The organism is Mesorhizobium sp. M0715 (genome assembly GCF_040320355.1).
Lineage (GTDB): Bacteria > Pseudomonadota > Alphaproteobacteria > Rhizobiales > Rhizobiaceae > Mesorhizobium.
Genome location: NZ_JAMYPL010000001.1, coordinates 1 through 115343 on the forward strand (window position 1 = coordinate 1; position 115343 = coordinate 115343).

A 115343-nucleotide genomic window follows, 5' to 3' on the forward strand; every position below is an offset into this window, starting at 1 on the left:
TGCTGTCAGTATCAAAAATATAGCGTTACATAACCAAATAATTCCTCCGGGTTGGGGCTCTATTGCCCTGTCTCCGTTTTTTGCCGGCTGGGGGCCCGGCTGGCGTGCCCCCCGCGGCGCGTTGCTTTCGCTCAGGCCGCGAGCCGGGCGATGCGCTGCAATCGCCGCAGCGTGGTGTCGTCCTGCAGCGCCTGCTGGAAAAGCGAAATCTCCTGATCGATGCGGTCGCAGAGGGCCTCGGTGTTCCCCTTCAGCAGGCCGCGCGTCTGCAGCAAGGCGGCGACCGGCTTCTTGACGAGTTGTCTTGCCCGGCCGAGGGCCGCCTCCTCGACGGTGCCTCCCGGCACGATCTCCGCGACAAGGCCGAGCGCCCTGGCATCTTCGGCGCGAAGCGTGTCGCCGAGGCAGAAGAAGCGGAAGGCACCGGCATAGCCGAGCTTCTGCGGCGCCAGGATGCTGGTCGCCGCATCCGGCACCAGGCCGAAATCGACGAACGGCACCCTGAACGTGCTCTCATCGGACGCGATCACCATGTCGCAATGGAACAGGATGGTGCAGCCGACACCGACGGCATCGCCATCGACGCAGGCAAGGATGGGCTTTGGAAACGTCGCCAGCGTGCGGAACAGGTCGGTGACGGCGGCGATCAGTTTCTGGTGCTTGGTGGCGTCGAGGAATTCGGAGAAGTCGCCGCCCAGGCAGAAACAGCCTGCCAGGCCGCGCAGCACGACGACGCGAACCTCCTCATTGTCGGCGGCTTCATGGAAGGTCCTTGCCAGGCTTTCATAGGCCCTCCTGTCCAGCACCGGCCGGCCGTCGCTCGACGACACGGTGACCACCAGCGTGTGGTTGCGAAGTTCAGGTTGCGGGTGTGTGCTCATGGCTGTCTCCGATCTCATGACGCACGCCTTTGCCCGAGCATGTCGGGATATCCCCTGGCCAGCACGGGAGCAAAATGATTGCGGCGCGACCGCACCACATCGAGGGTGTGTTCGTTGAAGGTCAGCAAGGTGGCGACGACCTGCTGGTTGCCATAGGTGCGCTGATAGCCCAGCGGGGTCGCCAGGAAATGCAGTTGCAAGGCGCGCAGCACCCACATCGGCTCGAACTCGATGATCACCTTGTCGACGCCGCGCTTCAGCCCCCACTCGACGAAACCGGCAATCAGTTCGGTGCCGACGGTCGAAACGCCGCGACGGCCGTCTCGAAAACCGGGAGCCACCGCGTAGCGGGTCAATTCCCAGATGTTTGGACCTGATGGCGGCGTTCCTTCGGAAAGATCGGTCAAGACCTCGGTCAGCAGATGTGGCCGCGTCGTCGGCAACATCCTCTGATAACCCGCCACTTCACCGCCCCTGATGACGATCTGATGGACCGCCTCGTCGTGATCGAACTGGTCGAGTTCGAGCCCGTCGGGGCGCCTGAGGTCATCCCACCCCATCTCTTCGACGAATATCTTGTAGCGCAACCGATGGACGGCCTCCCAAAGGTCGGGACGTTCCATCAATTCCTGGGTTGTAAGGGAAAAAAGCATTCCGCCGTCTCCTGCGTTCAGAGGAAGATACGGCCGTGCTTTGATGAGAAAATTGCGTGATCGCGTAGGCAAAAATTCCAGGTCGGCACGGCCGACCTAACTAATGTAGCCGCGCCGTATCGCTTCCGCGACGGCCTGCACCCTGTTGACGGCACCTAGTTTGCTTTTGGCGTTAAGAAGATGTTTCTCCGAGGTGTGTTCGGAAATGCCGAGGATTTGCGAAATCTCCCATTCGGACTTGCCGACGGCGGCCCATTGCAGGCATTCGCGCTCGCGCGGCGTCAGCACGATATGATCGATGATGCTGTTCGCCATGGTGTGGAGTTGCATGGCGCGGCCGACCGCGTAGGTCGAGACCAGCGACACCTGGCCGAATTCGGCGACGGACAATTCCACGGCCTCGCCGCCGAGCGACACCATGACGATCTGGCCGTCGAGCGTGATCAACGGAAAGGCCAATCCATCACGCAGTTTGAAGGCGCCGGCATCGCCCATCACTTCGCCGCTGCTCTTGTCGATCCGGATGCCCTGCGACGCCTCGTGCCATTGGAAGGGCGCCTGCAACTGTTTCATATGGCTGACGACTGGGTCATGATCGACATAGTTGCGCGCGACATAGCGTTCCAGCCACTCTCCCGGCCAATCGCAGAGAAGCACATGCTGCTTTTGCTGGCCGGCCGGCGTGCCTGGCTGCGGTACGGTTCCCGCCATCAGCGCGGTGAGGCCGAAATCCGATGTTATGCCCAGCAGCCTTTCACAGACCGCCGCCGCCGTTGCGGCGTGCTGCAGTTGGTCTATGTATTCCAGCGTGCGATCGAACTGACCCATCGCAACATCAACCCCATGTTGCCTCGTGCATTGCGGCCAATGATGCGTGCCTGATTTACACTTCGCCACCGACCACGGATTGCAAATCGCATACTTATTTTGTGGCTTCCCTCACCGAGGCGGCCGGAGCTGATTTGCAAACCGGTTGAATCATATCCTGAAATCGGCGGGTTGAAATCAAAAACCATTGTGCCTGTACCATTTTCGTACCAAAACCGGTGCGAGCACGACTGTGGCGGAGTTTTATCTTGGCGTTCCGGTGGAGATCCTTCGCCTTTGCGATGCTGATCGGATTGCTGTCGTTCGCCGACGGCGCGCGCGCCGCGGCGCCTCAGGTTCCGATGCTGTGGGATGCCAAGGAGCGGCTGCCCAAACCAGACCTTTCGACGCTGCCCCGGCTGAGATTCCTGACCACCACGGACTTCCCGCCCTTCAACTTCCTCGACGGTGCGGGAAAGCTGTCCGGCTTCCATATCGATCTGGCACGCGCCATCTGCGCCGAGCTTGGCATTGTCGAAAAATGCCAGATCCAGGCCCTGCCCTGGGCCGAGCTGGAAGGCGCACTGCGCAAAGGCGAAGGCGAGGCGATCATCGCCGGCATCGCCGCAACACCGGAATCGCGCACGACCTACGCATTCTCGCGCTCCTATCTACAGTTTCCAGCGCGCTTCATCATGCCGAAGAGCAAGGCACTGACCGAGCCCATCTTTGACGAATTGCACGGCAAGCGTGTCGGCGTGATATCAGGCTCGGCGCATGAGCGCATGCTGCGCGACTATTTCAGCACGGTTCAGGTCATCCCTTTCGACAGGCCGGAAGACCTCTATGCCGATCTCAAGGCCGGCAAGGTCGACGCCGCCTTCGGCGACGGCATGCGCCTGGCTTTCTGGCTGGGCGGCTCGGACGCGGCGGGCTGCTGCCGCTTTGCCGGCGGGCCCTATCTGGCGCCCGAATATCTGGGCACTGGCATGGCCATCGCCACCAAAGCGGACAATCCGGCGCTGGCCGCCGCGATCGATTACGCGCTGCAGGAAATTTCGATGAAAGGCACGTTCGCGGAATTCTATCTGCGCTATTTTCCGGTGAGCTTTTTCTGATCCGGTTCCGGTCAGCTTTGCCGGCCTGAGCCGAATCTCAACAACGCCCGGCCAAGGACTTTCAGGTCATCGTGCGCAGCCGCGCCTTGGCCGCGCGGCCGATGGCAGCAACCGTCAGCGTGTCGAGGTCGAGCTGCCGCCGGATCAGCTGCAGCACCCGCACCTCTTCCATGCGCATTTCGAGGTCGACGGCGGCAACCTCGAAGGCGGCGGCATAGGCGGTATCGCGCAGCCGCTCAGGCAAGACCTCGGCGACTTCAGCCAGCACGCCCTCCAGCCCATGCTTTTCGTGCAGGCGCTTCTGGCAGTCCTGGGCGACGCCGACAAGCCTGTCGTGGTTGAAGTCCTCGAACACCGGCCAGGAGCGGACGACCTCGCCGATCCGCGCCAGTTCGACATCGGTCATGTCGCGGTCGGAGGCCGAGGTGATGACCATCAGATAGATCAGGGCTTCATGAGGTGTCGGCAATTTTTTCTCCTCGAACCGGACCTCGAAGTTAGGAACGCCCATTCTGCACCGCAAGGAAAAAGCGCCGCACGCGTTGACGCTCCGGCGCTGCACGCCTAGAGACCGGTTGAAAAACCCTTGCTGCGGCCCGCCTTCGGGCCGGCAAATGATTTGGAAAACTGTGACATGGCGGGATCAAACATCATCGATCTCAACCCCGAGCTACTGGCGGCCGCGACCGAAAGCAAGGCGTGGCCGTTCGAGGAGGCCAAAAAGATCATCGAGCGCTACAAAGGCGCCGACTTCCCGCAAACAGTCCTGTTCGAGACCGGCTACGGGCCGTCCGGCCTGCCGCATATCGGCACGTTCGGCGAGGTGGCGCGCACCTCGATGGTGCGCCATGCCTTCCGCGTCCTGACGCAGGACAAGGTCGCGACCAAGTTGCTGTGCTTTTCCGACGATATGGACGGCATGCGCAAGATACCCGACAGCGTGCCGGACCGCGCCGCGCTCGAGCCGCATCTGCACAAGCCGCTGTCGTCGGTCCCCAACCCCTTCGGCGGCGACTATGCGAGCTTCGCCGACCACAACAACGCGATGCTTTGCCGCTTCCTCGACACGTTCGGCTTCGACTACGAGTTCGCCAGCGCGACGCAATACTACAAGGCCGGCCGTTTCGATGCGATGCTCAAGCGCGCCGCCGAACGCTATGAGCAGATCATGGCGGTGATGCTGCCGACGCTCGGGCCCGAGCGGCAGGCGACCTACAGCCCATTCCTGCCGATCTCGCCGAAGAGCGGCCGGGTGCTTTACGTGCCGATGAAGCATGTCGACGCCGAGGCCGGCACCATCACCTTCGACGACGAGGGCACCGAGACCACCCTTTCGATCACCGGCGGCCGCGTGAAGCTGCAGTGGAAGCCGGATTTCGGCATGCGCTGGGCAGCGCTTGGCGTCGATTTCGAAATGTTCGGCAAGGACCACCAGACCAATGCGGTGGTCTACGACCGCATCTGCAACATTCTGGGCGGACGGGCGCCGGAGCATTTCGTATACGAACTGTTCCTCGACGAGAACGGCCAGAAGATCTCGAAGTCGAAGGGCAACGGGCTGACCATCGACGAGTGGCTGACCTATGCGCCGACCGAAAGCCTCGGGCTCTACATGTACCAGCGGCCGCGGCAGGCCAAGAAGCTGTATTTCGACGTCATCCCGCGGGCCGTGGACGAATACTATACGTTCCTGGCCGCCTATCCCCGCCAGGACTGGAAGGAACGGCTGGGCAATCCGGTCTGGCATATGCATGACGGCAACCCGCCCGCGATCGACATGCCGGTGCCGTTCTCGCTGCTGCTCAATCTGGTCAGCGCCTCCAACGCGCAGAACAAGGATGTGCTGTGGGGGTTCATTTCACGTCATACGCAAGGCGTGACGCCAAAGACGCATCCCGAGCTCGACCGGCTGGTCGGCCATGCGATCCGCTATTTCGACGATTTCGTGAAGCCGACGAAAACCTTCCGGCCCGCCGACGAGGTCGAGCGCGAGGCGCTGGCAGCCCTCGACGAAGCGCTTGGCGCGCTGCCGACGGACGCCAGCGGCGAAGCGATCCAGAACGCCTCTCTCAATGTCGCACGCAGGATCGAGCGCTATCAGGATCATTCCAAGCAGAGCCCGGAAGGCGGCCCCGGCGTATCGGGCGCCTTCTTCCAGATGATCTACCAGGTGCTGATCGGCCAGGAGCGCGGCCCGCGCTTCGGCTCGTTCGCAGCACTCTATGGCGTTGCCGAGACACGTGCGCTCATTGAGCGGGCGCTGGCTGGTCAGCTGGCTTGAGCACGCCATCGACCTCTTCGAGGATCGAACCCGGCGCCTGAGGCGCCGGGCCGGGCGCGGCCGGCATCGCCGGCATGCCGGACAGATCGGGCGCCGATCCGAAAATGCCCTTCTTCGCCGTGCGCGCCTTGTCGCCGGCCTCGATATAGGGGCCGCCCTTGGCGGCGCGCGCCCAGCCATTTTCGACCAGCCACTGACCGACATCCTGCTTGCCGATCCGGCACTCGGCTGCGATCAGGTCGCGGCCACCTTGTGGCGGCACCGTGCAGACCACCGCGCGGCCGCGCAAGAAGGCGCGGAACGCCGTCCGCGCCCGGACGCCGCACGGCCAGGACTTGCCGTCCTCGCTGCAGGTCTCGTCCTGCCTCACGATGTCGATACCGGAAACCGCGACCGAATAGCCCTTCGCTTCGATCAGGCCGGCGGCCGGCGCAACCGGCTGGAACAGCTTTGTGCCGTTCCAATCGTCGGGCATTTTCGGCTTGGGCGGCACAGCCAGCGCGAGCTTGCTCAACGGCTCGCGCGGCTCGACCCGTTCAAGCCCGTCGGCGGGCAGTTCCGGCGGCGCGACGATTTCGGGATCGATTGCCCTTGAATGCGGCCCCGGCTTCGGCGGCTGTGGAGCTGCCATGGCTGAGGTGGCCGGCTCCCGCGGCACCGTCCCGGCAGCCTGCTGCGCCATCGTATCGGCGCCCGGATCAAGCTGGTCCACCGTGACGACGCTGTCGCTTCCTTTCAGCGTGCGACCGCCAGCGACGACCATGGCCGCCATCACAGGGAGCAACAGAACCGCCAGCGCATGATGGAGAAGCCGCACCAGCCTGACCTATTGGCTTGCCCAGACAATCCGTGCCACCCACTCGACATCGCGCATGGGAATGTCGCGGTCGGGATGATCGGGATTGAGCGAGACCAGCGCAATCGACTTGACGCTCTGGCGCTCGAGCACCTTGGCCATCACCTCACCTGATGTGGTCTTGACAACGACGCGATCGCCCTTGCGGGTGACGGCGCCCGGTTCGACGATGAGGACGTCGCCATTGCGGTAGAGCGGCAGCATGGAATCGCCCTGCACCTGCAGCGCGTAGGAGCTCTCGGTCGATTGCGCCGGCAGTTCGACCAGATCCCAACCCTGCCCGACTGGAAAGCCGGCATCGTCGAAGAAGCCGCCTGCGCCGGCTTGGGCAAAGCCGAGCAACGGCACGGAGCTTCTGCGGGCGACCGAAGCGGCATTGCTGGTCGAAGCACCATTGCTGATCCCGGGCCGGCCTTCGATCAGACTGGTGAATTCGTCGAGTGAGGCGCCCGTCGCCTCGATGATCTTGGCCAGTGATTCGGTCGAGGGCCAGCGCGGCCGGCCATCCGACGACAAACGCTTCGACTTGTTGAAGGCAGTGGAATCGAGCCCCGCACGCTTGGCCAAACCCGAGGCCGAAAGCGAATAGCGCTTGGCAAGAGCATCGATGGCAGCCCAGACTCGGTCGTGCGAGAGCATGCTCGCTCTCCTTCGGTGCAGGAAAAAATACCTTTCCCTTCTAGTCTTGGAATGTCGTTTTGTCCACCGGTCGTGGAGTGGTTGCAAACGTTCCCGTCGATCGCGGAAAGTCCGATTACCGGGATCGATCGACGCCCTTGGCCAAGCTGCGCAGACCCTGGTGCGATGTCATGAAAATCCGCTCCGTTTGCGTCGGTGGCCGCGGGTTCACGGCACGACCAAGTGCCGCAACGACCTCGTCAATCTCAAGGAAGTTGCGAGCCTTGCGATCGTAGACGCCGGCTGTCGTCAGGATCAACGCGGCCGTCTCGCCATTGTCGAGGACGAAGCGGTGCTTGCCGACAACCTGGGTGCCTTCCCAGGTCTCGATCGAGGACACCACTTCGAAGCGGCGCCACAGCCTGATCTCGCGTGCATAGACCGCCTGCAGTCCGCCCATCATCGGCGCCCAGCCATTCTTCCTTGCCAGCGTGATGAGGCCTGCACGAACAAACAGGTCGATGCGGCCGAGATCGGCCAGCATCATGTAGCGCGCATTGTTGAGATGGATGTTGAAATCGATGTCGGTCGGCAGGCAGCGGAAAGCCAGCCGGCCTTCGCCGCCCATCACATAGGGGCCACGGCTGCGTGCCGTGGCCATCATGCGCACCATGCGCGCCCAGACATACATTACAGCGCCGCGCGTCCTCTTGGACGCGCAAAGGACGCTGTAAGACTCCTGATTTTACCCATGCGTCAGGCTGCCTGCTTCACGTCGCCTTTCGCATAGGGATCGAAGCGCTGGTAGAAGGTCTCGCCCTTCTCGGCCATGTCGAGCAGCAGCTTGGGTGCCTTGAACTCGGCGCCGTATTTCTTCTGCAGGTTCTTGGCGATCTTGACGAACGCCTTGGCGCCGATGCCGTCGATGTAGGACAGCGCACCGCCGGTGTAGGGAGCGAAGCCGAAAGCGAGGATCGAGCCGACATCGGCCTCGCGCGGGTCGGTGACGATGCCTTCTTCCATCACCCGCGCCGCTTCCAGCGCGATGGTGACCAGCAGCCGCTGCTGCAGTTCCCCATAATCGACCTTCTCGGGTGCAAGCTGCGGATAGAGATCCCTAAGGCCCGGCCACAGCTTCTTCTTGGCGGGCTTTGCCGGGTAATCGTAAAAACCCTTGCCGTTCTTGCGGCCGAAGCGGCCGTGATCGTCGACCATGGTGTTGATCAGCGCCATCTGCTTGGGATCGACCGCCTTGTCGCCCAAATCCCTGATGGTCTGCTTCATGATCTTCTGGGCAAGGTCGATGGCGGTCTCGTCGGTCAGCGCCAGGGGGCCGACCGGCATGCCGGCTGCCTTCGCCGCGTTCTCGATCATCGGCGCGGGAACGCCCTCGATCAGCATCTTGTAGGCTTCCGACATGTAGCGCAGCACGCAGCGATTGACGTAGAAGCCGCGCGTGTCGTTGACGACGATCGGCGTCTTCTTGATGGCGCGAACGAAGTCGATCGCGGTGGCCAGCGCCTTGTCGCCGGTCTTCTTGCCCAAAATAATCTCGACCAGCATCATCTTGTCGACCGGCGAGAAGAAATGGATGCCGATGAAATTCTTCGGCCGCGCAGAATTCTTCGCCAGGCCGGTGATCGGAATGGTCGAGGTGTTCGACGCGAAGATCGCCGATGGCTTCAGCACGGCTTCCGCCTGTTCGGTGGCGCTCTTCTTCACGCTCGAATCCTCGAAAACGGCCTCGACCACCAGATCGCAGCCGGCAAGGTCGGCATAGTCCGCCGTCGGCGTGATCAGCGACAGCAGTTTGTCCTTGTCCTCCGGCTTGGCGCGGCCCTTCTTAACCTGATCCGAGATCAGGCCGTCGGAATGCGCCTTGCCCTTGGTCGCCGACTCCAGATCACGGTCGAGCAGCACCACCGGGATGCCGGCCTTGGCGGTGACATAGGCGATGCCCGCGCCCATGAAGCCGGCCCCGAGAATGCCGATCTTCTTGAATTTGGTTTCCGGCACGCCGGCCGGGCGGCGGGCGCCCTTGTTCAGTTCCTGCAGCGACACGAACAGCGAGCGGATCATCGCCGCCGCTTCCCTGGTCTGCATGATCTCGGTGAAATAGCGCTGCTCGATGCGCAAGGCGGTGTCGAACGGCACCAGCAGGCCTTCATAGACGCATTTGAGGATCGCGGCGGCGGCCGGATAATTGCCGTAGGTCTCGCGACGCAGGATGGCGATGGCCGGTGGCCACAGATTGGCGCCCGCCACCGAGTAGATCGGGCCGCCGGGCAGCTTGAAACCTTTCTCGTCCCATGGCGCCACCGGCTTCAGGCCATTCCTGATCATCGCCTTGGCGGTCTCGACCAGTCTGACCGGCTCGGCGATCTCATGGATCAGGCCCATAGACTTGGCTTTCTGCGGCGACAGTGTCTGGCCGGAGGTCAGCATCTGCAGCGCCTGCTGCTGATCGGTCAGCCGCGGTACGCGCTGGGTGCCGCCGGCGCCGGGGAAGATGCCGATCTTCACCTCGGGAAGCGCCATTTTTACCTTGTCGCTGTCGGCGGCGACACGGCCGTGGCAGGCGAGCGACAATTCGAAGGCGCCGCCCATGCAGGTGCCGTTGATCGCCGACACCCACGGCTTTCCGCAAGTTTCCAGCTTGCGGAACAGGCCGGTCATCATGCCGGCATTGTCGAACAGCGCCTTGGTCGCCTTTTCGGCGTCCTTGCCCTTTTCCGCAGCGAAGGTCGTCAGCATCTTCTGCAGCAGGGTGATGTCTGCACCGCCGGAGAAGGTATCCTTGCCGGAAGTGATCACGGCGCCCTTGATGGCGGCATCACCAGCCACCTTGTCGACAATGGCGTTCAATTCCCGCATCGCCTCTTCGGTGAAAACGTTCATCGAGCGGCCAGGCATGTCCCAGGTGACCAGCGCAATGCCGTCGGCGTCGATGTCGAGGGTGAAATTGGTGTAGCTCATCGTTTCTCTCCCCGTCAGACGCGTTCGATGATGGTTGCGGTTCCCATGCCAGCGCCGATGCACAGCGTCACCAGAGCGGTGTTGAGATCGCGGCGCTCGAGTTCGTCCAGCACCGTGCCGAAGATCATCGCGCCGGTGGCGCCGAGCGGATGACCCATGGCGATAGCACCGCCATTGACGTTGATCTTGTCGTGATCGATGTCGAACGCCTGCATGTAGCGCAGCACCACCGAAGCGAAGGCTTCGTTGAGCTCGAACAGGTCGATGTCCGAGAGCTTCATCTTGGCGCGCTTCAACAGCTTCTCGGTGACGTCGACCGGGCCGGTCAGCATCAGCACCGGCTCGGAGCCGATGTTGGCGAAGGTGCGGATGCGGGCGCGCGGCTTCAGCCCCATCGCCTTGCCCGCCTTCTTCGAACCGAGCAGCACGGCGGCGGCGCCATCGACGATGCCGGAGGAATTGCCGGCATGATGGACGTGATTGACCTCTTCCACCTCGGGATGCTTCTGCACGGCGACGGCATCGAAGCCGCCCATTTCGCCTGGCAAGACGAAGGACGGGTTGAGCGAGGCCAGCGACTGCATGTCGGTGGACGGGCGCATGTGTTCGTCATGGTCGAGGATGGTCAGGCCGTTCTGGTCCTTGATCGGGACGACGGAATTCTTGAAGCGGCCATCGGCCCAGGATTTGGCGGCGCGCTTCTGGCTCTCGACCGCATAGGCGTCGACGTCGTCTCTGCTGAAGCCGTATTTGGTGGCGATCAGGTCGGCCGAGATGCCTTGCGGCACGAACCAGCCGGGCAGGCCGACCGAAGGATCCATGAACCAGGCGCCGCCCGAGGCGCCCATGCCGACACGCGACATCGATTCGACGCCGCCGGCAATGACGATCTCATCGGCGCCCTGCGCGATCTTGGCGGCGCCGAAATTGATGGCGTCGAGCCCGGAAGCGCAGAAGCGTGAGATCTGCATGCCGGGCGCCTTGGTGTCGTAGCCGGCCTCGAAGGCGGCGGCGCGCGGAATGACCGAGCCGGCTTCGCCGACCGGATCGACGCAGCCGAAGATGATGTCATCGACATTGCCGGTGTCGAGCCCATTGCGGTCGCGCAGCGCCTCGAGCGTCTTGGCGGCAAGCCGCACCGCCGGCACCTCGTGCAGCGATCCGTCCTTCTTGCCCTTGCCGCGCGGTGTGCGCACAGCGTCATAGACATAAGCTTCAGCCATTTGCTTGCTCCTCGGGTTTGCCGGTCGTTGCCCTCAGAGAGAGCGGCCGATCAGCAATTTCATGATCTCATTGGTGCCGCCGTAGATGCGCTGGACGCGAGCGTCGCGGAACATGCGGGCGATCGGATATTCATTCATGTAGCCATAGCCGCCATGCAGTTGAAGGCATTCGTCGACGACTTTTCCCTGCAGGTCGCTGAGCCAGTACTTGGCCATCGACGCGGTCACAGGATCGAGGCCGCCGGCGATGTGGCGGGTGACGCAATCATTGTAGAAGACGCGGCCGATGGTGGCCTCGGTCTTGAGTTCGGCCAGCTTGAACTGGGTGTTCTGGAAATCGATGATCGCCTTGCCGAACGCCTTGCGCTCCTTGACGTAACGAATAGTCAGCGCCAGCGCCCGCTCGATCATGGCGATGGCACCGGTGCCGATCTGCAGTCGCTCCTGCGGCAGTTGCTGCATCAACTGTACGAAGCCCTGCCCTTCCTCGTGGCCGAGCAGGTTGGAGGTCGGCACGCGCATGTCGTTGAAGAACAGCTCCGACGTGTCGTTGGCCTTGAGCCCGATCTTGTCGAGGTTACGGCCGCGCTGAAAACCTTCGACCTCATCGGTCTCGACGACGATCAGCGAGGTGCCCTTGGCGCCCTTCTCCGGATCGGTCTTGGTGACGACGATGATGAAGTTCGCAAGCTGCCCATTGGTGATGAAGGTCTTGGAACCGTTGATCTTGTACTGGTTGCCATCCTTCTGCGCCCGCGTCTTGACGCCCTGCAGGTCGGAGCCGGCGCCGGGCTCGGTCATGGCGATGGCGCCGATCAGCTCGCCGGTCGCCAGTTTCGGCAGCCATTTCTTTTTCTGCTCCTCGGAGCCGTAGTGGAGGATATAAGGGGCGACGATCGAATTGTGCAGGCCGATGCCGAACCCGTCGACACCGACATGGCCGATGGCCTCGATGATAGCGCTCTCATGCGCGAATGTGCCGCCGGAGCCGCCATATTCCTCCGGCATCGAGGCGCAGAGCAGGCCGGCGGAACCTGCCTTCAGCCAGCTTTCGCGATCGACCATCTCGTTCTTCTCGAACTCGTCGTAGCGCGGCGCGATCTCCTCCGACATGAAGCGATGCGCCATGTCGTAGAGCATGCCGACCTCGTCCGCCGCCCAGGCGGGCTTCGGAAGGCCAAGGATTTCAGCTGGGTTGGTCATGCTGGTATGATACTCCTCCCGAGATGCATCATCGAAGCTGAAGTCGGCGCACTGCCGCAACGACCCCTCCCGGCCCTTCGGGCCACCCTCCCCTCGAGAGGGAGGGGGACGCAGGTCATCTTTAGAACGCTTCCGCCGGCAGTGCCATCAATGTGTCGGCGCCGCTCGAAATGCGGGCGAGATGCGCCGACGTCTCCGGCATGATCCGCTCCATGAAGAAGCGCCCCGTCACGACCTTGTTGTCGTAGAAAGCCACGTTGTTTTCATAAGAGGATTGCGCGCCATTGGCGCCCGTCTTGCCAAGTGCCACCTTGGCCATCTGCGCCCACATATAGCCCAGAGCAACCAGGCCGAAGAGATGCATGTAGTCGGTCGAGGCCGCACCGGCATTGTCGGGCTTGGCCATGCCGTTCTGCACCAGCCACATGGTCGCCGCCTGCAAATCGTTAAGACCTTTCTTCAGCGCCTTGGTGAATGGCGCCATTTTCTCGTCGGAGCGGTTCTCCTCGCAGAACTCACCGACCTCCTTGAAGAAGGCCTGCACGGCGCGGCCGCCATTCAGGCCGAGCTTGCGGCCGACGAGGTCGAGCGCCTGGATGCCGTTGGCGCCTTCATAGATCATGGCGATGCGGGCATCGCGCACGAACTGGCTCATGCCATGCTCTTCTATGTAGCCGTGACCGCCGAACACCTGCTGCGCCATGACGGCGTGGTCGAACCCTTTGTCCGTGAGCACGCCCTTGACCACCGGTGTCATCAGGCCGGTGTAGTCGTCGGCGGCCTGGCGGTCCTTGTCGTCACCCGAGCGGTGAGCGACATCGGACTTGATCGCCGTCCACAGCGCCAGCGCGCGGCCGGCCTCGTTGAAGGCTTTCATGGTCATCAGGCTGCGGCGGATGTCGGGATGGACGATGATCGGGTCGGCCTTCTTGTCCGGCGCCTTCGGCCCCGACAATGAGCGGCCCTGCAAACGGTCCTTGGCGTAGGACACGGCGTTCTGGTAGGCGATCTCCGACAGCGAAAGCCCCTGCAGGCCGACGCCGAGGCGCGCCTCGTTCATCATCGTGAACATCGCCTTCAGGCCGCCATTGGCCTCGCCGAGCAGCGCGCCCTCAGCCTCGTCATAGTTCATGACGCAGGTCGAATTGCCATGGATGCCCATCTTCTCCTCGATCGAGCCGCAGGAGACGGTGTTCCTGGTGCCCGGATTGCCCGACGGGTCGAGCTTGAGCTTCGGCACGATGAACAGCGAGATGCCCTTGACGCCTTCCGGCGCGCCCTCGATGCGGGCCAGAACCAGATGGACGATGTTGTCCGACATGTCGTGTTCGCCGGCCGAGATGAAGATCTTCTGGCCTGAAATTTTATAGGTGCCATCGCCGTTCGGCACCGCCTTTGTCCGCAACAGGCCGAGATCCGTGCCACAATGCGGCTCTGTCAGGTTCATGGTGCCGGTCCAGGCACCCTCGATCATCCTCGGCAACCATGTCGCCTTCTGCTCGTCGGTGCCGTGGGTGATGATCGCGGCGATCGCACCCTGCGTCAGGCCCGGATACATCATCAAGGACATATTGGCCGAGACCATATATTCGGCGACAGCGGTGTGCACGGCATAGGGCAGGCCCTGGCCGCCGAACTCGACGGGTGCGGCCAATCCCATCCAGCCGCCCTCACGATACTGGTCGAAGGCCTCCTTGAAGCCTTTCGGCGTGGTCACCGAGCCATCGTCGTGACGCACACAGCCTTCCATGTCGCCGACACGGTTCAGCGGATGCATGACGTTTTCGGCGAGCTTGGCGCCTTCGGCGAGGATCGCCTCGAGCACATCGGGCGTGGCATCGGCAAATCCGGGAAGGTTCGAATAACGCTGATAACCCAGAACCTCGTTGAGCACGAACAGCGTATCCTGGACCGGAGCCCTGTATGTCGGCATGCTTTTCTCCACCCTGCAAACCCGGTCCGAATACCCCCAAGACAGGCCAGGGCGGCATGCGGACCCATATTGGGAGCGGATAGCAAAAATTGACGTGTGCGTAAACGTCAATTTTTTCGATGCGACAAGATTCCCCGCCCACTGGAGCAATGAGCGTAGCGGCGCGACGTTGCGCAAGCCAGCGCCGAAAGGCCATAAGAGTGGGCCAGGACAACGAAAAGCCGCGTGGCAGGCCACGCGGCTTTGATCGTCAGACAATTGGCGGAGGACTTAGCTGGCGGCGCTCGCCTGCGGTGCCGAACGCTCGCTCAGCATCTGTCGCACCGCCGACATCGAGCCGCTCAGCTCGTTGATGGCGTCGTCGATCAGCGCCTTTTGCTTCTGCAGGCGGGCAAGCTGCTTTTCCGACTTGTCCAGCGCAAGCTTGAGCTGCTTGGTGTTTGAACCGGTCGGATCGTAGAGATCCATCATCTGCTTGACGTCGCGCAACGAGAACCCGACCTTGCGGCCAAGCAGGATCAGCTTGAGGCGGGCCTTGTCGCGGCGCGTGTAGAGACGGGTCGAACCGTCGCGCTGCGGGTTGAGCAGGCCTTTGTCTTCGTAGAAACGCAGCGTGCGCAGCGTCACTCCATATTTCTTCGCCATCTCGCCGATGCGGACGAGGTCCTCGCCGGCTTCGGCAGACATATTGGTATTGGCCGCGGTCTCGCCGGCCGAGATAAGCTTCATGGTCACTGGCTTCCCCGTCTGGTGGCGTCGCGGTCCCGGACCGTGCGTCGCCTGACTGGAAGCGGGGGCCTGCTTCCAGTCGTGGTTTCAACAAACAAATCGCAAACATGCGCTCAATGCGCCTTTTACGTTTACGTCAATTCTATACCGATTGCCGCATGATGACGCAAGGGCGTTCTGCGCGCCGCCCTTTATGCCGCACCGTCAGGCCAGCAGCCGACATCCTTTCAATTTCTTAAGTTTGGTTAACGCGTTGTTTACCACGTTGGGGGAAATGTGGGCGCGTCGGCTACCCGTGTTTATCCTGTATCGAATTTTTCACGGTTTTTCGGAGCGCGGGCGAGAGCCCGGGAAGCTCGTCTTCCGCCGCGGCATCGCCGCCGGTCGCCTTCGTTCCGATAGGGACCTGGGGGAACTGGCCGCGAGCCAGCCATTCTGAAAGACGGACGCACCGATGAACAGCAAGCGGTCCTATCTCGATACACTCAATGCCGGCAGGCAGCGCAGGCCGCAGACCACGCTCGAGCAGTTGAACCAGTCGCTGGAGACGCTGGAGCAGCGGCTGGAGCGGACGCGCGAGGATCCGATGGCACGTCCCGATCCCCGCCAACCAGATCTGCGCCAAACCGATCCCCGCCAATATGCTGCCGACGCGCGCTATCCCGCCGCCCGGCCCTCTGGCCAGCAGCGCTGGTATGAGGACCCGCAGCCCGCGCCGCGTCCGAAGAGCCCGCTGCAGGGAGCCGCCGCTTTCGAGCAGAATTACCAGGCCATTGCCCGCGATATCGATCGCGTGCGCGGCCAGGAGGATGGCGTTGCCATGGTCGGCAAGATCGCCGGCGAATTGCGCGGCATGCGCGAGGAACTGCGCCACCAGATGACCGCAGGTCTGCAGCGGGAATTCGAAGCGCTGCGCAAGGACATCGAGCGGGCTTTCCAGTCAGGCGCAAGGCCCGGTGCTTTGGCCAAGGGCAGTGCTGAACTCGGCCTTGAGTTCGAGCGGCTTTCGGGCGCCATCCAGACCCTGGCCGAGAAGAGCGACGACAGAAGCGTCAACATGCTGCGGCTCGAACTCGAACAGGTCAAAGCCGCACTCGACACGCTGGCACGCGAAGAGAGCGTGCAGAAGGTCGACCGCCGCTGGGACGATTTCGATCGCCGCTGGACGGCGTTCGAAGACCGCGTCGACGCCGACCAGCGCAAGCGCTCGGACGACCCGGGCCTGTCTGCTCTGACGGCCCGGCTGGAGCAAATCAGCAATGCCGTCAACAATTTGCCGGAATCGTTGTCGCTGCGCTCGCTGGAGGAGAAGGTGCGCACGCTTGCCGGCGCTGTCGACCATTTCGCCAGCCAGCAGGACAATCGCGGCAGCGACACACTTGGCATGATCGACGAGCGGCTGGACGAGATCTCCCGCGCCATCGTCGCATCCACGGTCGCGGCGCAAGCCAATTCATTCGACCACGAGGCTTTCGAGCGCATCGAGAGGCGGATCGACTCGCTTGCCAGCCAGATCGAGGAAGTGGCGCAGGATCGTCCAGGCAACGCGGTCATGGACCGGCTGAGCACGCTGTCCGGTCGGGTCGACGAGCTCGGCGGTCGCGCCAATCTGCCCGAGCAGGCGATGGAGCGCCTGGCCAAGCAGATCGCACTCATCGCCGACAAGATCGACCAGGCGCCCGCCATGCCTGACGCCGACTACATCTTCCATGGGCTGGAGCAGCGCTTCGACGTGCTGTCGAGCATGATGGAACGCCGCCAGGGTGACGCCATCGAACAGGGCAACATGCTGTTCCGCGATCTCGAGCGCAGACTGGACGAGGTTGCCGACAGGCTCGACCAGCGCATGCCGCAGGTCGACAGCGCCGGCATCATGGAAGCCATCGATGCCCGCTTTACGGCGCTCGCCAAGCGTATGGAAACGCGTGTGCCCGATCCCGCGGGCGAAGCCGCGATCCGCGGCCTGGAGAGCCGGCTCGAAGACATTTCAAGCCGGCTGGACGCGTCGGCCGCACAGGTCGCCGGCATCGATCCGGCGCTGATCCGCAGCCTGGAAGCACAGGTTGCCGGCCTGTCCGCTCATCTTTCCAAGCCCAGCACCCCGCTGCCGGAATTCGAGGACATCAGCCCGCGTCTCAACGAAATTGAAAAGTCGCTCGCAGGAACCCGCGATTCCATCCTTGGCGCGGCGCGCGAAGCGGCCGAGAACGCAGTGCAATCGCTGGCCGGTTCGAGCGCCAATACGACCGCGGTTTCCGGCCTCGCCCAGGATTTGAAGACACTTGAAACGCTGACGCGGCGCTCCGACGAGCGCAATTCGAGAACGTTCGAGGCCATCCACGACACGTTGCTCAAGATCGTCGACCGGCTAGGTTCGCTCGAACCCGGCGAGCCGGTCGAGGCGATGAGCGAATTGCTGGATGCGGCACCGGCCGAGCCGAGCAACTGGCGCGGCGCCCGGCGGCCCAAAATGGCTGTCGACGCGCCGTCGATGGATATCGATCAGCCCCTGCCATTGACCGGGGACATGGCCGATCTCGATGGCCGTGCCGCCGCCATCCTGCGCAACGAGCCGAGTGCGCGTGGCGACCTGGGTACGCGTGGCGACCTGGGTACGCGTGGCGACCTGGGTATTGGTATCGGCACGCGCACGCCTGCCGAGGCTGCGGCGGCGGCTGCCATGGCCGCGCTCGGTTCGGACACGATCGCCGAGAAAGGCGAACAGGCAGGCGGCCGCAAGTCGTTGTTCGGTGGCCTGGCTCGCGCCTTCAAGGGCAAGAAGGAGGCGGACATGCCGCCACTGGCCGGCTCGGCGCCGAGTGCCCCGATCCCGAGCGTCGATCTCGACGAGCCGCTCGATCCGAAAATGGCCAACCGGCCGCTGGAGCCCGGCTCCGGCGCACCTGACCTCAATGCCATCATGAAGCGCGTGCGTGACGAGCGCGGCCAGCCGGCCAAGCCCAGCGACACCGATGCCGCCAAATCGGATTTCATCGCCGCGGCCCGGCGCGCGGCGCAGGCCGCGGCCGCCGAGGCCGATGCGCTGAAGCGCCAGTCGACGGTGACCGGACCGGTGAAGGCGCTGCGGATCGGCGACCTGCTCAAGGCACGGCGCAAGCCAATCCTGATGGGGACAACCGCGATCCTGCTGGCGCTGGGCGCTCTGCAACTGGGCAAGGCCTTCTTCGCTGATCCGGCCCAGGTGGCGAGCAACGATGTCGCGCCGATCGTCGCCTCGCAGCCGGTGCAGACCGCCTCGCTCGATGCCGCGAGCCAGCCAAAGACGGACGCGCAGCCCGCGGCAGTGGAAAGCGCGCCGGACCATGCCGTCAGACAGGCCGAGCCGTCCGCACCGGCAACCAAGGACGACATGGCCGCGCAAAGCATGATTGCCACGCCGTCAGGCGCCGAGCCGTCGATGGGTGCCGCGCCGACCGCCGAGCCGGTTCCGGCGCCCGTCGCCTTGGCCACATCGGCCGATGCGAACCCAGCGGTGTCCGAGACAACAGCCCCGGCTGCGCCGCCCTCGACCGTTCCGGTCGCCCCGGAAGCTGCCGATACCGACACCGGCATCCAGCCTATGGCGGCAGAGCCGACCATCGCCAAGGACACCACGGGCGCGGTTCCGCCGGTGGACGCTTCGCCGGCGACGACGGCAAAGTTCGACATTCCCGCTGACGCCGGCCCGCCCGCCTTGCGTGATGCCGCCGCCGGCGGCGACGCCAAGGCGCTGTTCGAAATCGGCTCGCGCTATGCCGAGTCGCGCGGCGTCAAGGAAGACATGGCGGCAGCGGCCAAGTGGTACGAGAAATCGGCGGAACTCGGCTTCGCGCCGGCCGAATACCGCATCGGAAATTTCTACGAAAAGGGCGTCGGCGTCGCGCGCGACATCAAGAAGGCGAAGACCTGGTACCAGCTTGCCGCAGCACAGGGCAACGCCAGCGGCATGCACAATCTAGCCGTCCTGTTCGCCATGGCGGCAGACGGCGTGACCGACAATGAATCGGCCGCGCACTGGTTCCAGGCGGCGGCCGATGTCGGCGTCAAGGACAGCCAGTTCAACCTCGGCATCCTCGCCGCTAAGGGCGTCGGCATGAAACAGAACCTCGAGGAATCCTACAAATGGTTCGCGCTTGTCGCCAAGACCGGCGACAAGGATGCGGCGGCCAAGCGTGACGAGATCGCCAATGCGCTGCGGCCCGAGCAGCTCGAACGCGCCCGCGCCGCGACTGAGCTGTGGAAGGCCAAGCCGTTGGATGCGGCGGCCAATTCGGCCGACATTCCTGAATCCTGGCAGGACGGCACACCGCAGACGACAGCCAGCATCGACATGAAGAAGGCCGTCCAGAACATCCAGCGCATTCTCAACAAGAACGGCTACGACGCCGGCGGCGCCGACGGCAAGATGGGCCAGAAGACGAAGACCGCGATCATGGCTTTCCAGACCGACAACAAGATGCCGGCGACCGGCGAAGTCGATGAAAAACTGGTCAAGGCGCTGCTGGCGCGCAAATAACGGCGGAGGCGTCGTTTCCACGACGCCTCTGCCACACATTCGCCTGTTAACTGATTGAGATGTTTTTTGTTTCGGCGGCGTAGCGCGGTTTGACTTCGCAGCACCTCCGGCGCAAGAACGAATTGGCTTGTCGGTCCAAGATGCCCGCAACGGTTGCATTCGCCGACGGCAGAACTGATCGAGACTGACGGGTGGGCATCTATCTCCCGATCGCGGAAATTTCCGTCAATATCTTCGTCCTGCTGGCCATGGGCGCGGCGGTGGGTTTCCTGTCGGGCATGTTCGGCGTCGGCGGCGGCTTCCTCATCACGCCGCTCTTGATCTTCTACAACATACCCCCGGCGATCGCGGTCGCCACCGGCGCCAACCAGGTCATCGCCTCCTCCGTCTCCGGCGTCCTTTCGCACATGAAGCGCGGTACGCTCGATTTCAAGCTCGGCGGGGTGTTGCTGGCCGGCGGCATTGTCGGCTCCACCGGCGGCATCTACGTCTTCGCCTTCCTGCGCCGCCTCGGCCAGCTCGACCTGTTCATCTCGCTGCTCTACGTCGTGCTGCTCGGCACCGTCGGCGGGCTGATGTTGGTCGAAAGCGTCAATGCGCTACGCGCCACGCGCAGCGGTGCGGCGCCGGTGCTGAAGAAATCCGGCCAGCACAACTGGATCCACCGCTTGCCGCTGAAGATGCGGTTCAGGGCGTCAAAACTGTTCGTCAGCGTCATCCCCGTACTTGGCCTTGGCGCCGGTATCGGCTTCCTGTCGTCGATCATGGGCGTCGGCGGCGGCTTCATCATGGTGCCGGCACTGATCTATCTGCTGAAAGTGCCGACCAACGTCGTCATCGGCACCTCGCTGTTCCAGATCATCTTCACCTCCGCCTATACGACGCTGGTCCACGCCACCACCAACCAGACGGTCGATGTCGTGCTGGCCTTCCTGCTGATGGCGGGCGGCGTCGCCGGTGCGCAGTACGGCGCCAAGGCCGGCCAGAGGCTGCGCGGCGAGCAGCTCAGGGCGTTGCTGGCGCTGCTCGTGCTGGCGGTGGCGATACGATTGGCGATCGATCTGTTCGTCACCCCGCCCAACCTCTATTCGCTGTCTGCCGCGGGCCTCAACTGATGAGGGCTCGCAACACATTCGCAACCGCCATTGTCCTGTCGCTGCTTGCGGCCGCCGTGCCGGCGAAGGCACAGGTCCCGCTGACCGAAGGCATCCAGATCGGGCTCTCCACCGACAACGTCTCGATCACCGCCGGCTTTTCCGGGGCCGACCTGACCATCTTCGGTTCGCTGGAAAACCCGGATCCACTCGTCGCGCGCCAAGGCCGTTACGACGTCATCGTCGTGCTCGAAGGTCCGCCCAAGCCGGTGGTGGTGCGCCGCAAGGACAGGGTGCTCGGCGTCTGGGTCAATCTGGACTCCGAGACCTTCGAAAACGTGCCCGTCTCCTATTCGGTGGCGACGACGCGGCCGCTGCAGGACATCACCGAACCCAACAGCTACAAGCAGCTGTCGCTCGGCGCCTCCAACCTCTATATGCAGCCCGCCGATGCCGGCGACAGCCCGGCGACGATCGAGGAGTTCACGGCGGCACTGCGGGAGCGCAAGTCGGCGACCGGCCTCTACAGCGAGAATGTCGGCGGCGTGCAATTTTTGTCGCAGAACCTTTTCCGCGCCACCGTCAGGCTGGCACCGAATGTGCCAGTTGGAACCCATAAAGCCCGCGCGTTCCTGTTCAAGAGCGGCCTGTTCATCAAGGAAAGCTCGGCCCAGCTCGAAATCCGCAAATCCGGTTTCGAACAGTCGATCTTCCGTGTCGCGCACAATTATTCGTTCCTCTATGGCGTCTTCGCGATATCGCTGGCCATGCTGACTGGCTGGCTTGGAAGGCTGATCTTCCGGCGGGACTAATGCATGTCGCCCAAAAGTGGCCCCGGTTTTGGGAGAACGACATGCATCGAATCAAGACCTGAAGTGCGTCGGGTTACCCCGCTAAAACGCGACGCACTTCAGAACTTTCCCCGAAAAGTGGTTTCCCTTTGCCGAGGCATGCGGTAGACCGCGCTCCCCAACCAAATGGCAGACACAAACAATTCGGTTCGGCAGAGCAGCCTGTCCCCGGGCAGCGCGCGATTTCTCGGCGCCTGTCGGCTCGCCGACGACAAATACAGGAACTTGTCATGCGACCAGCCTTCGGCGGCATCGACTTCGGGACTTCGAACTCCACCGTTGGCGTGGTCCGCAACGGGCAGCCGCGGCTCGTCGTGCTTGAGGACGGCCAGGTGACGCTACCCAGTGCCGTATTCTTCAACTTCGAGGACAACCGCACCTGCTTTGGCCGCCACGCCATCGCCAACTACACCGACAGCGTCGAAGGCGGGCTGATGCGTTCTCTGAAGAGCGTGCTCGGCAGTTCGCTGGCCCATGAAAAGACCCGCATCAAATCGCGGTCGATCGGCTTCATGGAGATCGTCGGCATGTTCCTCGGCCATCTCAAGAAGAGGCTGGAAGCAGATGCCGGCGATACGGTCGAGACCGTCGTGCTTGGCCGGCCGGTGCAATTCGTCGATGACGATGCCGAGGCCGACGCGAAGGCGCAAAGCGAACTCGAGAACGCCGCGCGTGCCCAGGGCTTCAAGCACATCGCTTTCCAGTTCGAGCCGATCGCGGCGGCGCTCGACTACGAGCAGAAGGTGACGCGCGAGGAACTGGCGCTGATAATCGATATGGGCGGCGGCACGTCGGACTTCTCGATCGTGCGCGTTTCACCGCAGCGCTCCCGGTCGCTCGACCGCAAGGACGACATCCTGGCCAGCCGGGGCGTCCACATCGGCGGCACGGATTTCGATCGGCAGCTGAGCATCGCCCATGTGATGCCGCAGCTCGGCTATTTGACGCCAACCAAGGACGGCAAGCGCAATCTGCCGGCAAGCTACTTCATCGATCTGGCGACATGGCAGCGCATCAATCTGGTCTACACCGCCAGGGCGATGACGCATCTGCGCCAGATCCGCTACGAGGCCGAGCGCGCCGACCTGGTCGGCCGTTTCATCCACATCGTCGAACACCGCTATGGACACGCGCTGGCGGCACTCGTCGAGAAGGCCAAGATACAGCTGACCGACAGATCGTCCGCAGATGTCGTGGTGACGCTGCCGGGTGCGGAGTTCGCCGCCGAAATCACGCGCAACGGGCTGGATGCCACGATCGCCAGGGATATCGAGCGTGTCACAGCAACGGTGGCGCAGACCATCCGTGACGCCCAGGTGAAGCCATCCGACATCACCGCGGTGTTCCTGACTGGCGGATCGACCGCGATCCCGCTGGCCAGACGAGAAATCCTGTCGCTGGTGCCGCAGGCGTCCGTCATCGAAGGCGACATGTTCGGCTCGGTCGGACTTGGGCTGGCGCTAGATGCCCAACGGAAGTTCGGCTGATCAGGGTCCATTGATATTCAGGTGATGCCGGCCTGCAAATGGCTGGTACCTGCGCTTCCGGTGCTCACGTACTTTAAGTACGCTCCGCTCCGGTTCTCGGCGTCAGCCATTTTCGACTCGGCCTGACCTGAATCTCAACGGACCTATCTTGGCGCGGACCCGTTCATCTCCGTACCCAGATGTGCCTTGAGCGCCATCTGGGCCAGGCTTGCCTGGCGATCGCGATGAGTGATCATGGCGAAGTCGCGTTTCGGCAGTTCGAGCGGCACCGATCTCAGACCGCCTTCGGCCACGGCGCGGGCCACGACAAGCTCCGAAATGATGGTGGCGCCGGCTCCTGCCTCGACCGCCTGGCGGATAGCCTCATTACTCGGCAGCACCAGGAATATCTGGAGGTCGGCGAGCGAAATCCCTTCGTGGCGTGCCAGATCCTCCAGCACCTCGCGCGTACCCGAACCACCCTCGCGGATGATCCAGCGCAGACCCTTGATGTCAGGGCGGCCGGGCGCGACTTCGGGGATCTCCGGATGCGCGCTGGCAACCACCAGCATCAGCCTGTCGACGTCGACCTTGGTGCGGCGCAGTATGTCGGACTCGGTGCGGCCTTCGACCAGGCCGAGATCCGCAGCGCCATCGAGGACATTGGCCTCGACCTGCCTGGTGTTGCCGATGGAGACGCTCAGCCTGACGGCCGGATAGGCTTCGTGGAAGGAAGCCAGCCGGCGCGGCAGCCAGTAGCTGGCGATGGTCTGGCTGGCGGCGATCGAGAGGCTGCCGGTGACGGTCTGTGAGACATGCTCCAGCACATTGCGCGCGGCGGCGGCCCGCTCGAGCACGGCCTTGGCCTCCGGCAGGAACCGGTGGCCGGTCTGGGCAAGCTCGATGTTGCGGCCGACGCGGTTGAACAGATGGACGCCGTGCTGTTCTTCAAGCGCCCGGATGGCGGCCGATGCGGCCGACTGCGAAATGCCCAGCAGTTCCGCCGCCTTGGTCATATGGCCGCGCTCTGCGACGGCGACGAAAATCCGCAACTGGTCCAGGGTCATGTCTGCATTAAGAACCAATATCGATCGAATTTACAAGAACAACTGATTAGACAGATCGATAGCTTTATTCTAAGTTTTTGAACGAAGTTAGAAAAAATTCGCCGAGAGATCGCAGAGAGCAGAATGATCGGGCGGTTCAGATCCCTGCTTGCGCATTGGACCCGCGGTATAAGGCGGCGGCTGGCCGGTGATCGCTACCACCCTGAAGAGCATTACATGCGCGGCCCCGGACCGAAAACGCGGGCCAAATCCATGAGCCGTACAGGCACCACCGGATCATGATGCAGGGACCGCCGCGCGGCGCGAATTCGGCACCATCGCAACGCCCGCTTGCCGACACGCGAGCGCCGGATGAAGGCGACGGCGTCGACACCTCGCCTGACGTTTCCGACAGCATCGCCAAGACGACCTGCTACATGTGCGCCTGCCGCTGCGGCATCGATGTGCACATCAAGGATGGCAAGGTCCGCCACATCAACGGCAACAAGGACCACCCGGTCAATCGCGGCGTGATCTGCGGCAAGGGCAGCTCCGGCATCATGCAGCACTACAGTCCGGCAAGGCTGAAGAAGCCATTGCTGCGCACCGGCCCTCGCGGCTCCGGCGAATTCCGCGAGATCGAGTGGGAAGAGGCGTTTTCGATCGCCACCGAACGGCTCTCGGCCATCCGCCGGACCGACCCCAAGAAGCTGGCCTTCTTCACCGGCCGCGACCAGTCGCAGTCGCTGACCGGCTGGTGGGCGAGCCAGTTCGGCACGCCGAACTTTGCCGCCCATGGCGGCTTCTGCTCGGTCAACATGGCGGCCGGCGGTCTCTACACGATCGGCGGTTCGTTCTGGGAATTCGGCGAACCCGACTGGGACAACACCCGGTATTTCATGCTGTTCGGGGTTGCCGAGGATCACGATTCCAACCCGATCAAGATCGGCCTCGGCAAACTCAAGGCGCGCGGCGCCAAGGTCGTCTCGATCAACCCGTGCCGCACCGGCTACAATGCCATTGCCGACGACTGGATCGGCATCCGGCCCGGCACCGATGGGCTGTTCGTATTCGCCCTCATCCACGAATTGCTCAAGGCGGGCCGCGTCGATCTCGATTATCTGCTGCGCTACACCAATGCCCATGTTCTCGTCGTGCAGGAGCCGGGTGCCGCCGATGACGGGCTGTTCGTGCGCGACGCCGACGGAAATCCCCTGGCGTGGGACAGGGTTGCGAAGACGCGTGTCGGAGCCACTGATGCCAGTGCGAAGCCGGCACTGACGGGCAGCTTCACGATCGGCGGGCGCCACTGCGTCCCGGTGTTCCAGCTCATCGCCGACCGCTACCTCGATGAGAGCTATGCGCCGGACGCGGTCGCCGAGCGCTGCGGCATTGCCGCCGATACGATCCGCAGGATCGCCGCCGAACTTGCGCATGTCGCCTTCGAACAGACGATCGAACTGCCGATCGCCTGGACCGACTGGGCCGGGCGCCGGCACGAGACCATCAAGGGGCGGCCTGTCTCGATGCACGCCATGCGCGGCATCTCGGCCCATTCGAACGGCTTTCACACCTGCCGCGCCATCCATCTCCTCCAGGTGCTGCTGGGCACGGTGGATGTTCCCGGCGGTTTCCGTTTCAAGCCGCCCTACCCCCGCTCCGCTCCGCCCGGTCCCAAGCCGGCCGGCAAGACCGTCAAGCCGATGACGCCACTTGACGGCATGCCACTCGGTTTCGTCTGTGGGCCGGACGATTTGCTGGTCGATGAGGCCGGCACGCCGCTTCGCATCGACAAGGCCTATTCCTGGGACGCACCGCTGGCCGCGCACGGCCTGATGCACACCGTCATCCGCAATGCCTGGGCCGGCGATCCCTACAGGATCGACACGCTGTTGATGTATATGTCGAACATGGCGTGGAATTCCTCGATGAACACCGTCGAGACCATTGCCATGCTGACCGACAGCGACGAAGCGGGCAACTACAAGATCCCCTTCATCATCTATTCCGACGCCTATTATTCCGAGACCGTACCGTTCGCCGATCTCGTGCTGCCGGACACCACCTATCTCGAGCGGCATGATTGCATCAGCCTGCTCGACCGGCCGATCAGCCATGCCGACGGACCCGGCGACGCGATCCGCCATCCCGTCGTCGAGCCCGACCGCGACGTCAGGCCGTTCCAGTCGGTGCTGATCGAACTCGGTGCCCGGCTGGGCCTGCCCGGTTTCGTCAATGAGGACGGCGCGGCCCAGTACCGCGATTATGCCGACTACATCGTCAACCATGAGCGCACGCCGGGCATCGGCCCGCTCGCCGGCTGGCGCGGCAAGGACGGGTCCTCGACCGGCAGGGGCGAGGCCAACCCGGACCAGCTGCAGCGCTACATCGACAATGGCGGCTTCTGGCATCACGATTTAGCTGACGACCAGCGCTACTATAAGATGGCCAACCGCTCCTATCTCGACTTCGCGGTGCAGATGGGCTTCATCCCCAAGGCGGAGCCAATCGTCTTCCAGCTCTATTGCGAGCCGATGCAGCGCTTCCGCCTCGCCGCGCGTGGGCATGGCCCCGTATTGCCGCCAAAGGGCGATCGCCAGCGCATCGAGACCTACATGGACCCGCTGCCCTTCTGGTACATGCCCTTCGAGGAAGCGGTCGTCGACCTCGAAAAATATCCGCTGCATGCGCTGACGCAGAGGCCCATGCACATGTACCATTCCTGGGGATCGCAGAATGCGTGGCTGCGGCAGATCACCAGCCAGAACCGGCTGTTCGTGCATCACCGGACGGCAGCCGGCCTTGGCCTTGTCGATGACGACTGGGTGTGGATCGAAAGCATCAACGGCAGGGTGAAGGGGCAGATCAAGCTGATCGACGGGGTCAACGAAAGCACGGTCTGGACCTGGAACGCCATCGGCAAGCGGCGCGGCAGCTGGGGGCTGAAGGACGACGCGGCCGAGAGCAACCGTGGCTTCCTGCTCAACCATATCATCGGCGACCAGACCTCGGCCGATGCACAGGGCAAACGCTATTCGAATTCCGATCCGGTCACAGGCCAGGCCGCATGGTTCGACCTGCGCGTGCGCATCGTCAAATGCGCTGTCGAGGAAGCCGGCTTCACCGAGCCGCAATTCGAGCGTTTCCGGCAGCCGCCGCATTTCGAACCCTCACCCGACATCCTTCGCTTCGGTGCCGAATTCCGCAGGGCAAGAGAGGCGACCGAATGACCTGTCTGCCAAGCCAAAGCGGCAAGAAACTCGGCCTCGTCATCGATCTCGACACCTGCGTCGGCTGCCAGGCCTGCGTCACCGCCTGCAAGGAATGGAACACCGGCGGCCACATGGCACCGCTGACCGACATCGACCCCTATGGCGGCCATGTCGACGGCGTCTGGTTCAACCGCGTGCACGCTTACGAGCACACGACCGAGATGGGCGGGCGCACCGTCAATTTTCCGCGTTCCTGCCTGCATTGCGAGACACCGGCCTGCGTCACCGTCTGCCCGACCGGCGCCTCCTACAAGCGGGCCTCGGACGGCATCGTGCTGATCGACGAGGACAAGTGCATCGGCTGCAAATTGTGCAGCTGGGCCTGTCCCTATGGCGCGCGAGAATTCGATACGGACGTCGGGGTGATGAAGAAGTGCACGCTGTGCGTCGACCGCATCTACAATGACAATCTGGCCGAAGAGGACCGCGTACCGGCCTGCGTCGCCGCCTGCCCGACCAGCGCCCGGCATTTCGGCGATCTCGGCGATCCCCTATCGGCGGTTTCGCAACTGGTGGCGGAGCGTGGCGGCGTCGACCTGATGCCTGAGCTCGGCTATCGCCCGACCAACAAATACCTGCCGCCGCGCGCCCACACCACGCGCGCCGCATCGGTGGCAGCACCCGCACTCGAACCGGTGCGGGCCGAAGGCGGTTTCCTCGGCTGGGTCGACCGCATGCTTTCGAACTGACCCATGCATCCAGCCTTCTCCGTCGTCTTCTTCACCACCGCCACCGGGGCGGGCTACGGCCTGCTCGCGCTGCTGGGCGTGCTCGGAGGATTCCAGATCATCCCACCCGATTTCTGGCTGGGCTTCATCGGCATGGGGCTGGCGCTCGGCCTGATCGTAGCCGGACTGTTGTCCTCGACTGGCCACCTCGGCAGACCCGAACGCGCCTGGCGGGCGTTCTCGCAATGGCGCAGTTCATGGCTGTCGCGCGAAGGCGTCGCCTCGGTCATCACCTTCATTCCGGCGGGACTGTTTGGCATCGGTTGGGTATTTTTTGGCCGCACCAGTGGCTGGGTGGCCATTGCCGGATTGCTGGCGGCCTGCGGCGCGATCGTCACCGTCTGCACCACAGGCATGATCTATGCGTCGCTGAAGCCGATCGCCCAGTGGCACAGCCGCTTCACCTTGCCCGGCTATCTCATCTTCTCGGCAATGACCGGCAGCGTGTTGCTGAACGCGCTTTTGCAGGGGTTTGCTCTCGGCTCGAAAATTCTTCTGGTGGCTTCCGCGCTGCTCACCTTGCTCGGCTGGGGCTGGAAGCTCGCGACCTGGCGCTACAACGACCGGCTGGAAATCTCGACCAACGCCAACACCGCGACCGGGCTGGCTGGCGGCACGGTGCGGTCACTTGAATGGCCGCATACCGAGGAGAACTACCTGCTCAAGGAAATGGGTTTTCGCATCGCGCGCAAGCACAGCGCGCGGCTGCGCCAGATCACGCAGGTTCTGGCTTTCGCCCTGCCTGTCCTGCTGCTCGCTGCTGCTTTCGCCCTACCCTGGCCCTTCGCAGCGGCGCTGTCGGTGCTCGCCGTGATCGTGCAGTTCGCCGGCATGTTGGTCGAACGCTGGCTGTTCTTCGCCGAAGCGAAGCACACCGTCATGCTTTACTACGGTCTGTAGGGCGTTCCAGCATGCTTTCCTAATCCGGCCGCTGGAAACATGTTGTTCCCAAGGGCTTCACCAAGTTGTGGATCGGAGGATTTTATCGTAACTCTTTGTCAAGCATCCTCCAGATCGACATATGAGCGATGATCATCCATATATTTAATTCAATGACGTATCTTGCACGGGGAATCTGCGTAGCGGGAATTTTGGTTTTTTATTCTCATGGTTCCCTGGCAGGCGCGGACGAAGCCGACTCTGCCTTTCACGCTAAGAATTATGTGGAAGCCTTCAAGGAATGGGAGGCGGTTGCCAAAACCGGGGATGCCGTTGGGGAATATAATCTTGGCTTTATGTACTCCGAGGGATTGGGGGTGCCGTTAGACTATTCCAAAGCGGCGGAGTGGTGGGCCAAAGCGGCCGCACAGGATTTTCCGGCAGCCGAGTTGAGTCTCGGCTTATTATACTCAACGGGCAAAGGAATTACTCAAGATGATGCTCAGGCGGCCGCATTCTGGCGAAAAGCTGCGGTTAACGGCTTAGCTAAGGCCCAGCTATATCTTGGCGATGCGTATTTCTTTGGCAAGGGAGTCTCGCAAAGCGGGACGGATGCCGTCGGCTGGTGGACGAAAGCGGCAGAGCAAGGTGAAGTCGCTGCCCAGGTAAACTTGGCTACATCATATCTCAATGGACAATATGTAGAGAAGAACCTGCAAAAGGCTTTTGTTTGGTATGAGAAGGCCGCTGAAAGTAATAGCGGCAAGGCTCAGTATAATTTGGCGATAATGTACCTAAACGGCACGGGCGCTGAGAAGAACTACGCGCTTGCAATCCAATGGCTCAAACGCTCTGTTGCGCAAGGATATGGTGGTGCGCAAGAAGCGCTCGATCGCATACAGGCAGCACTTAAGAAGACTTGACCTTCAGCAAACCAACCGGCGACCTCAGCCGGGCCGCAGCATCGAGCCGGAAATGGCAAAGATGCGTTGGGCGCCCAGCATATAAGCCATCAGCGTGTCCAGCCGGAACAGCCCGGCATAGGCGCGGTCGAGCACGTTGAGCGAGCCGGTATAGGCGCCAAAGGCCGGCATGATCATGCGGCCGCCATCGCCGGCAAAGCAGCGGCGCCGCACCGAGCGGCCCTGCTGCACGATGCGGGCGCAGGGATGCAGATGGCCCGCTATTTCGCCTTCGACACGCTGCTTCGACGGCTCATGCCGGAACAGCAGGGAGCCTATAGCAAGTTCACGCACCGTTTCGCCGGGCAGATCGGCTGGAGCTTCCGGATCATGATTGCCGGCAACCCAGAACCATTGCCGGCCTGATATCAGCGCTTCCAGCCGCTCGCGGAAGCTTGCATGCATGCGCTGGGCGCCGCCGCCATCGTGAAAGCTGTCGCCCAGGCTGATGACGATCGAAGGCTGGTAGTCTGATATCACCGCCTGAAGCCGCAGCAAGGTCGCACCGGTGTCGTAGGGCGGGATCAACGTGCCGCGCCGTGCCAGCGACGAACCCTTTTCCAGATGCAGATCGGACACGGCCAGAAGCCGCAGATCCGGAAAATAGAGCACGCCGCGCGGGTCGCAGACAGCGCGCTCGCCGGCGATGCCGACGAGATCGGCCTCGGCGATCAGCGATATGCGCGCCAGCGAAAATTTCATTCCACACTCATTCCCGGCCCCATGGCCTCCTCGACCAATGTCGCCGCATCCATCAAAAGCGTTTCATCGGCTTCGCCATGGACCGGCATCTTGCCGATCTCGAGCATGATCGGCACGGCGAGCGGCGATATCTGTTCGAGTGCCTTATGCACGATTCGACCCTGGATGCGCGAGAGCATGTCGGCAAGTCTGCTGACATCGAGCAGACCGGTCGCTGCGTCGGCGCGTGTTGCCTGCAGCAGAATGTGGTCCGGTTCATGGCTGCGCAGCACATCGTAGATCAGGTCGGTCGAGACCGTGACCTGGCGACCACTCTTTTCTTGGCCCGGATGGCGTTTCTCGATCAACCCCGAAATCAGCGCGCAATTGCGGAAAGTGCGTTTGAGAAGCCAGCTGTCGGCCAGCCAGGCTTCGAGGTCGTCTCCAAGCATGTCCTGGTCGAAAAGCGCGCCAAGCGAAGGCTTCCTGGCTTTGAACATCGCGCCCATGTCGCCCAGTGACCATATCGCCAAGGCATAATCGGTGGCGACGAAGCCGAGCGGCCTGGCTCCTGCTCTGTCAAGGCGGCGGGTGAGCAGCATGCCGAGCGTCTGGTGCGCCAGCCTGCCCTCGAACGGGTAAGCCACCAGATAGTGGCGGTTGCCTCGTGGAAAGGTCTCGATCAGCAGGTCGTCGCGTTTGGGAAGCACCGATTTGTCGGCCTGGTATCGCAGCCAGTCGGCGACCTGCTCGGGCAGCTTCTTCCATCGCTGCGGGTCGTCCAGCATGATGCGGACCTGTTCGGCGAGATAGGTCGAAAGCGGGAACTTGCCGCCGCCATAGTAAGGCACCTTGGCATCGCTGCCGGGCGCGTTCGACACGAAGCATTCATTCTCGCGGATGCCTTCGAAGCGCAGAACCTTGCCGGCGAACATGAAGGTGTCGCCATGCGTCAACGTTTCGAGGAAGGCCTCCTCGATCTTGCCGAGAACCCGGCCGCCGCGCGAAGCCGCACCTTTGCCGCCGGCCTTGATATAGCGCACATTCAGCGCCGGAACCTCGATGATGGTGCCGACATTCAGCCTGTATTGCTGGGCGACGCGCGGATTGGACACCCGCCAGAACCCATCCTTGTTCAGGCGTATGCGGGCGTAGCGCTCGTAGTTCTTGAGCGCATAGCCGCCGGTGGCGACGAAATCGATGACGCGGTCGAAAGTCGGCCGGTCGAGGCTGACATAGGGTGCTGCCGTTCGCACCTCCTCGAACAGATCATCGGCACGGAATGCCGCGCCGCAGGCGCAGCCGAGTACATGTTGCGCCAGCACGTCGAGACCGCCATCGATCAAGGGAGGCGTGTCCTGCGCGCCGAGATAGTTGGCGTCGAGGGCGGCCCGGCATTCCAGCACCTCAAAGCGGTTGGCCGGGATGAGGATCGCCTTGGACGGCTCGTCCATGCGGTGGTTGGCGCGGCCGATGCGTTGCGCCAGCCGGCTCGCCCCCTTCGGCGCACCGACATGCACAACCAGATCGACATCGCCCCAGTCGATGCCGAGGTCGAGCGTCGAGGTGGCGACGATGGCGCGCAGTGCGTTTTCCCCCATCGCCTTTTCGACGCGCCGACGCTGGGCGACGTCGAGCGAACCGTGATGCAGCGCGATCGGCAACGTATCCTCGTTGACCCGCCACAATTCCTGGAACAGCAGCTCCGCCTGGCTGCGCGTGTTGACGAACAACAGGGTCGTCTTGTGGCGCTTGATCTCGCGATAGATTTCCGGCGTGGCGTAGCGCGCCGAATGTCCCGCCCATGGCACCCGCTCTTCGGAATCGAGGATGGAAATCTCCGGTTTCGCGCCCCCGGTGACGACGATCAGTTCCGCCATGTCATGGCCTGTCGAACCCTTGGGCGGATTCTGGCTGACCAGCCAGCGCCGCAACTCGTCCGGCTCGGCCACCGTCGCCGACAGCCCGATGGTTTGCAGACCAGGGACAAAGCTGCGCAACCGCGCCAGACCGAGCGCCAGCAGATGTCCGCGTTTCGACGTCACCAGCGAATGCAGTTCGTCGAGCACGACGTAGCGCAGATCCTCGAAGAAACGTTTAGCATCGCCGGCCGCAATCAGTAGCGCCAGTTGCTCGGGCGTGGTCAGCAGGATGTCGGGCGGCACCAGCTTCTGGCGCTGGCGCTTGTGGGCGGGGGTGTCGCCGGTGCGCGTTTCGATGGTGACAGGCAGGCCGATCTCTTCCACCGGCTTGCCGAGATTGCGCTCAATATCGACGGCAAGCGCCTTCAGCGGTGAGATGTAGAGCGTGTGGATACCGCGGCGCGCCTGGCCCGGCTTTCTCTTGGGCCGGTTGGCCAGTTCGGTCAGCGAAGGCAGGAACCCGGCCAGCGTCTTGCCGGCACCGGTCGGCGCAATCAGCAGGACTGATTGCCCGGCCTGGGCTTTCGCCAGAAGTTCGATCTGATGGGCGCGCGGCGACCAGCCTTTCTCGCCAAACCATCTGATGAATGGTTCGGGCAGGGCCACGGCGGCATTCTGTTCGGCAAGGCGCGGCTGCTCTGTCACCTGCCAGAGGTAGCGCGATGGCGGCTAATCGCCAAGAAGAATCGGAACAAAAGGGGATCGTTCTTCCCTAAGGCCGCCGAAACCCTGTCGGGCTGCCATAGAGATAGCCGATGCGCGCGACGGCGTCTTTCAGTCCCTCGTGCGACACCAGCATGGTGTGGCCGTTGGCGTGGATCATCGTGTCGGCATCGGTCATGACGGCGACATGGCCCTTCCAGAACACCAGATCGCCGCGTCGCAACCCGGAGAAATCAGGTGCCGGTTCGAGCGGCTCGCCAAGTGTCGCCGCCTGCATATCGGAATCGCGCAGCACGTCTCTGCCGGCCATACGCATCGCCAGTTGCACCAGCCCCGAACAGTCGATGCCGAAACCGGAAGTACCGCCCCAGAGATAAGGTGTTCCTAGAAACGCCTCGGCAACCATGACATAGTCGGAGGCAGCTTCGCTGAGCGGCCGCAGGTGACCTGCGATCAGCGCCTCGCCGGAAGGCAGGACCGCATAGTGCGTACCGCGCGTCTCGGCGGCCTCCGTCACTGTCACCGTCGATCCCATCGACAATTGTCCGGCGATCGGAAAGCGCAGATCCGGCCCGGGGTAGAGGAAGGTGCGCGGCACGCAGACGATGTGCGTCGGCGCATGGTCCCGTTTGCCCAGCATCGTGTCGGCGACATAGCCGACATAGCCGTCGCGTTCGGCCTGGACCCAGGCCCAGCCTTCAGCGACATCGAAGACCAGGACATCATCGCCGAACAGCGCCTGCGTGTTGATGCCGGCATCCGGCCGCGGCGCCTTGCGCATATCGGCCACTGACGCGATGACCCGCGCCGGCCGGCCGGCGACGAAGCGGTCGGCGGCGACCTCGCCCTTCAGCCTTGCATCGGCGAGATCGGAGCGAAAAGCGTGAAGGCGGGCATCCCTGGCAGTCAAATCGAGCACCTATGCTGAAAAGGTAATCCGCTCACATCGGCAGTTCGAGCGCCTTGGCGATGATACCATCGCCGAAGCGCTCGACAAAGAGCGCGCCCTCGACCGTGCGCCTGATCAGAACATTGCGCTTGTCGAGTTCGTCGCGATGGCGCGAGACGAGTTTCAAAGCGCCCATCGTGTCGAGCGCGCGGGTGATCACGGGCTTGGTGACATTGAGGCGCGCGGCGAGCCCGCGCACGGTGTGCGGCGGCGGATCGAGATAGATGGTGAACAGGATTGCCGTCTGGCGCATGGTCAGATCGGGCGCGTCGTCGCGCACCTGCGACAGCATCACCTGCTGCCACAGTCGCAAGGCCTGGCTCGGGCGCATCGCAATCGACATCGCGCCAGCATGACGGCAAATTGTTTCGGTTCCGTTTCAGTCAAAGCGATTGCCGTCTCTCGCCTGCAACCGTCAGCCGTAGCGTTTCGCGATGATCCGCTCCAGCGCGCGGATGCCTTGTGCCTCACCGCCGGCGGGGCCATGCGGACGGTCAGCCGGGTTCCAGGCGAAGATGTCGAAATGCGCCCAGCCCGCGGTTTTTTCGACGAAGCGCTTGAGGAACAGCGCCGCGGTGATCGAGCCGGCGAAACCATCCGGGGTGACATTGTTGATGTCGGCGATCTTCGACGACAGTTTTGCATCGTAGGGCTGCCACAGCGGCATGCGCCACAGCGGATCCTCGACCGCGACGGAAGCCGCCGCAAGATCGGATGCCAGCGCTTCGTCACTTGTGTAGAACGGCGGCAGATCGGGGCCGAGCGCGACACGGGCAGCCCCGGTCAGTGTCGCCATGTCGACCAGAAGCTGAGGCTCCTCCTCGTCGGCCAGCGCCAGCGCATCGGCCAGCACCAGCCGTCCCTCGGCATCCGTGTTGCCGATCTCGACATTGATGCCCTTGCGGCTCACCAGCACGTCGCCAGGCCGGAAGGCGTTGCCGGCAATCGAATTCTCAACTGCGGGAATGAGCACGCGCAGTCGCACATTCAGCCCGGCAGCCATGATCATCGAGGCAAGGCCAAGGACATTGGCGGCACCGCCCATGTCCTTTTTCATCAGCAGCATGCCGGACGATGGCTTGATGTCGAGACCGCCCGTGTCGAAGCAGACGCCCTTGCCGACCAGCGTCACCTTCGGCGCCCCTTGCTGCCCCCACTGCATATCGATAAGGCGCGGCGCGCCGGCCGACGCACGGCCGACAGCATGGATCATCGGGAAATTCCGGTCGAGGAGATCGTCACCCTTGACCACCGAGACTTCGGCCTTGTGCCTGGCAGCCAGGGTCCGCACCGCCTCCTCCAAATCTTCCGGGCCCATATCGCTGGTCGGCGTGTTGACCAGATCGCGTGTCAGGAAGACGCCATCGGCAATGCGGCGAACGCGCCCGGCATCGACGCCTGCCGGCAGGCCGAAGCGCAGCGCGCTGCCTGACTTCTTGCCGTAACGGGTGAAGACATAGCCGCCGAGCACCAGTGCGGTGGCCGCGAGTTCGGGCTCGACCGGCGCCGAGGCGAAATGCCAGTCGCCTTCCGGCAAGGCCTTCGACAGTGCGCCGAGGGCGAGCGCGCCTTCGCCATCGCCAACACCGAACAAGGCGCCGCCGAGCGCCCCGTTTTCGCCGGGCATGACCAGCGTCCTGCCTGCCTCGCCCGAAAAGCCGTTGGCCCTGGCCCAGGCGACAGCGGCCGGCGCAAGACCGGCCGCGTCCAGACCGCCCCTGGCGACCAGATGGACCGGCAGCGCGCCCGGCAATGTCTTCCCGACGAGTTCGACAGGCATGCGATGTTCTCCGTGTGAGTCGCCGTTCTTAACCGTCCGTTAGGGTTAACAGAATATTTCTGCGGGAGGGAAGACGGCCACGCAATGGCCGCGCATGAATGGAGGCTTAGGGTGCCATGCCGACCAACCGCAGGATGAATGCCAGGGGAAAACGGCTCATCACCACGGCTCTTGTGCTGGCGCTGACGGCGGGCGTCGCCGGTTGCGGAACCGACAAGCTCTCCACCGGCTCTATCGCACGCACCAGCGGCAAACCGCTGGAAAGCATGTCGGCCGGCGAACTGCACAATGCCACCGGCGCACTCGGCCAATCCTACGCGAAGAACCCCAACGACAAGCGGATCGCGACGAATTATGCGGCGGCATTGCAGATGGATGGCGACGCCGATCAGTCGCTGGCCGTGATGCGCAAGCTCGCCATCGCTTTGCCCAAGGATCGTGACGTGCTTGCCTCCTATGGCAAGGCGCTGGCCGCCAATGGCCAGTTCGAGGCGGCACTCGACGCCGTGCGCCGCGCTCAAACACCGGAATATCCCGACTGGAAGCTGGTGTCGGCCGAAGCGGCCATTCTCGACCAGACCGGCCAGAAGGACGATGCACGCCAGCTTTACCGCAAGGCGCTCGACCTCAAGCCGAACGAGCCTTCCGTGCTCTCCAATCTTGGCATGTCGTATGTGCTGGAAGGTGACCTGCGCACCGCCGAAACCTATATGCGCTCGGCCGCGCAGCAGCCGAATGCGGACAGCCGCGTCCGCCAGAACCTGGCACTGGTCGTCGGCCTGCAAGGCCGGTTCGACGAGGCCGAGAAGATCGCCTCGCAGGAGCTCTCGCCCGAACAGGCGCAGGCAAACGTCGCCTATCTCAGGCAGATGTTGGCCCAGCAGAATGCCTGGAGCCAGCTCAAGGACCAGGACAAGCCGAAATCCGCGACCAACTGAGACCACAATCCCGATGCCCAACGAAGAAGCCGCGCTGCATGCGCGGCTTCTTCGTTTGAGGGAATGCAGGAATTTACCTCGCCGCTACTGGGCGTTTGTTGCCGGCGCCGCATGATCGCCGAAGATACCGCGTTGGCTGACCTGAATGCCGGCGGGACCCAAAATGATGGCGAAGAGCACCGGCAGGAAAAACAGGATCATCGGCACGGTAAGTTTTGGCGGCAGGGCGGCCGCCTTCTTCTCGGCCGCATTCATGCGCATGTCGCGGCTTTCGGCGGCAAGCACGCGCAGTGCATGCGCCACCGGCGTGCCGTAACGCTCGGCCTGGACGAGCGCCTGCGACACCGACTTGACCGAATCCAGGCCGGTGCGGCTTGCCAGGTTCTCGTAGGCCTGCTTGCGCTCCGGCAGATAGGAAAGCTCGGCGTTGGTGAGGATGAATTCTTCCGCCAGCGCCACCGATTGCGCACCGATCTCGTCGGCGACCTTGCGCAGTGCCGCTTCCACCGACATGCCCGATTCGACGCAGATCAGCATCAGATCGAGCCCATCCGGCCATGCCATCTGGATCGACTGCTTGCGCTTGGTGGCGCGGTTGTTGACGTAGATGACCGGTGCGTAGAAGCCGCCGTAAGCAACGAGGACGCAGACGAACAGCCTGATGACCAGTGGCTTGTCGGGCAGCCCTCCGAGCACGAAGATGTAGATTGCGGCCAGCGCGAAACCGACAAAAGGAAGCACGAGACGGAAGAAAAGGAACCGCGTCAGCGGATTCTGTCCACGAAAACCGGCCACCTTGAGTTTCTGCAATGTGCTCTCATCGGCGAGCGCGCGTCTCAGATCCAGCCGGTCGACAATGTTGCGCATGCCGATCGACTGTTCCTCGCGCAAGCCCTTGCGACGGCGGTCGGCCTCGACCGCAAGCCGGGCGCGCTGTTGCGCACGCAGTTCGTCGCGTTCCAGCGCAACGGATTTCATGCGTGACTTGAGCTGGTTTCCGCCAAACGCCGGCAGCAAGGTGAGGACGGTCGCAAACACCGCTATCGCGACCAGCATCGCGATCAGGAAGCTCGGATCCGTCAGGGTCTTGATGACTTGCTCGGTCATGCCAGCATCCTAGACTTCGAAGTTCATCATCTTGCGCATCACCAGGATGCCGATCGACATCCAGACCGCAGAGCAACCAAGGATCAGGTTTCCGACGCTGGTGTTGAAGAGCGGCATCAGGTAGGCCGGGCTCGACAGGTAGACGAGAAAGGCGACGATGAAGGGCAGCGCACCGATGATCGCGGCGGACGCCTTCGCTTCCATCGACAGCGCCGCGACCTTGGCTTTCATCTTCTTGCGATCGCGAAGCACGCGCGAAAGATTGCCCAGCGCCTCGGAGAGATTGCCGCCGGCCTGCGATTGAATCTGGATAACGATGCCGAAGAAGCTTGCCTCGGTGCAAGGCATGGTTTCGGGCATGCGCAAGGTCGCGTCGGGGATAGAGAGGCCCATCTGCTGTGAATCGACGATGCGGCGAAACTCGGTCTTCACGGGTTCGGGCGATTCGTTGGCGATCAAGCGCACGGCGTCGTTCAGCGGCAGGCCGGATTTGACCGCGCGCACGATGATGTCGAGCGCGTTTGGAAATTCGTTGAGGAATGCCTTGACCCGGCGGGCGCGACGAAACGTGACGAACCAGCGCGGCAGGCCCAGCCCCCCGGCCAACAGCACGCCCGGCAAGGCGATCAGCGGGGCTCCGGCCACAAAGGCGACCATCGTCAAAACGATGCCGCATATTGCGGAATATATATAGAAACGCTCGATGGTGGTCTTGAGGCCGGCCTGACGAAGCTGGGCTTTCAGCGGCGGTTTCTTGACGCGGCTGTCCTTGGTTTTCTGCTTGGCGTCGAGTTCGTTGAGAGAATCCTGAACCGATTTGCGCCGCTTGGTGGCTTCCGCCACGCGGTCGCGCGAGGCCTTGACGACGGAGCGATCCGTCTCGGCGGTCCTGATCGTTTCGAGCCGCTTGCCGGCCTGTTTCTCGTTGCTGATCCGGGTGAACAGAAATGCATAGGCGACGGCGCCGGCGCTGAAGCCGGCGAGCACGACAAACGCCAGTACTGTGCCGTCAATTCCAAACATTGGCCCGAACCCTTACACCCCAGCATACGTCAGTCAGCGCGTTTCTCCATCGCCTCGAGCGCAATGGCGAGACGCTGCTCCTCGCCGTAATAGCGTGCACGCTCCCAGAAATGCGGACGGCCGATGCCGGTCGATACGTGCTCACCCAGCAGCCGGCCGTTGGCGTCCTCGCCCTTGATGTTGTAGAGGACGATGTCCTGCGTGATGATGACGTCGCCTTCCATCCCGATCACCTCGGTGATGTGGGTGATGCGGCGCGATCCGTCGCGCAAGCGCGCCGCCTGGATGATCACGTCGATGGAGCCGACGACGATTTCGCGCACTGTCTTTTGCGGCAGCGAATAACCGCCCATGGCAATCATGGATTCGATACGGTTCAGGCATTCGCGCGGGCTGTTCGAGTGGATCGTGCCCATCGAGCCGTCATGGCCGGTGTTCATCGCCTGCAGCAGATCGAACACTTCGGGTCCACGCACTTCGCCGACGATGATGCGCTCGGGCCGCATGCGCAGACAGTTCTTGACCAGGTCACGCATCGTCACCTCACCCTCGCCCTCCAGATTGGGCGGGCGGGTTTCGAGGCGTACCACATGCGGCTGCTGCAATTGCAGCTCGGCCGAGTCTTCGCAGGTGATGACGCGCTCCTCGCGGTCGATATAGTTGGTCAAGCAATTGAGCAGCGTCGTCTTGCCCGAACCGGTGCCGCCCGAGATCACGATGTTGCAGCGAACACGGCTGATGATCTTGAGGACTTCGGCGCCCTGCGGCGAGATGGCGCCGAACTTGACCAATTGATCGAGCGTCAGCTTGTCCTTCTTGAATTTGCGGATGGTGAGCGTGGCGCCATCGATGGAGAGTGGCGGCGCGATGACGTTGACGCGGGAGCCGTCGGGAAGGCGCGCGTCGCAGATCGGGCTGGATTCGTCGACGCGGCGGCCAACCTGGCTGACGATGCGCTGGCAGATGTTGAGGAGCTGCTGGTTGTCACGAAAGCGGATGCCGGTCTGTTCGACCTTGCCGTTGACTTCGATGTAGACGTTCCTGGAGCCGTTGACCATGATGTCTGCGATGTCGTCGCGGGCGAGCAGCGGCTCGAGCGGCCCATAACCGAGCACGTCGTTGCAGATGTCCTCGAGCAGCTCTTCCTGCTCGGCGATCGTCATTGCGAAGTTCTTGATCGCGATGATGTCGTTGACGATATCGCGGATTTCCTCGCGCGCGCTTTCAGGATCAAGCTTGGAAAGCTGCGACAGATCGATGGTGTCGATGAGCGCGGAGAAGACCTGGCTCTTGGTATCGTAATAAGTTTCGCTCTTTTCGCGCTGTGCCCGCTTCGGCTCAGGCGCCAATGGCGGTGCCTCGACCGCACGGCGCGCCGGCGGTGCGACAGGCGCGCTTGGCGCCGCCGCGGGCCGGGTCAGAACCGCCGTGTCCATGGAACCTGCAGCCGGCGGCGCAACGGGCGCCGGTGCTGGCTGGCGAAATTCCGGCGTGAACCGGTTGCCGTCGTCGCTGCCTCTTTTACCAAACATGATCGACTACCGATTCCACTGCTGAAGCGTCACTTCTTGTTGCGCGAGAGCTTGCCGAGCAGGCTGCCGAGCCCGGCCTTCTTCTTGATCTTGATTTCGCTGCGCCCGGTCAGCACATGCGCCATTTCGTTGATCATCGCGACGACCGGGTTCTTGGCATCCATTTCGCCAAGCATGCGTCCGTTGTTGGCGGCATTGCCGAACAGCAACGGATCAAAAGCAATGACCGACATTGGCGACAAGCCGAGCGGCTCGGCGAAGTCGGACGGCGAAATCTCCGGGCGCTTCGGCACGCCGGCCTGGTTGATGATCAGCTTGGGCGGCGGATCATTGGGACGAAGCCGCTTGAGCATATCGACGAGGTTCTTGGTGTTGCGCAGATTGGCAAGTTCCGGTGTCGCGGTGATGACGATCTCGTCGGCCTTGACCAGGGTGTTCTTGGTCCAGCCCGTCCAGGCATGGGGGACGTCTAGCACCAGAAGCGGCACGCTGCGCTGGGCGGTGTCGATGAGCTGAACGAAGGCCTCGGGATCGAAATCATAGACCCGTTCGAGCGTCGAAGGTGCTGCCAGCAGCGACAGATGCTCGGCGCACTGGGTCAGCAGCCGGTCGAGATAGACTTCATCGATGCGTTCCGGTGAAAACACCGCCTCGGCGATGCCTTGCGCCGGATCCTGGTCGAAATTCATGTTGGCGGTGCCGAAAGCCAGATCGAGATCGGCGACGACCACTTCGGATTTGAACAGGGAGGACATCGCCCAAGCCACATTGTGGGCGATCGTCGAGGAGCCGACACCGCCCTTGGCGCCGACGAAGGCGATCGAGCGGCCGAGCGGCTCGGCTTCCGGATCGATAAAAATCGACGACACCACGCTGACGATGTCGGCCATCGAGACCGGCGCGATCACATATTCGGAAATGCCGTTGCGGATGAGCTCGCGGTAAAGGCCGACATCATTGTAGTGGCCGATCACCACCACCTTCGACGTCGGATCGCAATATTCCGAAAGCTGGGCGAGTTGTTCCAGCAATTGCTTGGGCTCGCTGCGCGATTCCAGCAGGATCAGGTTGGGCGTCGGCGCCGATTGGTAGAATTCGATGGCGGTGGGGACGCCGCCCATATGGACCTTGAGATGCGCCTTCGTCATGCGGCGGTCCTCGCCGGCGCGCTCGACCGGGTTGGCGACACCCTCGGTCTCGCAGAATGCCTGGATCGAGATGCGCGGGATCGGCCGCAACGCCTGCATCGCGGCGATGTCCTGCTGCGAGGTATCGCTGCCATCCACCGGGGCGTCGTAGGCAAGGTTGCTCATCGTCATGCTCTTTCCCGTGGCCTGTTCTATCCGAGACTGGCGGCTTAGTAGTCTACTTCCGAATTGCCCAGGAACTCATCCGAAATGCCTCTTGCACGGTAGACATCGATCACCGCGCCGCGATTTTCAGCATCGATTGTGGACGGCTTGCGCGGGCCGAGCAGATCGGCCGGGTTGGCCATCTGGGCGGCAAGATTGTTCTGATAGGAGCAGCCGAAGTCGGCATAGTGCTTATTCTCCGACGTATCGACGAGGTCGGCTGGCCAGCGTCCGCATTTGTCGGTCTGCGCCCTCACCGCAACATAAGCGACGCGGACCGGCGAGGATATCTCGCTCGAGGCGGCCTGGTAAGAGGTGACGACAAGCCGGTTGCGCTTGACGCCGCTGGCGATCGCGAGCCGGGCGAAATCACGGGCCGCCGCGGTCGCGGCGACCTCGTTGGCCGATCCGCTCGGGACCTGGATCGTCAGCGTCGGGGCGGCACTTCTGTCATAGCCATCGAGGAAGCCAAGAAGTGTATCGCGCTGAGAGCCGGTCATGCCGCGGTCACCGGCACCAACCGGGAGGTCGATCTTTTGATTCTTCTCGGCGATCACGATCGGATGGTTGGTGCGGTAATCGTCCGGAATGGCGCCGACCGTGATGCTGTCGCGCTGGGCGCAGCCGGCCAGCAGAGCCGCCACCGCAACCGCCAGGACAGGAACGGCTCCCCGGCAGACCCGCGAGCGGCCAAAGCGCATCGCTGCCGCGATGGTGCTTGCCTTCAATGCTGACTGAGACATGTCCGCTTCCCCGCTCACTTGTAGATGAAGCCGACAACGCCGTGGTAGCGGCCGTTGGGCTTGTCTGTCTGCATGGTGCCGTAGACGCGATTGACGCGGCCAAGGAACATGCCGGCGCCATCGCTGGCGGCGTTGAAATTGTCGTCCGGCTTGGCAAGGTCGTTGCGTGCTACCGGCTTCACCAGATAGGGCGTGATGATGATCACGAGCTCGGTCTCGTTGCGCACGAAGTCCCTGCTGCGGAAGAGCGCGCCGAGCACCGGTATCTTTGTCAGTCCGGGCAACCCATTGACGGCTTGCCTGACATCGTCGCGAACCAGGCCGGCGATCATCATGGAGCCGCCTGAGGGCAGTTCCACCGTCGTATCGGCAAGACGCTTGCGCAGCGACAGGGCATTCATTCCGGGACTGGTCACGCCCGAGGAGAGCGATACGGATCCCTCGGTTGTCGGCTCGGAAACCGACGTCCTGACCTTCAGGCTTATGCGGCCGGGAGACAACACCACCGGCTGGAATTCCAGGCCGATGCCGTACTCGATCTTGTCGAGGGTGTAGGTTTTCAGGCCAGTCTGGTTGTCGGAGGATACGTTCTGGGAGACGCTGCTCACCATATTGTATTCACCGCCGACCTTGAAGGTCGCCTTCTCGCCTGATACGGCGGTCAGGGTCGGCTCGGCCAAGGTCTTCATGACCCCGGACTGCTCCATGGCGTTGATATAGGCCTGCAGCCCCGACGCGCCGATCTGGAAGCCCGAATTCGACAGCTGCTTGCCAAGGCCGGTGAAGTTGTCGCTGATCGAGCCGTAGCTGATGCCGTTGCTGCCACCGCTGCCGACCATGTTGACGCCAAGTTGCTTCATCACCGAACGGCTGACTTCGGCGACCGTGACCTTCAGCGTGACCTGGTCGTCGCCAATGATCTGCAGCAGGTTGACGATCTTGCTGGTGCGGCGCTCCTGGTCCGGGTTGTTGATGTCGACACCGCTCTGGGCCGAACCGCCGGCCGCCGTCTGCGAATATTGTCCCGTCGTCGCTTCACCACCCGAAACGAAGATCGTCGCCAGGTCGACCGCGCGTTTTGCGTCCAGCGGCGTGTCGACCGTTCCGGTCAGGACGACGTTGTCGTTGAGCAGTTCCACCTTGATGGTGGACGTCGGCAGGAAGCGCCTGATATAATCCTCAAGGCCGGCAACATCGCGTTCGACAGCCAGGTCCAGGCTGACGATCTGCTCGCCATTCGGGCCGAAGACAAAAATGTTCGTCTCGCCGACCGCCTTGCCGAACAGATAGATGCGCCGCGCGGTGCGGGTCACCGCATCGGCAACTGCCGGGTTGGCAACGAGAATGTCGTAGGCATCGCTCGGCAGGTCGATGACCACAGACTTGTTGAGGCCGAGCTTGACGCGCTGGGTGGCCGTCGATGCCGTGACCTGCGCGTTCTTTGCCTCGACGACGCTGCCTTGCAAATTCGATCCGACGAGCAGCAGGCCGAACGCCGCGGCTACAATTGCCGGCAGTTTACCGCTTAGCCTCATTTCCTTGCTCCCACTTCGGAAACTTCGCCCGACTTGATCAGCCTCACCGTTCCCCTGCGGCCATTGCCGGAAACGAGATAGTCGGCCTCACCCAGATTCTTTTCCTGCGTGTCCGCGACTGCCCGCAGCGCCAGGGTCAGGCGATCCGCCATCTGTTGGGCGACGGTGATGATCTCCGCCTGCTTGGGCGTCAGTTCCAGCGTTGCAGTCTGACCTACCCTGGTCTTCTTGCCTTCCTCGTCCTCCTGAATGGTCTGGTCGATGGCCAGGACGCGGATGTTCTTGAGGATGGTCTCGGTGTTGAAGCCGGCGGCGCCGCTGGCGGCATCGGCCCTGCGGGTCATGATGACGTCGACGAAATCGTTGGGAAGAATGAAGCCGCCGGCCGACGTATCGGCCGAGATGGCCGTGGCGACCGCCCGCATGCCGGAAGGCAGGATCGACGACATGAAGCTCTGCCCCTCGCCGATCAGCTTGGACCGCCGCAGCGGTTCTCCGGCATACATCGCCACACGGGCAACGGAACTCTTCAGCTTGTCCAGTGCCTCGGGCTCGGCGGTGCGGGTGATGAAATTCGCGTTGACGCCGTCGGCGGGCCAGGATTGCCAGGCGATGTTGTTTTGGATCGGGCTGCCCATCGGAACGTCGCCTGAAAGCACAAGCACATCCTGGAGTGCCACTGCCGGGGCCTGGGGACCGGAATCGACGACGACCTGGGGCGGCGGTGCCACCATGTTCTTCGCGACATAGCCAGCGCCACCCGCCGCAGCCACCGCCACGCTCAGAATTATCAATCGCGATGCTGGCATTTGTCCGAACCCTTGCCCTGGCAAACCACGTAGCCAAGCCGGACTTTGCAGCGGCAATCGTCAAAACAAGGTTAATGTAATGCTTACGATCGTGATTAATTTAAGGTTTACATAAATTAGCCGGAATGTGGTCTGGACGGCCAAAATGGCCGGGCCGGCCCTGTTGAGAACGGGGTTTCGGCAATGCTGACAGACAATAAAAATAAGATCGTGCTCAAGCCGCCAGCCTGGCAAGCGCCCATACCATCAAAGGCGAATCCGGATAGGTCAGCAACCCGCCAAGGCCGAGCGCGACGCCATAGGGGACACCTTTTGCCTCGTCGGCGAAATGGCGCAGAAACGGATTTTGGCCGGTAACGGCCGCAAGCAGCGACTTCCGGTAGAGGATGATGGCGAGCGTCAGCAGGCCGCCGATGATTGTCGAGGCGACAAAATATTCGACGAGATTGATATTGAGGCCCATCCACATCGCGCTGGCGGCCAGAAGCTTGGCGTCGCCGCCGCCCATGCCGCCCATTGCAAACAGGCCGAACGTCACAGCCAGGACCAGGGCGCCGGCGGCGAAATGTCCGCCATAGACCGCCCAGTCCATACCCGTCAGCGGCGCGACCAGCGCGAAAACGACGACGAGCAGCACCGGCACGCGATTGGCGATCGTCATCGACAGCATGTCGGAGATCGCGGCAAACAGCATGCAGAACGGAAAGACGACGAAGATCAGGGCTTCAAGCATCGGCGCTATGCCTATTGTCCGATTTCACGGGGCTCAATCTAAGTATGTTCGATTAACGATTGATGAGGCCAGGAACGAAAAGACGACCTATACTGGCGGCGGCATAGAAAAAGGGCCACCACGTGGCGGCCCTTTTCCAGAACGCAATCCAAATGCTCGGCGATAAGGCCGATCAGCTGCCGCTCGGCGTGCCGTTCAAGGTGGTTCCGATGTTGGTGAACTTAGCATTGAGCGCATTGCCGAGCGTGCCGGCGCCAGTGATGATGGCGAGCGCGATGAGAGCGGCGATCAGACCATATTCGATAGCGGTCGCGCCGGATTCGTCCTTCACAAAACGTGCGATGAGATTAGACATTCGAGAGCTCCTACTCCACGTGTTACAGCACTTCCGTCAACTTCTGTGATGGTTGATCGGATGCTGCCAATCTAGGGAGAAGCTCTTTCGATCGGCTTAAGAAACAGCCTTACCGATTCCTTTCCCGGTTCGAACATATTGCGTGGTTAACCTGGGGCTAATATACCACTGAGCCTTCTCGCCCCGGGTTTGTGGACTTCCGGACAGCGCCCGGCGGGCGTCCTTGTCTGCCATCGCATCATTGGCGACACCGCATGCTTAACCGTTGGTTCACCAATCTCGTTCATGTTCCGTTGATCAGTCCGCCTGCGTGGAGCGCCTCAATGGCCCAGCCGAGATCGTCAATCCTGATTGCCGCGCTTCTTGCCGTCTCGAGCTTCGTCGCGCCCGCCATGGCCGGCGCCGGCATCGAGGTCACGATGAACCAGGCCAAGATCGTCAAACTGTCGCGTCCCGCCGACACCATCGTGGTCGGCAACCCGGCAATCGCCGACGCTTCGGTGCAGGACGCTTCAACGATCGTGCTCACCGGCAAAGGCTTTGGGGTCACCAATCTGGTTGTGCTCGATACGGACGGCAGCCCCATCGTCGACGAGCAGGTTACCGTGGTGCGGCAAGCCGCCTCGTCCGTGCGCATCTATCGGCGCGCCGAAATCCAGACGATGTCGTGCACACCCTATTGCGAAAGCTCGTACAAGAGCGAAGCGGAGAAGTCTTCGGAAGCGGAGATGAGCGTCAGCCGATAGGTGGCGTTGCCGACTGCCGTTCCGGTTATTGGCTGGTTAAGAGGCCTGCGCCGACTTTAACGATCATCCAAACCGGACCTCAATCGGTTTGCGCTAATGCTCCTTCCGAGACCGCATAGAGATCGGCAGGATTGGACATGAGCACGGAATTCGGCTGCGCAGGCGACCACAGAGCGGGACGCCGAAGGTTTTTCGCCCGCTTCCTTCGTGACCGGCACGGCGCCACGGCAATCGAATTCGCGATCCTTTCAGTCCCCTTCGCGCTGCTTGTCTTTGCCATTCTGGAAAGCTGCATCTCGTTTGCCGGCCAGGAGGTGATGGCCAACGTCACCGACGATGTGGCGCGCAAGCTGCGCACCGGCCAGTTGAGGGCGGCTGACGTTGCCGGAACCAATTTGAGGGACATGATCTGCACGAAACTGCAGATCATCGTTTCCCAGGATTGTCCCAATCAACTGCTGGTGGATCTTCGCCAATATACGTCGTTCGCCGATGCGGCCACGGCTGGCTTCAAGATCCAGAACGGCGATGTCGTACTGACGAAAGGCACCGCAACCCAATCGTTCTCAGTGACAGCGGGTGCGGCGGAGTCGAGGAACATGCTTCGGGTCTTCTACAAGTGGCCTGTTATGACCGATCTGCTGGCGCAGTCGATGGGCGGCAACAAGACCCTGCATTTCGCATCGGTGACCTGGCAGAACGAGCCGTTCGACAACTGAGCGGAATGCACGAGCAGTATAAGAAAAGGGCAAGGGCATGATGCGTGCGGGGGCACATCTTATGATTACGGGAGTTTGGCGGAAAGCAAGTCGATTCTGGTCCGATCGCCGTGGCATCGCGGCGGTTGAATTCGCGTTGATCATGCCAATTCTGCTGATCATGTATTTCCTCACAATGGAAGCGTCGCAAGCCATCGAGACCAGCAAGAAGGTCAGCCGTATCGGCAGCATGGTGGCCGATCTCGTCACCCAGCAGACAAGCGTCCTCAAGGCGGATGTCGACGCCATCATGCAGATCGGCAGCGTCACCCTTCAGCCCTACAACCGCTCGCCCCCTAGCATCACCATCACGGCGATACAGGTTACGCCCGATGCGACGAGGGCACTGGTGGTTTGGTCACGCAAATTGGTCGCCGGCGTCGCCAGCCGTGGCGCCGGCGCCACCACCGAGACAACGATCCCGACGTCGCTCAGAGTCGCCAACACGTTTCTCATTCGCGTCGAAAGCAACCTCGGCTATACGCCAGCCATCGCGTGGAGCGCGAGCAGTCAACAGAAGCTTGGACTGACCTCGGCTTTCAGCAACATAACCATGGGCGAAACCTATTATCTGCGCCCCCGCAGAAGCGTGACGATCCCTTGCAGCGACTGTTGAACAGAACCAGCTAGGCCCTGCGCAGGGCCGCTACTGCTGCGGCTCACGGTCCGAAACGAAGCGCACGATAGCAGCGGCCATCTCGTAGTCTTTTGGCGCCACGCGAGCGAAGCCGCCGGAATGTCCCGATTCCAGGAGGGCGTAGATATCGGGCGTCGTCGACTTGAGGTTGGTGAGGAACACGGCAAGTCGACGCTTGGCTTCCGGGTCGAGATCGCTGCGGACCGCGTGCGGGCCGTATCTCAGCAGACCCGACGTCCACACGACACGAAGCGCCGTCACCGAGAGCCCTGCCGCCTCCAACCTGGCCTGCGTGCCCGACGGTTCTCGCGGGCCGTCGGCAGCGGCCGTCACCCAGCCAAACAGGCCATCAGCCTTGCCGTCGACCAGCATCGTCTCGGCCGCCGCGGCCGAATCGGCACGGGCCAGAAACGGTGCATCTTCCGCGATCTTGCGGCCTTCCGCGGCCAACGCCGCCAATGGCAGGAGAGAACCGCCGACGCTGTCCGAAGGCGCCATGGCGATACGATGGCGGTCCATCGCCGCAAGGTCGGGCAGCTTGCCGTCCCGCGTCAGCAGAACGGAGCGGATGCCGATCGCGCCGTCTGAATCGACCGGAGCGACAAGCGGTTCGATACATAAGCAGCGCTGCGAGGCCGTTGCATAGGCGGTGGCCGAATAGATCGCATATTCGATGCGGGAATCGGCCTGCGCCTCGATCAGCGCGGCATAATTGCGGGCAACGACAAACTCGACCTTCATGCCCAATGCTTTGGTGTAGGCGTCGGTCAACACAGCCAGCCCCGGAACGGCGTTGCCGGCACCTGGCTCGGCAACGATGCCTATGCGAACGTGCCGATATCATCGCGCCAGTCGGCATGCGCCGGGTTGGACCAGAGCCCGACGAGCGCGCCCGGCCCCAGCAACAGAGCGGCATATGTCTTTAACGCAACCCTCATGACAGAACCGCCGTCTGTTTTCCCGGATCGATGCTCAGATCGTCATTCCCAAACCGCTGCGCACTTTTGGGCGACGCACTGCTTGCTTTGGGCAAGTCGTTGCCCCCAAAACCGCTGCGCACTTTTGGGCGATATGCACTGATTGTCACGCCTGCCCGTTGCCGTTTGGTTTCCGAATTGCCAATGAAGTCGCGGAACCCTATGTCTGGTCGGTCAAACTGGCAACAACTTGATGGCGCGCGCTTTCCTCTTCGTCCTGGATTCCTTCGGCATCGGCGGCGCGGCCGACGCCGACCGCTACGGTGACGCCGGCGCCAACACATTCGCGCACATCGCAGAGGCCTGTGCGGAGGGCCGTGCGGATCGCGAAGGGTCTCGTAGTGGACCGCTGTTTGTCCCTCATATGGCCTCACTCGGGCTTGGCAAGGCTGCCGAAACCGCGACGGGACTGGGATTTGCCAACAGCGGGGCGGATATGCTCCCAACTGCCTTTCACGGCGCCGCACAGGAGGTTTCGAGCGGCAAGGATACGCCATCCGGCCATTGGGAAATCGCCGGCCTGCCGGTGCGCCTCGACTGGGGCTATTTCCCGGATACGGTTCCGGCCTTTCCGGCCGAACTGACCGAGGCGATCATCCGTGAAGGCAAGGTGCCGGGCATTCTCGGCAATTGCCATGCGCCGGGCACCGAGATCATCGAGCGCTTCGGTGAGGAGCACATCCGGACCGGCAAGCCGATCTGCTACACGTCGGTCGACTCGGTCCTGCAAATCGCCGCGCATGAAGTCCATTTCGGCCTCGACCGGCTTTATGAATTCTGCCAGGTGGTGCGCAGGCTGGTTGACCCGCTGAGGATTGGACGGGTGATCGCGCGGCCGTTCGTCGGCGAAACCACCGCCACTTTCGAGCGGACATACAACCGTCATGACTACGCCGTGCCTCCGCCGGAACCGACCCTGCTCGACCGGCTGACGGCGCGTGGCAGCCGTGTCATCGCCGTCGGCAAGATCGGCGACATCTTCGCCCATCGCGGAATTTCGCAAGTGCGCAAGGCGGCAGGCAACATGGCGATGTTCGACGAGGCGCTGGGTGCGATCGATGATGCCGGCGACGGTGACCTCGTCTTCGCCAATTTCGTCGACTTCGACACCGAATTCGGTCACCGCCGCGATGTCGCAGGCTATGCTGCCGCGCTCGAGGCCTTCGACCTGCGGCTGCCGGAAGCATTTGCGAGGCTGCGGCAGGGCGATCTTCTCATCCTGACGGCCGACCACGGCAACGACCCGACCTGGGGCGGGACCGATCACACGCGCGAGCGCATTCCGGTGATCGGCACTGGACCGGGTCTCAAGGGCGGCGACATCGGACTGAGAACGACATTCGCCGACATTGGCGAGACCCTGGCCGAGCATCTCGGGCTGGCGCCCGGACGCTACGGCACTTCTTTCTATACGGCGATCGGCGGTCATGCCTGAATTGCCGGAAGTCGAAACCGTCCGGCGCGGACTTCAGCCGGTTCTGGAAGGCGCCACCATCGCCCGCGTCGAGGCGCGCCGACCGGATCTGCGCTTTCCATTTCCCGAGAAATTCGCGCAGCGGCTGACCGGCAAGACGATCACGGCACTCGGCCGCCGGGCCAAGTATCTGACGATGGACCTGGAAGGCGGGCCCGTGCTGATCTGCCATCTCGGCATGTCGGGCTCATTCCGCGTCGAGACGGCCGATGGCAGCGACATGCCCGGCATCTTCCGGCACGACCGCTCGAAAAGCTCCAATCACGACCACGTCGTCTTCCATGTCGAGTCTCCAACCGGTGCCCGGTCCCGCGTGATCTTCAATGATCCGCGCCGCTTCGGCTTCATGTTGTTTGCGGAGGGACTGCCGGACGTTCACCCGATGCTGGCTGGACTTGGCGTCGAGCCTACGGGCAACACATTGGACGGTGCGCTGCTCGCCTCATTGATGAAGGGGCGGCGATCACCACTGAAGGCAGCGCTTCTCGACCAGAGGCTGATCGCCGGGCTCGGCAACATCTATGTGTCGGAGGCGTTGTGGCGTGCCGGCCTGTCGCCGCTGCGCGAGGCGGGCACGATCGCCAGGCCCGGAAAGAAAGCCCAAGCCCAAAGCGAACACCTCGCGCAAGCCATTCGTTCGGTGATATCGGATGCGATCGCAGCCGGCGGCTCCTCACTGCGGGACTATATGCAGACCGATGGGTCGCTGGGCTATTTCCAGCACGCCTTCGCCGTCTACGACCGCGAAGGCGAGGCCTGCTCCAAGCCCGGCTGCGGCGGCCACATCGAACGGATCGTGCAGAGCGGCCGATCGACCTTTTATTGCCGGACATGTCAGCGGTGAGTTTGAGCAATTCCAGGAAAAGTGTGAAACGGTTTTCCGTCGAGAATTGCGTCGAGACAAGGAGATGGGAGCGGTTCTGCGTTTCCGTGAAACGATGAACCGCTCTAGACGAGCGTGAGCAAGGAGAAGCAGCCATGGCCTATGAGACGATCATCACCGAGACGCACGGCAAGGTTGGGCTGATCACGCTGAACAGGCCGCAGGCGCTCAACGCGCTGAATTCGCAGATTCTGACCGAAGTGGTGGCAGCCGTGAACGGGTTCAGCGCCGATCCAGATATCGGCGCCATGGTCATCACGGGTTCCGAAAAGGCTTTCGCCGCCGGCGCCGATATCAAGGAGATGCAGTCCATCTCCTACGCGGACGCCTACGCTCAAGACTTCTTCGTCGGCTGGGAGGAACTGACGCGGGCGCGAAAGCCTATTATCGCGGCGGTGGCGGGCTATGCACTCGGCGGCGGCTGCGAGCTGGCGATGATGTGCGATTTCATTATCGCCGCCGACACGGCCAAATTCGGCCAGCCCGAGATCAGCCTCGGCGTCATTCCAGGCATGGGCGGGTCACAAAGGCTGACCCGCTTCGTCGGCAAGTCGAAAGCGATGGACATGTGCCTGACCGGGCGGATGATGGATGCCGCCGAGGCCGAGCGTTCTGGTCTGGTGTCGCGGGTCGTGCCTGCCGGCGAGCTTGTCGAGGAGGCGCTGAAGGCCGCAGCCAAGATCGCCGCTTTCTCACTACCATCGGTGATGATGGCGAAGGAGGCTGTCAACCGCGCCTTCGAGACGACGCTTGCCGAGGGATTGCGGTTCGAGCGCCGGCTGTTTCACTCGCTGTTTGCACTGGACGATCAGAAGGAAGGCATGGCGGCCTTTGCCGAGAAGCGGAAGCCGAATTTCACCAACCGCTGACGCCAATCCCTTGGCCGCGAAGAAGATGGCTGTTGGCCGCCAAAAAGAAGACCGGGCAGCGTTGACGCGCCGGAAAAGCTGAACTATAAGCCGCACCAACCGAGGCGGCCCCGTGGCTGCCCGTTTGTTTTTTGCGCCCTGCGGCATTCCGCATGCGCCGACCAGATCAGAAGAGAGGCATCATGGCCAATACATCCTCGGCCAAAAAGGCAACGCGCAAGATCGTCCGCCGCGCAGCGATCAACAAGAACCGCCGCTCGCGCGTCCGCACCTATATCCGCCAGGTCGAAGAGGCGCTTGCCTCCGGCGACAAGGCTGCCGCACAGGCTGCCTTCAAGATCGCGGAGCCGGAATTGATGCGCGCCGCGACCAAGGGCGTGATTCACAAGAACACGGCGTCCCGCAAGGTGTCGCGACTGGCTCAGCGGGTCAAGGTACTGTCGGCCTGACATTACTTGCCTAGACTGACGTTCTTCGAACCCGGCCGTTTGTGCCGGGTTTTTTCGTTTGCCGGCAAGCACTTAAAAAGAATGTCCGGAAACGGCGTCTTAGGCGGATTTCACAATTGGGAATAGTTTGCCGGCATATGCATGCCTGCTGTTGATCGGCATGCTTGAAAAGGGCCAGCTTAATGATTCTTAACTGTCAGAAATAGCTTATAATTTTCAGACACTTACTGATGGTGATCCACAGCTTGTCCACACCGGGTCGACCCGATCGGGGACAAGTCGCTGTCAAGCGAATTATTTCAGAATATTTCTCTCAGCGTCCGGTTTTTCATATTCGCCGGAAAAGGGTTTGAATCACAATGGCTTTGTTAAAATGTGCCGTCACGGCACGCCACTCGAACCCGCCTCCAGTAACCAGATTCCTTAAAAATCCGTTAGGCGTGGCCTTGCCCTATCCACAGCGATTTCGGTAGTGTCGATCTATCGAAAGGGACGGGCTCTGGCTCTTAACCCAAGCCTGAATCGGCCAGCTTAAATTGGCGGGATTTGCAACGCGGATCAAGTCCGCGGACGGGTTTGGTTTGTCTTTTTCGATACGGTAGGGGACTGGCGTAACTAGACATGGCAGGTAGACGGCGCGCCGGCGCTCCTTTCGCCGGACGGTGTTGTATTGCCCTGACATACCCAACGCGGACTGGCTTCCATGGGCCGGCACCGGTTCCCGCAGATAATGGGCGACGTTCATCTGCCGGCGGCGGCAGCGGACATCGTAGCAAAGACTTAGGTCGCCGGAACCGGATGCAGGAGGCGCATCCCCGGTGGAAACAGGTACGGAAGAACAAGGAAAAGATCATGCAGAGCGGCATCGAAAGGGAGCTTACGGGCGACCTCCCATTTCCTGGAACTTTGATCGGAGCAAACGACATGGCGGTGTCCAGCGACGCGGAACAGAAATTCGACCGGGTCAAAGCCCAGTTGAAGGCGCGCCTGGGAACCGAAGTCTATTCGAGCTGGTTTGGCCGCATGAAGGTCGCCGAGGCTTCCAAGGGCATCGTCCGCATCTCGGTGCCTACTGCCTTCCTGCGCTCATGGATCAACGGCCACTATCTCGACCTCATCTCCGAGTTGTGGAAGCAGGAGGATCCCGATCTCCTCAAGATCGACATCGTCGTGCGCACGGCAACCCGTCAGGGACGCAGCCAGGCCGAGCCAGAGGTAACGCCAGCACGCAGCAAGGTGACACGGCAGACGCAGACGGCGCTTGCCGCCGGCACAGTCAGCCCCAGCCGGGTGGAGCGCGCACCGGCTCCGCGTCCGGGCACACCGATCGAGAGCGAATTCCGCCACAACGTTTTGGGATCACCGCTCGATCCGCGCTACACGTTCGGCTCCTTCATCGAGGGACCGTCGAACCGGGTGGCCTTCGCCGCCGCCAAGGCAGTGGCGGAATCGCAATCGAGCGCGGTGCGCTTCAATCCGCTTTTCCTTCACGCAACCGTCGGGCTCGGCAAGACACATTTGCTGCAGGCCATCGCCGCGGAATCGCTGAAGCAGAACCCCAAGTCGCGCGTCGTCTATCTCACGGCCGAGTATTTCATGTGGCGCTTTGCCACCGCGATCCGCGACAACAACGCGCTGACGCTCAAGGAACAGCTGCGCGACATCGACCTGCTCATCATCGACGACATGCAGTTTCTGCAGGGCAAGTCGATCCAGCACGAATTCTGCCACCTCATCAACATGCTGCTCGACAGCGCCAAGCAGGTCGTCGTCGCCGCCGACCGGCCGCCATCGGAACTGGAATCGCTCGAACCGCGGGTCCGTTCGCGCCTCAATGGCGGTGTCGCGCTTGAAATGTCGGCGCCCGATTTCGCCATGCGCCTCGGCATGCTCAAATTGCGCCTTGCCACGGCCAGGAGCGACGACGCGTCGCTCGACATTTCGGAGGAGATCCTCAATCACGTCGCCCGCACCGTGACCGGCAGCGGACGCGAGCTGGAAGGCGCCTTCAATCAGCTTTTGTTCCGTCAATCCTTCGAGCCGCAGATCACCATCGACCGGATCGACGAAATCCTCGGCCACATCTATCGCACCGGCGAGCCGAAGCGTGTCCGTATTGAGGACATCCAGCGCATCGTGGCGCGTCACTACAATGTGTCGAAGACCGAATTGCTGTCCAACCGGCGCACGCGCACCATCGTCAAGCCGCGGCAGGTCGCCATGTACCTGTCGAAGGTGATGACGCCGCGCTCGCTGCCTGAGATCGGACGGCGTTTCGGCGGCCGCGATCACACCACGGTGCTGCATGCCGTGCGCAAGATCGAGGACCTTTCCGGCAACGACAACACGCTGGCGCAGGAACTTGAGCTTCTGAGGCGGTTGATCAACGACCAGGCCTGATCCTCCGGGGATGGCAGAGCCGGAACAATACCGGAATTCAATGGCTTGCCAGTGCGGCGCTGGGCCTGGATCGGGCTCGTGGCGCCGCCTGGGAGCGATCTGGATTTCGGTTTTACGACACTGGCTAGCGGACTTCGGGCGCGTTATCCCCAGAAAGCCCGCCTAGCCGGCCTGAACCGGTGGCGCGGGCTTGCGTTTGCTGGTTTTTTCCTGTCAGTTTACGCAGATTCTGAGCCTGTTCAGACCTTTCGCGGGACGCCGCCCACTGGTGACCCGTCATTCATTCAAGCGAGCCTGTTTCGTCATGCGTGTTATCCTGGAACGGTCAAATCTCCTGAAGTCGCTCAACCACGTCCATCGTGTGGTCGAGCGGCGAAACACCATACCGATCCTGTCCAACGTGCTGCTCAGCGCCGAAGGCGCCAGCCTTGAAATGAAGGCGACCGATCTCGACCTCGAGGTGACCGAAGCGACGCCCGCCAAGGTGGAGCGCGGCGGGGCGACGACAGTCCCGGCACATCTGCTCTACGACATCGTGCGCAAGCTTGCCGATGGCGCCGAGGTGATGCTGAAGACGGACGAGGACGGCAACGCCATGACGGTGACGTCTGGCCGCTCGAGCTTCCGCCTTCAGTGTCTGCCGCAATCCGACTTCCCGGAGCTCTCGGCCGGATCCTTCTCGCATATCTTCCGTCTCGACTCGGTTGCCCTGAAAGGCCTGATCGAGAAGACCCAATTCGCCATCTCCACCGAGGAGACGCGCTATTACCTGAACGGCATCTACCTGCACACGCATGAGGTCGGCGGCAAGCTGAAGCTGCGCTCGGTGGCGACCGACGGCCACCGCCTGGCGCGCGCCGAGATCGATGCGCCAGCGGGTTCCGAAGGCATGCCGGGCATCATCATTCCGCGCAAGACGGTGAGCGAGCTGCAGAAGCTCGTCGACGATCCGGATGTCGCGGTCACCACCGAACTGTCGGACACCAAAATCCGCTTCACCATCGGCAGCGTGGTTTTGACCTCGAAGCTGATCGACGGCACCTTCCCCGACTATCAGCGGGTCATTCCGACCGGCAACGACAAGAAGCTCATCATCGACCGCCAGAGTTTTGCCGCCGCCGTCGATCGCGTCTCGACCATCTCTTCCGAACGCGGCCGCGCGGTGAAGCTGTCGATCAGCGAGGGTCAGGTGACGCTTGCGGTCAACAATCCCGATTCAGGCAGCGCCACCGAAGAGCTGTCCGCCGACTATTCATCCGATCCGATCGAGATCGGCTTCAACGCCAAGTACCTGCTCGACGTTGCCGCGCAACTGACCGGCACGGAAGCCAAGTTCATGCTGGCCGACGCCGGTTCGCCGACGCTGATCCACGACATGGCCGACGAGACCGCGCTTTATGTGTTGATGCCGATGCGGGTGTAGCGGCACGGTGTCAGCACTTCGGTCCTGTTGTGGACCGGCGGCAAGCGCGATATTTACGGCAACTCCTAGAGCAATTCCAGGAAAAGTGTGAAGCGGTTTTCCGTACGGAGTTGCGTCAAAACAAAGAGATAGAGCGGTCCTGCGTTTCCGTGAAACGATGGAGCGCTCTATAGGCGGATAGCGGTTGCCGGGACAGAACCATATAAGTAAGCTAACACTTACTAATTTCCGCAACTATGCGGCGCTGACGATCGATCTGGCGCCAGGTGCCGTGGTTTTTTCCGGCGACAACGGCGCCGGCAAGACCAATCTCCTCGAAGCGATCTCCTTTTTGACACCGGGGCGTGGCTTGCGCCGCGCCCCTTACGCGGATGTCGCACGCGAGGGCGGCGACGGCGGCTTTGCATTGCATGCCCGGCTCGACGGACCTGACGGCCAAGTCGAGATCGGAACAGGCATTTCCGGCGGCGACACCGCCGGCGAAGGCGGCAGGCGGGTGCGCATCAACGGAGCTCCGGCGCGTTCGGCCGAGGACATGCTGGAATGGCTGCGCGTGGTGTGGCTGACGCCGGCCATGGACGCGTTGTTCACCGGGCCGGCCGCGGATCGCCGGCGCTTTCTCGACCGGCTGGTGCTGGCGATCGATCCCGGCCACGGGCAACGTGCGATCGATTACGAGAAGGCGATGCGTGGCCGTAACCGCTTGCTTACTGAAGGCTCTCGAGACGACCGCTGGTTCGACGCAATCGAGACGCAGATGGCCGAAACCGGTGTGGCGATCGCCGCCGCGCGAGCCGAGATGGTGCGCCTTCTGACCGCCATGATCGACAGGCTGCCCGACACGGGGCCATTTCCGCAGGCCGATATTGGCCTTTCGGGAGACCTGGAAGCCGAAATTGCGACCGCGCCGGCAGTCGATGTCGAGGAGCGCTTCCGCCGAACCCTTGTCGAGGGTCGTGACCGCGATCGCGCTGCCGGGCGCACGCTCGAGGGCCCGCATCGTTCGGACCTGATGGTTCGGCACCGCCCCAAGGCGATGCCGGCCGAGCTTTGCTCGACAGGCGAGCAAAAGGCGCTGCTGGTCGGCATCGTGCTGTCGCATGCAAGGCTGACCGGCGAAATGTCGGGCATGACGCCGATCCTGCTGCTCGACGAGATCGCCGCGCATCTCGACAGCCGGCGCCGCACGGCGCTGTTTTCCATCCTGGAGGAACTGAACTGCCAGGCGTTCATGACAGGAACCGATGCTGCGCTGTTTTCCAGTCTCCAGGGACGCGCGCAATTCCTGACTGTCGACCATGGGACGGTTGGGCCAACCGAAGACCACTGACAAGGTTTTTCAGTCCCTGTATGATCAGGCAATGACCACTGCCGCCCTGACCGCAGACGAGATCGAACGCTATGCCCGCCACATCGTGCTGCCGGAGATCGGCGGAGCCGGCCAGCAAAGGCTGAAACAGGCCCGGGTGCTGGTCATCGGCGCTGGCGGGCTGGGCGCGCCGGTGCTTGAATATCTCGCCGCCGCCGGCGTCGGCACACTAGGCGTGGTCGATGACGACACCGTTTCGCTGTCCAATCTGCAGCGCCAGGTCATTCACGGTACCGACACTGTCGGCCTGCTGAAAACCGATAGCGCCAAGGCGGCAATCGTTCGCATCAATCCCAACACAATTGTTGAAGCGCACGCAATCCGGCTGACCACGGACAATGCGCCCGCCCTCGTCGCCCGCTATGACATCGTCGTCGACGGTTCCGACAATTTCGAAACGCGCTATGCCGTGGCCGATGCCTGCGCGAGCGAAGGCAAGCCGCTGGTGCATGCCGCCGTCGGACGCTTCGATGGTTCGGTAACGGTGCTGAAGCCATTCGAAGACGGCAAGGACGGCAAACCCAATCCAGGCTATCGCGATCTGTTTTCCGAGGCGCCGCCGCCGGGCCTGGTGCCGTCCTGCGCCGAAGCCGGCGTGCTTGGCGCGCTGACCGGCGTCGTCGGCACGCTGCAGGCCATGGAGGCGATCAAGCTGATCACCGGCGTCGGCGAACCGCTGGTCGGCCGGCTGCTGCTCTATGACGGGCTGGCGGCGCGCTTCGACACCATCCGCTACAAGAGAAGCTGAATTCTTGGACCGGATCGAAGCTGCCTCCATCACGCGGATCCCGACCGATTTCGACCGCTGGGACGATGTGCTCGCATTGATCATGCGCGCTTTCGCCTCGATGGACGGCGTCATCGACCCGCCCTCCTCGGCCCACCTTTTGACCACCGACACTCTGCGGGACAAGGCGCGGTGGGAGACCGGCTTCGTGGCGCTCAAGGGCGATCGGATCGTCGGCTGCGTCTTTGCCCTTGAAAAGGTGACAGAGTTCTATGTCGGCAAGCTCGCGGTCGCGCCGGACTGCCAGGGACAAGGCATTGGCCGGCGGCTGATGCAGGCGGTCGAAGACCTTGCCCGCAGCCGCGGCAAGGCGGCAATCGAGCTTCAGACGCGGATCGAGCTGACCGGGAATCATGCGGCCTTTGCTCGCCTCGGCTTTCGCGAAACTGAACGGACGGCGCACGAGGGCTATGCCAGGCCGACCTCGATCACCATGCGCAAAGCTATCCCGTAAGGTTTATCTTACGGTTTGTGGGCCGCGACAGCGTCAGGTCCTGAGCGGCAGCACGCGGTCTGGTGGGCGGTGGCCGTCAACGAAGGCGCGGATATTGATGATGACCTTTTCACCCATGTCGATGCGGCCCTCGAGCGTCGCCGAGCCCATATGCGGCAAAAGCACGACCTTGTTCTTGGCGGCGAGCTTCAGCAGCTTGCTGTTCAAGGCCGGCTCATGCTCGTAGACATCGAGCCCGGCGCCGGCGATCTTGCCGTCCTGGATCAGCTTGACCAGCGCTTCCTCGTCGATGATGTCGCCACGTGCGGTGTTGACGACATAGGCAGTCGGCTGCAGCAGCGCCAGCCGCCGCGCCGAAAGCAGATGGAAGGTTGCCGGCGTCGAGGGACAGTTGACCGAGATGATATCCATGCGGGCCAGCATCTGGTCGAGGCTTTCCCAATAGGTCGCCTCCAACCCGTCTTCCACGGCCGGCAGCACGCGGTGGCGATTGTGATAATGGATCGACAGTCCGAAGGCCTTGGCCCGCCTGGCGACGGCGGTGCCGATGCGGCCCATGCCGACAATGCCGAGCCGCTTGCCCCAGATGCGCCGGCCCAGCATCCAGGTCGGCGACCAGCCGGCCCATTTCTTGTCACCGGTGAGCACATTGGCGCCTTCCGCCAGCCGCCGCGGCACCGCCAGCATCAGCGCCATGGTCATGTCGGCGGTGTCCTCGGTCAGGACATTCGGCGTGTTGGTGACGGTGATGCCCCTCTTGGCCGCGGCCGCGACATCGATCTTGTCGACGCCATTGCCAAAATTCGCGATCAGTTTGAGGTTGTCGCCGGCCTGGGCGATCAGTGCGGCGTCGATCTGGTCGGTTACCGTCGGCACCAGCACGTCGGCCTCCTTGACCGCCGCGACCAGTTCCGGCTGCGTCATCGGCCGGTCCTCGACATTCAGCCTTGCGTCGAACAACTCGCGCATGCGGGTCTCGACGGGGTCGGGCAGCTTTCGCGTGATGACGACGAGAGGCTTCTTTTTGCCTGCCATTGTTTCCCTCTCGAGTACTTGCCGCAATTCCGAACGCAAAACCGCTTCACACTTTTGCTGGAATTGCTTCTAACCCGATCTCGTTGAGACCTCTTTAACCAAGACCGGCGAAACTGAAAGCCGGTCGCGGTGCCGATTACTCCCTGTAACAAGCGGTGCCGCCGAAGACAAAGAAAAAGGGGCGCCGAGGCCGATGGGCAAGCGCCGAAAGGAATGAAAGTGTCTGGTTTCGCGTCGCTTCGCCTGACCCTCAGCGCAGCATTTCTCGGCGCTCTGCTTTATTCTCCGCTTGCGGGCGCGCAGAGTGCCGCAGCACCTGCCCAGGGCGTCGTCACGCTTGGTCCGAGCGGCCTGCCGCTGCCGCGCTTCGTCAGCCTGAAATCCGGCCGCGTCAACTCGCGCGTCGGTCCCGGGGCCAACTACTCGGTCGACTGGATGTATATGAAGGCCGGCCTGCCGATGGAGATCATCCAGGAATTCGACACATGGCGCCGCGTGCGCGATGCCGATGGTTCGGAAGGCTGGATCAACCAGTCGCTGCTTTCCGGCCGACGCACGGCAATCGTCGCACCATGGCAGCGCGGCAAGGGCGCCCAGATCGACCTTCTCAACAGTCCCGACAAGGACGCAAGAGTGGTCGCGATGATTGAACCTGGCGTCATGGGTACGATCAAATCCTGCGACGGCCAGTGGTGCGAAATGACGTTCGACGGCCACACCGGCTGGCTTGCCCAGTCGGTTGTCTGGGGCGCCTATCCCGGCGAACGGGTCAAGGACTGACAACTTCATCGCGAGGCTCGGAAGAACTCGGGATCAGAATAGGCCGGCAATCACGGATACGGCAACAAGGTGCTTGCGCCTCCGCTTCATCAAACTCAATTGCAGCATTGTCATTCACGCCGCCGATCGCTCGCGTCCGCTGCGAAAGCGGCAGCGATTGCGCCTCTCAGCGGGTTGCTCAACCGTGTCAGGAGCGTAATCCGGCTGGCTGGCAAATCCGGCAATCCATGCGACCGGTTCAGTATCACGCAATCGGCCGGTACCTGGCTCTGCCCGATCGCCGCCACTCCCAGGCCCGCGCTGGCGGCCGATTGCAACGCGGTCACCGAACCGCCGGTGAAGGCGAGGCGCCAGGCGGTATTGCTGCCATCGAGCGCGCGTTCCGCTGCCAGTCGGACGGTGCAGGATCCGGGCAATGCCAACAGCGGCAACGCGGCAGACGACCGCCAGACGTCAGGCGACCTTGCACACCAGACAAGCTGGTCTCGGTAGAGCGGGATGCCCTGGCGCCGGCTGATATCCATGCGCACGACGGCAAAATCGGCCTTGCCTGCGTCGTAGCGGGCCTGCATCTCGGCTGAGAGACCCACCGACACTTCCAGCAGCAATTCCGGAAAGACCTGGCTCAGACGCCCAAACGCCGACTCCAGAAGCGCACCGGCGGCGTGATCGCCGATGGCCGCCCGGAGCGTGGTGGTTTGCGTGCCAGCATCGAATGTGGCCACGGCCCGGTCATGAGCCTCGAGGACCTGCCGCGCCGAAGCAAGGAACCGCGCGCCTTCGGGCGTCAGCGAAACCGCGCGCGGCGTCCGCGCCAGGAGACGCCGCTCCATCGTTTGCTCGAGCTTGCGGACCCGCAGGCTGATCGCCGACTGGGTGGTCCCGAGAAGATCGGCCGCGGTGGTGAAGCTCTCGCAGTCGGCAACAAGCACGAAGCTGCGAAGCTGTTCGATGGCAAGATGCTTCATTTCGTACTCATATCATAGAGACAGCTACTATGACATTTCCAAATGCTCCTGGTCGAGTCATATGGATTCCGACGAAGCGCGGCGGCTGCCGGCTGACCCGGAAGGAGAATGATTAGATGTCTCGCCTATCGCCAATAAACGAAGATTCCGATAGGGAAGCCGGCAAGCTTCTGGCGGAAACGCGACGCCAGCTCGGACGCGTCCCGAACCTCTATCGCGTCCTGGCCAACTCTCCGGTCGCTCTCAAAGGTTATCTGCAATTTCGCGAGTCGCTGCAGAGCGGCCGTCTCAGTTCGAAATTGCGCGAGCAGATCGCCCTGATAACTGCTGAGGTGAACCGCTGCGAATACTGCGTTTCGGCCCACGCATTTCGCGGATCCAAGATCGGCATCTCCGATACGGAATTGGAGCTAAATCGCAGGGGCGATTCAAGCGATGCCAGAGTGGCGGCCACGCTGGCGTTGGCTGCGGATGTGGCGCGTAGCCGCGGAGCCGTCACCGACCAGGCATTCGGCGCCGCCAGGGCCGCGGGGCTCGACGACGAGGAACTGGCAGAGGTGATCGCGCATGTCGCACTCAACTTCTATTCCAACATCCTCAATCACTTCGCCCAGCCAGAACTCGACTTTCCACGGACAGTGCTTCTCAATGACTGACCTCGTGACCCTCGATCCGAGTTCGATGGCGACCATTCCGCGTCACCAGATCGTCGTTTCCTCCAGCTATGGTTTCGATGAGACACTGCAACGGCTTCGCGACGCCATCGCTGCTGCCGAGCTATGGATCATCCATGAGATCGATCCGCAGGCCCTGCTCAGGAAAGGCGGGATCTCCACCATTCGGCTCCGTCAACTGCTTTGGTTCCACCCGCGATACATGGCGCGCCTGTTGCTGACCGATCCTGGCGCCGTGCCCGAAGCGCCGTTCAAGTTCGTGGTCAGCGAACAAGCAGCCGGCGTGACGGTCTGCGCCTTGAACCCGATTTTGGTGTTCTCGCCATATCCCCGGCTTTTTGGTCTCGCCCATGAACTGTTCGACGCGACGGAGCGAATGCTCGAGACGGTTTCCACGATGCCGGTGTCGGGAGGCGATATCTAGCGGAGCCATGAGCGGTCCGGCCGCCTGCATCAGGCGTGGTCATCTAGTCCCGATGCGGCCGAGATGGTGTCCGGAAAGCCGGTCGACAGCTTCAGGCCATAGCCCAGCGCACGGTCGATGGCGATGTGGGCGATCCAGATCAGCAACCGCCATCGCATTGCCCCACATGTGCCCGGCGAGCAGCAACAGCGCGGGCACGGTCAGGGGGCCTCGCCGGTCATTCGCGGCGTTTGGGGCGCAGCCTCACCACGATGTCGACATTGGCGATCTCCATCCCTTCCGGAGGCTCCGGCAGGTTGGCAACCGTCACCGGACCGCTGTCGATGTCGAATATGCGGTTTTCGCCTTCGATGTAGAAATGGTGGTGGTCGGAGGTATTGGTGTCGAAATAGGTTTTCGCGCCCTCGACGGCGAGGATGCGCAAAAGTCCCGCCTGGGTAAACTGGTGAAGGGCATTGTAGACGGTGGCCAGCGACACCGGCACGCCGGCGGCAACCGCCTCCTCGTGCAGTTCCTCGGCCGACAGATGCCGGTCGCCCTTGGCGAAAAGCAGATCGGCCAGCGCAATGCGCTGACGCGTCGGCCTCAGGCCGGCTTCACGGACCCGCTTGTCCACAGCGACATTTTCCTTCCGGCCGTCCAGGTCCATCTTCTCGTCGAACCCCACAGTTCCGCCCCAAGACACGCCCAGAATGGCAAAAAAATGAACGTCTGCCGAAACCGGACCTCTCAGGACATATATTCTGTCGTCCGAATGCGATCAATAGCGCGCATTGACCCAGGCAGACGAGCAGGCTAAGCGCAAACGCCGGTTTCCGGCCTGAAACAGATTGTGTTAGGAAACCAACGACAAGGGCACCCGATAGCCCGGAACGATATGGGATGAGATTGATGGCGGGTAAATCCAGCTACGAGTACGACGAATTGCTGGCCTGCGCCCGCGGCGAACTGTTCGGACCGGGCAACGCCCAGCTTCCTTATCCGCCGATGCTGATGTTCGACCGCATCACCGAGATCAGCGAGACGGGCGGCGCCTTCGAGAAGGGTTTCATCCGCGCGGAGTTCGACATCAAGCCGGACCTGTGGTTCTTTGCCTGCCATTTCATCGGCAATCCGATCATGCCGGGGTGCCTCGGCCTCGACGCCATGTGGCAATTGACGGGCTTCTATCTTGGCTGGCTGGGCGAACCCGGCAAGGGGATGGCGCTGTCGACCGGTGAAGTGAAATTCAAGGGCATGGTCACGCCCTCGGTGAAGAAGGTCGAATATGGCATCGACTTCAAGCGCGTGATGCGGGGCCGGCTGGTGCTCGGCATCGCCGATGGCTGGCTGAAGGCGGATGGCGAACCCATATACGCGGCAACGGATTTGAAAGTCGGTCTGTCCAAGCAGTCGGCGGTTGGCTGACCGGCATCCCTGGCCAGCTCTCTGGCCAGCATCCCTGGAAGGAGTTGCGAATGAGACGTGTCGTAGTCACAGGCATCGGCGTTGTGTCGTCGATCGGCAACAATGCCAACGAGGTGCAGACCTCTCTGCATGACGCCAAATCCGGCATCAGCTTCTCCGATTCCTTCGCCGAACACGGCTTCCGTTGCCAGGTCTGGGGAGCGCCGACGCTCGATCCATCGGCCATGATCGACCGCCGTGCGATGCGCTTCCTGAGCCAGGGGGCTGCCTGGAACCATGTCGCCATGGATCAGGCGATCGCGGATGCGGGCCTCGGCGAGAGCGACATCACCAATGAGCGCACCGGCATCGTCATGGGATCGGGCGGACCATCCACCCGCACCATCGTCGAAGCTGCCGAAACGACGCTGAAGAATGGCAGTCCCAAGCGCATCGGTCCGTTCGCGGTGCCGAAGGCAATGTCATCAACCGCATCGGCAACGCTTGCCACCTGGTTCAAGATCCACGGCGTCAACTACTCGATCTCGTCGGCCTGTTCGACCTCGGCGCACTGCATCGGCAATGGCTACGAATTGATCCAGTGGGGCAAGCAGGACATCATCTTTGCCGGCGGCCACGAGGATCTCGACTGGACGATGTCGGACCTGTTCGACGCCATGGGCGCGATGTCGTCGAAATTCAACGACAAGGCATCGACCGCTTCCCGCGCCTATGACGCCAATCGCGACGGCTTCGTCATCGCTGGCGGCGCCGGGGTGCTGGTGCTGGAAGAGCTTGAGCATGCCAAGGCGCGCGGCGCCAAGATCTATGCCGAGATCGTCGGCTATGGCGCGACGTCGGATGGCTACGACATGGTTGCTCCTTCAGGCGAGGGCGCGGTCCGCTGCATGCGCCAGGCGCTGGCCACGGTTTCCACACCGGTCGACTACATCAACACCCATGGCACCTCGACGCCGGTGGGAGATTCCAAGGAAATGGGAGCGATCCGCGAGGTGTTCGGCCCAGAGATGCCGTATATCACCTCGACGAAGTCGCTGACCGGCCATTCGCTGGGCGCGGCCGGCGTGCAGGAATCCATCTATTCGATCCTGATGATGCAGGGCGGCTTCATCGGCGAAAGCGCCCATATCGAGACCCTCGACCCCGAATTCGAGGGCATGCCGATCGTGCGAAAGCGCATCGACGACGCCAGGATCGATACTGTCTTGTCCAATTCGTTCGGCTTCGGCGGCACCAACGCCACGCTCGTTTTCCAGCGCTATTCCGCATAAGGATTTGCCGGCCATGGACGGATTGATGAAGGGCAAGCGCGGGCTTGTCATGGGTGTCGCCAACGATCATTCGATCGCTTGGGGAATTGCCCGGAAATTGTCCGAACATGGGGCGGAACTCGCCTTCACCTATCAGGGCGATGCCTTCGGACGCCGGGTCAAGCCGCTGGCCGACAAGCTCGGCGCCTCGCTGGTGGTGCCGTGCGACGTCGAGGACAGCGCTTCGGTCGCCGCCACATTCGAGACCCTGGGCAAGGAATGGGGCGGGCTGGATTTCATCGTCCACGCCATCGGCTTTTCCGACAAAAACGAGTTGAAAGGCCTCTACGCCGACACCAGCCGGGACAATTTCGTCCGTACCATGGTGATCTCTTGCTACTCCTTCACCGAGGTCGCCCGCCATGCAGCCACCTTGATGCAGGACGGCGGATCGATGATCACGCTGACCTATGCGGGCTCCGTCCGCGTCATGCCGAACTACAATGTCATGGGCGTCGCCAAGGCAGGGCTGGAGGCGAGTGTCCGCTACCTCGCCAACGATTACGGTCCGCGTGGCATCAGGGTGAACGGCATATCGGCTGGACCCGTGCGCACGCTCGCCGGCGCCGGTATTTCCGATGCGCGCCATATGTTCTCCTACCAGCAGCGAAACTCGCCGCTGCGCCGCACGGTGACCATCGACGAGGTCGGCGGCTCGGCACTTTATCTGTTGTCGGATCTGTCTTCCGGGGTTACCGGCGAGATCCACTATGTCGATTCCGGCTATCACATCGTTTCCATGCCGACACTCGACGAATTGAAGCAGACCGACGGCGGACGAGACTAACGCCTGTCGCCCAAAGGTGCGCGGCGGTTTTGGAATGGCGACATTTGAAGACACGAAGCTTAAAGCGCGCCAACTGAATCCGTTTCAGCGCCAGGCGTATTGATCCGCTCAAGAAATACTTTCGGTCCAATAAAATTGGATTCATTCGCGGAAACTCATTTTAAGGAGATATCCGCTAGAAAGCCCCGTACTCAGGGGAACTTTCAATGCTCGCCGTCAGCAACCCGAAGCGAACACCGGTGTTCCGACTGCTCACCATAGCGAGTTCGGGTCTCGGCAGTTTCGTCCTCGGGCTCTGGGGCTTGAAGCTCGGTCTCGGCGATGGTTTTGCCGGCATCTCCGCGGATATGATGGTCTCGGTGATGGCCGCTCTTTGCGCACTGGCGGCCTCGGTCGCCGCGATGTCCTTTTTCGCCGGCGTCGATGAATCGGCGGATTTCGTCTTCACGGAAACCCATTTCGACAAGCTGACCGGCCTGGTGGCACGCCCGGCGATGGTCGGCAAGATTGCCGAGGCGGCATGCGCGACCAGCCGGACCGGCGAGCCGATGTTCCTCATCGATATCGACATTGACCGCTTCAAGCAGATCAATGACGCCATCGGCTACAGCCAGGGCGACGAGTTGATCCGCGCCTTCACCAAGCGCTTAAAGACGTGCGTGCCGCCGCGCGCTCTGATCGGACGCATCGGCGCCGGTGAATTCGCGATCCTGCTGCCCGACAATCAGGTGTCCGGATCGCTGGAAAGCACCGTCGAGAGGCTCATCGACGAGATGATGGAGCCCTATGATCTCGGTACGCACCTGCAATCGGTCAGCCTGTCGGTCGGCATCGTGGCGATGCCAAAGGACGGCGTCGATCCGGTCCTCATCCTGCGCCGCTCCAATCTGGCGCTGCAGAACGCGCGCGCCAGCGGCGTCGGCAACTGGTCGGTCTTCCATGCCGAAATGGGCAGGGTCGCCGACCATCGCCAATGGATCGAATCCGAACTGCATATAGCCTTCGAGCGTGGTGACTTCGACCTTCATTACCAGCCGCAGCTCGATCTCCCGACCGGCCGCATCGTCGGGTATGAAGCGCTTATCCGCTGGCGGCATCCGGAACGCGGCATGATCCCGCCGATGGAGTTCATTCCGATCGCCGAGGAAACCGGCATGATCGGCCCGATCGGCGAATGGGTGCTGCGCAAAGCCTGCAGCGACGCACAGCATCTGCCCGATGATTGCTTCGTCGCCGTCAACATCTCGCCCGTCCAGTTCATGACCAAGGACTTCGTCGGCATCGTGCGCGACACTATGACGAGCACCGGCATCAAGCCGTCGCGGCTGGAGCTGGAAGTGACCGAGACGGCGATGATGCAGGACCGCGACCGCGCCGCCGCCATCCTGAAGGAGCTTGCGGATATGGGCATCTCGGTCGCCGTCGACGATTTCGGTACCGGCTATTCCAATTTGAGCTACCTGATCGATTTCTCATTCGGCAAGCTGAAGATCGACCGGTCCTTCGTCAGCCGCCTCGACACCGATTCCAGCTCCGGCGCTGTCGTCTCGACCATCGTCGGGCTTTCGCGCGCGCTCGGCGTCAGCATCATTGCCGAAGGCGTCGAGACCGAAAGCCAGGCGACGCTGCTCAGGGCGGCCGGCTGCGAGGTGGTGCAAGGCTATCTTTACGGCAGGCCCGCCCCCCTCAAGATCAGGGTCGGCGACGTGCATGTCACCGATGAGGTCCGGCGCGTCGCCAATCTGCATTGAGTGCGACGCGATGCCTGCTTCTGTCTGAGCATGATCTTTTCCGAAAACCGGTATCCACTTTTCGGGATCATGCTTCAACGACGAGCGGAAAGCACCTTGAACATGCCGTCGCGGGCGAGTTCGGCATGGCTCGAAAAGGCAGCCGCCAGGATCGGCTCATAGGGAAGCTGACGGTTGGCGACCATGAGCAGCCGCCCACCCGGCTTCAAGGCCTTGGCCGCCGCGCGGATCATGCCGGCGCCGATCTCCGGCTCGGCCGCCCGGCTGCGATGAAAGGGCGGGTTCATCGCAATCGCGTCGTAGCGCTTCTCGACTGGTTCCTTCAACAGATCGATCCAGAAGAAATTCCTGGCGATCGACTGGCCGACTCCTGCCAGATTGAGCTTTGCGGCTTCGAGCGAGGCGAAATCGGCCTCATAGAGGTCGAGCGCCTGAACGCCGGGGGAGCAGGCGGCGATCTCGGCAGCCAGATACCCCCAGCCGGCGCAGAAATCGGCAACGCTGCCCCGCAGATCATTGGGCAGGTTCTCGACCAGCAATTTGGAGCCGGTATCGATCCGGTCGAAGGAAAACATGCCGGGCGCGGTGCGGAACCGGTTTTCAACCAGCAGAGCGGGATTGGCGGCGCGCAGTTCTTCCGCGACGGCGAGATCCGCGGGACGGCGTAACCAGAAGGCGATGCCGTGATATTTCGGCAGATGGCCCTCAAGGGGGACAAGTTCGTCAACGCGCTTGCGCAGGCTGGCAATGCCGTCATCCTTGCCGCCGGCAATGACGACCAAGGCGCCAGGCGCCACGCGCTCAAGCGCATCGGCGATGCGCACCTCGTTCAGGCCGCGATGCCGGCCGGCCAGCACAAGTGCCATATCGAAGCCGCCGCCTTCCGGTTGCGCGGTGACGCCGGAGGCCTGCAACGCACGAAAATCCGGCCGGAAGCCTTGCACGAGGTGAAGCGTCGCCTCGAAGCCTTCAGGCAGGCGAAATCCTGGCTCAGCGCCGAGAAACAGCACGCGCTCGCCCTTTACCGGCAAAGCAACAGCCTCGGCCTCAAAGGGATGGAAAAGCGTCTTCAACGGCTCGGCGGACATTGTTCGATCTCGACCTGTCTAGACGATCTGAAAGTGAAAACGGAGCTAAAATGAAAACGGGCGCGACATAAGCCGCGCCCGTTTCGATTCATGGTCTCAGACCAATCAGGCGGCGTTTTCTTCGCCTTCGGTCTTCTTGTCGCGGGCGAGTTCCTTGCCGGTGGCCTGGTCGACGACCTTCATCGACAGGCGGACCTTGCCGCGCTCGTCGAAGCCCATCAGCTTGACCCAGACCTTATCGCCTTCCTTGACCACGTCCGAGGTCTTGGCGACCCGGTCGTTGGCAAGCTGCGAGATGTGGACGAGGCCATCACGCGGACCGAAGAAGTTGACGAAAGCGCCGAAGTCCGCGGTCTTGACGACCGTACCTTCGTAAATCTCGCCGACTTCCGGCTCGGCGACGATGGTGTGGATCCACTTCTTCGCCGCCTCGATCTCCTTGGCGTTGGACGAAGCGATCTTGACCGTGCCGTCGTCCTCGATGTTGATCTTGGCGCCGGTCTTTTCGACGATCTCGCGGATGACCTTGCCGCCCGAGCCGATCACGTCACGGATCTTGTCGGTCGGGATGTGCATCACTTCGATGCGCGGTGCGAACTCACCCAGTTCCGAACGCGCGCCGGTCAGAGCATGCGCCATCTCGCCGAGGATGTGCTGGCGGCCATCCTTGGCCTGGTCCAGCGCGATCTTCATGATCTCCTCGGTGATGCCTTCGATCTTGATATCCATCTGCAGCGAGGTGATGCCGCTGGCGGTGCCGGCGACCTTGAAGTCCATATCGCCGAGGTGATCTTCGTCACCGAGGATGTCGGAGAGAACGGCGAAACGCTCGCCTTCCTTGATCAGGCCCATGGCGATACCGGCGACGGGCTTGGCCAGCGGCACGCCGGCATCCATCAGCGCCAGCGAGGTGCCGCAGACAGTGGCCATCGACGACGAACCGTTGGACTCGGTGATCTCCGAGACGACGCGCAGCGTGTAGGGGAACTGGTCAGCGCTCGGCAGCATCGGGCGAATGGCGCGCCAGGCGAGCTTGCCATGGCCGATTTCGCGACGACCCGGCGAACCCATGCGGCCGGTCTCACCGACGGAATAGGGAGGGAAGTTGTAGTGAAGGAGGAACTTCTCCTTGTACATGCCGGTCAGCGAATCGACATACTGCTCGTCCTCGCCGGTGCCGAGCGTGGCAACGACCAGCGCCTGGGTCTCGCCGCGGGTGAACAGCGCCGAACCGTGGGTGCGCGGCAGAACGCCGACTTCGGAGACGATCTTGCGAACCGTGCTCAGGTCGCGGCCATCGATGCGCGAACCGGTATCGAGGATGTTCCAGCGAACCACCTTGGCCTGGAGTTCCTTGAACACGCTGCCGATCTGCTCGGAAGTGTATTTGGCGTCTTCACCTTCGGCCGGGGCAAACGCTGCCTTGACCTTCGCCTTGACGGCGTCGACGGCGGCGTAACGCTTCTGCTTGTCGACGTTCTTGTAGGCATTGCTGAGTTCGTCGCCGACGATCTTCAGCATCTCGGCTTCAAGCGCGGAATAGTCCGGCGCGGTGAAGTCGCGCGGCTCCTTGGCGGCAACTTCGGCCAGCTTGATGATGGCGTCGATAACCGGCTGGAAGCCCTTGTGGCCGAACATGACCGCGCCGAGCATCAGCTCTTCGCCGAGTTCCTTGGCTTCGGACTCGACCATCAGCACGGCATCTGTGGTGCCGGCGACGATCAGATCGAGCTTCGATTCCTGCATCTCGTCGACATGCGGGTTGAGCACATATTCGCCGTTGATATAGCCGACGCGAGCGCCGCCGATCGGGCCCATGAAGGGAACGCCGGAGAGCGTCAGGGCGGCCGAAGTGGCAACGATCGACAGGATGTCCGGATCGTTCTCGAGATCGTGCTGGACGACGGTGACGACGATCTGGGTGTCGTTCTTGTAGCCGGAGGCGAAGAGCGGGCGGATCGGGCGGTCGATGAGGCGGGAAACCAGCGTTTCCTTCTCGCTCGGACGGCCTTCACGCTTGAAATAGCCACCCGGGATCTTGCCGGCGGCGTAGGTCTTTTCCTGGTAGTTGACGGTCAGCGGGAAGAAATCGAGGCCGGGCTTCGGCTCCTTCATCGAAACGACGGTGGCGAGAACCTTGGTCTCGCCGTAGGTGGCGAGCACCGCGCCGTCAGCCTGGCGTGCGATCTTGCCGGTTTCGAGGATGAGCGGACGGCCGCCCCATTCGATTTCCACTTTGTGGTGATTGAACATGTCTTGTCCTTAATATGAGGAAAGGGCCGCGCCGTTTCACGGTGCGCGGATGCCCTTTCCCTGGCTTCCTTTCTCGGGCAGCCACGGGCAAGACAACGGGAAGCTCGGGTGATTTCGGCGCGGTGCGCGCGCGAGCGTCCTGCAATCCTGCCCCATGACCGTCCATGGGCGGTTTCGAGTGCCCTCTGCACGATCGAAACCGGGTCTGGCCAGTCGATGCGACTGGCAGAATGCGCGACCGGCGGGCTCTCCTTCGAAAGCCCGCCGGTCAATTCGTCAACGGCGCAGACCGAGCTTCTCGATCAGCGTCTGGTAGCGCGCGTCGTCCTTGCGCTTGAGATAATCAAGCAGGCTGCGGCGCTGGGAGACGAGAGCAAGCAGACCACGGCGGGAATGGTTATCCTTCTTGTGGTCCTTGAAATGGTCGGTCAGGTTCTTGATGCGCTCGGAAAGGATGGCCACCTGGACTTCCGGAGACCCGGTATCGCCCTTGGCGGTTGCGAATTCACCCATCAATTCCTGTTTGCGCTCGGCAGTAATCGACATCGTGTTTTTCCTTATCTGTTTGAGGAAACGGGTCGCCCTCAGCCGGGATGTCGTCCAGCAGGGGCCGGTGCAAGCAAAACGTCATAGCGCTATGCTGCGGCGCATATAGTGCAATTCCCCGGAAAACACCAGCCCAATTCACAAGCCGGCTTTTCAGGCTAAAATGGCAGGTTTTAGCCTTGTCAAAGCCATTTCTTCCATTTGAAGAAGGCGATCAGCCCGAACGCGACAAGCGCCATGAACAGCAGCGACAAGGGATAGCCATAATAGGCCTTCAGTTCCGGCATGTTCCAGGGCGAAGACTCCGGATCGAAATTCATGCCCCAGATGCCGACCAGGAAGGTGAGCGGCATGAAGATGACCGAGACGATGGTGAGATAGCTGATGACGTCGTTGGTGCGCGCCTGGCTCAGCGACAGGTGCATCTCGATCAGGCCGGTCAGCATGTCGCGCTGGGTTTCGACCAGCTCGATCAACCGTAGCGCATGGTCGAGCGTGTCGTTGAGGAAGATCTTGGTCTCGGCCTTCACATAGGGCACATCGTTGCGGATCAGCGTCGCCAGCGCATCGCGCATCGGCCACAGCACGCCTTTCAGCACGTTGGCGTCGCGCCGCAATTCATGCAGCTGCCGCATCTGATGCTTGTGCGGCGAATGCAGCATCTGGTCCTCGATGCTGTCGACCGTATCGCCGGCGGCCTCGATCGGCGGAAAGTAGCTGTCGACGATGGCGTCGATCAGCGCATAGGCGAGGTAATCGGCACCGCGGGCGCGCAACCGGTTGGGCGCTGAGCTTTCGATGCGCTTGCGCACGGGATCGAACGGATCGCCTTCACGCTCCTGGAAGGTGACGACGAAATTATTGCCGAAGAAGACGGCGATCTGCTCATAGCGGTGCGAGGCGACGTCGTCGATCATCCTGACGACGACGAAGGCATGATCCTCGAAAAAGTCGACCTTCGGCCGCTGGCCGGTGTTGACGACGTCCTCCAGCGCCAGCGGATGCAGGCTGAAAATGCGGCCGATCTCCTCGATCAGCGGGATGTTGGCGAGGCCGGTACAATCGAGCCAGATAACCGGCCACTTGTCGCAATGGGTGTTGAGGTCGTCGATGCTGGCATTTTCGATAGTCTTGAATTTTTCGGGCGAGATCAGCGTCAGCCTGAGTTCGCTGCGCCGCGCCGAGGGATCGGCGATCAGCGTGCCGGGCGACGCACCGACCGGCGGCCGCCGCGTTTTCACTGGTGCCCGCGTCTTCACGGTCTCAGCCTTTGCCATATGCCCCTCGTGCGAGTCCTCGCCTCGACATTAGACGACAGGAGTCACCCGGCAAAGACCCGCTTGGGCTTGAACATGCCTTGCTCGATGGCACCGATGGCGACCAGCTTGCCGCGCGCCGTGGCGCAGGCTTCCTCGGCTACCACCGGTGCATCACGGCCGCGGATGATGACTGGATTGCCGAGGCGGACCTTGGTCGCCGCATCGTCGCTGATGGCGATCTGCGGCAGGCAGTCAAGGGCGGCCGATGTATCGACCAGAAGCGCATCGATGGCGTCGAAGTCGATTGGTACTTCCACCTTGTCGACAGCCTCTGTCGTGTCAGCGGCTTCCGTTGCGTCCGTGACGTCCGTCGTGCTGTCTTCGTCCTGGACACCGAAACGGGCGGCTTCCAGTTCGGCAATGGTGACGAAATCCTCCGCCGTGAACGGCTCGACCTCGACCCGGCGCAATTCGGAAATGTGGCCGAAACAGCCGATGTCGCGGCCCATGTCGCGGGCCAGCGCGCGCACATAGGTGCCCTTGCCGCATTCGACCTCGAAAACGGTATGGTCGGCGCCATGCTCGACAACGTCCAGACGGCCGATCTCGATCTCGCGCGCGGGTATGTCGACTGTCGCGCCGTCGCGGGCCAGATCATAGGCACGCTCGCCCGCGATCTTGATGGCCGAGAATTGCGGCGGCGTCTGCATGATGACGCCAGTGTATTTCGGCAGCAGGGCGAGCACTTGGGCTTGCGACGGGCGCAGGTCGGACTCTTTCGTCACCGGACCTTCGAGGTCATCGGTGGAGCGCTCCTGCCCCCAGGCAACGGTGAAGCGATAGATCTTTGCGCCGTCCTGCACGTAGGGAACGGTCTTGGTGGCCTCGCCAAGCGCGATCGGCAGCATACCGGACGCCAGCGGGTCGAGCGTGCCGGCATGGCCGGCCTTTTCGGCCTGGAACAGCCATTTGATCTTGGAGACGGCTTCGGTCGAGCCCATGCCGACCGGCTTGTCCAGGATCAGCCAGCCCGAGATCGGCCGGCCCTTCTTCTTGCCGCGGCGCGCCACTATTCGGTGTCCTTGTTGTCGTCTTTGCCCTGATCCGCGTTTTCCTGGTCCTCAGGACCCAGATCGCGCGCCACTTCAGGTGACTTCAACAGGTCATTGATCCTGGCAAAATTGTCGAAGGAGGTGTCGAGCTTGAAGCGGAACTCCGGCATGAACTTCATCTGCCGCAGCGCGCCGGAGACACGGCCACGGACGAATTTCGCATGCTTGTTCAGCGCCTCGACCACCGCATCGGTATCCTTGGCGCCGAGCGGCGAGACGAAAGCGGTAGCGACCTTCAAATCGGGCGACATGCGCACTTCCGAGACCGACACCACGGTGTTCTCGATCAGCGGATCGATGATCTCGCCGCGCTGCAGGGTTTCGGATAGCGCATGGCGCACCTGTTCGGCGACGCGCAGCATGCGCTGGGATGGGCTGGATGTGGTTGGACGGGGCATTTTTCTCTATCCTGAAAGCGTGAGGCGCGGGATGGGACCGTGCCGCATGTCTCATATGGGTCGTTCTCAATAGACCTCGGGCGGCGGCCTCTCGGCCACCGCCCGGTATGGACAAGTCACTCGAACTCAGAGTGTCCGGGTCACCATCTCGACGCGGAAGCACTCGATGACGTCGCCGACTCGCATGTCCTCGTAGTTCTGGAAGGCCATGCCGCATTCCTGGCCGCCGGGGACTTCCGAAACTTCGTCCTTGAAGCGCTTCAGCGTCTTCAGCGTGCCTTCGTGGATGACGACGTTGTCGCGGATCAGGCGCACGCCCGCACCACGCTCGACCTTGCCTTCGGTGACACGGCAGCCGGCGATCTTGCCGACCTTGGTGATGTCGAAGATCTCGAGGATCTGCGCGTTGCCGATGAAGGTCTCGCGACGCTCCGGCGACAGCAGGCCCGACAGAGCCGCCTTCACGTCATCCACAAGGTTGTAGATGATCGAGTAATAGCGAATCTCGATGCCAGCCGCCGCTGCAGCGGCACGTGCCTGGACGTTGGCGCGAACGTTGAAGCCGATGATCGCGGCACCCGAAGTCTCGGCCAGCGACACGTCGCTTTCGGTGATGGCGCCGGCGCCGGCATGGACGATGCGCGCACGCACCTCGTCGGTGCCGAGCTTGTCGAGCGCGGCGTTGATCGCCTCGATCGAGCCCTGCACGTCGCCCTTGATGACCAGCGGGAATTCCTTCAGCCCGCTTGTCTGCAATTGCGACATCATCTGCTCGAGCGAACCGCGCTGGCCGGCATGCTTGGCAACCGCCTTCTCGCGCGCCAGACGCTGGCGGTATTCGGTGATCTCGCGGGCACGGGCCTCGTTGTTGACCACGGCGAAGCGGTCGCCGGCCTGCGGGGTGCCCTGCAAGCCAAGCACTTCCACCGGCATCGCCGGCGGCGCTTCCTTGATCTGCACGCCACGGTCGTTGACCAGCGCGCGCACCCGGCCCCATTCGTTGCCGGCAACAAGGATGTCGCCCGGCATCAGCGTGCCGGTCTGCACCAGCACGGTGGCAACGGGACCACGGCCCTTGTCGAGCTGGGCTTCGATGACGACACCCTCGGCGGTACGATCCGGATTGGCCTTCAGGTCGAGAATTTCGGCCTGCAGCAGGATCGCCTCGAGCAATTTGTCGAGATTGGTGCCCTTGGTCGCCGACACTTCGACGTCCAGAACTTCACCGCCCATGGATTCGACGAAGACCTCGTGGCGCAGCAGTTCGGAGCGCACTTTCTGCGGATCGGCATCATGCTTGTCGATCTTGTTGATCGCCACGATGATCGGAACGCCGGCCGCCTTGGCATGGCTGATCGATTCGATCGTCTGGGGCATGACGCTGTCATCGGCCGCAACCACCAGGATGGCGATGTCGGTCGCCTGGGCGCCACGAGCACGCATCGCCGTGAAGGCGGCGTGGCCGGGCGTGTCGATGAAGGTGATCTTGTGACCGTTCTTCTCGACCTGGTAGGCGCCGATGTGCTGGGTGATGCCGCCGGCTTCGCCGGAGACGACATTGGCGTTGCGGATCGCGTCGAGCAGCGAGGTCTTGCCGTGATCGACGTGACCCATGATCGTCACGACCGGCGGACGCGAAACCAGATCCTCGGCATTGTCGGCGATGTTGAACAGGCCTTCCTCGATGTCGGACTCGGCGACGCGGCGGACCGTGTGGCCGAATTCGGTAGCAACCAGCTCGGCCGTGTCGGCGTCGATGACGTCGCCCGGCTTCAGGATCTGGCCCTGCTTCATGAAGAACTTGACCAGGTCGACCGCGCGCTCGGACATGCGTTGCGCCAGTTCCTGGATGGTAATGGTCTCTGGCAGGATCACTTCGCGCATGACTTTCTCGCGCGGCTCATTGTGCATCGCGCGCTTGAATTTTTCCTGGCGGCGACGCATCGACGACAGCGACCGGGCTCGCGCGTCTTCGTCGGACAATGCTGAATTCAGCGTCAGCTTGCCGCGGCGGCGGTCTTCCTCGGCCTTGGTCGGCTTGGCCGGACGCGCCACTTCGGGCGTGACCGGACGGCGCACCGGTGCGCCGGCACCAACACGCTTCGGCTTGGCCACTTCCTCATCATCGACTGTTGCCAGTTCGGCAGCCAATGGCGCGCGTCGACGGGCCTCTTCCTCAGCCCGACGGCGGGATTCGGCTTCGGTCTGCAACCGCGCCTCTTCCTCGGCCTGGCGGCGTGCGGATTCATCGCGTTCGCGCTTGCGGCGCTCTTCGTCCTCGGCGCGACGCTTGGCATCCTCGGCGGCGCGCTGGCGGTCCTCGACCTCGCGAACTTTCGAGCCCTCGAGGGCCCTGCGGCGTGCTTCCATTTCACTGCGCGAAAGTTCGTTCAGCACCATGCCGCTGCGCTCGACGGGGGCCGGTGGCGGCGGGGGTGGCGGCGCCTTCGGTGCTTCCGGCACGACGACGGGCGCGGCCACGACCGCCGGCTTCGGTGTGAAGACGGGGGCGGCAACGGGCTCCGGCTTGTCGCCGGGCATCGAGAATTTGCGCTTCTTGGTTTCGACGACGACCTGCTTGGTGCGGCCGTGCGAGAAGTTCTGGCGCACAGTGCCCTGTTCCATACCGGGCCGCTTCAGCGTCAAGGTCTTCTTCGGCGTCACACTCAGCGTATTGTCGTCACCCGATTTCGTATCGCTCATTCCATATCCTCTGCGGCATCATCTTCGTCAGCAACAGCCGCAAGCATTGCCAGATCGTCCGGGGAACCGCCCCGATACCGGTCGAGCGCAACCATGCGCTTCTGGACCGCCCTGCCCGCGTCTCCCGCGAGAACGGCAGCATGTATCACATTTGTACCCCCCAATGCCAAGCTCAACTCGGCCTCGGAGAAAAGTTTGTAGGCAAGGATGGCGGGCCCGCCGAGATGGACTGTCGCCCGTCGCGCCTGGCTGATCTTGCGCACGCCGTCGTCGGACGCCTCGGTCGCGTGGAGCACGAAAAGCGCCAATCCACCGCGGACAGCACTTTCGACCTTGGTAGCACCAAGCGAAATTGCGCCTGCCTTGCGGGCAAGACCAAGCATGCCCAGAGCGTGCCTGGAAAGTAGCCCGTCGATCATGCCGCCAAGATCGGGCGGCACGACCACCTGTGCCTTGAAGGCGCGGGCAAAGAGGTTCTTCGCCGCAGCCTTGTCGATATGTAGGCGGTCGGCGCTCACCCAGCAACCGCGGCCGGGCAGATTTCTCTTGATATCGGGAACGACGGCCGAATCCGGGCCGACGACAAACCGGATCAGATCATCCGGTTCGGCTTGTTTGCGCGTAACGATGCAGGTGCGATCGTTCATCTCGTCCAAGGGCGGGTTCGGTGCGATGCGGTTTCACCTCACGCACCAACGGCTTCGTCAGCCGAGACTTCTTCGGCTGCAAGCTCGTCTTCGGTGATCCAGCCGGCCTTGAGGCGGGCGGCCAGAACCATTTGTTCGGCGTCTGCGCGGGTCACGCCATGATTGGCGAGCACGCCCGGATAGACTTTTGTCTCGCCGTCCTTGCGTTCCTTCCAGCCGGTCAGGTCGTCGGCGGCATAGCCGGCGAAATCCTCGATCGTCTTCACGCCGTCCTCGCCAAGCGTCACCATCATGGCGGTGGTGACGCCGGGGATTTCGCGCAATTCGTCCGAAACGCCGAGCGCCTTGCGCTTGTCGTCGTGCTCGGCCTCGATCTTCTCCAGATATTCGCGAGCGCGGGTCTGGATTTCCGAAGCGGTGTCCTCGTCGAAACCGTCGATAGAGGCGATCTCGCCGGAATCGACATAAGCGACTTCCTCGACGCTGGTGAAGCCTTCGGAGGCCAGCACCTGGCCGACCATCTCGTCGACGTCGAGGGCTTCCATGAACAGCGACGAACGCTCGACGAATTCCTTCTGGCGGCGCTCGGATTCTTCGGCCTCGGTCAGGATGTCGATATCCCAACCGGTCAGCTGCGAAGCCAGGCGCACGTTCTGGCCGCGGCGGCCGATGGCCAGCGACAGCTGGTCGTCGGGAACCACGACTTCGATGCGTTCGGCATCCTCGTCGAGCACGACCTTGGCGACTTCCGCCGGCTGCAGCGCGTTGACGATGAAGGACGCCGCCGAAGGCGACCACGGAATGATGTCGATCTTCTCGCCCTGCAATTCGCCGACGACGGCCTGGACGCGGCTGCCGCGCATGCCGACGCAGGCGCCGACCGGATCGATCGAGCTGTCGCGCGAGATGACGGCGATCTTGGCGCGCGAACCCGGGTCGCGGGCGACCGACTTGATCTCGATGATGCCGTCATAGATTTCCGGCACTTCCATGGTGAACAGCTTGGCCATGAACTGCGGATGAGTACGCGACAGGAAGATCTGCGGGCCGCGCTGCTCGCGGCGCACATCGTAGACATAGGCGCGGACGCGGTCGCCATATTTGTAGTTCTCGCGCGGGATCAGCTCATCGCGGCGGATGATCGCTTCGCCGCGGCCGAGATCGACGATGACGTTGCCGTATTCGACGCGCTTGACGGTACCGTTGACGATCTCGCCGATGCGGTCCTTGTACTCGTCATACTGGCGGTCGCGTTCGGCCTCGCGGACCTTCTGCACGATGACCTGCTTGGCCGACTGGGCGGCGATGCGGCCGAAATCCATGGGCGGCAGCTGTTCAGCGATGAAGTCGCCGAGCTGAGCGTCGGGATTGCGCTCGCGCGCCGAGGAAATGGCGATCTGCGTGGCGTAGTCATCGACCTTCTCGACGACTTCCATCAGCCGCTGCAGCTTCATCTCACCGGTGTTCGGGTTGATGTCGGCGCGGATGTTGGTCTCCTGACCGTAACGCGAGCGCGCCGCCTTCTGGATCGCATCGGCCATGGCGGCGATGACGATCGACTTGTCGATCGACTTTTCACGCGCGACCGCGTCGGCGATCTGCAGCAATTCAAGTCTGTTGGCGCTTACAACCATCGTTTTTCTCCCGAGCCTGTTTGCCGGACCTTTGCGCCCGGCAGCTCAATCATAGTTCCTGTTCGTGTTCTTCCGTGGCGTCCGCTTCCGCACCCGACTCGTCGTCGTCCGGTTCGCCGCGGCGTTTCTTGGCTTCCTTGCGCGCCCTGTTGTCCTTCGACAGGGCATCGCGGATAAGATCGTCTGTCAGGATCAAGCGCACATCGGCAATCGCATCATAGGGGACGCGCACCGTCGGCTCCTCGCCATAGGCGGCCTTGTCGCGCTCGATCAGCACATCGTCTTCGCCGGCTTCGGCGATCTTGCCCTTGAAGCGCTTGCGGTCGGCAACGACGATCGATGTTTCCATCTTCACCAGATGACCCGTCCAGGTCGTGAAATCCGATTTGCGGACCAGCGGCCGGTCGATGCCGGGCGACGAGACTTCAAGATGATAGGCCTTTTCGATCGGATCGTCGACGTCGAGCGCCGGCGACACCGCGCGGCTGACCTCTTCGCAATCCTCGACGGTCATGGTGCCGTCCTCGCGTTCGGCCATGATCTGCAGCGTCAGCCCGTTCTGGCCCGACAGATGCACCCGCACGAGGCGGAAGCCGATGCCACGCAGGACCGGCTGGACGATCAGCGCGATGCGCGCATCGATGCCGCTTTCGCGGATGATGCGATCGTCGCCCTCGCTTGCCGTTGCAGTCATTGAAGCCCTGTCGTTCTACTAGGTTATCGGCAGGTAATAAAAAAGAGCGGGACCGGGTGGACCCACTCTTCGTCATACCGACCAAGAATTTGAGGCTGATATAAACGATCATGGCCTGTGTTTCAAGCCCGCTATGCTGGTCGGGCAACGCCGCCATCGAGGCGGCCCGCGCCAGCGTTGCATGGGGTGCATGGCGCCTATGCGGCGACCCCCATGGGATTGGCGCCGAAACGCACCTACCTATGTTGCGCTGCACAAATGTGGCCGTGGGTCACACGTGCGCGAAAGGACATGATCATGAGCAATCGCAAGATATTTTCTGCAATAGGCGACTTCTTCACCGTATTCGGCAGCGCCGTGGCCGCTTCACGGGCCGTGGAAGCCGGTCGCAGGCCGCGCGCCGACGACCTGCGCAACCTCGGCGTCGAGCCTGCCGCCTTCGATCGCATCGGCCGCCGCTTCTAAGACTGCAAGCTTATTTCCGAATGAAGGTAAGATAGGCCGGCCGCCGGCCCTCACGAATGGCCTTGACCTCGTAACGGGTGCCCGGCCAGCCTTCATAGGGCCGGTGCCAGTCCGCCGCCTCGCAAGCCTGCCATGCGAACGCGCCATGCGCGCGGCAATGCAGCAGGGTCCAGTTGACATAGGTGTCGATGTCGGACGCAAAGCGGAATTTTGAACCAGGCTTCAGCACACGCGCGAACCGCTCGAGATTGACCGGGCTGACGAAGCGCCGCTTCCAGTGTTTCTTCTTCGGCCAGGGATCGGGATAGAGCAGATCGATGCCGTCGAGCGAGGCTTGCGGCAGCCAGTCGAGCAGCCTTGTGGCGTCGTCGTCATAAACCCGCAAATTGCCGAGCGGTTTCTCGCGCACCGCCATCATCATCTTGGCCATGCCGTTGACGAAGGGCTCGACGCCGATAAAGCCGATCGCTGGGGCCTCGGTCGCACGATGCAGGAGATGCTCGCCACCGCCGAAGCCAATCTCGAGGCGAACCGCGCGGACATCCGTCTCAAACAAAGCGCTGAGATCAGCCGGCGGCTCGGCCGCCAGATCGAGCCGATATGTGCCGAAGCCGCTTTCCAGCGCGGCCGCCTGCTGCGGGCGCATGGTCTTGCCGCGCCGGCGACCGAAAAAGGCTTCGGTCGCGCGGCTTGGTCTGTCCTTCGGATCCATGGCGGGACTTTGCGGTGCCGCTGTCAGGCGGCGACCGCGTCCTTGAGTGCCTTGGCGAGATCGGTCTTTTCCCAGGAGAAAGACCCATCACGGCCGGCCTTGCGGCCGAAATGGCCGTAGGACGACGTCTTGGCGTAGATCGGTTTGTTGAGATCGAGGTGACGGCGGATGCCCGACGGCGACAGATCCATCACCGTGCGCAACGCGTCCTCGAGCTTTGCCTCGTCGACCTTGCCGGTACCGTGCAAGTCGACATAGACCGACAGCGGCTGAGCAACGCCGATGGCGTAGGAAAGCTGGATGGTGCAGCGGTCGGCGAGTTTCGCCGCCACGACGTTCTTGGCCAGGTAGCGCGCCGCATAGGCCGCCGAACGATCCACCTTGGTGGTGTCCTTGCCGGAGAAGGCGCCGCCGCCATGGGGTGCGGCACCACCATAGGTGTCGACGATGATCTTGCGGCCGGTCAGTCCGGCATCGCCGTCCGGCCCGCCAATGACGAACTTGCCGGTCGGATTGATGTACCACATGCAATCGTCGGCGATCTTGAGGTCGCCCAGCGCCTCTCGGATATAGGGTTCGACGACCTTGCGGACCTTCTTCGAATCCCAGCTCGCATCGAGATGCTGTGTGGACAGCACGATCTGCGTCGCCTCGGCGGCCTTGCCGTCGACATAGCGAACGGTGACTTGGCTCTTGGCATCCGGCCCGAGCTTGCCGGCTTCACCGCTGCCTTCGTGACGGGCGGCAGCCAGCAGTTCGAGGATCTTGTGGCTGTAGTAGATCGGCGCCGGCATCAGATCCGGCGTCTCGCGACAGGCGTAACCGAACATGATGCCCTGGTCGCCGGCACCCTCTTCGCCCTGACGGTCGGAGGCATTGTCGACGCCCTGGCCGATGTCAGGCGACTGGCCGTGCAGCAGAACCTCGATCTTCGCCGTTTTCCAATGAAAGCCGGCCTGCTCGTAGCCGATTTCGCGGATCGCCTTGCGGGCGACCGATTTGAACTTGGCCGGATTGACGACCGAATGCCCGGCGGCATCCTTGAGAATATTGCCGGCCTTGTCCCGCTTGAGCAACGTGTCGGGAACACGCACTTCGCCGGCGATCACGACACGGTTGGTGGTGGCCAGCGTCTCGCAGGCGACACGGACTTTCCACGGGTCCATGCCGGTCTTCTTGGCTTCGCGATACACCAGATCGACGATCTCGTCGGAAATCCGGTCACAGACTTTGTCGGGATGGCCCTCGGCAACGGATTCCGAGGTAAAGAAGTAGTTCTGCCGCGTCACGGGTGTCCCCTCTTGAAAAACGATCGGCAGGCTGCCGATTTTGGCGCGCCACGTGTTAGCGGGGCGAAGCGCCGCTCGTCAAGCGGTGCTTCGGTTCTGGCATGATGTCGATGCAGTTATCTTGTGCCACCGGCGGCAAGACGCCGCCAGTCCTGGCGTGATTGCCGATCAGTCGGGATCGTCGGTGGAGAGGGACTTGACCAGGTCTATGATCCTGCGGCGCACCTTGGCGTCCGCGATCTTGACAAAGGCCCGGTTGAGCTGGAGTCCTTCGGGACTGCCGCAGAATTCGACGGCGAAAGCCATCGACGCGTCCTCGGCAAATCCGCGGCCCGCCACGGGCTCCTGGCCGGGCGCATCCTCGAAAAAGAAGGCGACAGGCACGCCGAGTATGGACGCTATCGCCTGCAATCGGCTGGCGCCGACGCGGTTGGTGCCTTTTTCATATTTCTGAATCTGTTGAAATGTGATGCCGAGGTTTTCTCCCAGCTTTTCCTGGCTCATTCCCAGCATGTTGCGGCGAAGCCGGATGCGACTGCCAACATGGATGTCGATCGGATTCGGTTTCTTCTTGTTGTCTTCTGTCATTTTTTCCTCGCCGAATTTTTTCGGCTTTCTCTATTTTTTTCCTGCCCAAACAAAGCCGGAGGCAACTGCCCCAACAGAACGATCCACCGGCTTCGAGAAATTTTCAGGCACTTACAGTATGAGTTTCTAATGTGTGGGCTGTCAATTCACCCGTAGCCTTTGCCTTACGTTCAACAGCGCTGCCCCAACGGCAAACAGCAACATGATCAGCATTCCGTTAATGCGCCGTTGGCCGGGAGATATGAGCGCCTGTCCGGAAATCGGTATGTGGGCGTCGATGGCGCCGCGTGCGTCGATCGCAAGCGCATCGACGATGCGCCCACGCGGATCGACGACGGCCGAGATGCCGTTGTTGGCAGCACGCACCAATGGCAATCCATTTTCCACCGCACGGATCTGGGCCTGCCTGAAATGCTGATACGGACCCGGCGTGTCGCCGAACCACGCATCGTTGGTAACGTTCACAATAAGCTGCGCTGACGCAGCGTCAACTGCCACAAGATCGGGAAAGATCACCTCATAACAGATAAATGGCAGCGCACGGATGCCATCGGGCAGCGTGATGGCGTGGCGCTCATTGCCGGCCGCGAAACTCATCGGCCCGGCAACCAGTTGCTCGATGCCGAAACGCTGGAGCAGATCGGCGAAAGGCAGGTATTCGCCGAACGGCACCAGGTGAACCTTGTCGACGGCGTCAGCGATTTCACCCTTGTCGTCGATCGCCACCACGGAGTTGTAGTAACGGCTGTCGGCATTCGCGGCCGAACCGCCTTCCTCGCGAACGACGCCGGCAATCAGCATCTGGCCGGGTCCGAGCATGTCCCCCAGCGCCGTCAATGCGTCCGGACGCTCGGTGAAGAGGAACGGCACCGAGGTTTCGGGCCACAAGATCAGTTGCGGCTTTTGATGGCCTGGGTCCGGCGCCTTGGCCGAGAGCCCCATCAGGACCGCGAAGATGCGGTCGCGCACCGAGGCATCCCATTTTTCCGACAGGTCAACGGCCGGCTGGACGATGCGGACATCCAGGCTGCGTGAAGCTGGCGGTTCGGGAGCGGCAAGCCTGACATAGCCGAAGCCGACATGGGCGGCGGCGAGCACGACAAACAGTGCCGCGCCGAGGCGCAGATGCCGACGTGCCGCCAGCAGTGCCGGCAATGCGAAGACGAACACCGCGAGCGCGTTCATGCCGATCATGCCCGTCACCGAGACGCTCTGCATCAGCAGCGGCACGGGCATGGCCGCGTAGCCGACGGCATTCCAGGGAAAACCGGTGAACAGGAAATCGCGCAGCCATTCCGCCAGGCCGAAGCCGAAGGCAAGGGCGGCGATGCGGCCAATGTCGTTGCTCCACAGCAGCCGGGCAACGATTGCCGCAAAGCCGTAGAAAAAGGCGAGCATGAAAGGAATGCCGACCACCGCGAAGGGAAGCGCCCAGGCAAAACTGTCGGCCTCGACCAGCAGCGCCGAGCCGATCCACCAGAGGCCGGCGAGGAAATAGCCGAAACCGAACCACCAACCGACGGCGAAAGCCGGCCGCAGGCGCTGGAACAGGCTGCCGGAAGCTTCGCCGGTGGCGCCGTCGAGCAGCCAGACCAGCAGCGGAAACGAGACGAAACAGGCGGCGAAGAAATCGTAAGGCGCCTGCCCAAGCACGGCAAAAGCGCCTGCGAGAAACGCCACGAGCGCACGCCGCCAACCCCAAAGCAGAATTATCCGGCCGGTGAGGCGCTCCATGCATACTTCCGAGTCGCGAATCAGGACACAAGATTTAACAGGCTGCGCTCCGCGCTCCAAACGGCGGATGGGCTGGCTGAGATGCACAGCTTCGGCCCTGCCCTACCGGTGCCAACCCTCGATTTGGACGCCGCCCAGCCGCTCGGCCTCCTCGCGCGGAACCGAACGGATGGTCTGCGTGAAGGTCCAGACATGGCCTTCGGGGTCGCGTGCACGATACTGGCGCTCGGCGTAGAACTGATCCGCCGGCTCCTGGATTATATCAGCGTCGACCGCCCGCGCCTGCTCGCAATGCGCATCCAGGCCGCGCTTCAGCCTGACATAGATCGACTGCGTGTTCTTGCCCAAGACCGAAGCCGGGCTGGCAACATAATCGCTCCATTCGGAATCTACGATGATGTAGCTGTCGCCGAATCGCATCTCTGCATGGACGAGTTTCCCTCGGCATCGCTGACCACCATGCTGCGCGCGAAGCCTAAGGCTGCTTCCAGCCAGTCCAGCGCGGCACGAGGGTCCTTATAGAAAACACCGGACCCCAGACTTGGATGCTTGAAGGGGTCCTCGACCGCCATCCCTAAGCGCCTGGATTCTGGTTTTGCCGCATGATGTTCATTCGAAAAGTCTGCAACTTTTCGGCATCATGCTTAAGCCCTGGTTTTGCCGCATGATGTTCATCCAAAAAGTCTGCAACTTTTCGGCATCATGCTTACGCCTGTTCGGTGCGCGCGGTGGCGCGCCGGCGGCGCTCACCCTTCTGGCTCTGCACGATGCGCACGCGCTTGACGCGGCGCGGATCGGCGTCGAGGACGTGGAACTCGAAGCCGGGTATGGCCTGCACCACCTCGCCGCGGGCCGGAACACGGCCAAGCGTGTTGAAAATCATGCCGCCGATCGTGTCGACATATTCGCCATGTTCACCGGCGGCGAAATCCCCGCCGATCATCTTGGCGACGTCGTCGATCTCGGCCTTGCCGTCGACGATGAACACGCCGTCGCCGCTCTGGGTGATCATCGGCTCGTCGTCGTCATGCTCGTCCTCGATGTCGCCGACCACCATCTCGACGATGTCTTCCAGCGAGGCGAGGCCGTCGGTGCCGCCATATTCGTCGATGACCAGCGCCATCTGGGTGCGCGTCGTCTGCATGCGGCCCATCAGGTCGGAGGCAAGCATCGACGGCGGCACGAACAGCACCGGCCGGATCAGATTGAGGTCGCCAATGGTGCGTGCGAGGTCGACCTGGGCAAGATCGAGAACCGTGGCAGCGGGGGTTTTCCTGGTCGTGCGGCCCTTCTTGACGCGCGCGATCTTGGTGATGTGGGCCAGCACGTCACGGATATGGACCATGCCGCGCGGATCATCGAGCGTCTCGGAATAGACCGGCATGCGCGAATGGCCGGATTGTTCGAAAGTGCCCAGGAGATCGCCGAGCGTCGTCGTGATTTCGACCCCCTGAATGTCGGCGCGCGGTACCATGACGTCCTCGACGCGCACTTCGCGCAGCCGCAGGATGTTGTTGAGCATGGCGCGTTCGCCGGGCGAGAAGGCGCCGGCATCGCTCGTCGTCTCGGCTAGCGCGCCGGCAATTTCCTCACGCAGGCTGGTTCCGTTGCGTTGCCTGAACAGGCCCAGAACGCGGTCGAACATTGAGGGACCGGCAGGCAACGTCTCGCTGGCAGCGCTGGCAGCGCTGCCAGCACCGGCAGCAGCAGAGGTACTGCTAGCGCCAGACGTAACGGTACTCGGACTTGATCCCTCTTCCGACGTGTCGGAAGCCTTGTTCGCACTGCCGGCGTCGGGGCGGGCGGCAGTCTCTGGTTTGTCGTTCATCGTCGTCCGGTCAATTGATCAGATGTAGTTACGCGTAGGGGTCGGGAATGGCAAGCCTTGCAAGCGCCGCGCGTTCGACGGCTTCCATCGCCTCGGCCTCGGCCTCGGTCTCGTGATCGTAGCCCAGCAAATGCAGCAGGCCGTGGATGACGAGATGGGTGATATGGTTCTCGACCGGCTTGTCTTCCAGTGCCGCTTCATGGGCGACCGTTTCGGCGGCCAGCACGATGTCGCCCAGCATCGGCGGCAACGGACCGCCTTGCGCAAACGGAAAAGCCGGGAAAGACAAGACGTTGGTCGGCTTGTCCTTGCCGCGCCAGCCGGCATTGAGGAGCTGGACATGGGCGTCGTCGGTAAAAACGAGGCTGAGTTCGGAACGGCCCGCCACGCCGGTTTCGGCAAAAGCCGCCTTGACCGCGCCATCGACCAGCCGCGTCAGGCTTACCTCGTCGGGCCAGTTGCCCGCCTCAACCGATATGTCGATGTCGACGGGAACATTCCCGTCGCCGGATATTATGTCCTCAGGCATGAAGCCGCATCGTCAACATCAATTCTCGGCGCCGAGGCCGCGCGCCAGCTTGGCGTCCCGGTCGTAGGCCCTGACGATTTCCGCCACCAGTGGATGGCGGACCACATCGCCGTCGTTGAAGCGCACGGTGACCGCGCCCGCCACACCGTCCAGCACGCGCAAGGCTTCGACCAGGCCCGATTTGGTGTTGGAGGGAAGGTCGATCTGGGTCGGGTCGCCGGTGACGATCATGCGCGAATTTTCGCCCAGACGCGTCAGGAACATCTTCATCTGCATCGGCGTGGTGTTCTGCGCCTCGTCGAGGATGACGGCGGCATGCGCCAGCGTGCGGCCGCGCATGAAGGCGAGCGGCGCGATCTCGATCACTTCGGCGGCAATGGCGCGCTCAACCTTGTCGGCGGGCATCATGTCGTAGAGCGCATCATAGAGCGGCCGCAGATAGGGATCGACCTTCTCCTTCATGTCGCCGGGCAGGAAGCCCAGCCGTTCGCCGGCCTCGACCGCAGGCCGCGAGAGAATGATGCGCTCGACCATGCCGCGCTCGAGCAGCATCGCCGCATGCGCCACCGCCAGATAGGTCTTGCCGGTGCCGGCCGGGCCGATGCCGAACACCAGTTCCGACCGTTCCAGCGCCCGCATATAGGCGTCCTGGTTGAGTGAACGGGCATAGATCGTCTTCTTGCGGGTGGCGATCTGGGCGGCGGAAACCTTGCCCTTACGCTCCAGCGTCGGCAGGGTCAGCTGATCGTCGGCGGCAATCGCCATGCGCACGGCGCCATCGACGTCGGACTGGCCGATATCGACGCCCTTCTGGAGAATGCCGTAGAGATTGTCGAGCGCGCGGCGCGCCTGCTCGGCGGCCGACGCCGAACCCTTGATGGTCAGCTGGTTGCCGCGTGAGCGGATGTCGACGCCAAGCTTCTGCTCCAGCCTGGCGAGGTTTTCGTCGAACTGACCATAAAGGGCGCTGGCAAGCTTGTTGTTGTCGAAAGTCAGAACGATGTGCGCCATGTCAGAAGCCCCAGATGCCGGTACCGGGGGCAGGTTCTTCAGCTCTGCTGCGCTCAACCGTCTCTCCTCATCTGCCGAGACCCTCAGGCCAATTCGGCGAACAGGCTATTGTAGCCCGTCTTCGTGATTCGCACCTGGATAATGTCACCGATTTCGCCGGCCTTTTCATCAACAATAACCGGCTGCAGCCAAGGTGAGCGGCCAACCTTCTGGCCGGCCTGACGGCCGGGCTTCTCGATCAGCGTGTCGATGGTGCTTCCAACGAGGCTCAAGCCGAAATCCTGCTGCTGCTTCACAAGCAGAGCCTGCAGCCGCTGCAAGCGCTCGTCCTTGACCGTTTCGGGCACATGATCGGACATTTCGGCGCCCGGCGTGCCGGGGCGCGGCGAATATTTGAACGAGAAGGCCGAGGCGTAATTCACCTGACGCACCAACTCCATCGTCGCCTCGAAATCCGCTTCTGTCTCGCCGGGGAAGCCAACGATGAAGTCGCCGGAGAGCGCGATGTCAGGCCGCGCGGCACGGATACGGTCGAGCAGCGCCAGATAATCCCTCGCCGTGTGCCGGCGATTCATCGCCTTGAGGATGCGGTCGGAGCCGGATTGCACCGGAAGATGCAGATAGGGCATCAACGCCGGCAGATCGCGATGGGCCGCTATCAGTTCGTCATCCATGTCGCGCGGGTGGCTGGTGGTGTAGCGCAGACGCGCCAGCCCGGGGATTTCGGCCAGCCTGAAGAGCAGGCGGCCAAGGCCCCACTCCTCGGTCTTGCCCCCTTTGGCCTCGCCCCGGCCATGCCAGGCATTGACGTTCTGGCCAAGCAGCGTCACTTCGCGCACGCCGGCTTCGGCCAGGCGCTCAGCCTCCGCGACAATCTGCGCCACCGGCCGGGAGACTTCGGAGCCCCTTGTGTAGGGCACAACGCAGAAGGTGCAGAACTTGTCGCAGCCTTCCTGCACGGTGAGGAAGGCGGTGACGCCGCGCTTGATGACCTCGGCGCGCTTGGGCTGCGGCAGATGCTCGAACTTGTCCTCGATGGCGTAGTCGGTCTCGACGATCTTTTCGCCGCCGCGCACCCGCGCCAGCACGTCCGGGAGCCGGTGATAGGTCTGCGGACCGATGACCAGGTCGACGGCAGGCGAACGGCGGATGATCTCGGCGCCTTCGGCCTGCGCCACGCAGCCGGCGACGCCGACCAGCATCTCACGGCCGGCCAGGGCACGCTCGGCTTTCATGTCGCGGATACGGCCGAGCTCGGAATAGACCTTTTCGGCCGCCTTCTCCCTGATATGACAGGTGTTCAGCAACACCAGGTCGGCCTCGCCAATGGCATCGGTCGCGGAATAGCCGTCGGCAGCCAGCGCATCGGCCATACGCTGTGAATCATAGACATTCATCTGGCAGCCATAGGTCTTGATGAAGACTTTTCTCGCTGCCGCGGGAAGCACCGCCGGCTGTCCAGCCGTAGTGCCGATGTCGTCGCTTTCTATCGTGTTCAAGTCCATAAGGCGGCTTCTAACGCCTTTCCGTGACAAAAAACAGACGATTCTCGGCGCGCCAGCAAGGGCATGCCGGAGCTACCGGCTCGGCCGCGGGTCGGCAAGCGCCGCCTGCATCATCTCACGCACCTGGCTTTCCATCAGTTTCGACGTCTCCTTGCGGTTCGAAGCCTTGGAAAAGGCGATTGCCTCGCCGAAATGCACCTCGACGTCGAGCGCGCCCTCAGCGAGCAATACCTTGAGATGCGGCATCAGATCCTCATCGCCGATCCAGGCGGCAAGCGGGCGATGCCGGCGGCCGAGCGGCACGCCGTGCAGACGCGTATAGGCGATCGCCACCGGCTGGATGAACACCTGTTCCGCCGCGCCTTCGGAAATCGCCATCGAGGCGGCGCCGAACAGCGTGCTCTTGAACGGCAGGACCATATTGCCGTCGCCGGTCGAGCCCTCGGCAAACAGCACCATCGCATCGCCCTTGGCCATGCGGCTGGCAATCTCGCTTGCCTGGTCGCCCGACGATCGCTTGCGCTCGCGCTCGATGAACACGGTGCGCTGCAGCTTCGACAGCATGCCGATCAGCGGCCAGCCTTCCATATCCGCCCTGGCGATGAACTTTACGTCGGCAAAAGAGCCGAGCACCATGATGTCGGTCCAGGAGATGTGATTGGACGCAACCAGCAGCGGGCGCTTGTCGGACAGCGTTCCCTTGACATGGATGCGCATGCCGAGCGCCCTGACGATCAGCCTGTGCCAGATCTTGAGGATGAAGGTTTCCGGCCACCAGCCGGTCTTCATCGACAGGATCTGTAACGGCACGAGGACCAGCGAACCGGCGACAACGAGGCCCAGCGCCAGGAAAATCCTGATTTTCTTGATCATCGCCTCATCCCGGCCGTGTCGCTAGCGAAGATCGCGGCGCATGACAAGCGCGCCGGTCGGTCCGTGTTCGGCCGATCTGTAGTAATTCGGCCGCTTGCCGACCTCATGGAAGCCCAGCCGACGATAAAGCGCGATCGCCGCGACATTGGTCTCATCGACCTCGAGGAACAGCGCTTCGGCGCGCTGCGCGTGCAGTTCGCGCAACACCGCGTCCATCAATTGCCAGCCCAACCCCTGGCGACGATGCGATCGCGCCACCGCGACGGTCAGGATCTCGCCCTCGCCTGCCGCAAGCCTCGCCAGCACGAAGCCGACGGGCGGCTTGGAGCCCTGCCCGGTTTCGCGCGCGGCATAGCCGAACACGGTGTCCTGTTCGAGCAGGGCGGCGAATTCGCCATCGGTCCAGGGGCGGACAAAGTCCTCGCGATGCAGCAGCGAGACCGCCGGACTGTCGGCGATCCTCAGCGGCTCGAGCGCGTAGTCCCGGCGGCGTGGTTGGAGAAAAGGTATGCGCATTTATCTTTCTTGCCTTGATAGAATAAAGCCAGCCTGCGGCTTGGCGTCGGCGCCGCGCATATAGAGTGGTTTCGGCCGTTCGCCTGCGCCCTTGGCGGCAGCCAGGCGGGCGTAGGTGACAATGTCGGCGGTGGCTGTCCGAGGGCCGACATCAAATTCGCGCCCGGCCGATGCGCTGATGAGCGCTGCCGCGGTGCCGGCAAGCACCGGAGACGTTTCCATCGCCATGGCCACCACGTCAGCCAGCGTGGCCACGGCCGGACCGTAAGCCAAGGCTGACGTTTCGTCGTAAAAGGCCGCGTGGATCTCCTCACGGCCGGCATCGAGCGCCGCCAGCACGGCGCGACCGGGAAATGCGGCTGCTGCTTCGGCGGCCAGCGCCTCCAGGGTCGTCACCCCGATCGCCGGTATCTTCAGCGCCAGCGCCAGGCCACGCGCGGTCGAGACGCCGACCCGCAGACCGGTGAAGGAACCGGGGCCGACAGAGACAGCAATGGCGCCAAGACCGGCATAGTCGGTTGCGCTTGCCTCCAGCGCTTCGGCTGTGACCGCCATCAGGTGCTCGGCATGGCCCTTGCCGAGATCGAGCACCGAGCGGCCAAGCTCCCGCTTCGCCACAGCATCATAGACGCAAGCGGCGCAAAGGTTGGCGGCACAGTCGATGGCAAGCAATTTCATGAGGCAACCGGTTCGAAAAACAATTCCCTGTGCCCGCCACGGCCCGCCACCGCAAGGGGATAGTGCATAATTCGTTAAACGGCTTCGCTGGTAGACTATGCGGCCTGTTCGATGCGCAGCATGTGGTTGTCCCAGACATAGTCCGGTTCGGAGCGTGTCGCGCCGCTGCCCTCGACGATCTCGCCGGCGCCGGTGGTGGCCATGAAGCCGGTTCCATCGGGGGCCACGCCGCAGACCTCGACCAACGCGCTGTTCGCAACGACCCGGCCGCTGGCCGCATCGATCACGACAAGCGAGTTGCCTTCCGGCGAGGAAACGGCGACGGTTCCGGCAGCCCGATTGGCCGCGACCGAGCCTATGTAGTTGCGGAAGCCGGACAAAACGTCCTGCGGCATGTCGAGCAACTGCAGATCCTTGCCGCGCGCGGCGCGACCGACCAGCAATGGACGATCGCTGCCCGGTCCCCGGTACTGGCAGCCGAACCAGACGGTTCCGGCCGGATCGGTGTCCATGTGGCGGATCGACAGCTGATGCAGTGCGGCCGGCAATTCGTGTTTCTCGATGACATAGCCGGTGACGCGGTCGATCAGCACATAGGACGGCTTCATGGTGGCGATGTTGAGCTCGGCGCGGCCGTAGTCCGGATGAGTCTCGATGCCGCCATTTGCAACCGCAATCGTCCTGCCGTCGCCCAGGAGCAGAAGCTCGTGCGGACCCATGCCATAGGTCGGGAACTCACTGATGCGGCTGAATTTCGCCCGCGCATCATAGACGCCGACGACGCCGGCGGCGTTGTCGAAGTCGTTTTCGGTGGCATAGAGCAGCGCACCGTCGGCCGAAAACACGCCATGGCCGAAGAAATGCCGGCCGGCGATGCTGGCGATCGTCAGCGGCGCGTCACGGCCCGAGTGATCGAAAACCACGGCGAAGGTGCCGGGCTGACGCGCGAAGACCACCGAGCGTTTCGATATGGGATCGAAGGTGACATCGTGGCCGCGATCGGGCAGGTCGATCGCATGCAGGACCTTGCCGGCCTCGGACAGGACGGCAGCGCCAAAGCTGCCGTCGCGTTTGACGAAAGCCGTGGCGAAGACGGCGTCGGCCGCAAGCGTCTTTGCCCAGGCCGACGGCGCCATCGCCGCGGCAAAGCCGATACCCGCAGCCCTCAGGAAATCGCGGCGATCGATGAGGGAGGTTTTCAAGAGACTATCCTCCCCTGCACTGGCTCGCTCCAGGACACGGTGATTATTACGGATCGGAGCTGACGCTTGGCACCTACCGATTCTTGGAATGATCCATCGCAGACATTGGAAGTTAGCCGAAGCCTCCGGAACTTCGTCATCCACGGGCGGAGCAGGAGCGAAGCTCCGTCGCGGAGACCCGAGGATCCATGCCGTGACCTTGACCGTCGGGTGCAACGGAGCAAAATTCTGGACCGCGGCAGCGCTTTGAAGTCGCGGCATGGATCCCGGGGTCTGCGCTGCGTCGCTTCGCTCCTTGCTTCGCCCCAGGATGACGAAGCTATGGGCGTTTCGGCCAATCTCAAGGTCATGCTCAGTCCCCATCCAGCGACGAGAAGCCTGCGGTCAGGCCGAATTCGGCGGTCAACCTGGTGCCGATCAAGGTCGACAGGCTGGAGGTGATCAGCGCGAAATGATCGAGCTTGTCGCGCAGCGCCGGATCGGCAAGCGTCTTGTCGATTGGACCACTGACCGCCTTGGCGGTGGCGACACCGTTGACCAGCTGGATATGGATCGATTCGGCCATCCAGCGCGCATCGGCCGGCAGAGCGTCACCAAGTTTCGAGGCCTGGAACAGCGTATCGATGCCGGAGAGATTGCCGGCCAGTGACGCGGTGGTGTTTTGCGAGCGCCAGTAGATTGCCTGTTTCGGCTTGTCCGCATCCGGCTTGCCACCGAAAAACCCTTTCAGGCGCACGTCGCGGACCATTTCCAGCTCATTGATGAAGACGCCGACCAGTTCGGTCACCGCTTCATTGCCGTCGCGGTAGAGCGGGTTCTGCGGCCCCGGATTGGCCCAAAGGGCGGCAAAGCCGCCCGGCTTGTTCCAGGCGGCGCTGACCTCGCCGGCCATGCTTTCGATGTTGCCGGCAACAGCAGTGCCATAAGCGCAGCGGTAGGGATCATCCTTGCCGGCAAGTGCATCGGCGCCGTCGCCGTAAAGAACGAATTCGAGCGCGCCCAGCCCCTGCATGGCAACGCTCTTGCCGGCCAGTTGTGCCGGATCGGTCGCGGTCGGATCCTTGGCGGACAGCGCCGCCTGTACCTGTTTCAGGCCGATGCTCTTGCGATCCGGCCAGAACAGCATGCGTTCCAGCCGGTTGTTCTCCTTGATCGGTCCGAAGCCGATGATTTCGGCTGACGACCAGGCATAGACGGTGGCGGAGAATTCGGCGCGTGCGGCATCGAGTTCTCCTTGCGAGGGCGCTTCGCAGAGCTTGTGCATCGCTTTCCTCAAGGCTTCCGCATGCTGATGCAGGCCGGCATAGGCCGGGCGGACGAAGCCATCGATCGCGCGCTGGATGATATCGGAGGCTTTGACCGCCGCCGACGCAGGGACAACGCCCAGCAGAGCCAGCGGAAGAACGAGAAACAATGCAGAACGCTTGAACATCACAGTGACTCCAGGAATTTGAGCAGCGCATTGCGGTCGGCCGCATTGGCTGCGGCAAAGCGGTCGCGCGCTTTCTGTGCCTCGCCGCCATGCCACAGGATCGCCTCGGTCAGGCTGCGCGCGCGCCCGTCATGCAGGAAGAAGGAATTGCCGTTGACCGTCTCGGTCAGGCCGATGCCCCACAGTGGCGGCGTGCGCCATTCATTGCCCGTCGCATCTCCCACGGCCTGGCCATCGGCCAGATCTGGCCCCATGTCGTGCAGCAGGAAGTCGGAATAGGGCCAGATCAGCTGGAAGGCCTGCGCTTTGTTGGGCGTGTCGCGGCGCGTGACAAATTTCGATGTGTGGCAGGCAATGCAGCCCATCTCATAGAAGACCTTCTTGCCTTTGAGAACTTGTGGGGCGTCGAGATCCCGGCGCGCCGGCACGGCCAGGTTCTGCGAATAGAAGGTGACGAGATCCATCACCGGCGGCGGCGCCTCGACCGGGCCAAGACGCTGCTGCACGCCGTTCGGCATGGCGAGGCATTTTGCCTCCGCAGCAGTGCAATCGCCCCAATGCTTCGGCTCTTCGGGCGTCGAGATGCCGATGTCGCCGGCAAAGGCATCCGCTGCCTGCTGGCGGATCGACGCGGTCTGCGCCTTCCAGCCGAAGCGGCCGAGCGTCAGTTCCCCGCTCAAGCCATCGCGCACGATGTTCGGCCTGCCGGAAATGCCGTCGCCGTCCCTGTCGTCCGGATCGGCGTGGGCGAGAATATCAGCCGGCGCGATCTGTTCGATCAGGCCCAGGCCGATCATCGGCGGCGTCAGGCGCGGCGACAGCGTGGTGCGTGGGTCAAGCGGCCCGTAGCCAAGGCCGTCAACCGAATAGCTCGGTTTGCGCAAGGAGATCACTGTGCCGTCCGTCAGCTCCACCTTACGTTCCTGATAGTCGATGTGCATCCTGCCTTCACCGGGCAGGCCGGGCACGGCGAGCTCCTGCAATTGCCTGCCATAGACCGGGTCGGGGAAGTTAGGCACCTCGTGGTCGGCAAGCGCCTCCCTCTCTTGCGCGCTGCTGGCGTCGCGGGCCAGCCGAAGGAACATCGACGTGGTGCCGGCGTCGCCTTGCGGCGGGCGGCCGCGGCCATCCTTCAGATGGCAGTTCTGGCAGGCGCGTTCGTTGAACAGCGGGCCGAGCCCGTCCGAAGCCTGCGTCGAGGATGGCGACGAGACCCAATTCTTGCGGAAAAGGGCATTGCCGAGCTTGAAGTCGCCCTCTTCCTCGAAGGTGATGTTGGCCGAGGATTGCGAGAAGGAATCGCGGCTGACGTCCTTTCGGGACGTGCCGGCGCCACCTTGCATCAGTTCGAACTGCTCTGGCCTGGAAAAATCCGTGGTCGGCCTGGTGACGGCGATGACGCGCGCCTGATCCTTCGCATTGAGGTCGGTGCGCGTGACGGCGAGGCCGGCTGGCTGAATATCACCCGCCATCGCCGAAGAGGTGAGTGCCAACACGAGCATGACATAGTGCCGACGCGCCAATCCGGCTGACGTCTTTGGAAGGGACGGCGAGCCATCGGCCCGCCGCGAGCGGCGCACGAATTCTAGCAGGCGCCGCATTCCCGCATGCCCTTACTCCGCCTCGTCCGCCGATGCGGCGTTGAGCTGGCCGTATTTCTCCTCGCCGATCGAGGCAAGCAGGTCGAGTTGCGTCTCGAGAAAGTCGATGTGGCCCTCCTCGTCGGCGAGCAATTCCTCGAACAGCTTCATCGTCACGTAGTCGCCGGCGTCGTTGCAGATTTCGCGCGAACGCTTGTAAGCGGTACGTGCGTCATATTCGCCGGCAAGGTCGGATTCGAGCACTTCCTTGACGTTCTGCCCGATGCGCAGCGGCGCCACGGACTGCAGGTTCGGATGGCCTTCGAGGAAGATGATGCGGGCGACGAGCTTGTCGGCATGGTGCATCTCCTCGATCGATTCCGCCCGCTCCTTCTTTGCCAGCTTGGCGTATCCCCAGTCCTCAAGCAGACGGAAATGCACCCAGTACTGATTGACGGCCCCGAGTTCCAGAAAAAGGGCCTCGTTAAGCCGCTCGATGATCTGCGGATCGCCTTTCATGAATTCTGCTCCCGTATTGGACGCGCAGGCCTCTGACGCGATCCAGGTGTGAAACGACATCCACGCCGCTCGCCTCCGAGCGGGCGTGGTAATTTTCGGTGACCCGAATGATCGTTTCCACCACATTTGGGAAGCAGCCGCAACAGCGACCGCGCTTTTGCATGGCATGATAGATCTTCGCCGGCACGATCAGCTGCCAGGGATCCTGGTCCAGCAGCCCGACGATCGTCTGCTCGATCTCCTTCTCGGTGATGATATTGCAATGACAAATCAGCATTGGCTTGCTCGGCTGGCTGACGGCGTCTCCCGCGCCGTGTGGCTTGATTTTCTAGCGGAGGCCGTTCCAGAGCCGGTTTTCCGGCTCCCGGATCAGTCACCTGTCTTTCGACCCTTACTTGAACACCTTGTCCGGCGCGTCGAGGCTATCGGACCCTTCGAAGGCGATGGTGCTGAGCTTCAAGGAGCCGACGGCGCGCTCAATCGACTTGGTCTGATCGATCAGCGCATCGATCGCCGCCTGCACGGTGGCGTTGCCCTCAATGTTGCCCTCGGCGATCTGCTGGTCATAGGCCTCGCCGGCCAGTGCACGCGCCTTGATCGCCTCCATCTTGGCGACCGAAACATCGAGCTTGTCAGACAGTTCCTTGTCGATCGCCGGATCGGCCGCCTTCACCATATCGGCCACCGAGGGACCCGAAACGACGGTGCCGTCGAGACGCGTGTAGCTCGCATGATAGGCCGCGCGAATGCCGATGGCGTCGTAGAGATGCGAATTGTACGTGTTGTCGGAGAAGCAATCGTGCTCCTCTTCCGGATCATGCAGCAGCAGGCCGAGCTTCATGCGCTCGCCGGCCAGTTCGCCGTAGGACAGCGAGCCCATGCCGGTGAAGATGGTCGAGATCGCCGTGTTCGGCTCGCCATCGACGAGAGCCTTGCGGGCGGCGCCGTCTTCCTTCCAGTTGCCGACCATCTCCTGAAGATCCGAAACCAGAAGGTCGCTGGCCGATTTCAGATACTCGGCGCGGCGATCGCAATTGCCGCCGGTGCAGTTCTGGAGGTCGTAGTCGGTATAGGGGCGCTCGCCGGCACCCGGCCCGGTGCCATGCAGGTCCTGGCCCCAGAGCAGGAATTCGATGGCGTGGTAGCCGGTGGCGACATTGGCCTCGATGCCGCCGGCTCCCTGCAGCGTGCCGGAGAGGAATTCCGGCGAAAGCTTCGATGCATCGACCTTCTTGCCGTTGATCTCGATCTCCTTGTTGGCGATCACATTGGCCGTGTAGAGCGCATTCGCGTCCGATTCGGTGCCGTAGCTCTTGGCGGTGTAGTCGATCAAACCTTCATCCAGCGGCCAGGAATTCACCTTGCCTTCCCAGTCGTCGACGATCTTGCTGCCGAAGCGGTAGACCTCGGTCTGCTGGTAGGGAACGCGCGATGCCTTCCAGGCGTCACGGGCAGCGTTGAGGGTTTCCGCCGATGGCGTGGCGAGCAGCGCGTCGACCGCCTTGTCGAGCGCCTGCGCGGTGGTCAGCGAATCCTCATATTTGGCGAGCGCGATGTCGGAATAGGTCTTGATGACGGCCTTTGCATCGGTTTCCGCCTTTGCCGGCAACACGAATACCGCCGCCGTCAGCAGGGCAGTGGCGCCGATCGCCGCAAGCCTGCTGCCATATCGTGCTGTCATAATCACTCTCCAGTTTCTCGGAAATTCTGTAAACGGCGCGCACAGCAACCGGCGCCAGGCCATCTGCGGGCCATTGGGCGCAAGAGATGCCGCGCTAGCGCGCGGTTCGCGGAAGAAAGACACCAAAATGCCTCCAATCGAAAGGGTTCAAGGCCCAGACATTAAAGGGATGCGCTGACGCGCGAGCTTCCATAAAGCTGCGACATCGTCGGATGTCAATGACAATCCGTTGGAAAAGTCAATTGAAACAACAGTTTAGAATTATTCTAAACTACGACTGTCAACTTATGCGTCTTTCTGCACCGGTCTTGCCGTTGAACTGTACGATTGACAGCTGCCATTCCGGGTGCGACCCGCAAAAGCTCTCTTGCGGCGGCACCAGACAATTGCCACTTGGCGAGACATCCTAGGATAGAAGCGGGATTGGAATGCGATGAAGAACGGTGTGGTCATTGTCGGCGCGGGTCATGCGGGCGTGCAAGCGGCCGCCAGTCTGCGCGAAGACGGCTATGACGGGCCGGTGATCCTCGTCGGGGATGAGGACGAACTTCCCTATCACAAGCCGCCGCTGTCGAAGACTTTCATCAAGGATGCCGAGGCCAAGCCGCAACCCTTGCGCGGCGAGGCCTTTTACACCGGCAGCGCCATCGATTACCGGCCTGGCGTCAGGATCGATCGCATCGATGCCGAGCGCCGCAGCCTGGAGATATCAGGCGGTGGCGCGCTTGCTTTTGATCACCTGATCCTGGCGACCGGCTCGCGCCCGCGCACCCTGCCGTTGCCCGGCTCGGACCTGTCCGGCGTGCTGTCGCTGCGCTCGCTGGCCGATGCGCGGCTGATCCGCGACCTCAGCGCGCAAAGCGACGAAATCGTCATCCTCGGCGGCGGTTTCATCGGGCTGGAGATAGCAGCCACACTGCGGGCCACCGGCCGCACGGTGACAGTGGTGGAGGCCGTGGACCGGCTACTCGGCCGCGCCGTGGCGCCGGTGGTGGCGAGCCACGTCCGGCAACGGCTGGAAGCGACAGGCGTGCGCATTCTCACCGGCACCTCGATCGCCAGGCTCGATGGCGAAAACGGTCATGTCACGGCCGCCATCACCTCGTCAGGCGAAAGGCTGCCGGCGCGCATGGTCATCGTCGGCATTGGTGCCATGCCGAATGTCGAACTGGCGCAGTCTGCAGGCCTCGGCATCGCCAACGGCATCCGCGTCGATCATCAGATGCGCACGTCGATGCCGGAGATTCTCGCCATTGGCGATGCTGCCTCCTACCGTCACTGGTTCACCGGCGGCGACGTGCGGCTGGAATCGGTGCAGAACGCCACCGATCAGGCGCGGCTTGCCGCGCGCACGATATCAGGCCACACCGACGCCTATTCGGCGGTGCCATGGTTCTGGTCGGACATCGGCGACATGAAATTGCAGATGGTCGGCCTGACCGCCGGCGGCGACAGCCATGTCGTGCTGGGCGACCTGCCCGAAAACAAATTCTCGATCTACCACTATGCCGGCGACCGGCTGCTCGGCATCGAATCGGTCAACCGCCCCGGCGACCACATGCTTGGCCGCAAGATGCTCGGCGCCGGCTTTTCGCCGACGCCGGAAACGGTTGCTGAGGGACCTGACGGTTTGAAGGCGGCGCTGGCCGCGTTTCAGCAGGATGAGCCTGCCAGGGCTGCGGGCTAGCCCCCGCTTACCCTCCCTTGTGGGGAGGGTCGCTGTGAAGCAGCGGGGTGGGGTCTGCGCGAGGCGCCCCACCCGGACCTTCGGTCCGACCTCCCCACAAGGGGGAGGTAGAAGTTCAGGCGGCGCAGACTTCGCGGATCGAGCTTTCCAGGATGTCGAGTGCTTCGTTCATGACTTCGTCCTGGATGGTGATCGGCGCCAGGAAGCGGATGACGTTGCCGTAGACACCGCAGGTCAGCAGGATCAGGCCCTTGTCGAGCGCCTTCAACCGGATCGCATTGGCGATCTCGGCCGACGGCAGGCCCTTCTTGACGTCGTTGAACTCGACCGCGTTCATGAAGCCGAGGCCTCTGATGTCGACGATCTCGGGCACGTCGTCGCGGATCGACTGCAACCGCTGCTTCAGCCTTGCGCCCAGCGTGTTGGCGCGGTCGCACAGGTTTTCGTCCTCGATCACGTCCAGCACGGCGTGCGCGGCGGCAACGCCGATCGGGCTGCCGCCATAGGTGCCGCCTAGCCCGCCGGGGCCGGGCGCATCCATGATTTCGGCGCGGCCGGTGACCGCCGCCAGCGGAAAACCGCCGGCCAGGCTCTTGGCCATGGTGGTGATGTCGGCCGCCACCTCATGGTGATCCATCGCAAACATCTTGCCGGTGCGGGCAAAGCCGGTCTGCACTTCGTCGGCAATCAGCAGCATGCCGTGCTGGTCGCAAAGCTTGCGCAGCGCAACCAGGAAGTCACGCGGCGCCTCGTAGAAGCCGCCCTCGCCCTGAACCGGCTCGATGATGATGGCGGCGACGCGGGCCGGATCGACATCGGCCTTGAACAGCCGGTCGAGCGCCGCCAGCGAGTCGGCGACCGAGACACCGTGCAGCGGCACCGGGAACGGCGCATGATAGACATCGCCCGGCATGGCGCCGAAGCCGACCTTGTAGGGCACGACCTTGCCGGTCAGTGCCATGCCCATGAAGGTGCGGCCATGGAAACCGCCGGCGAAGGCGATGACCGCCTGACGGCCGGTGGCATTGCGGGCGATCTTGATGGCGTTCTCTACCGCCTCCGCCCCGGTGGTGACGAAGATCGTCTTCTTCTCGAACTTGCCGGGCAGCATGCCGTTCAGCCGTTCGGCCAGGCGCACATAGCTCTCATAGGGCACCACCTGGTGGCAGGTGTGGGTGAAGCGGTCGAGTTGTGCCTTGACCGCTTCGATCACCCTGGGATGGCGATGCCCGGTGTTGACGACGGCGATGCCCGACGAGAAATCGATATAGCGACGCCCCTCGACATCCCAGATTTCCGAATTTTCAGCCCGGTCGGCATAGATCTGCGTGGTCATGCCGACACCGCGGGAAATCGATTGGTTCTTGCGTTCGGAAATGGCTGAATTCTTCATCGTATCCCTCACCGGGCCGGCGCCCGTCCTGTTTGATGCCGTTGAGACATCTTCTGACCTTATTTCACGTTTTCCTCAAGTCGGCACCACCGGCAGGCGATTGGGCCTGCGGTGGGCAGATCCCCGCGCTTAACCAGTCAGGCGATACACGTACGAGACCGGTTTCCTTTTCCCGGGGATCGACTATCCTCTGGATGTCCACGAGGCATCGCGACCAGCGAGCCGCCGCGGCCGGGGGAGCCCATGAGCAGGAACGTGACTTCGCCCGTCTCGCAGCCGTCGGTCCAAGCTCCCGGTCTTTTGTCTTTTCCAGCCGCCCCGGCGCTTTTCGCCTGCACGGCTGCGCTGCTTTTGGTCGGCTGCCAGAAGCAGGAAGCGGTGGACAAGAAACTGCAGATCATGGTGCGCACCGAAACGGTGGCGATGGCCGACTATGCGCCAAGGACCTCGCTGACCGGGGTGATCGCGGCGCGTACGCTGAACAATCTGTCGTTCCGGGTCGGCGGTCGCGTCGCCGAACGGTTTGTCGATGTCGGCCAGCATGTCGATCAAGGCACGGTGCTTGCCCGGATCGATCCGCAGGAGCAGGAATCCGATTTGCGCTCGGCGCAGGCCGATCTCGACGCGGCACAGGCGCAATTGACCCAGTCCGCCGCCGCCTTCGAACGGCAGAAGACGCTGCTCGCCCAGGGTTTCACCACCAGGCGCGATTATGACGCCGCGGACCGGGCCCTGAAGATGGCACAAGGCAGCGTCGATGCCGCGCAGAGCGCTTTCTCCAACGCCCAGCAAAACCTGTCCTTCACCGAACTCAAGGCCGGTGCCGCCGGCGTGATTACCGCCCGCCAAGTCGAAACCGGCCAAGTGGTGCAAGCCGCGCAAACCGTCTTCACCGTCGCCGAGGACGGGGACCGCGACGCGGTATTCAACGTGCAGGAGACGCTGATCGCCAAGACACCGGCATCGCCTGCGGTGACGATCACGCTGTTGTCCGATCCGCAGGTCAGGGCGACGGGCAAGGTCCGCGAAATCTCGCCTGCGGTCGACCCGGCTTCGGGCTCGATCCGGGTCAAAGTCGCCATTCCCGACACGCCCGCCGGCATGCCGCTGGGGGCAGCCGTCATCGGCTCGGTAAGCGCCAAACCGGCGAAGGCGATCCTGCTGCCTTGGCAGGCGCTGACGTCCAGCGGCGGCAAGCCGGCGGTCTGGATCGTCGATCCCTCGACCAAGGCTGTGACGATGGCGCCGGTCGAAGTGCTGGCGTTCAATTCGGGCACGGTCGTGATCGCCAAGGGGCTGGACGCGGGCCAGAGCGTCGTCACCGCTGGAGGACAGCTGCTCAGCCCTGGACAGACGATCGAAATATCGGGAGCGGGCCAATGAGCCGAACGCCACGCATCCTGCTCGGCGTGCTCATGCTCGGCGCGCTGGCATCCTGCTCCAAGTCGGAGGAAAAGCCGCCAGAGATCATCCGACCGGTGCTGTCGATGGTGATCGAGCCGCGCACCACGCAAATCTTCGGTTTTGCCGGATCCGTCGAACCGCAGGTCAGCGCCGACCTGGCCTTCCGCCTGCTTGGGCGGGTCGTCTCGCGCGACGTCCAGGTCGGCGACATCGTCAGCAAGGGCACGACGATAGCGGCACTCGATCCGACCGCGCTGGAGTTGGGCCTGCAGGCGGCCAAGGCGGAACTGTCCAATGCCGAGGCGCAGCTCGCCAACGCCGCCGCCAGCGAGGAACGGCAGCGCCAGTTGCTCGCCTCGGCCAACGCCACGCAAGCTGTCTTCGATGCCGCGCAGCAGGCGCGCAAAGCTGCGGAGGCAGGTGTCGAGCGGGCCAAGGCTTCGCTTGCCAAATCGCAGGAGCAGCTCGGCTATGCCAGGCTGTTCTCTGATTTCGACGGTGTCGTCACCGCGGTGGGCGCCGAAGTTGGCCAGACGGTCTCGCCCGGCCAGACCATCGTCACCGTGGCGCGTTCGGACCTGCGCGAGGCGGTGGTCGACATTCCCGATCAATTGACCGGTGATCTTGAGGCCGGCACGCCCTTCCAGGTGATCCTGCAGTCGCTGCCGACGATCCAGACCGGGGCCAAGCTGCGCGAGATCGCACCGCAATCCGAGGGCTCGACCCGCACGCGGCGCGTCAAGCTGACGCTCACGGATCCGCCACAGGCCTTCCGGCTCGGCTCGACGGTAACGGCGACCCGCGTGACCAAGGTGGCACCGACGATCGAACTGCCGATGTCGGCGCTGTTCGAAAAGAACGGTTCCGCGAAAGTGTGGATCGTCGACCCGCAGACATCCAGCGTGAACGCACGCGACATCAAGATCGCGTCGAAGAATGGCGTTATCTTCACCGTGGCCGAAGGGCTTGTCGCCGGCATGCGTGTCGTCACGGCGGGTGTCCACAGCCTGAGCGAAGGCCAGAAGGTGAAAGTGCTCGAGGGAGGCGCCTCATGAAAGGCTTCAATCTCTCCGACTGGGCGCTCAACCACCGCTCCATGGTCTGGTATTTCATGCTGGTCTTCGTCGTGGCTGGCGTGTTCTCCTACCTCAATCTCGGCCGTGAAGAAGACCCCAACTTCACCATCAAGACGATGATCATCCAGGCCAACTGGCCGGGCGCCTCGGTCAAGGAAACCGTGCAGCAGGTGACCGACCGTATCGAGAAGAAACTCGAGGAACTCGACAGCCTCGACTACACCAAGTCCGTCACCACGGCCGGCCAGACCGTCATCTTCGTCAACCTGAAGGACACCACCAAGGCACGCGATGTCGTGCCGAACTGGATTCAGGTGCGCAACATGGTCAACGACATCGGGGCGCAGTTTCCGCAGGGGGTGCAGGGACCGTTCTTCAACGACCGCTTCGGCGACGTCTATGGCAACATCTACGCCTTCACATCGGACGGGCTGACGCCGCGCCAGTTGCGCGACTATGTCGAGGACGCCAGAACAAAAATCCTGACCGTGCCCAACGCCGGCAAGGTCGACCTGGTCGGCGCCCAGGACGAGGCGATCTATCTCGAATTCTCGACCCGCCAGATCGCCGCCCTCGGCCTCAACCAGCAAGCGATCGTGGCGAGCCTGCAGGCGCAGAACGCGATCACGCCGTCCGGCGTCATTCAGTCCGGGCCGGAGCGCATCAGCGTGCGTGTCGGCGGGCAGTTCACCTCCGAGGACAGCCTGCGCGCCATCAATCTGCGCGTCAATGACCGCTTCTTCCGCCTCAGCGACGTGGCGACGATCACGCGCGGCTATGTCGATCCGCCTACGGCGCTATTCCGCTTCAACGGCCAGGACGCGATCGGGCTCGCCATCGGCATGAAACCCAACGCCAACCTGCTCGAATTCGGCGAGGCGCTGCACAAGGAGATGGACAAGGTGCTGGCCGACCTGCCGGTCGGTGTCGGCGTGCATCTGGTGGCCGACCAGCCGGTCATTGTCGAGGAGGCCGTCTCGGGCTTTACGCGCGCGCTGTTCGAGGCGGTCGCCATCGTGCTCGCGGTGTCGTTCATCAGCCTCGGCATGCGCGCCGGCTTCGTCGTGGCGCTGTCGATCCCGCTGGTGCTGGCCATCACCTTCACGGTCATGGCCTATCTCGGCATTTCGCTGCAGCGTATTTCCCTGGGTGCGCTGATCATCGCGCTCGGGCTTCTGGTCGACGACGCGATGATCGCGGTCGAGATGATGGTGGCGCGGCTGGAGGTCGGCGACAATCTGCGCAAGGCGGCGACCTATGTCTACACATCGACCGCCTTTCCGATGCTGACCGGTACGCTGGTGACGGTCGCCGGCTTCATCCCGATCGGCCTCAACAACAGCGCCGCCGGCGAATATACCTTCACCCTGTTCGTGGTCATCGCCGTTTCGCTGCTGGTGTCATGGGTCGTGGCGGTGCTGTTTGCGCCACTGCTCGGCGTCACCATCCTGCCGGCGACGATGAAAACCAAGCATCACGACCAGCCCGGCCGCTTCACCTCGCTTTTCCGGCGCGTGCTTGTCGGCTCGGTGCGCCATCACTGGCTGACCATCATCGTCACCGTGCTTTTGTTTGCCGGCTCGATCGCCGGCTTCGGTCTGGTGCAGCAGCAGTTCTTTCCGCCATCGGACCGGCCGGAGCTGATCGTCGACTGGAACCTGCCGCAGAATGCCTCGATCGCCGATACGCGCGACCAGATGGAGCGGTTCGAGCAGCGGGCGCTGGTCGGCAATCCCGACATCGACCATTTTTCGTCCTATATCGGCCAGGGCGCGGTGCGTTTCGTGCTCGCCTATGACGTGCAGCCGGCCAACCCCTATTTCGGCCAGACCGTCATCGTCACCAAGAGCATCGCGGCCCGCAACCGGGTCAAGCCGGCGCTTGAAAAACTGCTGCGCGAGGAGTTCGTCGGCACCGACGCCTTCGTCAAGCCGCTCGAACTCGGGCCCCCGGTCGGCCGCCCGGTGCAGTATCGCATCGGCGGTCCCGACATCCAGACGGTGCGCGAACTGGCGCAGCAATTCGCCGGTGTCATCTCCGCCAATCCGAAGCTAGCCGCGCCGACCTTCGACTGGAACGAGCCGCAGCGTGTGCTGAGGGTCGACGTGCTACAGGACAAGGCACGCCAGCTCGGTATCACCTCCTCCGACATCGCCAGCGCGCTGAACAGTACGGTCGGCGGCGCCACCATCACGCAGGTGCGCGACGCCACCTATCTGATCAATGTCGTGGCGCGCTCGCGTGGGTCCGAACGCGGCTCGATCGAAACGTTGCAGAACATGCAGCTGCCGACCAGTACCGGCGAGGCGATCCCGCTCGCGGCCGTCGCCAACTTCCGCTACGATCTGGAGCAGCCAACGGTGTGGCGACGCGACCGCATCCCGACCATCACCGTGCGCGCCGGACTGGTCGGCGACGTGCTGCCGGCCACCGTCGTCAACGAATTGAAGCCCTCGGTCGACGCCTTCACCGCCAACCTGCCGCCGGGCTATTCGATCGCTACCGCCGGCTCGGTCGAGGAGAGTGCCAAAAGCCAAGGACCGATCGCCGCCGTCGTGCCGTTGATGCTGTTCGTCATGGCGACGATCCTGATGGTGCAATTGCAGAGTTTCCAGCGCCTGTTCCTGGTGGTGGCGGTGGCGCCGCTCGGCCTGATCGGCGTTGTGGCGGCCCTTGTGCCGAGCGGCGCGCCGCTCGGCTTCGTCGCCATCCTCGGGGTGCTGGCGCTGATCGGCATCCTGATCCGCAACTCGGTCATCCTGATCGTGCAGATCGAGGATCTCGTCCGAGAAGGCAAGGACCGCTGGGCGGCCGTCATCGAGGCGACGGAACACAGGATGCGCCCGATCGCGCTGACGGCGGCCGCCGCCAGCCTGGCGCTGATCCCGATCGCGCGCGAAGTGTTCTGGGGCCCGATGGCCTATGCCATGATGGGCGGCATCATTGCCGGCACGGCGATTACGCTGCTGTTCCTGCCGGCGCTTTATGTGACGTGGTTCAGGATCAAGGAGCCGAAAGATCGGGAAGACCCACCCGTGGAGAGCGGCGAACCGGTGCAAGCTCAGACTTAAGGCTTTGCCGGATCAGTTATTGTCGTTGGAGGGTGTTGGCGCGACTTGGCGCGTTGCCATGGTGCCGATTTTGAGCTGCGCCAGGCATGCCAACCCTCTGGTAAGTCGGCCAATTCCAGGATGCTTTCATCCCGCCGCAAAACATTTTGCAAGCTGACGATCATAATTTCGCCTTCGCCAACAAGTCCAGTTTCGCTGTTGTGGAATTGCCAACTACCGTCGTCATCGTCATGCACAACGTACGCAATCCAATCACCGCGGGTGACTATGCCTCTGTCCAAAAACACCGCGACATTGGGTGGATCTGCAAACTTCCATTCCTCCATGGGAATTCCCTGAACCAGTGGTCATGTGGCAAAGATTTCAACCGGTTCTCACAAACCCGTCGCTGGCCCGCAACAGATTGCGCGTATAATCCTTGGTCACGCGGCGTTCGACAAGGTCTGCCGCCGCCAGATTCTCCACCGCCTCGCCGCTTTGCATCACCATCAGCCGCTCGCACATATGGGTGATGATGGCGAGGTCGTGGCTGACCATCAGGAAGGTCAGCTTGCGCCGCTTGCGTACCTCTTCCAACAGGTTGAGCACTTCCGCCTGCACCGAGGCATCGAGCGCCGAGGTCGGCTCGTCGAGCAGCAGGATCGAAGGTTCGAGGATCAGGGCACGGGCAATCGCCACGCGCTGGCGCTGGCCGCCAGAGAGCTGGTGCGAATAGCGGAAGCGAAAGCCGTTTCCCAGCCCGACCTCGTCGAGCGCCCGCTGGATGCGCTTTTCGCCATCGGCAAAGCCATGGATGGCAAGCGGCTCCTGCAGGAGGCGGTCGACGGTCTGGCGCGGGTGCAGCGAGCCGTACGGATCCTGGAAGACCATCTGCACTTCGCGGTAGAAGGCCTTGTCGCGGCGCGCGCCGAGCATCTTGCCGTTGACGGCGATGCTGCCCGATGCGACCGGCGCAAGGCCGGCGATGGCCCGAAGCAGCGTCGATTTGCCGGAGCCGGATTCACCGACCAGGCCAAAGGATTCACCCGGCTGCACGTCGAGGCTGACGCCCTTCAGTGCGCGAAAACGGTCGAAGATCACTTCCAGCCTGTCGACGGCAATCGCAGAAGTCATGCCGCCCACTCCGGCTTGCGGTCGAGCACCGGCAGCGGGTGGCGGTCGGCTCCGATCTTGGGCATGCAATTGAGCAGGCCGCGCGTGTAGGGATGCTGGGCATGGCCGAGTTCGGACGCCTTGAGCTGCTCGACCACCTTGCCGGCATACATGACGATGACGCGGTCGCAGAAGGATGAGACCAGGCGCAGATCGTGCGAGATGAAGATCAGCCCCATGCCGCGCTCACTGACCAGCCGGTCGAGAATGCCGAGCACATCAAGCTGCACGGTGACGTCGAGCGCCGAGGTCGGCTCGTCGGCGATCATCATTTCCGGACCGGCGATCAGCATCATGGCGATCATGGCGCGCTGGCCCATGCCGCCGGACACTTCATGCGGATGCAGGTTGAAGACGCGAGAGGGATCACGGATCTGCACCGCCTCCAGCATGGCCAATGCGCGGTCGCGCGCCTCGGCCTTGCCGACCTTTTCATGCGTGCGCAGCGTTTCGACGATCTGGCGGCCGATGCTCATCACCGGGTCGAGCGAGTATTTCGGATCCTGCAGGATCATGGCGATGCGCTTGCCGCGCAGCGCCCGGCGTTCGCGCGGCGAGACGCTGAGCAGGTCGATGCCGTCGAAGGCGAGCTTGTTGGCCGATATCCGCGCCTGCGGCGGCGTCAGGCCCATGATGGCGCGGCCGGTCTGCGATTTGCCGGAGCCGGATTCTCCGACGATGCCGAGCCGTTCGCGGCCGAGCGAGAAGGAGACGCCGCGCACCGCCTCGATCAGCCCGGTGCGGGTCGGGAAGGTGACGCGCAAATCGTCGACCTCGAGCAGCGTCTTCGTTTCCCTGCTCATTGGTCACCACTGCGGGGATCGAGCGCGTCGCGCAGGCCGTCGCCGAGCAGGTTGAAGCCGAGGCTGACGATGAGGATGGCGAAGCCCGGCGCACCGGCCACCCACCACTGGTCGAGCACGAAGCGGCGCCCCGACGCGATCATCGTGCCCCATTCCGGCAGCGGCGGTTGCGCGCCGAGGCCGAGGAAACCGAGCCCGGCGGCGGTCAGGATGATGCCGGCCATGTCGAGCGTCACCCTGACGATCAGGGACGAAATGCAAAGCGGCATGATATGGCGCAGCACGATGCGGAAGGGCGAGGCGCCCATCAGCTGCACCGCCTTGATGTAATCGGAATTGCGCACCGTCAGCGTCTCTGCCCGCGCGATGCGGGCGTAGGGCGGCCATGAGGTGATGGCGATGGCCAGCACCGCATTCTCGATGCCGGGGCCAAGTGCTGCAACAAACGCCAGCGCCAGGATCAGCTTGGGAAAGGCGAGAAAGATGTCGGTGATGCGCATCAGGATGGCATCGGTCCAGCCGCCGGCATAGCCGGCCACCGTGCCGACCAGAAGGCCGATCGGTGCCGCGATGATGGCGACCAGGATGACCACATAAAGGGTCCAGCGCGAGCCGTAGAGGATGCGCGACAGGATATCGCGGCCGAGATCGTCGGTGCCAAACCAGTGCTCGGTGCTCGGCGCCAGCAGGCGCGCGTTCTTCAGGTCGCCGAACGTCGGAGAATAAGGCGCCAGCATACCGGCAAGGGCGGCAACGATCAGCAAGGCAATGATAATGAGCAGGCCGAGAAAGGCCAGCCGGTTGGCGGAAAAGCGCCGCCACGCCACATAGGCGCGGCCGAGCCTCGCCTGGGTGCGCGAGGCCGGCCGCTCGCTGAGCAGCCAGTCGCGACGAGAGAGAGGACGGGCGTCGGAGGCGGTCATGATGATGCCTCTTGGAGCTGTCGACCCCCACTCCGGCCTGCTTCGCAGACCACCTCTCCCCCGCTCGACGGGGGAGAGGAAAGGCGCGAAGCGTGCGACCGGCTTTTCCTCTCCCCCGGGCAGGGGGAGAGGTGACCCGAAGGGCCGGAGTGGGGGTGATTGGCCGCAGCTGGAGCAATTCCAGGAAAAGTGTGAAACGGTTTTCCGTCCGGAATTGCGTAAAAACAAGGAGTTAGAGCGGGTAGCCGTTTCCGTGAAACGGTGAACTGCTCTAGGCCCGAAAGTGGAATACCTCTGCTCATTGAACCTTCGTCCTCGGATCGAGGACCCGATACAGAAGGTCGGACAGAAGGTTGATGGCGATGAAGACCGAACCGATGACGATGGTGCCGCCGAGCACCGCATTCATGTCGGCGTTCTGCAGCGAGTTGGTGATGTAGAGGCCGATGCCCGGCCATGAGAAGACGGTCTCGGTCAGCACCGAACCTTCGAGCAGCCCGGCATAGGAGAGCGCGATCACCGTCACCATCGGCACCGCCGCATTGCGCAGCGCGTGGCCCCAGATGATGCGGGTTTCCGACAGGCCCTTGGCGCGCGCCGCGACGATATATTCCTGCGACAATTCGTTGAGCATGAACGAGCGCGTCATGCGGCTGATATAGGCGAGCGAGAAATAGCCGAGCAGCGAGGCCGGCAGGATGATGTGGCGGAAGGCGTCGTAAAAAACGTCCCACTGCCCCTGCATCGCAGAGTCGAGGAGATAGAAGCCAGTGATCGGCGTAAAGGTGTATTCGTAGACGATGTCGAGCCGCGCGGGGAAGGCAACCCATTGCAGCTTGGCGTAAAACAGCACCAGCGCCAGCAGTCCCAGCCAGAAGATCGGCACGGAATAGCCGATCAGGCCGATGATACGCACGATCTGATCGATGAAACTGCCGCGCCTGACCGCGGCCAGCACGCCAAGCGGTACGCCGAACAGCGCGCCGATCAGCGTCCCCAGCGTCGCCAGTTCCGTCGTGGCCGGAAGCGCCCGGCGAATGTCGGTCATGACAGGATTGGTGGTCAGCACAGAGACACCGAAATTGCCGTTCAGGGCATTTTTCACATAGATGTAGAACTGCTCGACCAGCGGCAAATCGAGGCCCATCTCGCGGCGCGTGCGCTCGACGACATTGGCCGGCGCCCGGTCGCCGAGCACCGCCAGCACCGGGTCGATCGGGATGACGCGACCGATGAAGAAGGTGACCGCGAGCAGACCAAGATAGGTCGTGATCGCGATGACCAGGAAACGGCCAAGCGATGATGCAATAGCGACGGCACGGGCGCTGCCGCGCCCCGCCGCCACTTCCTTTTCAACCGTGCTCATGCGGCGTGTCCGCGAGCACTATTCCTTGGACACCGGCCCGACGAAATTGCTGTCGAAGCTCGGGCCGAGGGCAAAGCCCTTGAGGTTCTTGCGCAGGCCGGCCACTTCCAGCTGCTGGTGGATGACGACGAAGGGGCTGGTGTCCAGGATCTTCTTCTCGAGGTCCTTGTACATGTCAGCGCGCTTGCCGGCGTCCTTCTCAAGCAGCGCTGCTTCCGTCTCCTTGGTCAGGTCCGGAATGTCCCAGGCATTGCGCCAGGCCAGCGTCTTGGACTTACCCGCATCCGAGTTGTCCGGATTCGAGGCAAAGGTCTGGGCGTTGGAGTTCGGATCGAAATAATCCTGGCCCCACTGGCCGATATAGATGTCGTGGTTGCGGGCGCGGTACTTGGTCAGCGTCTGCTTGCCGTCGCCTGGGATGATCTCGAGCTTGATGCCGGCCTGTCCGAGCGTCTGCTGGATCGATTCCGCCATGCCGGTCGTCGGCTGACCGGTGCGTACGTCCATGGTTACGCTGAAGCCGTCGGGCAGACCGGCCTTGGCCAGCAATTCCTTGGCCTTGGCGACATCGAACTTGAACGGATTCTCATCCAATTCGCCGAGCACGCCCTTGGGCAGGAAGGTCTGGTGGATTTCGCCGATGCCCTTGAGGATCGTCGAGCTCAGCGCATCGTAGTCGACCAGGTATTTGAAGGCTTGGCGGACCTCGGGCTTGGCGAGGTTGGCATTCTTCTGGTTGAGGCTGATGTAATAGACCGTGCCCTTCGGCGCGCTGGTCGAGATGAGATCGGCGTTCTTGGCGATGGCGTCGAGGTCGTTCGGCTCGAGATTGCGGGCAACGTCGATGTCGCCGGCCTCGAGCGCCAGGCGCTGGCCCGAGCTTTCCTTCATGTTGCGGTAGATGACGCGGGCAAGCTTGGCCTTCTCGCCGTAGTAATTATCGTTGCGCTCGAGAACGACCACCTCATTGGCCCGCCATTCGCGCAGCTTGAAGACGCCGGAGCCGGCATAGCCGGTCTTCAGCCAGGCATTGCCGAAATCATTGTCCCATTTGTAGTCGGCGCTCGGCGTCACCGCAGCGACATGTTCCTTGACCAGCTTGGCGTCGACCACCGATGCAACCGTTGCCGACAGGCAGTTCAGCACGAAGCTCGGCGCATAGGCCTTGTCGACGGTGAACTGGAAGGTGGTCTCGTCGACCGCCTTGGCCTTCTCGGCGACGTTGTCGCCGCTGATGCCGAATTGGCCGATGATGAAGGCCGGGCTCTTGTCGAGCTTGACGGCGCGTTCGAACGACCAGGCGACGTCGGCCGCGGTGATCGGATTGCCGGAAGCGAATTTCAGGCCGGGCTTGAGCTTGAATGTGTAGGTCAGGCCGTCATCGGAGACGGTCCAGCTTTCGGCAAGGTCTCCCTTGACCTTGGAGGTGTCGCTGAGGTCGAGACGGACAAGCAGATCATACGTGTTGCCGGTGACCTCGGCGGTCGACAGCTCGAACGCCTCGCCCGGATCCATGGAGATGATGTCGTCGATCGCGAAACCTTCGACCAGCGTGTCGGCGGGCGTGACCGCACCGGCGGGCGCGCCGGCCAGAAGCAGCGCGGACATGGCTGCACCCGCCAGCAGGAAGCGAGAGCGTAGAGCAAACTTTTCCATCATCATCGTGATTGTTCCCTGTTTTGTTGTTTGTTGACCTGAGTTCCCGGCTCAGGGTTGTGCAATTCTTTTCGGGCCTGGAGAAGGCCCCAGTGATCTCTTACCGTTGCGGTTTTTGTCCAGTTGGTCAACACCATATCCGGCAGCCTCGTGGCGGGCAACGAGCATTTATACGATGGCTCAATGGGCCAGAAAGGCCGGTGGGATGTCGACGCATCGGCCAGCCAATCGAGGCTGCCGATCGAGGATAATCTGGCGAATGTCGCGGCTATCTCAGCGCCGCGACCAGGCTGGTGTCAGGGAAGCAGGTGGCGGCGCGGCCGTTCTTGGCTTGCCAAATGCCGATCGAACGGCGGGTCTTGAAGCCGGGCAGGCCATCGGCGCTGCCGACGTCATAGCCCTTGGCTTCCAGCGCGCGTTGCAGAGCGGCTATGTCCGAACGGTGGAGCCCGCCGACCGCGCCCCAGCTGCCGGCAAAATTCGAATCGCCATGGGCGATGCGATCGGCGCCATGGCCGATGAACAGCGCGTAGAGGTCGCTGGTGTTGTACTGCTTCAGCACGTAGAAATTGGGCGTGGCGATAAAGGCCGGACCGCTGCGCCCTGCCGGCATCAGCAGGAAGCCTTCGGCCTTCATCTCACTCGCTGGAAACGGCTTGCCGCCGACGCGCCTAACGCCCATTGCCGCCCATTCGGAGATTTTCTTGCCCTGGTCCGGGCCTTCCAACGAACAGGAAACGCTTTCCGGCACCATCACCTCGAAACCCCAGCCACGGCCCTTTACCCAGCCATAGTGGACGAGATAATTGGCGATCGAGGCCAGCACGTCCGGCGTCGAGTTCCAGATGTCGGCGCGGCCGTCGCCGTCGAAATCGACGGCATGTTTCAGGAACGAGGTCGGCATGAATTGCGGCTGGCCGAGCGCTCCGGCCCAGGACGATTTCATCGCGCCGACCGGAGCCAGCCCGCGCTCGACGATCTCGAGTGCAGCAAGCAGTTCGGTGCGGAAGAAGTCCTTCCTGGTCGACATGAACGCTTTGGTGCCCAGTACTTCGAAGGCGTCGTAGGGCATCTTCGCCGCGCCGAATCCGGTCTCGCGGCCCCAGATCGCCAGCAGCACTTCGCCCGGCACGCCGTAGCGCTTTTCGATAGATGCAAGTGTCCTGGCATTGGTGGCTTCGCGCGCCCGGCCGCCCGCCGTCACCGCGCGAACCGTCTTCTCGGCGAAATAGGCGCCGGGTGAGCCGAATTCGGCCTGGTGCTGCTTCTGCGGCGTGGTCGCCTTATCGCCCGGCTTGACCAGGTCGGGCAGCTTCAGATTGGGATTGATGCCGTCGAAGGCGGCATCGAGGGTGGCTTTGGAAATGCCTTTCGCCCTGGCTTGCGGCCAAAGGTCGTTCTGCAGCCAGGCGCGAAACTGGTCGTCGATCTTTGCGGCGGAGGCGGGGGTGGAAAGGAGGACCGCGAGAAGAACTGCAAAAAAGGAAAACAGAGCCAATCTGAGAGGTTTGCGTTCCTTCACACCCCCCTCTGTCCTGCCGGACATCTCCCCCGCAAGGGGGGAGATTGGCCGCTTCATCGGCGGCGCTCTTGTTGCAATGTCGGCGATTTGCGAAAACAAAGATGACATCCGATCTCCCCCCTTGCGGGGGAGATGTCCGGCAGGACAGAGGGGGGTGCTTGGCACCAGCCTCGACGGATGCGCAACAATCATGATCCGCATCCTCTGCCGCAACTTTGTCAAAACGCCGTCCGCGAGC

Annotated in this window: 103 protein-coding genes and 1 pseudogene (1 of these 104 running past the window's edge); 35 read left to right on the forward strand and 69 right to left on the reverse strand. The window is 62.8% G+C overall.

Annotated features, from left to right (window positions below; translation table 11 throughout):
* Nucleotides 1-131: 131 nt before the first annotated feature.
* From NKI21_RS00005 to NKI21_RS00015, 3 genes are all read right to left on the reverse strand, one after another.
* Nucleotides 132-881: an enoyl-CoA hydratase-related protein gene (locus NKI21_RS00005; RefSeq protein ID WP_013533649.1), complete on the reverse strand. Its 750-nt coding sequence runs from the start codon at nt 879-881 to the stop codon at nt 132-134.
* A 14-nt stretch (nt 882-895) separates the two neighbouring features.
* On the reverse strand, nt 896-1534 hold the full coding sequence (locus tag NKI21_RS00010; protein WP_013533650.1) for an acyl-homoserine-lactone synthase: 639 nt from the start codon (nt 1532-1534) through the stop codon (nt 896-898).
* Nucleotides 1535-1630: 96 nt separating this feature from the next.
* Nucleotides 1631-2362, reverse strand: coding sequence for a helix-turn-helix transcriptional regulator (locus tag NKI21_RS00015; protein WP_352439624.1), 732 nt, complete (start codon nt 2360-2362; stop codon nt 1631-1633).
* Between the two features lie 248 nt (nt 2363-2610).
* Here NKI21_RS00015 and NKI21_RS00020 point away from each other — a divergent pair, with 248 nt between their 5' ends.
* Nucleotides 2611-3459 (forward strand): ABC transporter substrate-binding protein, encoded by an 849-nt coding sequence (locus NKI21_RS00020; protein WP_352439625.1) that lies wholly within the window; start codon nt 2611-2613, stop codon nt 3457-3459.
* 61 nt (nt 3460-3520) lie between these two features.
* Here the strand turns inward: NKI21_RS00020 and NKI21_RS00025 are convergent, their stop codons facing one another.
* Nucleotides 3521-3970 carry a tellurite resistance TerB family protein gene (locus NKI21_RS00025; RefSeq protein ID WP_352673608.1) on the reverse strand — a complete coding sequence of 150 codons (450 nt, stop codon included), beginning with the start codon at nt 3968-3970 and terminating at the stop codon, nt 3521-3523.
* A 123-nt stretch (nt 3971-4093) separates the two neighbouring features.
* Between NKI21_RS00025 and NKI21_RS00030 the strand changes: the two genes are divergently transcribed.
* Entirely contained in the window at nt 4094-5740 is a 1647-nt protein-coding gene (locus tag NKI21_RS00030; protein WP_352439627.1) for a lysine--tRNA ligase, read from the forward strand.
* On the opposite strand, the gene NKI21_RS00035 is transcribed toward NKI21_RS00030, so the two are convergent.
* The 8 genes from NKI21_RS00035 to NKI21_RS00070 all read right to left on the reverse strand — a co-directional run bounded on the left by NKI21_RS00035 (nt 5706) and on the right by NKI21_RS00070 (nt 15278).
* Nucleotides 5706-6557 (reverse strand): thermonuclease family protein, encoded by an 852-nt coding sequence (locus tag NKI21_RS00035; RefSeq protein ID WP_352439628.1) that lies wholly within the window; start codon nt 6555-6557, stop codon nt 5706-5708. The genes NKI21_RS00030 and NKI21_RS00035 overlap by 35 nt on opposite strands.
* 9 nt (nt 6558-6566) lie before the next feature.
* Nucleotides 6567-7235 carry a S24 family peptidase gene (locus tag NKI21_RS00040; protein WP_352439629.1) on the reverse strand — a complete coding sequence of 223 codons (669 nt, stop codon included), beginning with the start codon at nt 7233-7235 and terminating at the stop codon, nt 6567-6569.
* Nucleotides 7236-7350: 115 nt separating this feature from the next.
* Nucleotides 7351-7905 carry a thioesterase family protein gene (locus NKI21_RS00045; protein ID WP_023811352.1) on the reverse strand — a complete coding sequence of 185 codons (555 nt, stop codon included), beginning with the start codon at nt 7903-7905 and terminating at the stop codon, nt 7351-7353.
* Between the two features lie 65 nt (nt 7906-7970).
* Entirely contained in the window at nt 7971-10190 is a 2220-nt protein-coding gene (locus NKI21_RS00050; RefSeq protein WP_352439630.1) for a 3-hydroxyacyl-CoA dehydrogenase NAD-binding domain-containing protein, read from the reverse strand.
* Between the two features lie 14 nt (nt 10191-10204).
* Entirely contained in the window at nt 10205-11413 is a 1209-nt protein-coding gene (locus tag NKI21_RS00055; protein ID WP_352439631.1) for an acetyl-CoA C-acetyltransferase, read from the reverse strand.
* A 33-nt stretch (nt 11414-11446) separates the two neighbouring features.
* Nucleotides 11447-12616, reverse strand: a complete 1170-nt coding sequence (locus NKI21_RS00060) for an acyl-CoA dehydrogenase family protein (RefSeq protein WP_023811355.1) — start codon at nt 12614-12616, stop codon at nt 11447-11449.
* Between the two features lie 121 nt (nt 12617-12737).
* Nucleotides 12738-14549 carry an acyl-CoA dehydrogenase gene (locus NKI21_RS00065; protein ID WP_352439632.1) on the reverse strand — a complete coding sequence of 604 codons (1812 nt, stop codon included), beginning with the start codon at nt 14547-14549 and terminating at the stop codon, nt 12738-12740.
* A 270-nt stretch (nt 14550-14819) separates the two neighbouring features.
* The gene (locus NKI21_RS00070) at nt 14820-15278 is read right to left on the reverse strand and encodes a MerR family transcriptional regulator (RefSeq protein WP_128304373.1); all 459 of its coding nucleotides are present in this window, start codon (nt 15276-15278) and stop codon (nt 14820-14822) included.
* Between the two features lie 454 nt (nt 15279-15732).
* Between NKI21_RS00070 and NKI21_RS00075 the strand changes: the two genes are divergently transcribed.
* The 4 genes from NKI21_RS00075 to NKI21_RS00090 all read left to right on the forward strand — a co-directional run bounded on the left by NKI21_RS00075 (nt 15733) and on the right by NKI21_RS00090 (nt 23226).
* Entirely contained in the window at nt 15733-19794 is a 4062-nt protein-coding gene (locus NKI21_RS00075) for a peptidoglycan-binding protein (RefSeq protein WP_352461275.1), read from the forward strand.
* Nucleotides 19795-19985: 191 nt separating this feature from the next.
* The gene (locus NKI21_RS00080) at nt 19986-20909 is read left to right on the forward strand and encodes a sulfite exporter TauE/SafE family protein (protein ID WP_023811359.1); all 924 of its coding nucleotides are present in this window, start codon (nt 19986-19988) and stop codon (nt 20907-20909) included.
* A complete protein-coding gene (locus NKI21_RS00085; protein ID WP_027161734.1) occupies nt 20909-21700 on the forward strand; it encodes a TIGR02186 family protein in 792 nt (263 codons plus the stop codon). Before NKI21_RS00080 ends, NKI21_RS00085 begins: the two co-directional genes overlap by 1 nt.
* A 269-nt stretch (nt 21701-21969) precedes the next feature.
* Nucleotides 21970-23226 carry an Hsp70 family protein gene (locus NKI21_RS00090; protein WP_352864036.1) on the forward strand — a complete coding sequence of 419 codons (1257 nt, stop codon included), beginning with the start codon at nt 21970-21972 and terminating at the stop codon, nt 23224-23226.
* A 143-nt stretch (nt 23227-23369) separates the two neighbouring features.
* Here NKI21_RS00090 and NKI21_RS00095 read toward each other — a convergent pair whose 3' ends face one another.
* Nucleotides 23370-24272 carry a LysR substrate-binding domain-containing protein gene (locus NKI21_RS00095; RefSeq protein WP_352439635.1) on the reverse strand — a complete coding sequence of 301 codons (903 nt, stop codon included), beginning with the start codon at nt 24270-24272 and terminating at the stop codon, nt 23370-23372.
* Between the two features lie 278 nt (nt 24273-24550).
* Between NKI21_RS00095 and NKI21_RS00100 the strand changes: the two genes are divergently transcribed.
* The 4 genes from NKI21_RS00100 (at nt 24551) to NKI21_RS00115 (ending at nt 30053) form a co-directional block, all read left to right on the forward strand.
* Nucleotides 24551-27481 (forward strand): molybdopterin oxidoreductase family protein, encoded by a 2931-nt coding sequence (locus tag NKI21_RS00100; protein WP_352439636.1) that lies wholly within the window; start codon nt 24551-24553, stop codon nt 27479-27481.
* Nucleotides 27478-28212: a 4Fe-4S dicluster domain-containing protein gene (locus NKI21_RS00105; protein WP_023811364.1), complete on the forward strand. Its 735-nt coding sequence runs from the start codon at nt 27478-27480 to the stop codon at nt 28210-28212. Before NKI21_RS00100 ends, NKI21_RS00105 begins: the two co-directional genes overlap by 4 nt.
* Before the next feature lie 3 nt (nt 28213-28215).
* Complete coding sequence (locus NKI21_RS00110; protein ID WP_352439637.1) at nt 28216-29151, forward strand: dimethyl sulfoxide reductase anchor subunit family protein; 936 nt, start codon at nt 28216-28218, stop codon at nt 29149-29151.
* Between the two features lie 128 nt (nt 29152-29279).
* Nucleotides 29280-30053 (forward strand): tetratricopeptide repeat protein, encoded by a 774-nt coding sequence (locus tag NKI21_RS00115; RefSeq protein WP_352439638.1) that lies wholly within the window; start codon nt 29280-29282, stop codon nt 30051-30053.
* A 24-nt stretch (nt 30054-30077) separates the two neighbouring features.
* Here NKI21_RS00115 and pdeM read toward each other — a convergent pair whose 3' ends face one another.
* From pdeM to NKI21_RS00140, 5 genes are all read right to left on the reverse strand, one after another.
* Nucleotides 30078-30794: a ligase-associated DNA damage response endonuclease PdeM gene (pdeM, locus tag NKI21_RS00120; RefSeq protein ID WP_352439639.1), complete on the reverse strand. Its 717-nt coding sequence runs from the start codon at nt 30792-30794 to the stop codon at nt 30078-30080.
* Nucleotides 30791-33340, reverse strand: coding sequence for a ligase-associated DNA damage response DEXH box helicase (locus NKI21_RS00125; RefSeq protein WP_352439640.1), 2550 nt, complete (start codon nt 33338-33340; stop codon nt 30791-30793). Before NKI21_RS00125 ends, pdeM begins: the two co-directional genes overlap by 4 nt.
* Nucleotides 33341-33407: 67 nt before the next feature.
* Nucleotides 33408-34268, reverse strand: a complete 861-nt coding sequence (locus NKI21_RS00130; RefSeq protein WP_352439641.1) for a C40 family peptidase — start codon at nt 34266-34268, stop codon at nt 33408-33410.
* A gap of 31 nt (nt 34269-34299) precedes the next feature.
* Nucleotides 34300-34650, reverse strand: coding sequence for a MarR family winged helix-turn-helix transcriptional regulator (locus tag NKI21_RS00135; protein ID WP_013533675.1), 351 nt, complete (start codon nt 34648-34650; stop codon nt 34300-34302).
* Nucleotides 34651-34722: 72 nt separating this feature from the next.
* A complete protein-coding gene (locus tag NKI21_RS00140) occupies nt 34723-36087 on the reverse strand; it encodes a leucyl aminopeptidase family protein (protein WP_352439642.1) in 1365 nt (454 codons plus the stop codon).
* 116 nt (nt 36088-36203) lie between these two features.
* On the opposite strand from NKI21_RS00140, the gene NKI21_RS00145 reads away from it, so the two are divergent.
* Complete coding sequence (locus tag NKI21_RS00145; RefSeq protein WP_352439643.1) at nt 36204-37025, forward strand: tetratricopeptide repeat protein; 822 nt, start codon at nt 36204-36206, stop codon at nt 37023-37025.
* Between the two features lie 84 nt (nt 37026-37109).
* Here the strand turns inward: NKI21_RS00145 and NKI21_RS00150 are convergent, their stop codons facing one another.
* The 9 genes from NKI21_RS00150 to NKI21_RS00190 form a co-directional block, all read right to left on the reverse strand.
* Nucleotides 37110-38132: a type II secretion system F family protein gene (locus NKI21_RS00150; protein WP_023811371.1), complete on the reverse strand. Its 1023-nt coding sequence runs from the start codon at nt 38130-38132 to the stop codon at nt 37110-37112.
* Between the two features lie 9 nt (nt 38133-38141).
* Nucleotides 38142-39155 carry a type II secretion system F family protein gene (locus tag NKI21_RS00155; protein ID WP_352439644.1) on the reverse strand — a complete coding sequence of 338 codons (1014 nt, stop codon included), beginning with the start codon at nt 39153-39155 and terminating at the stop codon, nt 38142-38144.
* A 29-nt stretch (nt 39156-39184) separates the two neighbouring features.
* Nucleotides 39185-40687 (reverse strand): TadA family conjugal transfer-associated ATPase, encoded by a 1503-nt coding sequence (locus NKI21_RS00160; RefSeq protein ID WP_352439645.1) that lies wholly within the window; start codon nt 40685-40687, stop codon nt 39185-39187.
* Between the two features lie 29 nt (nt 40688-40716).
* Nucleotides 40717-42006 (reverse strand): CpaE/TadZ family protein, encoded by a 1290-nt coding sequence (locus NKI21_RS00165; RefSeq protein WP_032909185.1) that lies wholly within the window; start codon nt 42004-42006, stop codon nt 40717-40719.
* A gap of 38 nt (nt 42007-42044) precedes the next feature.
* Entirely contained in the window at nt 42045-42782 is a 738-nt protein-coding gene (locus NKI21_RS00170; RefSeq protein WP_352439646.1) for a CpaD family pilus assembly protein, read from the reverse strand.
* Between the two features lie 14 nt (nt 42783-42796).
* Complete coding sequence (locus NKI21_RS00175; protein ID WP_023811376.1) at nt 42797-44317, reverse strand: type II and III secretion system protein family protein; 1521 nt, start codon at nt 44315-44317, stop codon at nt 42797-42799.
* Nucleotides 44314-45126 (reverse strand): Flp pilus assembly protein CpaB, encoded by an 813-nt coding sequence (cpaB, locus tag NKI21_RS00180; RefSeq protein WP_023811377.1) that lies wholly within the window; start codon nt 45124-45126, stop codon nt 44314-44316. Before cpaB ends, NKI21_RS00175 begins: the two co-directional genes overlap by 4 nt.
* 214 nt (nt 45127-45340) lie before the next feature.
* Nucleotides 45341-45859, reverse strand: a complete 519-nt coding sequence (locus NKI21_RS00185; RefSeq protein WP_023811378.1) for an A24 family peptidase — start codon at nt 45857-45859, stop codon at nt 45341-45343.
* 172 nt (nt 45860-46031) lie between these two features.
* Entirely contained in the window at nt 46032-46214 is a 183-nt protein-coding gene (locus NKI21_RS00190; protein WP_023811379.1) for a Flp family type IVb pilin, read from the reverse strand.
* A gap of 323 nt (nt 46215-46537) precedes the next feature.
* Between NKI21_RS00190 and NKI21_RS00195 the strand changes: the two genes are divergently transcribed.
* From NKI21_RS00195 to NKI21_RS00205, 3 genes are all read left to right on the forward strand, one after another.
* A complete protein-coding gene (locus tag NKI21_RS00195) occupies nt 46538-46960 on the forward strand; it encodes a pilus assembly protein N-terminal domain-containing protein (protein WP_013533687.1) in 423 nt (140 codons plus the stop codon).
* Between the two features lie 137 nt (nt 46961-47097).
* Nucleotides 47098-47679: a TadE/TadG family type IV pilus assembly protein gene (locus NKI21_RS00200; protein ID WP_023811380.1), complete on the forward strand. Its 582-nt coding sequence runs from the start codon at nt 47098-47100 to the stop codon at nt 47677-47679.
* A 37-nt stretch (nt 47680-47716) separates the two neighbouring features.
* Complete coding sequence (locus NKI21_RS00205) at nt 47717-48334, forward strand: TadE/TadG family type IV pilus assembly protein (RefSeq protein ID WP_023811381.1); 618 nt, start codon at nt 47717-47719, stop codon at nt 48332-48334.
* 30 nt (nt 48335-48364) lie between these two features.
* Here the strand turns inward: NKI21_RS00205 and NKI21_RS00210 are convergent.
* Nucleotides 48365-49293: pseudogene (locus tag NKI21_RS00210) on the reverse strand (phosphate/phosphite/phosphonate ABC transporter substrate-binding protein).
* A 232-nt stretch (nt 49294-49525) separates the two neighbouring features.
* Here NKI21_RS00210 and NKI21_RS00215 point away from each other — a divergent pair.
* The 9 genes from NKI21_RS00215 to NKI21_RS00255 all read left to right on the forward strand — a co-directional run bounded on the left by NKI21_RS00215 (nt 49526) and on the right by NKI21_RS00255 (nt 59440).
* The gene (locus NKI21_RS00215) at nt 49526-50767 is read left to right on the forward strand and encodes a phosphopentomutase (protein ID WP_023811383.1); all 1242 of its coding nucleotides are present in this window, start codon (nt 49526-49528) and stop codon (nt 50765-50767) included.
* On the forward strand, nt 50760-51650 hold the full coding sequence (gene mutM, locus NKI21_RS00220; RefSeq protein WP_023811384.1) for a bifunctional DNA-formamidopyrimidine glycosylase/DNA-(apurinic or apyrimidinic site) lyase: 891 nt from the start codon (nt 50760-50762) through the stop codon (nt 51648-51650). Before NKI21_RS00215 ends, mutM begins: the two co-directional genes overlap by 8 nt.
* Nucleotides 51651-51784: 134 nt before the next feature.
* On the forward strand, nt 51785-52558 hold the full coding sequence (locus NKI21_RS00225; RefSeq protein WP_352439648.1) for an enoyl-CoA hydratase: 774 nt from the start codon (nt 51785-51787) through the stop codon (nt 52556-52558).
* Between the two features lie 182 nt (nt 52559-52740).
* Nucleotides 52741-53007: a 30S ribosomal protein S20 gene (rpsT, locus tag NKI21_RS00230; RefSeq protein WP_013533694.1), complete on the forward strand. Its 267-nt coding sequence runs from the start codon at nt 52741-52743 to the stop codon at nt 53005-53007.
* A 924-nt stretch (nt 53008-53931) separates the two neighbouring features.
* Nucleotides 53932-55407, forward strand: a complete 1476-nt coding sequence (gene dnaA / locus NKI21_RS00235; protein WP_023811386.1) for a chromosomal replication initiator protein DnaA — start codon at nt 53932-53934, stop codon at nt 55405-55407.
* Nucleotides 55408-55711: 304 nt separating this feature from the next.
* The gene (dnaN, locus tag NKI21_RS00240) at nt 55712-56830 is read left to right on the forward strand and encodes a DNA polymerase III subunit beta (RefSeq protein WP_023811387.1); all 1119 of its coding nucleotides are present in this window, start codon (nt 55712-55714) and stop codon (nt 56828-56830) included.
* A 184-nt stretch (nt 56831-57014) separates the two neighbouring features.
* Nucleotides 57015-58160, forward strand: coding sequence for a DNA replication/repair protein RecF (gene recF, locus NKI21_RS00245; protein WP_023811388.1), 1146 nt, complete (start codon nt 57015-57017; stop codon nt 58158-58160).
* A 31-nt stretch (nt 58161-58191) separates the two neighbouring features.
* Nucleotides 58192-58947, forward strand: a complete 756-nt coding sequence (locus NKI21_RS00250; protein WP_352864044.1) for a molybdopterin-synthase adenylyltransferase MoeB — start codon at nt 58192-58194, stop codon at nt 58945-58947.
* Nucleotides 58948-58951: 4 nt separating this feature from the next.
* The gene (locus tag NKI21_RS00255) at nt 58952-59440 is read left to right on the forward strand and encodes a GNAT family N-acetyltransferase (RefSeq protein ID WP_023811390.1); all 489 of its coding nucleotides are present in this window, start codon (nt 58952-58954) and stop codon (nt 59438-59440) included.
* A 33-nt stretch (nt 59441-59473) separates the two neighbouring features.
* On the opposite strand, the gene NKI21_RS00260 is transcribed toward NKI21_RS00255, so the two are convergent.
* Complete coding sequence (locus NKI21_RS00260; protein WP_023811391.1) at nt 59474-60475, reverse strand: 2-hydroxyacid dehydrogenase; 1002 nt, start codon at nt 60473-60475, stop codon at nt 59474-59476.
* A 219-nt stretch (nt 60476-60694) separates the two neighbouring features.
* Between NKI21_RS00260 and NKI21_RS00265 the strand changes: the two genes are divergently transcribed.
* On the forward strand, nt 60695-61255 hold the full coding sequence (locus NKI21_RS00265; RefSeq protein WP_023811392.1) for an SH3 domain-containing protein: 561 nt from the start codon (nt 60695-60697) through the stop codon (nt 61253-61255).
* Nucleotides 61256-61365: 110 nt separating this feature from the next.
* On the opposite strand, the gene NKI21_RS00270 is transcribed toward NKI21_RS00265, so the two are convergent.
* Nucleotides 61366-62223 carry a LysR family transcriptional regulator gene (locus tag NKI21_RS00270; protein WP_352864048.1) on the reverse strand — a complete coding sequence of 286 codons (858 nt, stop codon included), beginning with the start codon at nt 62221-62223 and terminating at the stop codon, nt 61366-61368.
* Between the two features lie 116 nt (nt 62224-62339).
* Between NKI21_RS00270 and NKI21_RS00275 the strand changes: the two genes are divergently transcribed.
* Complete coding sequence (locus NKI21_RS00275; protein WP_352864051.1) at nt 62340-62879, forward strand: carboxymuconolactone decarboxylase family protein; 540 nt, start codon at nt 62340-62342, stop codon at nt 62877-62879.
* Nucleotides 62880-62883: 4 nt separating this feature from the next.
* Complete coding sequence (locus NKI21_RS00280; protein ID WP_352439651.1) at nt 62884-63321, forward strand: DUF302 domain-containing protein; 438 nt, start codon at nt 62884-62886, stop codon at nt 63319-63321.
* Between the two features lie 29 nt (nt 63322-63350).
* Here the strand turns inward: NKI21_RS00280 and NKI21_RS00285 are convergent, their stop codons facing one another.
* Both NKI21_RS00285 and irrA read right to left on the reverse strand, forming a co-directional pair.
* Nucleotides 63351-63479, reverse strand: a complete 129-nt coding sequence (locus NKI21_RS00285; protein ID WP_245486205.1) for a DUF4260 family protein — start codon at nt 63477-63479, stop codon at nt 63351-63353.
* Nucleotides 63480-63538: 59 nt separating this feature from the next.
* Complete coding sequence (gene irrA, locus NKI21_RS00290; protein ID WP_024503471.1) at nt 63539-63970, reverse strand: iron response transcriptional regulator IrrA; 432 nt, start codon at nt 63968-63970, stop codon at nt 63539-63541.
* A 242-nt stretch (nt 63971-64212) separates the two neighbouring features.
* Between irrA and fabA the strand changes: the two genes are divergently transcribed.
* The 4 genes from fabA (at nt 64213) to NKI21_RS00310 (ending at nt 68576) form a co-directional block, all read left to right on the forward strand.
* Nucleotides 64213-64728, forward strand: a complete 516-nt coding sequence (gene fabA / locus NKI21_RS00295; RefSeq protein ID WP_013527885.1) for a 3-hydroxyacyl-[acyl-carrier-protein] dehydratase FabA — start codon at nt 64213-64215, stop codon at nt 64726-64728.
* 50 nt (nt 64729-64778) lie between these two features.
* Nucleotides 64779-65999, forward strand: coding sequence for a beta-ketoacyl-ACP synthase I (gene fabB / locus NKI21_RS00300; RefSeq protein WP_023811398.1), 1221 nt, complete (start codon nt 64779-64781; stop codon nt 65997-65999).
* 13 nt (nt 66000-66012) lie between these two features.
* Entirely contained in the window at nt 66013-66825 is an 813-nt protein-coding gene (gene fabI, locus NKI21_RS00305) for an enoyl-ACP reductase FabI (RefSeq protein ID WP_023811399.1), read from the forward strand.
* A gap of 206 nt (nt 66826-67031) precedes the next feature.
* Nucleotides 67032-68576: a putative bifunctional diguanylate cyclase/phosphodiesterase gene (locus NKI21_RS00310; RefSeq protein WP_023811400.1), complete on the forward strand. Its 1545-nt coding sequence runs from the start codon at nt 67032-67034 to the stop codon at nt 68574-68576.
* 74 nt (nt 68577-68650) lie between these two features.
* Here the strand turns inward: NKI21_RS00310 and NKI21_RS00315 are convergent, their stop codons facing one another.
* From NKI21_RS00315 to rimP, 10 genes are all read right to left on the reverse strand, one after another.
* On the reverse strand, nt 68651-69664 hold the full coding sequence (locus NKI21_RS00315; RefSeq protein ID WP_352864056.1) for a class I SAM-dependent methyltransferase: 1014 nt from the start codon (nt 69662-69664) through the stop codon (nt 68651-68653).
* Between the two features lie 105 nt (nt 69665-69769).
* Nucleotides 69770-71917 carry a polyribonucleotide nucleotidyltransferase gene (gene pnp, locus NKI21_RS00320; protein ID WP_023811402.1) on the reverse strand — a complete coding sequence of 716 codons (2148 nt, stop codon included), beginning with the start codon at nt 71915-71917 and terminating at the stop codon, nt 69770-69772.
* A gap of 276 nt (nt 71918-72193) precedes the next feature.
* Nucleotides 72194-72505 (reverse strand): 30S ribosomal protein S15, encoded by a 312-nt coding sequence (gene rpsO, locus NKI21_RS00325; RefSeq protein ID WP_269470859.1) that lies wholly within the window; start codon nt 72503-72505, stop codon nt 72194-72196.
* A 140-nt stretch (nt 72506-72645) separates the two neighbouring features.
* Nucleotides 72646-73740, reverse strand: coding sequence for a magnesium/cobalt transporter CorA (corA, locus tag NKI21_RS00330; RefSeq protein ID WP_023811403.1), 1095 nt, complete (start codon nt 73738-73740; stop codon nt 72646-72648).
* A gap of 44 nt (nt 73741-73784) precedes the next feature.
* Nucleotides 73785-74792: a tRNA pseudouridine(55) synthase TruB gene (truB, locus tag NKI21_RS00335; protein ID WP_352439654.1), complete on the reverse strand. Its 1008-nt coding sequence runs from the start codon at nt 74790-74792 to the stop codon at nt 73785-73787.
* Nucleotides 74792-75232, reverse strand: a complete 441-nt coding sequence (rbfA, locus tag NKI21_RS00340; protein WP_352439655.1) for a 30S ribosome-binding factor RbfA — start codon at nt 75230-75232, stop codon at nt 74792-74794. The genes truB and rbfA overlap by 1 nt, the downstream gene beginning before the upstream one ends.
* A gap of 126 nt (nt 75233-75358) precedes the next feature.
* Nucleotides 75359-77935: a translation initiation factor IF-2 gene (gene infB / locus NKI21_RS00345; protein WP_352439656.1), complete on the reverse strand. Its 2577-nt coding sequence runs from the start codon at nt 77933-77935 to the stop codon at nt 75359-75361.
* The gene (locus NKI21_RS00350) at nt 77932-78582 is read right to left on the reverse strand and encodes an RNA-binding protein (RefSeq protein ID WP_023811407.1); all 651 of its coding nucleotides are present in this window, start codon (nt 78580-78582) and stop codon (nt 77932-77934) included. Before NKI21_RS00350 ends, infB begins: the two co-directional genes overlap by 4 nt.
* A gap of 38 nt (nt 78583-78620) precedes the next feature.
* Nucleotides 78621-80216: a transcription termination factor NusA gene (gene nusA / locus NKI21_RS00355; protein WP_013527896.1), complete on the reverse strand. Its 1596-nt coding sequence runs from the start codon at nt 80214-80216 to the stop codon at nt 78621-78623.
* 49 nt (nt 80217-80265) lie between these two features.
* Nucleotides 80266-80910, reverse strand: coding sequence for a ribosome maturation factor RimP (gene rimP / locus NKI21_RS00360; protein ID WP_013527897.1), 645 nt, complete (start codon nt 80908-80910; stop codon nt 80266-80268).
* 297 nt (nt 80911-81207) lie between these two features.
* Between rimP and NKI21_RS00365 the strand changes: the two genes are divergently transcribed.
* On the forward strand, nt 81208-81375 hold the full coding sequence (locus NKI21_RS00365; RefSeq protein WP_013527898.1) for a hypothetical protein: 168 nt from the start codon (nt 81208-81210) through the stop codon (nt 81373-81375).
* A gap of 10 nt (nt 81376-81385) precedes the next feature.
* Here the strand turns inward: NKI21_RS00365 and trmB are convergent, their stop codons facing one another.
* From trmB to NKI21_RS00455, 18 genes are all read right to left on the reverse strand, one after another.
* On the reverse strand, nt 81386-82087 hold the full coding sequence (trmB, locus tag NKI21_RS00370) for a tRNA (guanine(46)-N(7))-methyltransferase TrmB (RefSeq protein WP_023811408.1): 702 nt from the start codon (nt 82085-82087) through the stop codon (nt 81386-81388).
* A 23-nt stretch (nt 82088-82110) separates the two neighbouring features.
* Nucleotides 82111-83376 carry a methionine adenosyltransferase gene (gene metK, locus NKI21_RS00375; protein ID WP_023811409.1) on the reverse strand — a complete coding sequence of 422 codons (1266 nt, stop codon included), beginning with the start codon at nt 83374-83376 and terminating at the stop codon, nt 82111-82113.
* 168 nt (nt 83377-83544) lie between these two features.
* Nucleotides 83545-83964 (reverse strand): helix-turn-helix domain-containing protein, encoded by a 420-nt coding sequence (locus NKI21_RS00380; RefSeq protein ID WP_023811410.1) that lies wholly within the window; start codon nt 83962-83964, stop codon nt 83545-83547.
* 141 nt (nt 83965-84105) lie between these two features.
* Nucleotides 84106-85698, reverse strand: coding sequence for an apolipoprotein N-acyltransferase (gene lnt, locus NKI21_RS00385; RefSeq protein WP_128304329.1), 1593 nt, complete (start codon nt 85696-85698; stop codon nt 84106-84108).
* Nucleotides 85699-85800: 102 nt separating this feature from the next.
* Nucleotides 85801-86118 (reverse strand): VOC family protein, encoded by a 318-nt coding sequence (locus NKI21_RS00390; protein WP_352439657.1) that lies wholly within the window; start codon nt 86116-86118, stop codon nt 85801-85803.
* 286 nt (nt 86119-86404) lie between these two features.
* Nucleotides 86405-87526: a hemolysin family protein gene (locus tag NKI21_RS00395; RefSeq protein ID WP_352461276.1), complete on the reverse strand. Its 1122-nt coding sequence runs from the start codon at nt 87524-87526 to the stop codon at nt 86405-86407.
* Between the two features lie 28 nt (nt 87527-87554).
* Entirely contained in the window at nt 87555-88055 is a 501-nt protein-coding gene (gene ybeY, locus NKI21_RS00400) for an rRNA maturation RNase YbeY (RefSeq protein ID WP_023811413.1), read from the reverse strand.
* A gap of 18 nt (nt 88056-88073) precedes the next feature.
* On the reverse strand, nt 88074-89066 hold the full coding sequence (locus NKI21_RS00405) for a PhoH family protein (RefSeq protein WP_023758127.1): 993 nt from the start codon (nt 89064-89066) through the stop codon (nt 88074-88076).
* Nucleotides 89067-89149: 83 nt separating this feature from the next.
* On the reverse strand, nt 89150-90571 hold the full coding sequence (gene miaB, locus NKI21_RS00410; protein ID WP_023811414.1) for a tRNA (N6-isopentenyl adenosine(37)-C2)-methylthiotransferase MiaB: 1422 nt from the start codon (nt 90569-90571) through the stop codon (nt 89150-89152).
* Nucleotides 90572-90643: 72 nt separating this feature from the next.
* Nucleotides 90644-91444 (reverse strand): lyso-ornithine lipid O-acyltransferase, encoded by an 801-nt coding sequence (gene olsA / locus NKI21_RS00415; RefSeq protein ID WP_352864063.1) that lies wholly within the window; start codon nt 91442-91444, stop codon nt 90644-90646.
* Between the two features lie 21 nt (nt 91445-91465).
* Nucleotides 91466-91960: a ribosomal protein S18-alanine N-acetyltransferase gene (gene rimI, locus NKI21_RS00420; protein WP_023811416.1), complete on the reverse strand. Its 495-nt coding sequence runs from the start codon at nt 91958-91960 to the stop codon at nt 91466-91468.
* Nucleotides 91961-92638, reverse strand: a complete 678-nt coding sequence (gene tsaB / locus NKI21_RS00425) for a tRNA (adenosine(37)-N6)-threonylcarbamoyltransferase complex dimerization subunit type 1 TsaB (protein ID WP_023811417.1) — start codon at nt 92636-92638, stop codon at nt 91961-91963.
* Nucleotides 92639-92733: 95 nt separating this feature from the next.
* On the reverse strand, nt 92734-93840 hold the full coding sequence (locus tag NKI21_RS00430; RefSeq protein WP_352792500.1) for a DUF1513 domain-containing protein: 1107 nt from the start codon (nt 93838-93840) through the stop codon (nt 92734-92736).
* A 352-nt stretch (nt 93841-94192) separates the two neighbouring features.
* The gene (locus NKI21_RS00435; protein ID WP_352864068.1) at nt 94193-95272 is read right to left on the reverse strand and encodes an imelysin family protein; all 1080 of its coding nucleotides are present in this window, start codon (nt 95270-95272) and stop codon (nt 94193-94195) included.
* Nucleotides 95272-96873, reverse strand: coding sequence for a di-heme oxidoreductase family protein (locus tag NKI21_RS00440; RefSeq protein WP_352554672.1), 1602 nt, complete (start codon nt 96871-96873; stop codon nt 95272-95274). Before NKI21_RS00440 ends, NKI21_RS00435 begins: the two co-directional genes overlap by 1 nt.
* 12 nt (nt 96874-96885) lie before the next feature.
* Complete coding sequence (bfr, locus tag NKI21_RS00445) at nt 96886-97371, reverse strand: bacterioferritin (RefSeq protein WP_013527914.1); 486 nt, start codon at nt 97369-97371, stop codon at nt 96886-96888.
* On the reverse strand, nt 97337-97648 hold the full coding sequence (locus NKI21_RS00450; RefSeq protein WP_023811421.1) for a (2Fe-2S)-binding protein: 312 nt from the start codon (nt 97646-97648) through the stop codon (nt 97337-97339). Before NKI21_RS00450 ends, bfr begins: the two co-directional genes overlap by 35 nt.
* A gap of 114 nt (nt 97649-97762) precedes the next feature.
* On the reverse strand, nt 97763-99052 hold the full coding sequence (locus NKI21_RS00455; RefSeq protein ID WP_352864072.1) for an imelysin family protein: 1290 nt from the start codon (nt 99050-99052) through the stop codon (nt 97763-97765).
* A gap of 433 nt (nt 99053-99485) precedes the next feature.
* Between NKI21_RS00455 and NKI21_RS00460 the strand changes: the two genes are divergently transcribed.
* Entirely contained in the window at nt 99486-100739 is a 1254-nt protein-coding gene (locus NKI21_RS00460) for an NAD(P)/FAD-dependent oxidoreductase (protein ID WP_352610759.1), read from the forward strand.
* A 115-nt stretch (nt 100740-100854) separates the two neighbouring features.
* On the opposite strand, the gene NKI21_RS00465 is transcribed toward NKI21_RS00460, so the two are convergent.
* Entirely contained in the window at nt 100855-102132 is a 1278-nt protein-coding gene (locus NKI21_RS00465; protein ID WP_352610760.1) for a 4-aminobutyrate--2-oxoglutarate transaminase, read from the reverse strand.
* A 243-nt stretch (nt 102133-102375) separates the two neighbouring features.
* Here NKI21_RS00465 and NKI21_RS00470 point away from each other — a divergent pair, with 243 nt between their 5' ends.
* From NKI21_RS00470 to NKI21_RS00480, 3 genes are read left to right on the forward strand one after another with little or no spacing between them, the layout of a single operon-like run.
* Nucleotides 102376-103515 carry an efflux RND transporter periplasmic adaptor subunit gene (locus NKI21_RS00470; RefSeq protein WP_352864075.1) on the forward strand — a complete coding sequence of 380 codons (1140 nt, stop codon included), beginning with the start codon at nt 102376-102378 and terminating at the stop codon, nt 103513-103515.
* Nucleotides 103512-104591, forward strand: a complete 1080-nt coding sequence (locus NKI21_RS00475) for an efflux RND transporter periplasmic adaptor subunit (RefSeq protein ID WP_352864078.1) — start codon at nt 103512-103514, stop codon at nt 104589-104591. The genes NKI21_RS00470 and NKI21_RS00475 overlap by 4 nt, the downstream gene beginning before the upstream one ends.
* On the forward strand, nt 104588-107683 hold the full coding sequence (locus NKI21_RS00480; RefSeq protein WP_023811427.1) for an efflux RND transporter permease subunit: 3096 nt from the start codon (nt 104588-104590) through the stop codon (nt 107681-107683). Before NKI21_RS00475 ends, NKI21_RS00480 begins: the two co-directional genes overlap by 4 nt.
* On the opposite strand, the gene NKI21_RS00485 is transcribed toward NKI21_RS00480, so the two are convergent.
* From NKI21_RS00485 to recR, 8 genes are all read right to left on the reverse strand, one after another.
* Complete coding sequence (locus NKI21_RS00485) at nt 107680-108009, reverse strand: hypothetical protein (RefSeq protein WP_023811428.1); 330 nt, start codon at nt 108007-108009, stop codon at nt 107680-107682. The two genes, NKI21_RS00480 and NKI21_RS00485, sit on opposite strands and share 4 nt — an antisense overlap.
* 37 nt (nt 108010-108046) lie before the next feature.
* Nucleotides 108047-108796 carry an ABC transporter ATP-binding protein gene (locus NKI21_RS00490; RefSeq protein WP_352864084.1) on the reverse strand — a complete coding sequence of 250 codons (750 nt, stop codon included), beginning with the start codon at nt 108794-108796 and terminating at the stop codon, nt 108047-108049.
* On the reverse strand, nt 108793-109638 hold the full coding sequence (locus tag NKI21_RS00495) for an ABC transporter ATP-binding protein (protein WP_031213315.1): 846 nt from the start codon (nt 109636-109638) through the stop codon (nt 108793-108795). The genes NKI21_RS00490 and NKI21_RS00495 overlap by 4 nt, the downstream gene beginning before the upstream one ends.
* A complete protein-coding gene (gene nikC / locus NKI21_RS00500) occupies nt 109635-110561 on the reverse strand; it encodes a nickel transporter permease (protein WP_352864087.1) in 927 nt (308 codons plus the stop codon). Before nikC ends, NKI21_RS00495 begins: the two co-directional genes overlap by 4 nt.
* A gap of 298 nt (nt 110562-110859) precedes the next feature.
* Nucleotides 110860-111927: an ABC transporter permease gene (locus NKI21_RS00505; RefSeq protein ID WP_128304323.1), complete on the reverse strand. Its 1068-nt coding sequence runs from the start codon at nt 111925-111927 to the stop codon at nt 110860-110862.
* An 18-nt stretch (nt 111928-111945) separates the two neighbouring features.
* Nucleotides 111946-113589, reverse strand: coding sequence for an ABC transporter substrate-binding protein (locus tag NKI21_RS00510; protein ID WP_128304322.1), 1644 nt, complete (start codon nt 113587-113589; stop codon nt 111946-111948).
* Between the two features lie 262 nt (nt 113590-113851).
* Complete coding sequence (locus tag NKI21_RS00515; protein WP_128304321.1) at nt 113852-115129, reverse strand: lytic murein transglycosylase; 1278 nt, start codon at nt 115127-115129, stop codon at nt 113852-113854.
* Between the two features lie 194 nt (nt 115130-115323).
* On the reverse strand, nt 115324-115343 hold the final stretch of the coding sequence (gene recR / locus NKI21_RS00520) for a recombination mediator RecR (protein WP_128305643.1). The gene runs 586 nt beyond the window's last position; 20 of the gene's 606 nt are visible here — the last part of the coding sequence; its start codon lies beyond the right edge, outside the window; the stop codon is at nt 115324-115326.

Bases quoted from the DNA above. Each gene is read 5' to 3' on its own strand.
- NKI21_RS00005 (WP_013533649.1), bottom strand. From the start codon at position 881: ATGAGCACACACCCGCAACCTGAACTTCGCAACCACACGCTGGTGGTC.
- NKI21_RS00010 (WP_013533650.1), bottom strand. From the start codon at position 1,534: ATGCTTTTTTCCCTTACAACCCAGGAATTGATGGAACGTCCCGACCTT.
- NKI21_RS00015 (WP_352439624.1), bottom strand. From the start codon at position 2,362: ATGGGTCAGTTCGATCGCACGCTGGAATACATAGACCAACTGCAGCAC.
- NKI21_RS00025 (WP_352673608.1), bottom strand. From the start codon at position 3,970: ATGGGCGTTCCTAACTTCGAGGTCCGGTTCGAGGAGAAAAAATTGCCG.
- NKI21_RS00030 (WP_352439627.1), top strand. From the start codon at position 4,094: ATGGCGGGATCAAACATCATCGATCTCAACCCCGAGCTACTGGCGGCC.
- NKI21_RS00040 (WP_352439629.1), bottom strand. From the start codon at position 7,235: ATGCTCTCGCACGACCGAGTCTGGGCTGCCATCGATGCTCTTGCCAAG.
- NKI21_RS00045 (WP_023811352.1), bottom strand. From the start codon at position 7,905: ATGTATGTCTGGGCGCGCATGGTGCGCATGATGGCCACGGCACGCAGC.
- NKI21_RS00050 (WP_352439630.1), bottom strand. From the start codon at position 10,190: ATGAGCTACACCAATTTCACCCTCGACATCGACGCCGACGGCATTGCG.
- NKI21_RS00055 (WP_352439631.1), bottom strand. From the start codon at position 11,413: ATGGCTGAAGCTTATGTCTATGACGCTGTGCGCACACCGCGCGGCAAG.
- NKI21_RS00060 (WP_023811355.1), bottom strand. From the start codon at position 12,616: ATGACCAACCCAGCTGAAATCCTTGGCCTTCCGAAGCCCGCCTGGGCG.
- NKI21_RS00065 (WP_352439632.1), bottom strand. From the start codon at position 14,549: ATGCCGACATACAGGGCTCCGGTCCAGGATACGCTGTTCGTGCTCAAC.
- NKI21_RS00070 (WP_128304373.1), bottom strand. From the start codon at position 15,278: ATGAAGCTTATCTCGGCCGGCGAGACCGCGGCCAATACCAATATGTCT.
- NKI21_RS00075 (WP_352461275.1), top strand. From the start codon at position 15,733: ATGAACAGCAAGCGGTCCTATCTCGATACACTCAATGCCGGCAGGCAG.
- NKI21_RS00085 (WP_027161734.1), top strand. From the start codon at position 20,909: ATGAGGGCTCGCAACACATTCGCAACCGCCATTGTCCTGTCGCTGCTT.
- NKI21_RS00090 (WP_352864036.1), top strand. From the start codon at position 21,970: ATGCGACCAGCCTTCGGCGGCATCGACTTCGGGACTTCGAACTCCACC.
- NKI21_RS00095 (WP_352439635.1), bottom strand. From the start codon at position 24,272: ATGACCCTGGACCAGTTGCGGATTTTCGTCGCCGTCGCAGAGCGCGGC.
- NKI21_RS00100 (WP_352439636.1), top strand. From the start codon at position 24,551: ATGATGCAGGGACCGCCGCGCGGCGCGAATTCGGCACCATCGCAACGC.
- NKI21_RS00105 (WP_023811364.1), top strand. From the start codon at position 27,478: ATGACCTGTCTGCCAAGCCAAAGCGGCAAGAAACTCGGCCTCGTCATC.
- NKI21_RS00110 (WP_352439637.1), top strand. From the start codon at position 28,216: ATGCATCCAGCCTTCTCCGTCGTCTTCTTCACCACCGCCACCGGGGCG.
- NKI21_RS00115 (WP_352439638.1), top strand. From the start codon at position 29,280: ATGATCATCCATATATTTAATTCAATGACGTATCTTGCACGGGGAATC.
- pdeM (WP_352439639.1), bottom strand. From the start codon at position 30,794: ATGAAATTTTCGCTGGCGCGCATATCGCTGATCGCCGAGGCCGATCTC.
- NKI21_RS00135 (WP_013533675.1), bottom strand. From the start codon at position 34,650: ATGTCGATTGCGATGCGCCCGAGCCAGGCCTTGCGACTGTGGCAGCAG.
- NKI21_RS00140 (WP_352439642.1), bottom strand. From the start codon at position 36,087: ATGCCTGTCGAACTCGTCGGGAAGACATTGCCGGGCGCGCTGCCGGTC.
- NKI21_RS00145 (WP_352439643.1), top strand. From the start codon at position 36,204: ATGCCGACCAACCGCAGGATGAATGCCAGGGGAAAACGGCTCATCACC.
- NKI21_RS00150 (WP_023811371.1), bottom strand. From the start codon at position 38,132: ATGACCGAGCAAGTCATCAAGACCCTGACGGATCCGAGCTTCCTGATC.
- NKI21_RS00155 (WP_352439644.1), bottom strand. From the start codon at position 39,155: ATGTTTGGAATTGACGGCACAGTACTGGCGTTTGTCGTGCTCGCCGGC.
- NKI21_RS00160 (WP_352439645.1), bottom strand. From the start codon at position 40,687: ATGTTTGGTAAAAGAGGCAGCGACGACGGCAACCGGTTCACGCCGGAA.
- NKI21_RS00165 (WP_032909185.1), bottom strand. From the start codon at position 42,006: ATGACGATGAGCAACCTTGCCTACGACGCCCCGGTGGATGGCAGCGAT.
- NKI21_RS00170 (WP_352439646.1), bottom strand. From the start codon at position 42,782: ATGTCTCAGTCAGCATTGAAGGCAAGCACCATCGCGGCAGCGATGCGC.
- NKI21_RS00175 (WP_023811376.1), bottom strand. From the start codon at position 44,317: ATGAGGCTAAGCGGTAAACTGCCGGCAATTGTAGCCGCGGCGTTCGGC.
- cpaB (WP_023811377.1), bottom strand. From the start codon at position 45,126: ATGCCAGCATCGCGATTGATAATTCTGAGCGTGGCGGTGGCTGCGGCG.
- NKI21_RS00185 (WP_023811378.1), bottom strand. From the start codon at position 45,859: ATGCTTGAAGCCCTGATCTTCGTCGTCTTTCCGTTCTGCATGCTGTTT.
- NKI21_RS00190 (WP_023811379.1), bottom strand. From the start codon at position 46,214: ATGTCTAATCTCATCGCACGTTTTGTGAAGGACGAATCCGGCGCGACC.
- NKI21_RS00195 (WP_013533687.1), top strand. From the start codon at position 46,538: ATGGCCCAGCCGAGATCGTCAATCCTGATTGCCGCGCTTCTTGCCGTC.
- NKI21_RS00200 (WP_023811380.1), top strand. From the start codon at position 47,098: ATGAGCACGGAATTCGGCTGCGCAGGCGACCACAGAGCGGGACGCCGA.
- NKI21_RS00205 (WP_023811381.1), top strand. From the start codon at position 47,717: ATGATGCGTGCGGGGGCACATCTTATGATTACGGGAGTTTGGCGGAAA.
- NKI21_RS00215 (WP_023811383.1), top strand. From the start codon at position 49,526: ATGGCGCGCGCTTTCCTCTTCGTCCTGGATTCCTTCGGCATCGGCGGC.
- mutM (WP_023811384.1), top strand. From the start codon at position 50,760: ATGCCTGAATTGCCGGAAGTCGAAACCGTCCGGCGCGGACTTCAGCCG.
- NKI21_RS00225 (WP_352439648.1), top strand. From the start codon at position 51,785: ATGGCCTATGAGACGATCATCACCGAGACGCACGGCAAGGTTGGGCTG.
- rpsT (WP_013533694.1), top strand. From the start codon at position 52,741: ATGGCCAATACATCCTCGGCCAAAAAGGCAACGCGCAAGATCGTCCGC.
- dnaA (WP_023811386.1), top strand. From the start codon at position 53,932: ATGGCGGTGTCCAGCGACGCGGAACAGAAATTCGACCGGGTCAAAGCC.
- dnaN (WP_023811387.1), top strand. From the start codon at position 55,712: ATGCGTGTTATCCTGGAACGGTCAAATCTCCTGAAGTCGCTCAACCAC.
- NKI21_RS00250 (WP_352864044.1), top strand. From the start codon at position 58,192: ATGACCACTGCCGCCCTGACCGCAGACGAGATCGAACGCTATGCCCGC.
- NKI21_RS00260 (WP_023811391.1), bottom strand. From the start codon at position 60,475: ATGGCAGGCAAAAAGAAGCCTCTCGTCGTCATCACGCGAAAGCTGCCC.
- NKI21_RS00270 (WP_352864048.1), bottom strand. From the start codon at position 62,223: ATGAAGCATCTTGCCATCGAACAGCTTCGCAGCTTCGTGCTTGTTGCC.
- NKI21_RS00275 (WP_352864051.1), top strand. From the start codon at position 62,340: ATGTCTCGCCTATCGCCAATAAACGAAGATTCCGATAGGGAAGCCGGC.
- NKI21_RS00285 (WP_245486205.1), bottom strand. From the start codon at position 63,479: ATGCGATGGCGGTTGCTGATCTGGATCGCCCACATCGCCATCGACCGT.
- irrA (WP_024503471.1), bottom strand. From the start codon at position 63,970: ATGGACCTGGACGGCCGGAAGGAAAATGTCGCTGTGGACAAGCGGGTC.
- fabA (WP_013527885.1), top strand. From the start codon at position 64,213: ATGGCGGGTAAATCCAGCTACGAGTACGACGAATTGCTGGCCTGCGCC.
- fabB (WP_023811398.1), top strand. From the start codon at position 64,779: ATGAGACGTGTCGTAGTCACAGGCATCGGCGTTGTGTCGTCGATCGGC.
- fabI (WP_023811399.1), top strand. From the start codon at position 66,013: ATGGACGGATTGATGAAGGGCAAGCGCGGGCTTGTCATGGGTGTCGCC.
- NKI21_RS00310 (WP_023811400.1), top strand. From the start codon at position 67,032: ATGCTCGCCGTCAGCAACCCGAAGCGAACACCGGTGTTCCGACTGCTC.
- NKI21_RS00315 (WP_352864056.1), bottom strand. From the start codon at position 69,664: ATGTCCGCCGAGCCGTTGAAGACGCTTTTCCATCCCTTTGAGGCCGAG.
- pnp (WP_023811402.1), bottom strand. From the start codon at position 71,917: ATGTTCAATCACCACAAAGTGGAAATCGAATGGGGCGGCCGTCCGCTC.
- corA (WP_023811403.1), bottom strand. From the start codon at position 73,740: ATGGCAAAGGCTGAGACCGTGAAGACGCGGGCACCAGTGAAAACGCGG.
- rbfA (WP_352439655.1), bottom strand. From the start codon at position 75,232: ATGCCCCGTCCAACCACATCCAGCCCATCCCAGCGCATGCTGCGCGTC.
- infB (WP_352439656.1), bottom strand. From the start codon at position 77,935: ATGAGCGATACGAAATCGGGTGACGACAATACGCTGAGTGTGACGCCG.
- NKI21_RS00350 (WP_023811407.1), bottom strand. From the start codon at position 78,582: ATGAACGATCGCACCTGCATCGTTACGCGCAAACAAGCCGAACCGGAT.
- nusA (WP_013527896.1), bottom strand. From the start codon at position 80,216: ATGGTTGTAAGCGCCAACAGACTTGAATTGCTGCAGATCGCCGACGCG.
- rimP (WP_013527897.1), bottom strand. From the start codon at position 80,910: ATGACTGCAACGGCAAGCGAGGGCGACGATCGCATCATCCGCGAAAGC.
- NKI21_RS00365 (WP_013527898.1), top strand. From the start codon at position 81,208: ATGAGCAATCGCAAGATATTTTCTGCAATAGGCGACTTCTTCACCGTA.
- trmB (WP_023811408.1), bottom strand. From the start codon at position 82,087: ATGGATCCGAAGGACAGACCAAGCCGCGCGACCGAAGCCTTTTTCGGT.
- NKI21_RS00380 (WP_023811410.1), bottom strand. From the start codon at position 83,964: ATGACAGAAGACAACAAGAAGAAACCGAATCCGATCGACATCCATGTT.
- lnt (WP_128304329.1), bottom strand. From the start codon at position 85,698: ATGGAGCGCCTCACCGGCCGGATAATTCTGCTTTGGGGTTGGCGGCGT.
- NKI21_RS00390 (WP_352439657.1), bottom strand. From the start codon at position 86,118: ATGCGATTCGGCGACAGCTACATCATCGTAGATTCCGAATGGAGCGAT.
- NKI21_RS00395 (WP_352461276.1), bottom strand. From the start codon at position 87,526: ATGAACGACAAACCAGAGACTGCCGCCCGCCCCGACGCCGGCAGTGCG.
- ybeY (WP_023811413.1), bottom strand. From the start codon at position 88,055: ATGCCTGAGGACATAATATCCGGCGACGGGAATGTTCCCGTCGACATC.
- NKI21_RS00405 (WP_023758127.1), bottom strand. From the start codon at position 89,066: ATGGCGCACATCGTTCTGACTTTCGACAACAACAAGCTTGCCAGCGCC.
- miaB (WP_023811414.1), bottom strand. From the start codon at position 90,571: ATGGACTTGAACACGATAGAAAGCGACGACATCGGCACTACGGCTGGA.
- olsA (WP_352864063.1), bottom strand. From the start codon at position 91,444: ATGATCAAGAAAATCAGGATTTTCCTGGCGCTGGGCCTCGTTGTCGCC.
- rimI (WP_023811416.1), bottom strand. From the start codon at position 91,960: ATGCGCATACCTTTTCTCCAACCACGCCGCCGGGACTACGCGCTCGAG.
- tsaB (WP_023811417.1), bottom strand. From the start codon at position 92,638: ATGAAATTGCTTGCCATCGACTGTGCCGCCAACCTTTGCGCCGCTTGC.
- NKI21_RS00435 (WP_352864068.1), bottom strand. From the start codon at position 95,272: ATGTTCAAGCGTTCTGCATTGTTTCTCGTTCTTCCGCTGGCTCTGCTG.
- NKI21_RS00440 (WP_352554672.1), bottom strand. From the start codon at position 96,873: ATGCGGCGCCTGCTAGAATTCGTGCGCCGCTCGCGGCGGGCCGATGGC.
- bfr (WP_013527914.1), bottom strand. From the start codon at position 97,371: ATGAAAGGCGATCCGCAGATCATCGAGCGGCTTAACGAGGCCCTTTTT.
- NKI21_RS00450 (WP_023811421.1), bottom strand. From the start codon at position 97,648: ATGCTGATTTGTCATTGCAATATCATCACCGAGAAGGAGATCGAGCAG.
- NKI21_RS00455 (WP_352864072.1), bottom strand. From the start codon at position 99,052: ATGACAGCACGATATGGCAGCAGGCTTGCGGCGATCGGCGCCACTGCC.
- NKI21_RS00460 (WP_352610759.1), top strand. From the start codon at position 99,486: ATGAAGAACGGTGTGGTCATTGTCGGCGCGGGTCATGCGGGCGTGCAA.
- NKI21_RS00465 (WP_352610760.1), bottom strand. From the start codon at position 102,132: ATGAAGAATTCAGCCATTTCCGAACGCAAGAACCAATCGATTTCCCGC.
- NKI21_RS00470 (WP_352864075.1), top strand. From the start codon at position 102,376: ATGAGCAGGAACGTGACTTCGCCCGTCTCGCAGCCGTCGGTCCAAGCT.
- NKI21_RS00475 (WP_352864078.1), top strand. From the start codon at position 103,512: ATGAGCCGAACGCCACGCATCCTGCTCGGCGTGCTCATGCTCGGCGCG.
- NKI21_RS00480 (WP_023811427.1), top strand. From the start codon at position 104,588: ATGAAAGGCTTCAATCTCTCCGACTGGGCGCTCAACCACCGCTCCATG.
- NKI21_RS00485 (WP_023811428.1), bottom strand. From the start codon at position 108,009: ATGGAGGAATGGAAGTTTGCAGATCCACCCAATGTCGCGGTGTTTTTG.
- NKI21_RS00490 (WP_352864084.1), bottom strand. From the start codon at position 108,796: ATGACTTCTGCGATTGCCGTCGACAGGCTGGAAGTGATCTTCGACCGT.
- NKI21_RS00495 (WP_031213315.1), bottom strand. From the start codon at position 109,638: ATGAGCAGGGAAACGAAGACGCTGCTCGAGGTCGACGATTTGCGCGTC.
- nikC (WP_352864087.1), bottom strand. From the start codon at position 110,561: ATGACCGCCTCCGACGCCCGTCCTCTCTCTCGTCGCGACTGGCTGCTC.
- NKI21_RS00505 (WP_128304323.1), bottom strand. From the start codon at position 111,927: ATGAGCACGGTTGAAAAGGAAGTGGCGGCGGGGCGCGGCAGCGCCCGT.
- NKI21_RS00510 (WP_128304322.1), bottom strand. From the start codon at position 113,589: ATGATGATGGAAAAGTTTGCTCTACGCTCTCGCTTCCTGCTGGCGGGT.
- NKI21_RS00515 (WP_128304321.1), bottom strand. From the start codon at position 115,129: ATGTCCGGCAGGACAGAGGGGGGTGTGAAGGAACGCAAACCTCTCAGA.